The organism is Flagellimonas sp. (assembly GCF_965233845.1).
GTDB lineage: Bacteria > Bacteroidota > Bacteroidia > Flavobacteriales > Flavobacteriaceae > Flagellimonas.
The window spans coordinates 1,330,517-1,445,859 of the sequence record NZ_OZ247584.1; the positions used below are offsets into that span (position 1 = coordinate 1,330,517).

The following is a 115,343-nucleotide window of genomic DNA, read 5'->3' on the forward strand; positions in this document are numbered from 1 at the left end:
TAGATTTTATCTCACGGGAAAGAACCTGTTCACCCTTACCGATTATAGCGGAGTGGACCCAGAAGTCAGCTTTGGAGGACAGAACAACAACCTTAGTGCAGGAGCGGATTTTGGGGGATATCCTACCTCAAGGACCTTTCTCTTGGGTCTTAACGTAAACTTTTAAAAGTCAAAATCATGAAACAATTCAAAAAATATAGAATGTACTTCGCTGCCCTGATTTTGATCTTGGGTTGTGAAAGTGCCTTGGAAGAGGAAGTGAAGACCTTTTATACCGAGGATACATTTTACCAAACAGAGCAGGACGTCAAATTGGCCATTAATGGGATTTATGGACATTTGGGAGCCACTTTTGATGAAACATTGAACGCCAAGGGGCTATATTTTGCCAACTATTGGACGGCGAATGCTTTGCTGTCAGATGAAGGGGAAACCAGTTTCAATAGAGGGGATGGATACAACCAGCTCTCTGCAATGGCCCATACACCAGAGAATACCATAGCCTTGGAAATTTGGTCCAATCTTTACTTGGGCATCAACGCGGCCAACATGGCCATCGTTAACATCCCGGACGTTGAGATGGATGGGGATACCAAGGATGATTTGTTGGGCGAAGCCCATTTCTTGAGAGGGCTTCTCTATTTTGAATTGGTGCGTTTCTTTGGCGATGTACCATTGCAATTGGAACCCCAAAAAGTATTTACTTCAAGTGCTTTCTTGGGTAGGGCATCCGTTTCCGAAGTCTACACCCAGATTTTTGAAGATCTGTCCATGGCAGAAAGCAGCCTTCCCTCCGAACAGACCGGGGTGGACAATGGTCGGCCCACCAGCTGGTCGGCCAAGGCTTACATGGCCAAAGCAGCCCTTCAGCAAGGGGAAAACCTTCAATTGGCAAAAAGTAAACTGGAAGAAATCATGACCAGCGGACGATTTGGGCTTTGGGAAGACTACGCGGACGTTTTCAAAATTGCCAACAACAACGGCAAGGAAGTCTTGTTTGCCATAAGCTTTTTGGAAGGTACGGATTTGTTCACCACCCTGTGGGAAGGTGGACATTTGGTCTACAGGACACTCCCTGGAGGTGTCTATGGAGGTAGACCCAATGGTGGAGGCTTGGAGATACCAACCATGGCCCTGTATAATTCCTTTGATGATGAGGATAGAAGAAAAGAAGTGACCTTCATGACCGAAGATGTCATCAACGGGGAGTTGGTGGAATTTGACTCTCCCCATATCGTAAAATATTGGGACCGGGTAGCAGAGCCCTTGGTGAACAATACGGCCAATGACCTCCAACTTATTCGCTATGCGGATATATTGCTCATGTATGCCGAAGTGCTGAATGAACAAAATAATGGGAGCACACCAGCAGCGTTGGACGCCATCAATGAAGTGCGGAAAAGGGCACGATTTGCCGATGGGGTGGAGCGCAACATTCTTCCCGATTTATCCGCAATGGGATACGAAGCTTTCAAAGAAGCCATACTGGAAGAAAGAAAAAAAGAACTTACATGGGAAGGCCATCGTTGGTTCGATTTGGTTCGATTTGGCAAACTGGAAGAAAAGGTTACCGAGGCCAAGCCCGGGGTTCCCGTGGCAGCAAGACATAACCTGCTTCCCATACCCCAAAGAGAAAGGGATATTAACCAAAACCTGACACAGAACACAGGCTATTGATATGAACAACACTTATTTTAAGGCCCTTAAGGTAGTTTGCATAATGTTGGTGACCTTGGGTGGTTTTTCGGCCTGGGCGTCTGAAAACATTGCCAAGCAAGCCACTGTGAAAGTCTCTTCCCAATTGGTAGGAAATGAAGCCTCCAATTTGATGGATGGGCTGATTCGCTTGGATGGACAGGGGGAATGGGCCTGTGTTGGCGAACGTAAGGCATGGGGAGCCAATATATTACCCTGGCTCCAGATGGATTGGGACAGACCGCGGAGCATCAACAGCATTGTTATTTATGATCGTCCCGGTTTAGAAGAACACACCGCTGGAGGCGTTTTAAGGTTCAGCGATGGTTCCTTGATTCGCGTAAACACCATTCCCAACAATGGCGATGCCAAGAAAGTGGAGTTCCCAACAAAAACAGTGGAATGGGTTCGCTTTGAGGTCACCGATGGGGAAGGGCTACATCTAGGTCTATCCGAAATGGAAGTGTTTACTTCGCCCACTGATAGCACAAACCCATTGCATTGGGTGAATCCGTTTGTGGAGTCGGCCAAAGGCCGGTATTTTTTCTTCACTCCCGGTGCACACCCCATGGGAATGGTCGCTGCGGCACCCGTGACCCGCAATAAAAATCAATACGGTGGAGGGTACAGTTACAATTCCACGGAAGTATTGGGTTTTGGACAGATTCACGGTTGGTGCCTTTCAGGAATACAGATCATGCCCACGTTGGGGAACATAGACCCTACCTTGGGAGGTCAAGGTTGGAAATCCAGTTTTAGTCATGACGATGAAGTGGCCATGCCGGGATATCAACGTCTGTATCTAAAGAAGCATCATGTCTGGACAGAACTGACCAGTACCAAGCGTACTACCCTGTATCGCTTTACATATACCCAAGCGGACAAGGCCAGTATATTGACCAATTTGGGAGGATATTTGGGAAATTCAACCATGATCAATGCGGATGTTCGTAAAGTCAGCCAAAATGAACTGGAAGGCTCGTTTGATTCAGCTGGAAGGTTTTGGGGCGGGCCGGAGAAGGTCAAAGTGTTTTTTGTTATCCAGTTTGATAAACCTTTCAAGAACTTGGACGGATGGAAGGATAAGGAGAAATTCAGCGATATTACCACTATAAAAGGCTCCGATACCATGACCCGAAGGGATTCGGTCGTTTTTGCGGGAATTACCCAGAGTTATTGGAATGCACCCACTACAGGTGTTGCTGCTACCTATGATGTAAATGCAGGTGACGAGGTTCAGATGAAAGTGGCCATTTCGTACACCTCCGTGGAAAACGCCCATAAAAATCTTCAAACCGAAGCACCCCATTGGGACTTTGACCGCTATAAGGAAGATGCCTTCAACATATGGGAAGAGCAGTTGGGAAAGATTGAAGTCAAGGGAGGAACAGAACAACAACGGGTAAAATTCTACACAGACCTATGGCACATTTTGTTGGGAAGAAGAATCCTGAACGATGTCAGCGGGGATTATCCGGATTATACCCAAGGAGAACGCCAAGGAACCTTCACAAAAGCCAGCCTGAAAGTAAGAACGCTACCCAAGGATAAGGATGACAAGTCAAGGTTCAACATGTACAATTTTGATGCGCTTTGGCTTACCCAATGGAACCTGAACATTGTTTGGGGGTTGGCTTGGCCGGAAGTTTTGGATGATTTCTCGGCTTCTTTGGTCCAGTATGCCGATAATGGAGGGCTGTTACCCAGAGGTGCCATAGCAGGAGGATATTCCTATATCATGACAGGAAACCCGGCAACAAATATGTTGGTGAGCACCTACATGAAGGATTTGATGACAAAAACAAATCCCAAACATGCCTTCCAAGTGATGAAGCGCAATCACATGCCCGGTGGTATGATGAGCGATTCCGCAGAGGACCTTGAGTTTTATATGGCCAATGGATACTGCCCTGATAATGCCGGAAAGACCCTGGAGTGGGCTTTTCAGGATTGGTCGCTTTCCCAAATGGCAAAAAAGATGGGGAAGACAAAGGATTATGCCTATTTTTCAAAAAGAGCTGAAGGGTGGTCCAAATTGTTCCATCCCGACTTAAAGCTGGTATTGCCCAAAGACCGATCGGGGAATTGGCTTCATATGGATTTGCTCTCAGGTCAGGGTTGGGTAGAGTCCAACGCATGGCAAGGAACCTGGTCCGTGTCCCATGGTATTACGGAATTGTCTAAGCTTATGGGTGGAAACGAAACCTTGGCAGATAAACTCAACTTTGCTTTTGAGCAAGCAGCTCCCCAGGATTTTGTATTTGGATATTCGGATGGATATGTCAGTTATGCCAATCAACCAGGCTGTTCCAACGCTCATATTTTTAGCCATGTTAAAAAACCTTGGCTCACCCAATATTGGGTAAGAAGGGTAAACGAACAGGCTTACGGTGCCACGACCGTGGACCAAGGCTATGGCGGACATGATGAGGACCAAGGCCAGATGAGTGGCGTAAGTGCGTTGATGTCCATGGGACTTTTTAGCTTGACGGGGAACAATTCCGTCACCCCTAAATATGAAATTACCAGTCCGGTTTTTGACGAGATAACCATAAAACTCAACCCAACCTATTACCAAGGAAAAGAGTTTACCATCAAAACCTTGGACAACAGTAAAGAGAACAGTTATATCCAAAAGGCAAGGTTGAACAATGAGCCGCACCAAACATTTTGGTTTACCCATGATGTTTTTCAAAAGGGAGGGGAGCTTATCCTGCAACTTGGGCCTGAACCCAATACCAATTGGGGAATTCAAGATTGAACGTATAGCAAAAAGGAACCTTCCATCAACAGAAGGAGTCAGCAATGAAAAAAGGGATTGTAACATCTGGGATTTGGTCTTTTGTACTCTTGATTTTGGGTGCGTCGTGCACAGAGGGTACAAAGCAGAGGGAATATCTCTTCCAGCCAGTGGCGGCCAAAGCCTCTGGAATCCATTTTTCCAATGACCTTCCCTTGGATGACGATTTGAATATCCTCAACTACATCTACTACTTCAATGGTGGAGGTGTTGCGGTGGGCGACATCAATAATGATGGATGGGACGATCTTTTCTTTACGGGAAACCAAGTTTCCAACAAATTATACCTGAACCAAGGCAATCTAAGGTTCAAGGATATCACCGAAGAAGCAGGTCTGGAGTCCAAAGGATGGTCTTCTGGGGTGAGCATGGTGGATATCAATACAGATGGTTGGTTGGATATTTATGTGTCCCGATCTGGACATTTAGATCCAGAACAACGAAAAAACCTACTCTACATTAACCAAGGTGATGGAACCTTCGAGGAAATGGCCCAGGAATACGGGTTGGCAGATTCTTCGTATTCCACACAATCCGCTTTTTTGGATTATGACAAGGATGGTGATTTGGACATGTACCTGCTCAACCATATGCACCAAATGACCGGGATGAACAATCCTGTGCCACGAAAACTGAATGGGGAATCCGAAAGCAATGACAAACTGTACCGCAACGATGGTGTTGGTCCATTTGGGCACCCAGTCTTTACGGATGTTTCTGATGAAGCTGGTATTACGATTGAAGGGTTTGGTCTTGGGGTAGGGATAAGCGACCTTAATCAAGATGGGTATCCGGATATTTACGTGTCCAACGATTTTATTTCCAATGATATCCTGTATATCAACCAAGGGAACGGAACTTTTAAGGACAGATCCAAGGAGTTTCTCAGTCACCAAAGCCATAATGGTATGGGCAATGACATTGCCGATATCAACAATGACGGTCTTACCGATGTTTTGGTATTGGATATGCTGCCTTCGGATAATCGTCGTAGGAAACTGATGCTGAACAAACCCAACCACAACCTTTTTGAATTCAGCAAAAGTGTAGGCTATCAACCCCAATACATGCGGAACACCTTCCAATTAAACAATGGAAGCCAGGCCCCGTTCAGTGAGGTGGGCCAACTTATGGGTATTAGCAGTACGGACTGGAGTTGGGGAGGATTGATGGCTGATTATGACCGCGATGGTCTAAAGGATATGTTCATCACTACGGGCTACCTCAAGGATATGACCGATTTAGATTTCATCGTGTATCGTAGAAAACAGTTCAAGTTTAGGACCAGGGAGGAAGCGGACAGTATATACTTGGCCAGTATCAACAAACTGCCCGAGGTAAAGCTCCAAAACTATTTTTATAAGAACAATGGCGGGTTGAAGTTCATGAACACTTCATCTACATGGGTCCCTGAATCTCCTGGTTTTTCAAATGGAGCCGTGTACGCGGATCTGGACAATGATGGAGACCTTGACATTGTCACCAACAACATCAATGAGAAAGCCACTGTACTGGAGAACACCTCTTCCCACAGCAAAAATAATGGAGGTCATTCCCTAAAACTCATTTTTAAAGGCCCAAAGACCAATCCAAATGGGATAGGGGCAAAAGTATGGGCCTATGCCGGGAGTACGGTTCAGTTTTCAGAGAACTATACCACCAGAGGGTTTCAATCCAGCGTGGCGCCCTCACTGTATTTCGCATTTCCGGAAGATCAAAAAATGGATAGCCTTATCGTAGTTTGGCCAGATGGAAAAGGAAAGATCTATTCCAATGGAGGGATGGACACTACGTTGACACTAGAGTATTCCGATGCTTCTGAGATATCTGAGCGGATCCGTACGGTTGAAAAAAATCAAATGTTTTCCAAGGTTGATAAGATGATTCCTTTTGAACATCAGGAAATCCCTTTTTCAGATTTTGATATAGAACCACTCATTCCGCAAAAGTTTTCCAGCAATGGACCTTCCCTTGCAGTTGCCGATGCCAATGGTGATGGCTTGGATGACCTTTTCATTGGAGGCTCGCATGGTTTTTCAGGTCAGCTGTATATCCAACGTAAAGATGGACGCTTTGAAAATAAAACCTTTGAAAGTAATGCAGAGCATGAAGATGTTGGGGCCATATGGTTTGATGCGGACGGCGATGGGGACAATGACTTATATGTGGTCAGTGGAGGGTCCGAATTCTCGCTGATGAAGCCAAGACATTATCAGGATAGATTGTATATAAACGATGGTCATGGGAATTTAACCATGGCCGAGGATGCTTTGCCCGCCATGAACACGAGTGGGGGTTGTGTAATTGCTTCTGATTATGACCAAGATGGGGATTTAGATCTTTTTGTAGGCGGAATGGTTGTTCCCGGAAGCTATGGGGTGGCACCCAAAAGCTATGTGTTGGAAAACAACCAAGGGAGGTTCACCGATATCACCCGCTCAAAATTGGGTGAACAGGAATTGGGAATGGTTACCTCAGCCCTTTGGACCGACGTGGACAATGATGGTTGGGTAGATTTAGTGGTTGTGGGGAAATGGATGCCGGTAACCCTGTACAAAAATCAAAAAGGAAGTTTTAAAAAAGTTGTATTGCCCAATTCATCGGGTTGGTGGAACAGCATCAATGGCGGGGATTTTGACAATGACGGGGATATGGATTATATCGTCGGGAACCAAGGAACCAATAGCGTGTATAGGGCATCAGGGGAATATCCCATGGAACTGCATGTTGGGGATTTTGACAAGGATGGCAGAGTGGACCCCTTGATCACGCAATATGGTCTAAGTCCCGATAGGGCTATGATGAGCTACCCGCTGGCATCAAGGGATTTATTGGCAGAACAAATGGTTTCCATTAAAAGTAGATATAAAAATTATCGTTCCTATGCCGATGTCCAGATTGAAGACCTCCTTTTGAACAATATGGCCGATAACCCTATCAAGAGAACCGTAGAAAATTTGGAGAGCCTATATATTGAAAACAAAGGAGGGGGCAAGTTCAATGTAAAGCCCTTACCCACGGAGGCCCAATGGGCGCCAATTATGGGCACTACCATCACAGATGTGGACTTGGATGGGAACTTGGACGTCATCCTTATAGGCAACTTTTACGAGTACGAGGTGGGCTATGGACAGAACGATGCCTTTTTGGGACTTGTCCTAAAAGGGGATGGTACGGGAAACTTCAAACCAAAAAATCAAAAAAATACCGGCTTTATGGTCAATGGAAATGCCCGTGCCTTGGTCCGGGTACTGGGGAAAAAGGGGGAACTGTTGGTTTCTTCCATCAATAATGATTGCCTTAGTGTACACCGCAACAATCAAGGTTTGGGAAATGTGATAATGATCCCGCGCGATGCGCAATCAGGTATCATCACCTTGGAAAATGGTAAACAACGAAAAATGGAATTCTATAATGGCGAGGGGTATTTGTCCCAATCCACCAGAAAGGTGCTATTGCCCAAGAATGCCAACATTAAGTTTAACACAAAACAGAAGTAAAGTCCATGCAGGACCAAGACAAATATTATCTGGGGATTGATATAGGGGGTAGCCATTTTGCCCTTGGTATGGTGGATGCATCGCAAATGGGATTGCTCATGGAAACGGTGGAACGTTATCCAGTGGACGGTAATCTGCCGGCTCAGGATTTTTTGGACCAATTGCTTTCTGCCATAAGGGAATCCATTCAAAAGTTCAAAAGGCCCATAAAGGGCATTGGTCTGTCCGTGCCCGGTCCATTTGACTATACCAATGGGGTTTCCCATATCCGTGGACTCAACAAATACGACGCACTGTTTGGGGTCAACCTGAAACTCTTTCTGTGGACTCACATACAGGATGCCTTGGCGTCCCCAGATAACATTGTCTTTATCAACGATGCGGACAGTTTTGTTCTAGGGGAGGCCTATACCAACAATCTCGATAAGGGAAAGGTTTTGGGGGTAACCTTGGGAACCGGAATAGGCTCGGGCTTTGTCATTGATGGAAATGTGGTCACCGAACATGCCAACATACCCAATGAAGGCAATATTTATAACCTTCCCTTTAAAAACAGAAGAGTGGAGGATTGGATTTCCACCCAATGGTTTTTGGAAACTTTTACCAAGACCACGGGCATCACTGTGGGCAATGTGAAGGAAGTTGCCGAGCATGCGCAAACCTTGGAAAAGGCCAAGGGAATTTTTGAACAATACGGACAGCATTTGGGTGAAGTGATGACTTCTCTTTCGGAAGTGTTCAAACCAGATGCCCTTGTTATTGGAGGAAGCATATCCAAGAGCTATCACCTTTTCAACGAAGCTTTTGAAGCTTGTTTCCCCGTCACCCCCAATATTCATATTACTAAAGGCACGGCCCATTCGGCCATTTTAGGTGCCGTCATACATTTAACCATTAAACAGAATAAATTGAGCACAAAAAGAAACACGGAGCAGTATGTGATGCCAATGCAGGAAGATGGGTCAAGAACAGGTGAAGGCTATATGGTGTACCCCTCTTTTGAGATTTCTACGGGGACTGTTTCCATGGGCGTGGAGAGCCTCGTGGATGAACTTCCCAAAACAGGATGTGTTCTCATAGACGGTTATATGGGGGCATACTGGGAAGAATTTATGGCCCGTTTGTCCAGTGAACTCCAAAAAAGAAATGTAAAGCATATCAATTATGCCATGGCTTCTGCGTACAAGGAGGTTTCGGTCATAGAGGAGATGGTGGCTCCATTTTTGGGAGGCGACGACCCTGTTTTTGGAAAGAAATTTCCCAGAGATTTAAAAGAATTTTTCGATGAGGAAAAATTGCAATCCATTAAACCGGAGGAGGGTGTCCTCAATATTATCTATGGGCCCGGAGCAGCCTTGAGTGGTTGGGAAGGGACCGTGATTTATATGGATATTCCAAAGAATGAGATACAATTTCGTTCCAGGGCAGGGCAGGTTGCCAATTTGGGCAATATTATGGTGGCTGATAAAAAACATCAATACAAGCGCATGTACTTTATTGATTGGCCAGTCTTGAACAGACATAAACACCAACTGCTGAAGGATATGGACTATGTTGTGGACGGGCAGTTTGAAGGTGATGTCTCATGGTGTTCGGGAGATACCTTACGAACAGCACTTCAGGAAATGTCTGCCCATGCCTTTAGGCCAAGACCTTGGTTCTCACCCGGGATTTGGGGAGGGGATTGGATGAAGGAAAAATTTGATGGCTTGGCACAGAATGTGCCTAACTATGCATGGTCTTTTGAGCTCATTGCACCAGAAAATGGGATTGTGATTTCAAAGAACGGCGCACGATTGGAGGTTTCCTTTGATTTTTTGATGTTCCAAGATAATCAGGCCATTTTGGGCAAAGCGGCAGATATTTTTGGAACGGATTTTCCCATACGGTTCGATTATCTGGATACCGTGAATGGACAGAACCTATCCGTACAATGCCATCCCACCTTGGAATACATGCGGGAAAATTTTGGGGAAAACTTTACCCAAGATGAAACCTATTATATTTTGGATGCCGACGCCGATGCCCAGGTGTATCTTGGATTTAAGGAAGGAGTGCAAAAAGAGGAATTCCAAGAGGCCTTGGAGCAGAGCCATGCCCAAGCAAAGCCCATGCCGGTGGAGAATTACGTGCAAACGTTCGATGCCAAAAAACATGATCTTTTTCTTATTCCAAATGGAACAGTGCATTGTTCCGGTATAGGGAACTTGGTTTTGGAAATTAGCAGTACTCCTTACATATTCACTTTTAAGATGTACGATTGGATGCGCATGGACCTGGATGGAAAACCAAGGCCATTGAATATTGAACGCGGTGTGGCCAACCTGAATATGGAATGTCAAGGAGATAGGGTAGAAGTGGAATACATTTCCAAACCACAAGTGGTACAATCCGGTAATCATTGGAAGAAGGTAAAGTTACCCACCCACCCAAAGCATTTTTATGAAATCCATAGATTTGAGTTCACTGACGAAACGATCATTGACACGGAAGAACAATGCCATATCCTCAATTTGGTGGAAGGCGCTAAAATACGTGTGGTGGCCCAAAACAGGAGTATGGACATCCACTACGCCGAAACCTTTGTGGTCCCTGCCGCGGTAGGACGTTACAAGATTGAAAATTTGGGTGAGGGAGAGGCAAAAGTGATCCAATCCAATGTAAAACCAGAATTCTGTAAAACAGGATTTTAATCATTTACAAAAGCATGGAAGCACAAAAGAACAGCTACCTTTTTAAGATTACCGCCATTGGAGCATTGGGGGGATTTTTGTTTGGTTACGACACAGCCGTGATTTCGGGAGCCATTGGTTTTATGGAAACCAAGTTTTCCTTGACCCCTACACTAAAAGGTTGGGCCGTATCCAGTGCCATTTTGGGTTGCATCTTAGGCGCGCTGACTGCTGGGTATGTGGCCGACCGGATCGGCCGGAAAAAGGCCCTGATCATAACAGCTTTGCTGTTTGCCATATCGGCCATTGGTTGTCTGTTGGCCCCAAGTTTTACACTTTTGGTCATTGCACGGATTATTGGGGGTGTAGGTGTTGGTGCTGCTTCCATGCTTTCGCCATTGTATATATCGGAGATTTCTCCGGCGGAAAAAAGAGGGTCTCTGGTCTCCCTATATCAATTAGGGATAGTGTTGGGGATAATTATTGTGTATTTCTGCAATTATTTGGTGGCACAGGCAGGGGATGAAGCTTGGAACATTGCATATGGATGGCGCTATATGTTGGGGTCAGAGGCTTTGCCTGCCCTATTGTTTTTGGGCGCCCTGTTCTTGGTTCCCGAGAGCCCTCGGTGGTTATCCAAGAACGGTAACAATGCGGCGGCCCTTCACATTCTGGAAAAACTGAATCCGAAGGAGAAAGCCACAGAAATCCATCAAGGTATCCAAAAAGCGTTGCAGCAAGAAAAAGGCAAATTATCCGAACTCTTTGAAAAAGGCTTTCGGACTGCGATCATCATTGGCGTGGTATTGGCTCTTTTTTCACAGGTTACAGGTATCAACGCCATCATGTATTACGCCCCTGAAATATTGAAATCTGCTGGTTTTGGCGTGGATTCAGCCCTTATACAGACCGTTCTGATAGGAGTGATCAATTCAATCTTCACCTTTGTGGCCATTAAATACATTGATAAGGCAGGTCGGAAAAAACTATTGTTATGGGGAATTTTGGGAATGATCGTTTGCCTGTTGGTCATTGGGGCCTTATATCAGTTCGATGCCCTTGAAGGACCTTGGCTGCTGATTTTCATCTTGGGATTTGTGGCTTGCTTTGCCTCTTCCTTAGGACCTATTCCGTGGGTGTTGATTTCTGAAATTTTTCCAACAAAAGTACGGGGAGTGGCCATGTCCATATGTATAATGGTCTTATGGGTAGGGGTTATGCTAATATCACAATTCACTCCCATATTATTGAGTGACCTTGGACCCTCCTATACATTTTGGTTGTTTATGTTAAACGCCATTTTCCTGTGGGTTTTCACGTATAGGATGATTCCGGAAACCAAGGGCAAGACCTTGGAGGAAATTGAAATGGGATGGAAAAAATAAATCTAGTCATGAAAAAAATAGCTTTAAAGCTCTTATGTTCCCTTATGGTACTTGTACCCATGTTGGTATGCGGGCAGATAGAGTTGCCTCCCATTTTTTCTTCCCATATGGTATTGCCCAGGAATAAGCAAATTCCTATTGAAGGGAAGGCAGAGCCAAGGACTACATTGACCATTACCATTGGAAGCCAAAGCCATACGGCAAAAGCGGATAAAAATGGAGTTTGGAAAGTGAATCTGCAACCCATGGCTGCCGGAGGACCTTTCGTCCTTCAAATTGAAGATGATCAAGGTAGGGAATTGACATTGGACAACCTATTGGTCGGTGACCTATGGTTATGTGCAGGGCAATCCAATATGCAGTACACCCTGAATATGCTGCGGTATAAGGAAACCCCGGATGACAACTATGATTCTCCCAACCTTCGGTTGTGCTCGGTATGGGTAGACCGGGATTATCTTCCAAGAAAGGATGTACCCAATGCCGTATGGCAGGAAGTGTCCAAGGAAACCGCCCGGAACTTTAGTGCCGTTGGATACTTTTTCGGGAAAAACCTAGTTGGGGAACAAGAAGTTCCCATAGGTCTCATCAGTAGTAATTTGGGGGCTACGGCCATAGAAACCTGGATGGGTATGGACGTTCTCAAGACATTTCCGCAGTTTGATGAGGTTACGCAGAAGTTGGGTAAAATCAACAAAAGTTTTAAAACCCTGGATACTGAATTGGAAAAGTTTAGAAAGAAATGGGATGATAAATATTATTTAAAAGGACCTGGAATTGAGGGGAAATGGTACGAAGAAGGGTATGATTATTCCAATTGGGAAGAATGTACCTTGCCCGCTTTCTGGGATGATTTTGGGTACGCTTCACATGATGGCAGCATATGGTTCAAGCGAACCTTTGATTTGGATGTTGACCAATTAAAGAGTGATTTCAATATTGTTCTCAACCAAATTGATGATTATGATAGGGTATGGGTCAATGGGGTACAGATAGGGGAGTCCTTTGGGAAAAGCAATTTCAGGAATTATTCCGCATCCAAAGACATTCTTCGGGAGAAGGGAAATATACTCACCGTACGTGTTTTTGATGTTGGCGGGAAGGGAGGAATCTACACCAATGCCTTTTGGGGCAATTCCATCCTCAACGGAACTTGGAAGTACAAAAAAGGAGTAAGTATAGACAGTAATCGGTTTCCGCAACCTGAAGTGTCCAATGGCAGTCCATTCTCGCACCCCATGCTCTTGTACAATGCCAGTATAGCTCCCTTACATAAATTGCCCATAGCAGGAGTAATCTGGTATCAAGGGGAATCCAATGAATCCAGGGCTGTGGAATATGGCTCTTTGTTACCGGCCATGATACAAGATTGGCGGAAGCAATGGAGCAATCCTAAAATGCCTTTTTTGGTTGTTCAATTGGCAAACTATAGGCAAGAAGATGCTGAACCTAAGAATAGTCAGTGGGCCGAATTGCGGGAGTCCCAAATGAAAGCTACTGCTTTAGAAAATGTTGACATTGTTACTGCCATAGATATTGGTGAGGCCAATGACATCCACCCTTATAATAAAAAAGAAGTAGGAAGAAGATTGGCATTGTTGGCGAAACATTACAATTATGGGGACATACTTAAAAGAAGCCCTGTTTACAAATCCCATAGTTTAACCGATACATCCATTTTGGTCGAGTTTGAGACCCATGGAGATAAATTGGTAAGTAAGGACAAGTATGGCTATTTAAGGGGCTTTGCCATAGCTGGGAAGAATGGCGAGTTCAAATGGGCCAAAGCAGAGTTGGTAACTACGAACACGGTAAAGGTGTACCATGAAAATATCAAAAATCCAAAGTATGTAAGGTACGCTTGGTCTGATAATCCCGGACAATTGGACTTGACAAATGCCGAAGGACTGCCCGCGTTTCCTTTCCGAACCGATAGTTTTGAGTTGGGCACTTCCAAGAAAACATATCAATACGATCCCCATGCATTTTAAATATAAAATAGTAAGCTTTCTAATTGTATTATTGTTGTCCACTAATCGGATTTCGGCACAAGAAAAGTCGGTGCAGGATATCGGTTCATATGACTTTCAGGCAGCGCCGGCCCCCGAATGGACAGCGTTAATGGAGCGTACCTCGGGTTGGTTTGGAGCAGATGGGATATTTACCATTCCTTTAGATGGTGTGGAAAATCAAGGAGACGGAGAAAAAGAGACCCTCTTTATTTTTAGCGACACCTATATTGGGGAGGTTGTAAACAATGTGCCAAAACCTGGTAATGTTATGGTGAACAATACCACCGCATGGATGAAGGGGCTGGAACCAAAGAAATCGGCCATTGATTTTGAGTACAACTTGGATGGTGATGGGAAGCCAACATCCTATTTTGTTCCAAATAACAGAAATGCCAAAGCCAATGAGTATTTCTGGTTGGGGGATGGGTTTATAAACCATCATAAGGACAATGCGCTTTACCTCTTTGCCTATCATGTACATAAAACCGGTCCCAATGTTTTTGATTTTGAACAGACCAACATAACATTGTTAAAAGTTGATAACCCTATCAAAGAGGGAATCTCCAAGTCAACTCAAATCGCGACCGATTTAGGATTTGTACACCCAACAGAAGGGCGGGTATATTTTGGTAGCGGACTTTTCGTGAATACTAAGCAAGCCAATGCTCCAAACCCAGATGGATATGTTTACATCTATGGTATCATGGAACGGCAAAAGTCCTTGATAGCAGCAAGGGTACTACCTGAAAATATTGAAAATGTTGACGAATGGGGTTTCTGGAACGGTAAGAAATGGGTGGAACAAAAGGAAGAGGTGGCGGAAATAACAAATGCGGTTTCCAACGAACTCAGCGTAACTCCAACAGAAGACGGCAATTTTTTACTCACGTTTACGGTTTTGGGCCTTTCCGATAAGGTAGGTATACGTGTGGGGACAAGTCCTGTGGGGCCCTTTGGTGAAATCCATGAGGTGTATACTTGCCCGGAATACAAGGAAAAAGGACTTTTCCCGTACAACGCAAAAGCGCATTATCATTTATCAAAACCCGGGGAACTGTTGATCAGTTACAATACGATTACGCTAAACTTTTGGGAAGATATTCAAAAAGACGCGAGTATATATCACCCTAGATTTATAAAAGTAAAATATTAGTAAACGAGTACTGGACTTAAAAAAAACATATGAAAAACTGGATAAATGGAATGACAATTAGGATAAGTATTTTGTCAATTGTCATGACGAGTGTAGGCTGCAAAGACAAAACAAAAGAAACACCGATAGCGGATAATAATGAAGAGCCAGAGACTATCGTTGCTGTAACATCCCCTAAATGGAGCCAGCTCTTTATTAAAAATGAAGGATGGTTTGGGGGAGATGGCATTTTTGGAATTCCTATGGATGGCAAAGAATTTGTTGCCGCAACAGATAGCACGGTCACACTTTTTACTTTTGGGGACACCATGATCGGGCATCATGATGGGCAAAGCTTACTGCCGGAAGATTTTTTAATGATCAATAACTCCGTGGGAATCCTGAAAGGCCAAGAACCGAATGCAGATAATATTACGTTCCATTGGAAAGAAAGCGGGGGTCAACAGGCCAAAGCACTTTTTAAGCCAAACACACCAAACTCCAGACCACATGATTATTATTGGTTGGGAGATGGATTTGTAAACACAGAGGGGGATGAAAACCTTTATGTTTTTGCTTACCCGGTTCGGGAAAAGGATACCACGGGTATAGGAGGTTTTAATTTTGAACAAGTTGGCGTAAATTTATTGCAAATACCTAAGAACAGTACGCCTCCGTATTTAGATCATACCCAATTGGAGACTCCATTTTTTGATTCAGCAACCCAAACTTCATTTGGCAGTGCCATTTATGTGAACACGGAATCAGCGGGAGCTCCGGACCCCGATGGCCATATCTATACATATGCGGTGTCCAACCAAGAAGGTACCAAGGGCCTGTTGGTCGCAAGGGTATTACCCGAGTATTTGACAAAGTTTGATTATTGGAAATTTTGGAACGGTCAAGATTGGGTGGCAGAAATGGAAGAAGCGACTATGATAGCCAAGGATGTTTCCAATGAAATGAGCGTATCCCCTTTATCTGATGGCAGAATTGTATTGACCTACCAACGTTTTACCATGGGACCTGAGGTGGCCATACAAATTGGCGAGTCCCTCGTTGGGCCATTTGAGGAGCCTGAAATAGTGTATTTGGCCACTGAGAATGATACCCATAAAACCTATTTCACATATAACGCCAAGGCTTACCCGCACCTATCTAAACCTGGTACTCTTTTAGCAAGCTATAACGTGAACTCATTTGATTTTTGGGCGGATATTTTAAAGGACCCCAATCTATACAGACCACGGTTCCTTGAAATCTCTTTGGAATAGTGGCTTAACGTTTAATGTCTATACCATAAGTGAATTGATCGGCCCGGTAATAACCTATGTTGTATTCTATAGGTCTATTGCCAGGGTCGTAGACTACCCGTTTTCTTTGTAGAATGGCCGAATTTACGGGAACTCCCAATTTCTCCGCAAGAAATTTGTTGGCTAAAATAGCGCTTATTTGTTCTCTGGAAAGAACAGGGATGGTATGATATTCATGTTCCAAGATATCGTAGAGATGACGTTCAAAATCCTCATTTCCTGTAATGCCTATTCTTGGGTGAAAATAACTCACGAAGTATACAAAAGGACCGTTTTCCAAACCACGAAGTCTTTCTAATCTGAAAAGTTCATGCCCCTCCTTTACTTCCAATTGTTCCGAAACTTCCGCGCTTACTTTGATTTGGGAAACCTTGATTTCGTAATTTCTAAAGTTAATCCCTTGAGCATGCATTTCTTGGCTAAAACTAACCCAATTGGATAGCTTGGTTTCGACCTGCTTTTTTGCCACTTTGGTGCCAACCCCTTTTTTTCTTACCAACAGCTTTTCTTGAACCAACCTATTGGTGGCCTGTCGAATGGTATTCCTTGAAATTCCAAGTCGTTTGGACAAATCTACCTCCTTAGGTAAAAACTTTCCATTTTGGTATTCCGGGTCATTTATCATATCACGAAGAATCTCTTCAACCTGAAGATGCAGGGGTACAGGACTATCATGATCTATGCTTAGGGACTTAAAATTTACTATGTTCTTTTGTTCAGACATTCGACAAACTTATAAAATTTGTGTCAAACATTTGAAAATATTGATAAGATGGATCGGATTGGAATATATGAACACAGGGAATCATTTAAAACCAATAGTTTGCGCCTCCAAAGACTATGATTTAGAAGTTGGTTATTCAATAGTTAAATAGTACTATTACTATGCTCAATTTTAATCGGTGAGAATAGAATTCTATGATATTCCCTTCAACATGGGTGCAATAACGAACTTGTTCTTTAATTCTAATCCTGATAATGTATATGGTTCAAAAGCTTTCATCGCGGCAATACTCTAATCCAAAATGACTGTTCTTCCGCTGCGCTTTTGACTTTTATAGGACGAAGGTTTTTATCAATAAAGTGATTTAATTGACCCGAATTTCTTCCAACTTTCATTATGCAAAGAGGATCATTAAAATTGTCAAAATGATAGTTCCAAGTGCGATGCTTCAATGGTATCAACAATTACCCAGGTTTCTTGACCTTTATTATAAAAGGAACCATTCCTTGGGACCATCTATCGTACACGCTGGAAATAGAATTGGAAACAGGATTTATTGTTCCAGCCACTTATGTACTAAGATTTTCCTAAAGGGCAACCTGTTTTAAATTCATTTAAGGTGTGACATGGAAAAAATTAATTTGAAAATGAGTTTTATTCTTTAGTAAAATACTAGTGCTTGATTGGAAAGTTTTCCTCAAAATTTGCGATAGCCTTGAAAGCAAAGTCTGCTATACTTTCAAACAAATGGAAGAAAGAACCTCTGGGGTTTCCATTAGCATGGAAAATATCTCCAACACCACGTGTAGTGAAGTTCTTTAAAGCGAAATAGCCCATTTTTCTAGAATTTAATTTACGTTGTCCTTGTTAGTCCATTTGTTTACGATGCCAATATGCTATTAGAGACCGGTTCTTCTTAAATTTTATTTAAGTCAATTTTGTGCCAACAGAATTTGTGGCATGTTCCTATAATAGTTTTCATTTTGTCATTTCACTCCCAAAAGTACCATCCTTTCTCTCATTTGCACAATTACTAACTTGGACTCCCATCTATTTTTGTGCTTTGAATTTTGATGCCAAATAAAAATCACAATGGGAAAGAAAGCATTAATTATAGGTGGAAGTAGCGGAATAGGCCGCGCCACTGCACTTAATTTATTAAAAGATAATGTAGAAGTTCACGTGGTAGGAACAAATGACAGAAAGATGGAGGCGTTAAAAAATGATGTCAAGGGAAATCTTAAAACGCACAAGGTTGACATTACCGACGAGGTACAAGTATAAGTTTTTTGTAATGAGATACGGGATTGGGACAGCTTGGATTATTTGGTAAACGCCTCAGGCATTTTTAGACCTAAACCTTTTTTAGACCATACTATTGCTGACTATAACAACTATCTAGACCTAAACCGTGGTTTCTTCTTTATCACTCAAACAGTTTCAAGAAAGATGAGTGAGACACGGGGAGGTGCTATCGTAAATGTAGGTTCCATGTGGGCCAAGCAAGCTATAAAGGCAACGCCATCTTCCGCATACTCCATGCAAAAAGCGGGGCTTCACTCATTAACACAACATCTTGCAATGGAACTTGCGGAACATAAAATACGGGTAAATGCTGTTTCCCCAGCGGTAGTTGAGACACCGGTTTATGAGAGTGTTTTTGGCGGAATACAGGAAGCGCAAAACGCATTGCAAAACTTCCATGACTTTCATCCCATAGGCCGTAACGGTAAAGCTCAAGATGTTGCGGACACGATTTGTTATTTGCTATCTGATAAGGCTGCATGGATCACAGGTGCTCTTTGGGATACCGAAGGTGGTGTAATGTCTGGCCGTAACTAATGGATTGCTATTATGAATCTATAAGAACATTTATCTTCTAGTTAAAAGTTAATCGAAAATTGATGTGTAAAACAATTAACCTTTGGACTTTGTCTAAAATAGATAGAAGAAATCAAATGTCTTCTTATTGGTACTGACCTTACAGGTCATATCACAGTATACAAATCGACAGGTGCTGGCGAAAAAGATCTTTTAGTTTTAGAAACTCGTAATTGTTTGGGTGGTCGTTTTCGCACTCAAACCGGGATAGATTTATACTCAAATTGGTTTCAGAACCACTACGAAGGCGTGCATAAATTATTGGACGACCTGGATATAGAAATACCATCAATATAGTTCAGGAAGAGGTGTTGATATATAACAGTCTGGCACCTGAAAAATCACTTTCAAAGTGATACAAATACTCTGAGTACTTACCGAATTGTTGATGGCTACATGGCGATGATTGATGGGTTGGTTTTACGGCTTTGCGAAAGCACACATTTAAATACTTTTTATAAAATTAAGCCTAAAGGCAAAATATGTTATTGTAGTTCAAATACAAGAGCTTATTAAGCTGAAGGCGTTGTAATAACTATTCCACCTTGACTTGCGGTCGAAGTAATTGTCATTTCCGAATTACCAGAAACCCATGTCAAAATAATGGAGTAAACCGTCCTTGGATAAGCAACATCATAAAAAAAGGACTCACACTTTTAGCAAATCTTTTTTGAAAAGAAAAGTGCTTTTGGGTACGCTTACAGAACAAGTAGGATGCGAGACTAAGTTGTAAGACAATACCCAAGTTGAAGAAACACCCCTTTACTCTGTTGCATTTTGGGAATGAAGTACTCTGGATCTAAGTAAACATCTTGGACCCAAAATGCTGATGTATTTACCCTATTTTAAAAAGATTGGTCTAAAGACTCAAATCCAGCAGCTCAAGAAATTAATAGTACCTTTATGGGGCCATGATATGGAGATTCTCACTATGAAAAATTTTACTAAGAAGGTAAAGTATTTTTTTCAGGTGCAGAAATGTATATAAAAAATGGTGACCACGAGTGCGGGTACATTCCAAGAGAATCTCTACCATATGTTCTCCCACTTTGACAACCAAGTGCGCAGGGACAAATCCATTACGGGAATGCAGGAAAAGCTGCGGAGGGGATACTGGACTGGAGCCTATCCGTTTGGATATACCAACACCAATCCCGGTAAGGGAAAGACACCAGATTTCGTGATTACCCAAGAGGGTAGATTGCTCAGGCAGGCTTTTTTATGAAAACGAACGCCAATATGTCCCATGTCGAGATTGCAGAACGGCTGAAAGAAAAAGGCTTGGACATAAAGGCAAAAAAATTGACCGATCTTTTTAGAAATCCATTCTATTGTGGACTTATTGTCAATAGCCTAATTCCTGGAGAAGTGATTCAAGGAAAACACGAGGCCCTGATATCAAAAGAAATCTTTTTAAAGATCCATAATCTACTTCATGAGGGAGATACACCCAAGAAATATTCGTACGACAATGAAAATCCGCCATTAAAACAGTTTGTCAGATCTTCGGTTTGCGGGACACCTTATACTGGGTTTATCGTGAAGAAAAAGGGGCTATATTATTACAAGAACAGGCGTAAGGGAAGCAGGGAAAGCAGAAGTGCAAAAAGCTCCATGAAGAGTTTATAAATGTTTTACAGGTATACCATAGCCGAAAAAAGTATATCAAACCTTTGACCGATATCATACACGATACCTTGTTGGCTAACAATCAAGAAGCACTTAACGACCAAAAACGATTGACCAAAGAACTCGCTCAAATCGGAGAGCAGATAAATAAATTGGAAAGAAGACTCGTTTTGCTGAACGAAATCACAAAGCCCCAATATGATTTTTTTATGCCTGAACTAAAAGCTAAACAAAGGGAATTGGAGATGAAATTGGAGAAAAGCGGGATAAATAGTTCAAACCTCAAAAAACCAATAAAAATGGCATTCAATTACGCTTGTAACTTACCGTATTTATGGAAGTTAGGGGATTTGGAAACAAAAAGGGCCATACAATATATGGTTTTCCCCGACGGGATTGGGTATGACTTCAAAAACAAAGCAGTTCAAACTTTTCTGGTTAATGAAATTTTTGGCGCAATCAGTTCGTTTTCAGGTAATTTGAAGGAAATAAAAAACGGGAATTTCCACTCGATTTGTGAAAAATACCGTTTAGTGACCTTACAGGTCGTTCAAACCTTTTCTCTTTTTAAAGATAATAAGAGCCCTCTTGGAACCGTTAACTTTTAGCGGGTAAATGTAATAACCGTATTTATTGAAAAGAAAATCTTAAATCTTAGACAATGGTTTTGAAAAACAAAAAAGCGTGTTGTACCTCCTATTTAGCAGCATTACAAACCTTTGTGACCAACAATAAGAACACTTCAACCCTATGTTTTAGATTGCTTCTCAAAATTTTAAGGGCTTTGACCATCTGCTTTTCTACTGTATTTACGGAAACCTTCTGGAATTCCGAAATCTCATTGTACGTTAGCCCTTCAAGCTTGTTCAACACAAAAGTTTCCTTACATCTTGGGGGTAACTTTTCAATTTCCCTCTTTAAAATTTGGTATAATCCTTCAACTTCGGGTTCTTCCTTTGTTTCGTAGAATTTTTCAACCCCTTCAATATATTTCTTTTCCAAAACTGTCGTTGCGGTGTCCTTTCGGTACTGATCTACAAACTCATTGTAAACGGATCTGTAGAGGTAATTTTTCAGCGAAAGACCAGACTGTAGTTTCTTTCTGTTTTTCCACAACCTAATGATTACATTTTGAACAATGTCTTCAGATTTAACTCTATCCCTACAAAGATTGGTGGCATAATTGCACAATTCAACATAATAAGTTTCAAAGAGATAGTTGTAAGCTTTAATATTACCCTTTTTAAGTAAATCAATTACTTTCTTATCACTTAAAAACATAAGGTTGAGGGAAATTTATTTTCATATTCGCAACAAAACTAATTTTTTTTTTTCAATTTATGGTGGTGGCCTCCTTTTCGTTTCGTTATATATAAAAATGAATAGCGAAAATTTTGAATAATTCAACTTATATATGGCTCACAAAGTTCCTTAACAAAGAGGCTAACATAGACGATTTAAGGTCTCTGGAGCTTTGGATAAATAACCCTGACAATGAATTTGAATTCAATGAATTCATTAAAGCGAATGCAATTGCAAATGATTTAATGGGAGATTACGATCTTGAAAAAGCTAAAAAGGTTTTCCTCAAAAACGTTCGGGGAGAGCGTATCAAAAACTTCCCGTTCCACAAAGTCGCAGCTGCGGTTGTGGTGGCAGGGCTGTTCCTCTCGATGGTTTTTATTTACAATGATTGGGGTTCTCCATCTGAGGAAGTTGTGGGCATCGAAAAGTCAAACCCTGTCAATAACATGCTCCCCGGGAGTGATAAAGCTATATTGACACTGGAAGATGGGTCCAGTGTGGCTTTGGAAAACGATGTTGATTTTAACAGTGATAAGGTTGACAGTGATGGCAAAACATTGAAATATAAAAATACCTCTGGTGAAAGCAGTACACAGGAAATTGCGTTCCATACCCTTACGGTACCACGCAGTGGGCAATTTAATGTGGAATTGTCCGATGGTACGATTGTTTGGCTCAATTCAGAAACACAAATCGTATATCCAGTAAAGTTTGAGGTAAATAATCCACGTTCCCTTACATTGAAGTATGGGGAGATTTATCTTGATGTCAGTTCCGCTGAAAATCATGATGGATCACCATTTTATGTTGAAAATCAGTATCAAACCATTGAAGTTTTGGGTACGGAGTTCAATGTAAAGGCCTATGGGGATGGAGCTAACATAAAAACTACCTTGGTTGAAGGGAAGATAAAACTGAAAGCTTCGGATAAGAACCACATTCTCTTGCCCAATCAACAATTCAGTATGAACAAAAAGAAAGGGACTTATACCATTGCAACGGTGGATGTATATGATGACATAGCCTGGAAAGATGGGATTTTTTCATTCAAGGATGAATCCTTGGAAGAAATCATCCGTGTCTTATCAAAATGGTATGATTTTAACGTGGAATATCGTGGAGATATTGATACCAGTGAAATGTTTGTTGGTGTTATGAGGAAAAATCAAGATTTATCCGAAATCATGGAAAACTTTAAAAATTTTGGAATCATTAAAGCTTATAAAATTGAAAAAAATAGACTCGTCTTAGAATAAAAAAGGAGCGATCAAAAACATTTGGCAGTGTAATTTCCGCTCCTTGTATGCGCATTAATTAATTAATAACTAATACCAAACAAATTTATGAAATTAAATCTGAAAAGGTTCGCTTGTACACATTTAAAGCGAATCTTACTAAACAGCATGAAGATTCTGGTTTTTCTCATGAGCACCATGGCATTTTGTTTGTCACCTAACGATACATTTGCCCAAGAAACCATTTATTTGGAAAAAAATCAGGAATTAACACCAGGCCAAGTATTTGACATTCTAAAAAAGAAGACGGATTATAACTTTGTATATCCGAGAAAACTATTTTTAAATTCACCCAGGATCAAAGTAGAAGAAGGTGAGATCAAAATATCGGACCTTTTGGACAAAGTCTTGTCACCGAATGGACTCAACTTTAAAATCACAAATGGCCATACTGTTTTACTGGTAAAAGACACCGATCCTTCCAATAACGAGAACAACATCCCACAAGGGTTTCAGGTGGCCGGTACGGTCTCTGATGAATCTGGAGTCCCCCTGCCTGGAGCCAACATCGTTGAAAAAGGAGAACAAAATGGTGTCCAAACAGACTTTGATGGCAAATTTATATTGACTGTTCAAGACCAAAACGCAGTTTTGGTGGTTTCTTACATCGGTTTTGAAACCCAAGAAATTCCAGTTCAAGGGAACAATAGTATTACCGTAAGTCTTAAGGAAAGTTCATCCCAACTTGATGAAGTTGTCGTTGTAGGTTATGGAACCATATCAAAGCAAGCTGTAACCGGTGCCGTGGCAGAGGCAGATTTGGAAACTTATAACAGAGTGCCAGTGAACAATATAATAGAAACTGTTAAGGGTACGTTGCCTGGATTGAACGTTGAAGGGATTAATAGTGCTGGAGCTGTAGCAGATATAACTATAAGAGGCCAAAACTCTATTAGTGCCAGTAATAGCCCTTTAATTGTTGTGGATGGGATAATATATAACGGATCATTAGGAGATATCAGGCCAGATGATATTGAAAATTTAACAGTTTTAAAGGATGCCAGTGCAGCGGCGGTATATGGGGCAAGATCGGCAAATGGCGTTATTTTGATTGAAACTAAAAAAGGAGGTGGTATCAATGGGAAGCCGCGTTTTAATTTAAAATTGGTGAATAGTATATCCAATCAATTAGAGCCCAATCCCGTCTATACGGATGGATGGTTTCAGAATATCCTCGATATTCGGGAAGCTCAGGGTTTAGATGCCGATCCTAATCTGATCAGAAGTTATTTAACCGAAGAGGAGCAAAAAAATTATGATGCAACCCCCGATCATCAATTTTCTATTCCAGATCCCAATGATATTGGCATAAGGGATGGATTCATGAGAACTGTAGACTTCAGTGTGTCCAACTCTACAGAAAAATCAAACTATTTTATTTCACTTGGACTTACGGATCAAGAAGGTGTGGTTCTTAATGATGACTTCAGACAATATACAGCTAGGATAAATCATAGTTCCAATCTCACTGACTGGTTAAATCTTTCGGTTTTGGCTTCTGCTAGTTTGAGGGATTTTTCAGGCTCTGAGCCATCTTTATCCAGTGTAACTCGCTTAAGTCCATATGCAAGCTTGTACGACGAAAATGGTAACCTTCTAAGGTTTTCACAAACCACGACATCCACTAGTAACCCTCTCTATGCAATAGCCTCGGAACATTCAAGGCTTTCCAATAGTTTGAATGGTGCCATTAAATTAAGATTTGATGTGCCCTGGGTAGAAGGGTTGACATATACTACAACGTATTCCAACAACTTTCGGTGGAACAAGAATAGAACTTTCTATGGTGAGTTTACCTCACGTGGCGATGATAATGATGGTTTTGGGGATAGATCCTATTCTGACAATTACTACAGGTTGTTTGACAACTTAATAACATTCAAACGTCTATTTGCCCAGAAACATGCTTTTGATCTCACACTACTGTATTCCGTAGAGCAAACAGACTGGGAAGATGAGGAATTAATCGCAAGTGGGTTCGATAATTATGCTTTGGGTTCCTATGGCTTGGCCAATGGAACTAATCAAGCTGTAGAAACTGGAGGTGGCGAGAGTGCCGCTATCGGTCAGATGGCCCGTTTAAATTATTCCTATGATAATAGGTATAGTTTTACGGGTACTGTTCGTCGTGATGGCTATTCTGCATTCAGTGAAAACAACAAATGGGGGGTATTTTCTTCTCTTGGAGCTAACTGGAATATCACCAATGAAAATTTTATGGCCGATTCCAAGCTGTTTAATACACTTTCCCTATCGGCATCTTATGGAAGCGTAGGTAACAGATCAATAGATCCTTACGCTACTCTGGCTAGGATTTCAACAGGAAAGGTCATTTTTGGAGATAGTAATGATTATGCTGTTACACAAGGGATAAGTAGCCTGGCCAATAATTCATTGGGATGGGAAAAAACAACCGGCTTAAATTTAGGATTGGACTTTGGTATATTGAATAATCGTATTTCTGGAAGATTGGATTATTATAATACAACAACAACAGATTTGATTTTTGAATTGCCCGTGCCAAGAGCTACGGGCGCAGAACAAGAACGCCTTCCAAATGACCTTGGCGAGTTGGCGACAGTATTGGATAATATAGGCGAAATAAAAAATCATGGATTTGAATTGTCTCTAAATACCCAAAACATTGTAACCCCCAATTTTAATTGGACATCAAATATAGCCTTTTCATTAAACCGAAATAAAATAGAGACCCTCTTAGGTGACGATAATGATGGGGACGGGAAAGAGGACGACCTTCCGCAATCTAGTCTATTTATAGGTGAAAGTCTTGGTACAATATACGATACAAGGGTTATTGGTATGTGGCAGGAGAATGATACGGATATCATGGACGGTTTAAGACCAGGGGATTATATGATTGAAGACCTTGATGGGGATGGTCAAATAACCTCCGATGTCGACCGTCAGATTATCGGAAATACCAATCCCAATTTCCGTTGGAGTTTTACGAACACATTTAATTACAAGAATTTTTCTTTGTTGCTGTATGCCTATTCTGTTTGGGGAGGAAATAATTGGTACTTATCAGGAGAAAATGATCCTCATTTAGACTTCGGTACTAACAGAACAGATATCAACCATCCAATATATGACTATTGGACTCCAACCAATACCAATGCGGAATTTCCTAGGCCCGACTATAGTAATGCGGCTTACAGAAGTAAAAGATATTACGATCGAAGTTTTATAAAACTTCAGAAGGTAGCGTTGAGCTATGATTTATCTAGCGTGGTAAATCGCATGGGTATTGAAGGGTTCGTTTTAACCCTTAGTGCGGATAATCTTTTTGTATATGCGCCCCATTGGGATGGATTGGACCCAGAAACGGAACAAGGATTGACCAATGATGCTAGACCATCTATTCGAAATTTTCAACTATCCTTATCGCTAAACTTCTAAATATAATACAATGAAAAAATTAAAATATATAAGTACGTTATTGATGGTGTTCTTTATGTCAGTGGCGTGCAGTGAGGATGAATTTTTAAAAGAAGAACCAAAGGATTTTTTCAGTCCAAGTAATGCTTTTGTTTCAGAAGAGGGTTTTATTTCTGCAATAGCCGATATATACCTTGATAATAGAGATTTTTATTATAGTCCAGGAGATAATATTGCAAATTTTGCACTACTTGGAATAGATGCAGACCTAACGTGGGTTAGGCAAGATGCGGCAGGGGTCTACACAAACGATTATTTTCAATGGAACACCTTCAATGCAGATGCAGATTTTACAGCTAAGTGGTATGGCATATTTTATTTACAGATTTTTAAGGCCAACACCATCATTGGTAGAATCGATGACATTTCTTGGGAATCTGAGGAAGATCGTAATGCCATCGAGGCAGAGGCAAGGTTTTTGAGAGCCTATTATTACAGATTTCTTGCCAATATGTGGGGAGGTGTACCACTAGTTTTGGAAGAGACGACTCAGCCTAAGTTCGATTACGTTAGGGATACGCGCGAAAATGTATATCTGCAGTGTAAACAAGATTTGGAATACGCCGTACAACATATGTACACTGTGGATCAGGTTCCTGCGGGAAGGGCACCACGCGCAGCAGCGTACCACATATTGTCAGAAGTTAATATTCAACTTGGCGATTATCAAGGCGCTATAGATGCTGCTTCGGCCGTTATCGATAATGGCAACTTTGCTTTGATGATGGATAGGTTTGGACTTTTTTCAGATTTTGAATGGAGAGGTTATGACTATACTGGTCCTCCTGAACCTTGGGGTGATGTGTATTGGGATCTGTTCCGTAAGGGTAACTTTAACAGATCTTCTGGAAATACCGAAACTATATGGAATGTGCAGTATGAATTTGATGTTGTAGGAGGGGTCACAGAAGGTAGAACCGAAGGTAATTTTACTTTAGAAAGATGGGTTGGAGGAAGAGTTTATTGGAGTGGTGGCTGGGCACGAGATTTAAATGGAATACGTAATGTGTACAAGGACACTCTGATGGGTAGATCTTTAGGATTGGGTGGTGCTACCGATTATTTGGAAAATCAAGTATGGAATTTTAAAGGTGATTTTGATAATGATATAAGAAATTCTAAATACAATATTCAACGTACTTATTATTGGAATAACCCTGAAAGTGAATTTTTTGGAATGCCCTTGTCTGAAGATACCTATGACCCAACTTTGCTTGAGAGGTTCAGAGGCGGTAGGATGAGTCAGCCGTCATTTAAGAAAAATGTAGAAGTTTTACACGAACCATATAAATTACAAGATGGAGAGAATAATACCGATGGACGAATTTATAAAGATTGGTATATTATTAGATTGGCAGAGACTTATTTGTTAAGGGCAGAGGCCTATTTTCGCAATGGCAATAATAATTTGGCCGCAGCCGATATCAACGCCATTAGAAATAGGGCACAGGCCACTCCGGTAACGGTGGGCGAGGTAAATCTGGATCTTATTCTTGATGAAAGGGCCCGTGAACTGCATTTTGAAGAATATCGATTGAATACCTTATTGCGAACCGGTAAATTGGCCGAATATCTCAGACAATATCATTCTGCCACCCTCGAATATGGATATTCAATTGATGATCGTGTTAATTTAATGCCTATTCCAAATAGTGAGATTCTAGCAAATAAGGATGCTGTTTTGGAACAAAATCCTGGATACTAGACCACAGTTCATTTTAAACTTAATACCGTGGCAATTTGCCACGGTATTCTTACAGTGGTCATAGTACATGACTTCTGATTCCAAATCTTTGTGCAAGGGTTCTGGCCAGCAGACTTGGGGTTTGGAGTTTGGTACCGCAAATTGAACAAACCAAATTTTTTTTAAAAGACCGTAAAATGTCAAAAACTTTCTCAAGAACGCTAGTTCTAATATTCATCCTATTTTCATTTCTAAAAAGCTACTCTCAGGGATCGGGCATTACCAATGCTTCGACTTTTGGTTTTTCACCGGATGCCACTGGAATAGAGAATGTAAAATCGCTTCAAGCAGCCTTGAATCAAGGGGGCAATATTATTGTGAGCAAACCAGGCACCTACAAAGTGGCGGGTACGTCTTACATTGGAAGCAATACCTCAATCGAATTTGCAAAAGGGGTCATCCTTCAGAAAGTGAATGAAGAAGGGACCTTTTCCCATGTATTACTGAACAAAGGTGCTCTAACACGAACTTGGGATGAAAATATTGCTGTGAAAGGGCTTCACATTCAAGTGAACGGCGTGGTGAAACGCTACGATAAGATATTTGGGTTGAGGGGACAGTTGGCTTTTTTCTATGTGAAAGATTTGCGAATTGAAGGTTTTAGATGTTATGACATTGAGGGAGTTCAATTTAGCATTCATGTCTGCACTTTCGAAGATTTACTGATTGATGATACGATTCTTGTCGGAGATAAAGATGGTATCCATCTTGGTAGGGGAAACCGATTTAGAATTTCAAATGCCACATTCAAAACCCTTGATGACGCACTCGCGCTCAATGCCCATGACTATGCTACATCCAATCCCGAAGTTGGATGGATTGAAAACGGGGTTATCGAGAATTGTCATGATCTGAGTTTGGAAGGCCAACCTTTGGTGGGTTATTTCTGCAGGATTCTGGCGGGTGGCTGGATAGATTGGGAAGAAGGACTAGAATTACAAAATGCAGATGCGGTTGTTACCGGAGGCCGGATTTACCGGGTGGACGGAATAGGATCGGACGGCAAGCCCCTGAAAAAAACATGGGTCACCAAGACAAGACCAACCCACAAAGAAGGAACCGTCGAGCTGGACGGCATCAAGTGGGTGATGATGCAGGACGATGTACAGTACACGGCAGGTGTGAGGAACGTGGTGTTCAGGGACATCTTTCTGGAAAAACCACGACAGACATTTTCCATTCACTTCGATAACAGCAGCTGGAGTCGTTCGTACTACCCTGGCGCAGAAATCCCAGAACAGAAACAACTGCTATTCGACAATGTCAGGGTGTTGCATGATGGAGACAAACCTTTCATTAAGGTAAACACCCCCGTGGATGTATTTACAGTTACCAATAGTAGTTTAAGGAATACAGGTATTCTTTTCCATGGCAAGGAGGGCTATGTTCCCGACTATGGTAAGACACAGGTAAATTTTTATGGCAATATTCTTAACAAAGAGGGAGAGATGGTCTTGGTTGAAAACAAAATTCCAGGGAAAGAGATTGTACTGAAGACAGCGAATAATATTGAAATATCTGACGACTTTAAAGCATTGGTTGACAAGGGAGAAGGCAAATTCAAGATTGAGTCAGATTTAACGGGATTAAAAAAATGAAACCTCTGAAATTTTTTGTTATTCTTTGCTTTGCCATTTTCACAATTCACGGTTTTGCACAGGATAAACCTCTAAACCTCAACAAACCTGAAAGGGAAACCTGGTTCACTGAGCTGGGGTTCGGGATGTTCATTCATTGGAGTATGGATGTGCAACTTGGTATGGTGATTAGCCATAGTATGGTAGGTGCGTCAGATAACTATTTGGATAGATATGTGAATCTGCTTCCGAAAACCTTCAATCCCTACCAGTTTGATGCCTCTCAATGGGCCAAAGCGGCCAAGCTGGCAGGAATGAAATACGTGGTTTTCACTACCAAACACCATAATGGATTTTGCATGTTTGATACCAAAACAACCGATTTTGATATCATGAACACCCCTTATGGAAAAGATATTACCAAACAGGTTGTGGATGCTTTTCGGGCAGAAGGATTGGCTGTTGGGTTCTATTATTCTCCTGATGATTTCTATTTCTTGTATGAACAAGGCAGACTGATTTCAAGAGATCGACCGGAAGCGCTCGCCTCAGGTAATAAAGCATTGAATAAGTATGTGAAGAAACAGATGGAAGAGCTAATGACCAACTACGGTAAGATTGATATCATTTTTCTGGATGGCAGGGAACAATATGCTAAGACCGAATTGGCCAAAGTTTGCTGGAAAATTGATCCTGATGTAGTGGTCACCCGGGGAGCTATGGAAACACCGGAGCAATTTACCCCTGATCAGCCATTACCAGCACCATGGGAAGCTAATTACACATTCGGGGATCAGTGGCAATACAGGCCATCCAATGAAAATTACAAGACAGCCAATGACTGTATCAGCAAGCTAATTGACATCAGAGCCAAAGGAGGAAATTTCCTGCTAAACTTTGGTCCAGATGAGAAAGGCAGGTTTCCACAGGAACAGGCTGCAGGATTGAATGAACTGTCACTTTGGATGTTCATCAATCAAGAAGCCTTTGTTGATACAGAGCCACTGGATATCGTAAGAGAGGATAACATTTGGTTTCTAAAAAAGAAAGGGGAGCATACGGTCTATGCCTTTCTGGTAGAGGAGTCATGGCCATTCGGAGAGCGAAAAATCAGAACCATTAACTCGCTAATGGCAGGTAACAATGCCAAAATCTCTGTGCTGGGACAGAACAGTATAGTGCTTGAATATAATCCTGATACAGACCCTATGCCAACGGTCAAAAATACAAAGGTAGGACTTGAAATATCGGTGATGCGTTCCCACAGGATTTATAATGATCGCAAATGGCCAAATCCACTTGTGGTGAAGCTAGAGGATGTATCATACAAACAATCACCTGATAAGTAACATGAAAATAAAAACCATAAGTGTTCTTTTTGCTGTCATCATCCTTCTAACTTTTGGATGTCAACAGGCTTCATATGTCAAGGCTCCATTTTCTGAATTGGACACGTTGGCTGTAAATGATTGGTGGAACCGTCCTGCTAATCCAATCATTAACCTTAAGGTTGAAAGGAAAGACGTCATTGCCTTTGGTATCTACACAGTTTCTGACGGGACGTTGAAGCTTAGTGCCCAGTTGTATCCGCTTTATCCCGAGGAGACGAGAGAGGTACGCCTTGAAATTCTAAAGGGCGACCAATGGAAGGAAATTCAAAAGCAAAAGGTTACGGAGCTAGGCTGGTCAGCCTTGTTTAGAGTTGAGAAGTGGGACCAGTCTGTTGATGTAACGTATCGCTTGCTCCATGGACAGGAAGCAAGGTATAAAGGGTTAATTAGAAAAGATCCCTCAGACAAGGACGAAATATCCATGGCGGCTCTTTCGTGCAATAGCCGTAAGGATAGAGGAGACAGAGAAAATTATGTGAGAAACATTAATCATCAAGATCCTGATTTGATATTTTTTGCTGGGGATCAGTCGTATGATCATAAGGAGCATACCGCCGCATGGCTTAAGTTTGGCATGCAATTCAGGGAGGTGTTTAGAAACCGTCCTTGTATCACAATACCTGATGACCACGATATTGGACAGCCTAATCTCTGGGGTGAGGGCGGCAAAAAGGCTCTTAGCAACAAGGGTGATGATGGGGGGTATTTTTATCATCCGGAATATGTGAAAATGGTTGAAAGATGTCAGACTTCACATTTACCTGACCCCTATGACCCAACTCCTGTGGAACAAGGAATAGGGGTTTATTATACCAGTTTTTTATTTGGAGGTTTGGATTTGGCCGTTATAGAGGATCGAAAATTCAAGTCAGGACCTAACGGCAAGATCCCACAAATTGGTCCAAGACCAGATCACATAAGAGATCCCAATTATGATCCATCGTCTGTTGATTTGGATGGATTGGAACTGCTGGGGAATCGTCAAGAACAGTTTTTAAATGATTGGGCTGATACAAATCCGAATTCTATAAAGGTAGTGCTGTCGCAGACAGGTTTTTGTGGAGGTGCACATGTGCACGGCAACCCTGAAAATAGACTGCATGCTGATATGGATTCAAATGGTTGGCCCCAAAAAGGAAGAAATCGTGCTCTCAGAGCAATCAAAAAAGCAAAAGCTGTTCATATTGCCGGTGACCAGCATCTGGCTACGGTTGTTCAGCATGGTATTGACGATTATGGGGATGGCCCGTGGGCTTTCGTGGTGCCTGCTATTGTCAATGACATATACAGTAGATGGTGGTGGCCTGAGGATGCAAAAGGAGGGAAGAATTCGAATGACGTTCTCCCTTGGACGGGTCAGTATCTTGACGGATTTAACAATAAAATTACTATGCATGCTTATGCTAATCCGGAGACTCGCTCCAACGGAGAAGGATATGGTCTCATAAAATTCAATAAGACTAACCGTACAGTAACGTTCGAATGCTGGCCAAGGTTTGAAGACGTGACTAAAGAAGAAGCAAAACAGTTTACGGGTTGGCCTATAACGACCCAGCTATGAATCCAATTTTAGAACAACATATGCGAATTACAATTAAATACTATATGTCATTTGTCTCATTGAGCTTTTTATTTGCTTGCTCCAATATTGAAAATGACCCACTAGGTGATAGGATAAACCTAACAACTGATAAGCTGGAAAATGTCCTTGTTTTAAGCAGTCCAGATTCAAATGGTAAGCCAACTCGAGAAATAATTCTCCCCGAATATGAAAAGTTTGTTCATGTAGCAGCTGACTCCACCCATTTTCGATGGATTGGCGCAAGTAACAGAATGTTTCCATGGGTTGGAAAGAAGGATCTAACTTCTATTTTTGAACCAAAAGACCCACTTCCTCCCAGAATTTCACATCCGAATCGACGTGCATTAACTATGCTTTTTCAACTAACTAATGGTAACTACCTTACGCTTCTCCCATTGTCAGGAGATGCAAGTGTAAGTTGGTTGGAAATCACTGAAGATGGCAGACTAGTTCTAGATTATGGAACACTTGGCACACAAGCTGTTCCTTCAGATTCAAAAGTTCCATTGCTGGCTTGGTATGAATCAGAAAGTATGTACGAATCGCTATTCAAAACCTGGGAACTCGCATTGACTCATCAAAATCAGTTTGCCAGTGCATCGTTGAGAAATACAAAAGAATACCCCGAACCCCTGGAGTATTTGGGTTGGTGCACTTGGGAACAATATAAAAAGACAATCAATGAAGAGATTCTGGTCAACGCAATAGATAATATTGAAGAATCAGGGGTTCCAGTTAGGTGGTATTTGATTGACGATGGCCATCAAAATGATAAGGGTAACAAGCTCCTTTCTTATGAGCCCAATCCTGAGAAATTCCCAAACGGATGGAATCCAATTACTTCCAGAAAATCAGAAGAAGGAATTAAGTGGATGGGAATCTGGCATGGTTTCCTATCACATTGGAATGGAGTTCATGTGGATCACAGCATGCCCGAATTGTCACCTTACCTTATGCCAAACCCTAAGCGAGAAGATGGGCTGCTTCCTAAAGATGACATGGAGTCCAGTCGAGCCTTTTATGACTACATGATCAGTGCCATTGATGGACAGGGCTTTGATTTTATGAAAACGGACAATGTTTCAAGATCCACCATCGAGTACTATGGATCGGCAAACCCGGCCAAGTCTCAAATGCAAAATGTACTGGCATTGGAGGAGGCCTGTTTGGAGCAGGGTTTTGGCCTTATGAATTGTAGTGCGCAGAATACAATAGATATGCTTAATGCAAAAAGTAGTGCAACAATGCGAACGAGCCCCGATTACATCAAGCACGATCTGGCCACTTCAAAATCACAAATCCTGCAATCGGTGTTTAACGTGCTGTGGTTAGGTCAAACCCTCTGGCCGGATCATGACATGTTTCATTCCTCGGATACTGAAGTAGGTGAGACCATGGCCGTGACCAAAGCCTTGTCAGGCGGACCCATTTATCTTTCTGATGACCCTAAAGAATTTAATCCTTCGGTTATTGAACCGCTTTGCTATGAAGATGGAAAACTCATCAGGCCTGAAGCTCCGGGAGTGCCAATGCCCAGTTCCATTTTCAATGATGCCCTGTATGAAAACGGTGAAGTTTATAAGACGATAGCGCCACTAAAAAATGGAGCTTGCGCAATTGCGGCTTACAACCTAAGCACAACGGCTAAAAATCCCTTGAAGGGAAAAGTGACAAAAGCGGATTACGAGCAGGGTGGAGCCATGATTCAACCTTATTCTGGACGTTGGAAACGTCTAGAAGAGGGACTCATTATTTTCGATTGGCAGGAGCAAAAAGGTCAGGTTTTGGATAGCAAGGGACTGGATTTTGAGATTGCTGGCTTTGGTCACAAATTGTATTTACTAATTCCCATAAAAGAAGGTTGGTCATTGATCGGGAGAGGGGAGAAGTATCTAAGCCCATCCACTGTTGATATTCTGTCAATAACCGAGGACGAATTGACTTTCGAAATGGAGGAGCCCGGAAACATTATTTTGTATTCAACAAAGGGTAATCTGGAATCTGATCACTTTGATTTCACCAGTATTGGCAATGGCTTTTTTTGGGGTTCAATAAAGAGAGTCAATACTCCTGTTTACTTTAAAATAGAACGGAATGATTGAATTTTTGATAAGAATCACTTTTGGACTATCTGTATTGGCCTCATGTACATTCCTCTCTGAAACGCCTATTCCTAGGAAAGATGGAGGGGATTATATTAAACCTGAAAATATCTGGATTTTTCTTATGACAGGTCAATCCAACATGGCTGGAAGGGGAACAATGGAATCTCAGGATTTGGTCACGAATAAGCGTATTATAACACTAGATAGTGGTGGTGAATGGATTGTAGCTAAAGAGCCACTGCATTTCTACGAGCCTTCAGGAGCCGGTTTGGATTGCGGCATAAGCTTCGCACAGGAGTTGCTAAAAAACATACCGGACAGCATCACCATCGGCATGGTGCCTTGCGCTGTTGGAGGTAGTTCAGTCTTCAATTGGCTAAATGATTCAGAACACCGAGGAGTCAAGCTTCTTTCCAATTTTAAAAACAAAGTAGTGTTATCAAAGGCCAAAGGAACCATAAAGGGAATTCTTTGGCACCAGGGTGAAAGCAATGCCAAGCCTACTGACATTCCTGTTTATAAAGATTCTTTGGTTGCATTGTTTGATGAATTTAGAAATAAAATTGGTGATGAAGAATTGCCTATCCTAATGGGGGAGTTGGGGCGTTTTGCCGAGCCAGTAGAAAAGGCAGGATACTTCAGCGAGATCAATCTCATTTTAGCAGGGATAGCAGAGGAAGAAGAACATTGTTATTTAATTTCTTCTGAAGGCTTGGGGCACAAAGGGGATAACCTTCATTTCAATTCTGCTGCTCAGCGCGAACTGGGAAGAAGGTATGCCATAACCTATTTAGAAAAGTTTTTGAACAAAAAGAGATGATTAAAAAGAACTTGTTACTTCTACTTTCTATAAGTACTCTGATACTCGCTTGTAACTCAATAGGTGATAAAGGACTTGTTAAAAACCCCAATGTCGTTTTGATTATAGCAGATGACTTGGGTTATGGGGATTTATCGTGCTATGGGCAAACCAAACTGCAGACCTCCAATATTGACCGATTAGCCACAGATGGTATTCGATTTACAGATCATTATGCAGGCAACACCGTCTGTTCACCATCCCGTGCAGTGTTGATGACAGGTCAATCTCCAATGACTGTTCACCTTACAGGAAATATCCCATACCAAGAAGATAAAACGGCTCTTGATACAGGCATCCTTATTCTCCCTGGGTTATTCAAAAAAGCCGGTTATGCAACGGGAGCATTCGGTAAATGGGGATTAGGTATTACTTCCAATCAAGGAGCTGAAAATCCAATGACTCATGGATTTGATCATTTCACGGGATGGAAAAGTCAAAGGATTGCCCATACCTATTACCCAAAATCCATTGTAAAGGATGGCAAGGAAATCCCTTTGGAGTCAGGTACTTATGTGCATGACCTGATTATGGAAGACGCATTCGAATTTATAAGTACCAGTGCCGAAAATGAACAACCTTTCTTTTGTTACATTCCAACTGCCATACCCCATGCCGCCATGCATGCTCCCCAAGATTTACATGAAAAATGGATGGAGCGGTTTCCAGAATTTAACGATAAGGTTGGCAAGTACGATGCTGGGCCAGGAGAAGTGTGTCCAAGTGTTCAAAATCCTATTGCTGGGTTTGGTGCGATGATGGAACACTTAGATAATCAGGTCGGAGAGTTGTTGAATATGTTGGATTCACTAGGAATTGATGAAAATACCCTCATCATGTTTTCCAGTGATAATGGACCTCATCACGAGGGTGGACATGATCCAATTTTTTGGAATTCAAATGGTTCCTTAAAAGGAGGGAAGCGGGATTTATATGAGGGAGGGATTCGCGTCCCCTTTCTTGCTAGGTGGCCGAAAAAAATAAAACCTGGTAGTTTATCAAACCATCCAAGTGCTTTTTGGGACATAATGCCAACAATATCAGATATTATAGGCATTGAGACACCTCCTCAGAGTGATGGCATTTCTTTCTTACCAACCTTATTGGGTAAAGGGAAACAACAGAAACATGATTACCTATACTGGGAATACCGCGAAAGAGTAGAACAGTTTTTGAGGATCAAAGCAATAAGAAAAAGAGATTGGAAAGCTGTTGTTAAATTTCCAAAATCTGAAGGAGAACAAAGTGAGCCTAGAGATATGGAATTGTATAATTTGAAGGACGATCTAGGAGAAGAAAATAATGTGGCTGGGGCGCATCCTGACATTGTAAATGAATTTTATTCCTTTCTCAACTCTGACCAAATAAGCTCCAAAAAGTCAAATAATTGATAAAAAAAGTGAAAATGAAAGGAAGAATTCAATTAATAAGAGCCCTGACAATTTGCAGCATACTACTTATATCATGCAAGAATAATCGCGATGGAGGTAACAGTAAAAGTAGACCCAATATTATCCTGATTATGGGAGATGATCATGGCTATGAGGAGACAGGGTACAACGGACACCCTTTTATTAAGACACCTGTGCTTGATGAAATGGCTGAACATGGATTGGTGCTGGATAGGTTCTATTCTGCCCATCCATCTTGTTCACCGACCAGGGGCAGCGTGATCACCGGAAGACATCCCAACAGGTACGGCACATTAAGTGCGGGCTATTCCATTCGTCCAGAGGAGATTTCCATTGCACAATTGCTGAAGAAGGCAGGCTATTCGACTGGTCATTTCGGTAAGTGGCATTTGGGTCCTGTAAAAGAAGAATCCCCCACTAACCCGGGTGCGATGGGTTTTGATACCTGGGTTTCACATGACAACTTTTTCGAATTGAACCCAGTGCTCTCCAGGAATGGAGGGGAACCGGAAAAATTTGAAGGAGAAGGTTCCAAAGTAATCGTGGATGAAACCATTTCATTCATTGAAAAAAGTGATGAAAATCCATTTTTTGCCGTGATTTGGTTTGCCTCGCCTCACGAGCCATATGAAGGACTCCCAGAGGATTTGGCGCTTTACGATGATCTGCCAGACAGCTTAAGCCAAAAGCATTTCAGCCTAACCTCTATGAAGACAGGTCGCAGGGTTACTAGACCTCAAGACTCTGTACTGCGGGAGCGTTATGCGGAGATTACGGCAATGGATCGGGCCATTGGCCAATTGAGGGATTATTTGTCGTCTAATGAGTTAAAGGACAATACCTTAATCTGGTATTGTGGTGATAATGGTATCCCTCCGAGTGGCATTCAATATTCTAAACTCCATAGTCTTAAAGGAACAATCTACGAGGGAGGGACAAAGGTTCCCGGAATAATTGAATGGCCGTCGGTAATTGATAAGAAAACGGTCTCTAATGTCAATGCCGTGACTTCTGACATGCTCCCCACACTTTGTGAGTTAGTTGGAGTTCCTTTGCCAAATCGACCAATCGACGGGGTTAGTCTGGTTCCTCTGCTAAAAGGGAAAATGGATAGACGTAATGAGCCCGTATGTTTTTGGATCTTTGATAGAAACCACATGGATAAGTCTAACCCATACATTGAAGAACATTTGCAAATGGGCAATACGCCACTGGTGAAATTAATGGGAGGATCCTACTTCCGTTCTTTCGAAAACTATAGGCTTAATGAGGTTCTTGATCAAGATTATAGTGGGGATCGATCCATTATTGATGGAGATAACAAATTGATCATAAAAGATTCAGATGAAGGCACAAAAAAGGAACTCTTCAATATATCTTCTGATCCTGGAGAAAGAATGAATATAATTTCATCTCATCCCGAAATAGCAAAAAAGTTGGAGCAGCAATTGGTCGATTGGCAACAATCGGTACTCCAGAGTTTATCAGAAAAAGATTATAACTGAAGTAACTAATAATCCATGGAAAAAGAATGTTAACACAATGAATTATCCATTAAACGTACTATTTGCCACTTTTCTCTGGTTGTTTAACCAAGTAACCTTTTCTCAGCTCAGTGTCATAAAAGAAAGTCAAACCATGGGGATAATTAGAGCAGGTGTTGTAAAATGGAATCTGGAGCCTTCGAACATTTATTGTCCATAATGCTGATGATGGAATGGTCCCGGTAGAAAACAGCCTTAAGTTAACCAGCACATGAAAGAAGAAAAGTGTTTCTGTAGAGCTTATATGCACCCTAAAGGGGGACATGGGTTTAGACTGGCATTGAATAAACCAAGGTTAAATAATTGGTCGAATCTGATGATAGAGTGGTTGAATGATTTGTACAAGGATTAACTGAATACTTGCAATGAAAAAAAGAGATTAATATTATGAAACTGACTAAACAATTCATTTTTAAGTCAAAAATACTGATTCTAGGAGCCTTTTTAGCTGCATGTCAGTCAGAAGTAGCATCTCAAAAAAATCAATTGTGGTATGATGAACCCGCCTCTGAGTGGTTTGAGGCACTGCCTTTGGGTAATGGACGACTCGGAGCGATGGTCTTCGGTGGTGTCTCGGAGGATCATCTCCAGCTTAACGAAGAAAGTCTTTGGGCTGGAATGCCTGAAAATCCTTATCCAGGGGAAGTGGGGAAACATTATGCCACGTTTCAGCAATTAAATCTTGATGGTCAATATGAAGAAGCTTATACCTATGCCATGGAGCATATGGCTATTTCACCTACATCGATTCGATCATATGAACCTCTTGGTGACTTGTTTGTTCAGTTTGATCATAAGGTAGTTCCGGAAGCGTACAGGAGATTTTTGGACATCGAGAAGGGTATTAACTCAACCGAATACACCATAGATGATAAGCAATTCCTTAGAGAGTCGTTCATTTCTTCTGAGCACGATGTGATCGTGTACCACTTTGAAAGTCTTGACAATGAAAAGATTTCATGCAGGGTTCGCTTCAATCGGGAAAAGGACATCGCTATCAATTCTTTGAGCAATAATATCTTGGAAATTGACGGTCAAATTTTTGATGATCCAGTGGGGTACGATGATAACAAAGGTGGATCCGGGCAAGGAGGCTACCACATGAAGTTTAACAGCCATCTTAGCTTTTCCAACCATGACGGCAAGGTTTCTATAGATAACAGTGTGTTGATCATTGATGGAGCCACCGAATTCACATTGGTTCTGAGCGCTGCCACCGATTACAATCTTGAAAAGATGAATTTTGACAGGAGCATCGACGCAAAGGAAATTTCACTTCGCAAGCTTAAGAAAGTCCAGGAAGTACCGTACGATCAGCTTAAAAGCAATCACATTGCCACACATAGCGAGATATTCAATCGGGTTGAGCTGGAAATTGATGGAGCTTTCCTAGATAGTCTGACTATCGACGAGCGAATAGGTAGATTAAAAGAGGGAAATGAAGATCCAGGTCTTGTAAGCCTGTTTTTTCAATATGGTAGATATCTTATGATGTCCAGTGGGATGCAGCAGGCAGTATTACCAGCCAACCTACAAGGAATTTGGAATGAGGATATGTGGGCACCCTGGGAGTCGGATTTCCATTTGAATATCAACCTGCAAATGAACTACTGGCCAGTAGAAGTTTGCAACCTCTCCGAATCGGTGGTTCCACTTACCAACTACATGGAAGGTTTAGTGGAGAGAGGTAGGGTAACCGCTAAAAAGTATATAGGTTCTGATGGCTGGATGGTGCATCATTCTACCAATCCGTTTGGACGTGTGACACCAAGTGGGTCGACAGAAACATCCCAGGTGGTCAATGGTTATAGCTATCCACTTGCTGGAGCTTGGATGTCCCTAACTATCTGGAGGCATTATCAATTTACAAAGGACCTGAATTATCTTCAGGAAAAAGCCTACCCAATGATTAAGGGTGCATCGCAGTTTATATTGGATTTTCTAAAAGGGAATGAAAAAGGAGAGCTGGTCACAGCACCATCGTATTCTCCTGAGAATACATACATCGATCCTAAAACTGGCAAAAGGCAGCTGAACACAACTGCTGCTACAATGGATATTCAGATCATTAGGGATGTTTTTCAAGCGTGCTTGGAATCTGAAGAAGCCTTGGGCTTTAACCAACTGACCCCAGCCATACAAGTGGCCTTGACCAAGTTGCCAGACACGAAAATTGGTTCAAATGGAACCATTCAGGAGTGGTATAAAGACTATGAAGAGGTAGAACTTGGGCACAGGCATATTTCCCACTTATACGGATTGTATCCGTCTTCTCAGATTTCTAAGGAGACACCAGAACTCTTTGCTGCTGCAGAGAGAACCATTGAGCGACGGCTTTCGCAGGGCGGTGGTCAGACTGGATGGAGCCGAGCTTGGATCGTTAATTTTTATGCTCGTCTCAGAAATGGAGATAAGTGTTTGGAGCATTTGAATGCGCTTATTGGAGATCAACTGGAATCCAATCTTTTTGATTTACATCCTCCAAGAATATTTCAAATTGACGGAAATTTTGGTGGAACGGCAGGAGTCGCTGAAATGCTGATTCAGTCCCACGAATCCGGTAAGGTTTCTTTACTGCCAGCACTTCCATCATCATGGAAAAATGGAAAAGTGAAAGGATTAAAAGCTAGAAGAAATTTTGAATTTGATTTTGAATGGAAAGAGGGTAAGGTCACTTATGTAAAGATTTCCTCACCTTCGGGAGGAGAGGTAGAAATGCTATCTGGAGAGGAAAGTCTTGTAATCAATCTTCAGGCAGGTGAGGCAAAAACAGTGGAATTTAAGTGATTGGCATGGGGTTGAAAATTATTTCTATAGTGTTCATCGTATTTGTTAGCTCTTGTGGCATTAATATAAAACATGAAACAAAAGCCAATATAATCATTATAAATGTTGATGATTTGGGGTGGAAAGATGTCGGTTTTATGGGTAGTGAATACTACGAGACACCCAATATTGATAAGTTATCTACTTCTGGAATGATTTTTACTAATGGATATGCTGCCTCAGCAAATTGTGCCCCAAGTAGAGCTTGTTTGATGACTGGAAAATGGACACCTCGTCATGGGATTTATACAGTTGGGTCCTCCGAAAGGGGTGATTCAAAACGCCGAAAACTTGTTCCTACTGTAAATGCCAAAACATTGGCAAAACATCATGAAACCATGGCACGGACATTAAGAAGCAATGGCTATAAAACCTGCCATGCAGGAAAATGGCATTTAGGCGATAATCCTTTAGAATATGGTTTTGATGTAAATATTGGGGGAAGCCATATAGGCCATCCAAAAAGTTATTATCCGCCCTATGAAAATATTGAAATTGATGAGGGTGGATATTTAACCGATTTGATAATGGAAAAAACCATTGGATTCATTGATACAGTATCATCCCCGTTTTTCCTTTATTATGCGCCATATGCGGTGCATACGCCAATTACCCCGGTAGAGAGGTTGATGGAAAAGTACAATCAAAAAGCAGGGGCAAATGGTCAGGATAATGCAGAATATGCAACTATGATCGAGAACCTTGATAGCAATATTGGACTGTTGATCTCCAAACTTCAGGAAAAAGGAATCATGGACAACACCTTGATTGTCTTTACTTCGGATAATGGTGGGTTGTATGGAATAACGAAACAGAAACCTTTGCGAGCCGGTAAGGGCAGCTACTATGAAGGAGGTATCCGAGAGCCCTTTTTCTTTGTGCTAAAGGATAGAATAAAAGCCAATTCGATAAGCAAGATACCTATCACCAACCTAGATATATTTCCGACAGTTTTAGGGTATGCAGGCGTTGACAATGCTGATTTGAAACTTGACGGTGAAAATCTTTCTTCAGTTTTAGAAGGTAAAGTTGAGGAATTGACTCGGCCTCTTTTTTGGCATTTCCCTATCTATCTACAGGCGTATCATCCGGCTGATAACGAAAATCGTGATTCCCTATTCAGAACGCGTCCGGGCTCCGTAATTAGATACGGAGACTGGAAACTGCACTACTATTTTGAAAATGATAATGTAGAACTCTATAACCTGGCACAAGACATTGGAGAAAGGAAAAATCTTGCATTAAAAGAATCAGAAAAAAAGGATGAAATGTTGAAATATCTAAAAGATTGGTGGAAGGAAACAAGTGCACCGATTCCCACGAAATTGAATCCTGAATTTGAAAATTAATGATTCGTATATGCGAAGGACTAATTTACCCATTCGAGGTGCTTTATCAGTTATATCCGGTAAAGCAAACATATTACTTTCCTTAAACCGGGTTGAAATACAGTTATTGGCCTACCAACCCAGTGTTAAATCAAATCTAGAACTATGTCCCTGATTGGATTGAGAAATAGTCATTTTAGTACAGATCAGTTCGATTATGAGATCATTTTTAGATGTTATAACGACGGTTTTGCTTATCGATGTGTGTTTGATAATCAAACAGAAGGCGAGTTGAATATCTCAGGAGAAAATACCAAGTTGAGTCTTGCCGATGACGTTACTTTCCCAGCTTACAACCTGGAAAATGCCTTTATCGATATGATAAGTGACCCTTTGAATTATATCAATGGCTGGTTTGATTTGAATAATGCTCATTCTAGAGTACGGGTTAATGAAGAAATACCTGGTACCGTTACGGCCGAAGTAGCCAAGTTGATTTTGGTTCAGGCTGAATGGGTAGTACTTCCTGATGTTCCGGAGGAATATTTAAAAAATGATGATCTATTCGATTGCATACGAAAAAAGCCAGCCCAATTTGATAGTTTCACTGTACTTCAGGGGGAAATTGATACATATATAACTGTTGCTAGGGAATTAGGAGATGATTGGTGCATTGGCTCTCTCACAAATAGAGATGGGAGAGCATTAGAGATTAGCTTGGACTTTCTTCCACAGGGAGAAAATTATAAGGTAACTATGTATAGTGACGATGCGAATACGCATTTCCTCAATCAAAAGGAGGCTTATGTTATTGCCAAACAAGAAGTTAATAACACCTCTTCGATAACAGTCAATTTAGCCCTAGGGAGTAAGAGTACCATTCATTTAAAAAAATATAGTCAAGGAATAAACAAGGTATTATGATAGATAAGAGATTAATTGTTTTAGGAATGAGCTTGATTTTAAGCTATTCTACTTTTTCCCAAAAAAAATCCATCTACCAAAAAGGCTGGGTTGATTTTAATAAAAATGGCGTAAAGGACATTTTTGAAGATCCCGAAGCTGAAATAGATGCTAGAATCGAGGATTTGCTGGCCCGTATGACAATAGATGAGAAGACGGCCCAGTGTGCCACCCTTTACGGATACAAAAGAGTGTTGAAAGATGAGCTGCCTACTCCAGATTGGAAAAATGAAGTCTGGAAAGATGGCATAGCCAATATCGATGAACAGCTGAATGGACTGAAGCCGACCCAGTATTCCTTTCCTTTTAGTAAACATGCAGAAGCTATCAAAACCATCCAAAAATGGTTTGTTGAGGAGACCAGGTTGGGTATTCCAGTAGACTTTACCAATGAAGGTATACATGGACTCAATCATGAAAAAGCAACACCTCTTCCGGCTCCAATCGCGATTGGCAGTACCTGGAACAAGAACTTGGTCAGACAGGCAGGTGAGATAGTAGGAAAGGAAGGAAAAGCTTTAGGTTATACTAACATCTATGCGCCCATCCTTGATCTGGCCCGTGACCCGCGCTGGGGCAGGGTGGTGGAGTGCTATGGGGAAGACCCCTATCATGTTTCGGAGCTGGGAATCCAAATGGTAAAAGGAATTCAATCGCAAGGCGTTGCTTCTACCTTGAAGCACTATGCGGTTTATAGTGTGCCGAAAGGAGGGAGGGATGGTCGGGTACGGACCGACCCTCATGTGGCTCCTAGAGAACTACATCAGATGCATTTATATCCTTACAAACGCGTAATTGGCGAAGCACACCCAAAGGGGGTAATGAGTAGCTACAATGACTATGATGGAATTCCAGTGAGCGCAAGCTATTACTTCCTGACCGAGCTGCTTAGACAAGAGTATGGTTTTAGAGGGTATGTAGTCTCAGATAGTGAAGCTGTAAAGTTTATACACAAAAAGCACCATGTAGCCGGTGACTATAAGGAAGGAGTGAGGCAAGTTGCAGAGGCAGGCCTGAATGTGAGAACACATTTTACCCCACCTGAAGATTACATTCTACCACTAAGGGAATTAGTCAAAGATGGAGAGCTCTCCATAGCTACCCTTGATCGAAATGTGAGAGATGTACTTAGAGTCAAGTTTGAATTGGGTCTTTTTGATGAACCCTATGTGAAAGACACCAAAGTGGCCGACAAGATCGTTGCAAATAATACCAAAGGCTTTGTGCTGCAAATGGCAAAAGAATCCTTGGTGCTTCTAAAAAATGAAAACAATACACTTCCACTGGACATCAATAAACTGGAAAATATCCTTGTAACGGGACCTCTTGCAGTTGATAAGACAGTATATATCAGTCGCTATGGCCCTCAGAATATGGAAGTCACAAGTGTGTTGGAAGGAATCCGGAACTATGTTGGTACTAAAGCAAAAGTTGACTTCTCATTGGGTTGTGAAGTGGTAGATGAAGCCTGGCCGGAGAGTGAAATTATCCCGATTTCGCTGACCAGTGAAGAACAAAACCGGATTGATGTAGCGGTTGCCAAAGCCAAAGAATCTGATGTGATCATTGCGGTGATGGGAGAAGATGAGCAACGCTGCGGAGAAAGCCGGTCCAGAACAGATTTGGGACTTCCGGGCAGACAGATTCAATTGCTTCAAGCTTTAAAACAGACAGGCAAACCAATCATTCTGATTCTAATCAACGGAAGACCATTGACCATCAATTGGGAGAACCAATACATCCCGGCAATTCTGGAAGCATGGTTTCCAAATGTAGAAGGGCCAAATGCCATTGCACAAACCATCTTTGGAGATTACAATCCAGGAGGGAAACTACCCATCACTTTTCCTCGATCAGTGGGTCAGTTGGAATTGAATTTTCCATACAAGCCAAGTTCACAGGTTGGTCAGCCATCTTCCGGACCGAATGGAACAGGCAAGACCTCTGTTGTAGGAGAGCTTTATCCATTTGGTTACGGACTTAGTTATACACAATTCGAATACCAGAATCTCAAAATCATTCCTGAAACGGGCAGAACACAGCAACAGATCCAAGTGTCAGTAGAGGTGACAAACACTGGAAAGGTGAAAGGAGATGAAGTTGTACAACTCTACTTTAAGGATTTGGTCAGTAGTGTGATTGTTTACGAATTGCAGCTGAGAGGCTTTGAGCGAATTACCTTGAATCCGGGAAAAACCAAAACAGTCAACTTCATATTGAAACCGGAGGACTTGCAATTACTTGATCGAAACATGAACTGGGCGGTGGAGCCAGGAGAGTTTGAAGTATTGGTTGGTTCCAGCTCACAGGATATTCGTGCAAAGGGAAGTTTTAAACTGGAATAACCTAATTGATAATCTGATGATGAATAAAATCATACAACAAATAAAGAGACAAAAACTAAAAGATAATCATATGATGGATTGGAAGAAAATTATGCTTACGAGTCTGGGCTTAGCAATGCTCATTCCTTTATACGCAGAGGTAACGCTTCCCGCGATTTTTGGTAGCAATATGGTCTTGCAGCGCAATCGCGAAGTAGCTATTTGGGGTAAAGCTGATGCAAAAAGTACAGTTATAATGACGGCTTCCTGGAATAATCAATCGTACAAAACCGTATCAGATAAGGAAGGTAACTGGAAGATAAAAGTAGCTACTCCAGATGCGGGCGGACCTTATAGTCTTAAGATTTCGGATGGACAAGAGTTGGTCTTGGAGAATGTCCTGATTGGAGAAGTTTGGGTATGTTCTGGTCAGTCCAACATGGAGTGGAAGATCAAAAGTTTGGGTAGTAAGCTTCGCAAAGGGTTAAATGATATTTTACTCAAATCAAAAAATCCTTCCGTTCGTCTTTTCACTGTAAAACATGAGAAGAGCCTGAGCCCCAAAAATGATTTTAACGGCAAATGGGAAGAAACCAATGCCGTTTCTGTTTCCAATTTCAGTGCTACGGGATACTATTTTGGGAAACTTTTACATGAAACTCTTGATGTGCCAATTGGGTTGATTTCTTCCAACTGGGGAGGGACCCGAATCCAGGCATGGATAGATGAAGAGGGGCTAAAGTCATTTGACCCTTCCATTTTGGAGGATAAGAGGGATAAGAAGGACACGTTCCCCAGCAACACCTCAACCTGCCTGTTTAATGCAATGATCAATCCCATGTTGGGTTTTGAAATTCAAGGGGTCCTTTGGTATCAAGGTGAAAGCAATCGAAGAGAGCCGGAAATCTATGATGACCTGATGGTGCTCATGTTGGAGAGGTGGAGAACGCTTTGGGGAATAGGTGAGTTCCCTTTTTATTATTGTCAACTGGCACCTTACGACTATCATGATGAAATAGAACCTGACCTCAATTCAGCCTATATAAGAGAAGCGCAATATCTGGCATCTAAGAGAATTCCAAACTCAGGAATGGTGTCCCTTTTGGATACGGGAGAGGAAAATGATATTCATCCACTTAATAAGGTTCAGGCAGGTACTAGACTAGCCTATTTTGCCCTCAAGGAAACCTATGGAGTAGAGGGAATTGTCTGTCGCGGACCCGAGCTTGAGGAAATGACCATAGATGGGTCGGTGGTCAAGCTGACTTTCATCAACGATCATGGTGGGCTTACCGATTATGGTAAAGGCTATAAACTGTTTGAAATAGCAGGAGCGGATAAAAAGTTTTACCCAGCCACTACCACATATATCTCAAAACAAAAAGCATTGATTATTTCTAGTTCGGAAGTGAAAAATCCTGTAGCCGTTAGGTACGGCTTTAAGGATTTTGTGATTGGTGATCTTTTCAATCGCTATGGCATACCGGCACCCTCATTTAGGACTGACGATTGGTAAGACCAATAAACCTTTAAAAAAATTAAGATATGAAGTTTTTGGGTTTCCTTGCCATAGTTTTCTTGCTAACGTGTGAACCTAGGCAAAATGAGTTCTTTACATCCGGATTCAAAGCAATGGAAGTATCGGATTCGACGGCACTTATCTGGACAAGACTTTATGGTCAGGCCATACCTAATCCTGTCGTACATCAAAAGTCCAATACTCATCCGAGTTACCCGATTGATTTTGATGAAGAAATGCCTCTTGATTCAGTAGATGGAGGTGTTTTCGGAGTGGAAGGGGAGGTTAGGTTCATACTAACCGAGGGATTCGAAAGCAGGGTATCACCATGGGTAAAAGTAAGAGAGGCAGATGATTTTACAGCAAGTCATCTATTCAGCTCATTAAAACCGGATACCCAATATGAAGTAACCATTGAATCAAAAGGATCTGGAAACAAAGTCAATGGAATTTTTAGAACGGCTCCCTCAAAAACAATTGGGAAGGCTATTCACTTCACCACTTCTACCTGTCAGTTTTTCTGGAGCTATGATGATAGTGTGAGGGGGTTCAGGGTTTATGATGCCATGAACAGGATGGATCCCGACTTTTTTGTTCAGACAGGAGATTATGTGTACTACGATCGAAAGGGGCCTGTGGCAAATGATATCCCAACAGCACGCCACAAATGGCATGCCATGGACTCCTGGAAGTCTCTTGTTGATTTTCATTTGAAAGTACCGATGTTCATGATCAAGGATGATCATGATCTCTTGAAAGATGACATCAGCGACAAGGAAGGGACTTTTGGTAAAATCAATTGGAACGACGGGCTAAAAATATGGAAGGAGAATGTTCCTTTGAGAGGTGAACCCTACCGGACATTTCGATGGGGAAAAGATCTTCAGATATGGCTGTTGGAAGGGCGGGAATTCAGGTCTCTAAACAGAATGGAGGACGGTCCGGACAAAACGATTCTGGGTACACCACAGAAATCTTGGTTAGAGCAGACACTAAAAGAGTCGGATGCTACATTCAAAATCTTATTTTCTGCCACCCCCATCATAGGCCCGGATAGGGATAACAAGAAAGACAACCATGCCAATAAGGGTTTTCAAACCGAAGGTGATTGGATGAGGGGAATGCTCTCACAAATAGACAATGTTTACATCATCAATGGTGATCGTCACTGGCAATACCATTCGTTTGATTCTGAAACACAGGTCAATGAGTTTGGCTCTGGCCCGGTGAGCAATTCACATTCCCAAGGTTGGGATCAGGAGGATGTGAGGCCCCAGCACCGTTTTTTGAGGGTGAATGGTGGTTTTTTGGGGGTGAAAATAACCAGGGAGTTCAACCGACCTGAAATTGAATTTACCCACTATGATGTGGATGGGAATGAAGTCTACTCAGCCAAATTCCAAGCAAGAGGACATCTATCCAAATGAAGAATTGATGGTTTCGCAATTGGAATTTTTGAGGCCTTATGGAAAAGCTAGCTTTTCCATAACAGAAAAAGAACTATTTTGTAAAACCTAAACTGTAGCGGATCTAGGGGGTACTTACAAAAGGGGTAAGGCTACAATAGCATTAATTTCTGTTTGAACTAAAAATTTGTTGCCTTTTATAAAATTTTGATGCCTTAATCAAGAAAGTAAATTCATGGTTGCACTCAAATGCCTTCGATACTGGAGTATTTTCTCGAAGAACAAAACAAAAATCTTGGGAGGGCTGTAGCACATAATATCCCTTATTTGCTTCATTGAACGGCTGATATGCTTTTCCACGGTTTTTTCAGAAAGGTTGAGCTCTTCGGCAATTTCCCGGTATTTGTACCCTTCCCTTTTATTCAATAGAAAAACCTTTTTACGCTTTTTTGGCAATTGATCTATAGCATTTTCCAACAGTTTTAATTTTTCTTTCAAGATTTCCCCATCTAGCTCGACCATATAATCCAATGCTTCCCGCTTTAACTCCATAAGCATCTTGTCATGTAGTTTTAACTTGTCCCTTTCCTTTACAAATTCGTTGAATACGGCCCTATACAGATAGCTTTTTAGGGAAGTCGTAATCTCAATTTTATCTCGGTTCAACCATATTTTGATCAATACATTTTGAACCACATCCTCTGCTCTTTGAAGGTCATTGGTCAAGGTATGACAATACCAAACCAAACTTTCGTAATAAGTCTTATAGAGATTTTTATAAGCTGTTTCATCGCCTCTCCGCAAACCTATCGTCAATAATTCTTTTTCTAAGGGCAATTTTTCGAGCATATGGGTGGACAAGCAGATAAAGCCTGTAATTCAAACAACCCGTATGCCCGGGAAAAGTCCTAAAAGGGGGGAGTACCTGCGCTGTGCTTCGTATTGTGCCAGCTATCGAATTTCTGCTCGGATGGCGGCCAGTCCGGATTCCAGAATGGAACATTAAGGGTTTAGGATAGTTGTTTCATATGACTCTCATAAAAGAAAGTGGGTTGCGAAGTTACCTTATTTCCATAGATGATGAATTGCAATTATAATAGGTGGAAACCAATTGATTTTCAACAATTTTATTTTAGAGGAAATGATATGAATTGATTAGTTTTATAATGTGAAAGTCAATTTTTCACATGAAGATGTCCCCTGGGATGTCCTGTTTAAGGAATAATTTTATAAAAAACTGGTTTATAAGTGGTTGACAATCAAGGTTTTTGTTCTGCCACCCCGACTTTTTAAGAAATCAGTAAGTAATAAAAACTTGGTAATCGTATGATTATCAAGTTTTTGTCGTTTTAAGGCAATCATTTGATTTGAATTGTTATGATAAAACAAGTTGCCAATTCGGTTGCCTTGCTTTAAAATGCTTCAAAATGGTAACCGGGCTTGTTTGATTTGACTTTCGTTTAAAGATGTTTAATTTTTAAAAATGAAAGTATGCAAACTATTCACACATTCAGTGTGTAAATACCCCGATCTTTAGGACAGGTTTTCTACAAAATTATTTTAATTAGTAAACCGCTCCCTTAAGTGAATTTATGGTCTTTCATAGTCAATGGACAGGAGCGTTCTCTATAAAAGGTATCAGCTTCTGTCTTTGTCAACCTGTACCGTATAAAATCCCCCCTTCATCCGAGTCTTCATTTTTTTAATTACGGTTCAACCTCTTGCTGTGTTTCGCTAAGCTGATAATTTATGGTTACACGCGTTCCTTCTCCCGGACTGGAATTTATAAAGAGCCGTCCATTGATATAGCTGATTCGTTCTTTCATAAAAAATACCCCCATTCCACCATCACTGCTATTTTTTGGAGGCTTGTCCAAAATGGATGGGTCAAACCCTTTCCCGTCATCATCAACAACAATGCTCAATAAATTGTTGGTGAGGTTGATCGTCACCAAAATATAATTGGCATCTGCATATTTGATGGCATTGTTCACCGCTTCCTGGGTAACCCTATAGATGTTGGTCTCTGCCAATGAGTCAAAACGGGTATTCCCTTCCGCCTTGTTTTCAAATAAGATGTTCTTGCCCGTAAGTTTGCTCAATTCCGAGGTCATTTTCTGCAAAGCCGGAAAAATTCCATGGTCCCCCAGTTCCGGCGGGGTAAGGTTAAACGTAGCTGTTCTAACACCTTTGATCAAGTCCGAAGTGAGTTCTTTTAAATAATCTATTTTTTCCTTGGTCTTTTCTTTGTTTGTTAGGTTAATGGATTCAATATTGAATCGTAGAGCCGTAAGCATTTGGCCAATTCCATCATGGATATCTTTAGCGATCCGTTTGCGCTCTTCCTCTTGACTTTCAACGATCAAGCCAGCCTGAAGCTGTTTTTGCTTCATGCGCTCCTCATAATTTTGAAGCGTGAGCTGTTCCACTTTTTTCTGGTTCTGCATGCGTTCGGTGATGTCGGAGCATAAGAGAAGAATACTTTGTTTTTTGCTGGATGGATGGATGGGGATTATCGAAATGTCCAACCAAAGTTTTTTACCGCTCTTGGTAGTTATTTCAATTTCCTCAGATCGTATCGTTTTTCGGGGCTTGGTCAAAATTTCCCGGAGGTATTGCCGTTGCCCCTCATCTATGGTGAGAAGTTCAGGCAGGTGTGTGTTGGGGGCCATTTTGGGTTCTTCGAGCAGGGTAAGGAACTTTTTGCTGATAAAAACTATGGAACCATCGTTCTTGGTACTGGCAAATAAGGCAGCATTGTCAATTACAAAGTTCAGTTCCTTTAATTCTTGAAGGGATTTTTCCTTTGCCTCGAACATGTTCTTTATTTCTTGGGCGTCCTCTTCCGACTGAAGCTTGCTTTCGACTAAATCCCGAATGGTTTCCCTGATCTGTATGGACAATGGTCTAAAAATGAAGAGCACCTCCAATACCAAGATCAGCAGTGAAAATGCCAATAGGAGGTATTCCTTTACTTTTAAATTCTGTAATTGTTCTTTGCTGATGGCATCGTACTCGTTTACAATCGCATCCATTTTTTCCAAAAAAGGCTCTTCATGGGCAAGCAATATGTCCAGTTGATTTTGACTTTTTAATGAATCTTGACTTGTCAACATCAATTCTACGGCATTGACCATGGCGTTATGATGGGAAGCGAGTTCGTTGAAATGTTGCTGAATGGATTTATTGTCCTCTTTGGGGAGTCCAATACTATCATTTCCATTTTGAAGACCATCATGAGAACCTTTCCAAATGGTAAGGGTGTTTCGCAATCTATGCAAGAGCTCTTTCCGTTCAGGTTCATCAAGATGGGAAGAGTTCAGTAAAAGGGCCTCTTTTACCAGTTTTTGACTGTAGGCCCTTTGTCTTCCGGCCACATTTATCACCCTAGAGTCGTCCAATTGATCATTTAGGTGCCGTTGGATTAAAACTTGGGCCACGATAATGGTCAGGGCTATGGCAGCCAGTGCAAAAAGATACCATTTCCGTATCCTCACAAATGTGGATACGTCCAAAGTCTGTTGTTGGTTATTTTCGCCCATTTTCCAGTTCGTGCTGTTTTATTGATCAGATAGTGCTTTTGAAACCAATGCTAGCCCTTCTTTGGAGAATGACAACTTAAGTGCGGCTTCATGTCCTTTGGGTGACATTTTCTTCCAGGTTTTTTGTAAGATGGAGATGATTTTGTCATCATCGTGTTTGGTTAGGAACGGCTCATAGTAATATTTCAAAAAAACAAGACATATTACATCTTCCAACGTTTGGGTCTCTTCATCTTTTTTCAATTGTTTTTTGAGCAACAGAAAATTGACCCGTTCAATGGTTTCTTCATCATAACCTACTGTTTTTAAAATGGTACTGGCCTTTGCAGCATGAAATTTCTTTAGGTCCTGCCTCCATTTTAAATAGCCAACGCGGTTCATTTCATAAGAATCCCGGGGAATTTCCCAGCGACAAATATGTTGGCACCGCGCAGTGAGCTGTAGGGCTTCCGAAGCATTGGGTTGAAACTCGTTAAGGATAGCGGTCATCCGCTGAGCGTATAAAAGTTCCTTGGCATGCTCCTTTCCATCAACGACTTCGGTGTTGGGGTCTTGCGCATTTGCTGCATCAAACAATTTAAGTGCTTCCAGAAACTTCTTGGATTCGCTCATGGTTTATGATTTTCCTAAAGCTATTCAGAAAAACCAATATACACAAAGCCATTTTCCACTTTAACCGGAAAGGTTGCTATGGAAGGTAGATCGCCGTTTAGGTTTTCACCGGTGTCCAGAGAGAATGTTTTTTTGTGCATGGGGCAGGCAACCTTCGCTATTCCATCGGCATCTCCGATCATTCCCCTACTTAGGACCATTTCCATTTTGTGTGGACAAAGGTTTTGGCAGGCATACCATTTTTGTTTTCGCTTGAAATGGTAAACAGCAATTTGCTTGTTTTGATATTTTACACAGGCCCCGCCATTTTCAGGGATGTCATCTTCATGGCAAGCTTTGAACCAAAAGGCAACGTTTTTCAGTAGAACCGACTGATAGTTTTGCAATAATGTTTCCATAGATTTCTTTTTAGATGGTCCAGGGTTCCGGCATTTTTTGTTCTCGCATGGGTACAAAAACCAGATTGTCATCCCTGTCATCGGCATTTACAAAATGTTTGAACCTTTTTTTGGTTTTCTCGTTTTCCACTGCCTGTTTCCATTCACATTTATATTTATCAACAAGCTCCTGCATTTCGGTCTCCAGTTCGTGGGCAATGTTGAGGCTGTCCTCAAGAACAATTTTTTTCAATTGATCCATACCGCCTTCCAGTTTATCAAGCCATGCTGCGGTCCGCATAAGTGGTGCCGCAGTTCGGATGTAGTACATTAAAAACCGATCTAAATATTTAATGACGGTTTCATTGTCTATTTTTTCTGCCAATAACTGGGCATGTTTAGGTGTTGCACCTCCATTGCCGCAGACATATAGGTTCCAACCGCCTTCCACGGCAATGACCCCAAAATCTTTACCACGTGCCTCGGCACATTCCCGTATGCACCCGGATACGCCTCCTTTAAGCTTATGGGGAGATCGCAACCCTTTGTAACGTTCTTCGAGTTCAATGGCAAAGCTCACGCTCTCATCCATCCCAAAACGGCACCATGTGGAGCCAACACAACTCTTTACTGTTCGTAGGGCCTTACCATAGGCATGCCCACTTTCAAAACCGGCGTCGATAAGTTTTTTCCAAATCGCGGGAAGATCGTTCAATTCAGCACCAAAAAGGTCGATACGCTGACCTCCCGTAATTTTGGTGTAGAGATTAAACTCTTTGGCCACTTCGCCAATAACGATCAATTTTTCCGGTGTTATTTCACCACCTGGAATTCGAGGGACCACGGAGTATGTTCCATTTCGTTGAATGTTGGCTAAAAAGCGGTCGTTGGAATCTTGAATAACATCTTCTTTGTTGGCCGTATCGTTATATATGGTCGCAAAAATGGAGGCCAAAGCTGGTTTGCATACCTCACACCCGTCACCCTTTCCGCATTTGTCCAGGGCTTGATCATAGGTTTTTATGTTTTTCACCTTGACAATACTGTATAGTTCTTGTCTGGTATATTCAAAATGCTCGCAAATGACATCCTTGACTTCCTTCCCCATGGATTTTAAGGTCTCATTGACCAGTTCTACCACCATAGGCTTGCATCCTCCACAACCTGTGGTTGATTTTGTGCAGCTTACCACATCCTTTAGAGAGTTGGATTTGCCGTCAAGAAGTGAATCGCAAATGTCCTTTTTGGATACACTTTCACACGAACAGATTTGGGCGGTATCAGGCAAGTCAATTGCACTTCCGAAGGCAGAGCCACCATCTCCGCGGGCTCCCACGATCAATTCTTCTGCATTTTCGGGGAGCGACATGTTGTTGAGGTACATTTGATGTAAAATATTGTAGTCCGTGGCATCCCCTACCAGAATTCCACCCAAAAGTGTTTTGCCATCATGGCTTACATTGATTCGTTTGTAGAGAAACTTTGTCTTGTTTTCAAAAATGATGGAAAGCCCTTTGCTTGCAGGCATATATGGCGTTCCAAAACTGGCCACATCAACTCCCATGAGCTTTAATTTGGTGGACATGTCAATTTCCTCTTGCATGACCACCTCCTCAACGCCCAATATTTGGTTCACGGCAACATTGGCCATCTCGTATCCGGGTGCAACCAGACCATATATCATTTGCTTGTATAGGGCTACTTCACCTATGGCGTAGATGCTGGGTGCTGAGGTCTGCATTTTATGGTTTACCACGATTCCGCCACGGGTGCCCATTTCCAATCCGCAGGTTTTCCCGAGCTCGTCCCTTGGGCGGATACCAGCTGAGATAATGAGCATGTCCACATCCAATTGGTCGTCCTCTCCAAAATCCATTCCCTCGATTACCTGATCACCGATAATCTGGTTGGTCGCTTTCCCCAAATGGACCTTCATTCCCATGGATTCCAGTTTCAACTGAAGCACATTGCTGCTGCGAGCATCCAATTGGCGGGGCATCAATTTTGGGGCAAACTCCACTACGTGGGCTTCCAGCCCCATGTCCAGAACGGCTTTCCCTGCTTCCAGCCCCAATAGGCCTCCACCGAGAATGGCAGCTCTGCCATTGGGCTTTATGGCCTTTATCTGGGCAGCGTACGAAAGCATATCCTCGAGGTCCTCAATAGTGCGGTAAACAAAAACGCCCTGTTTTTCAACACCTTTTATAGGAGGGACAAAGGGAGCCGAACCGGTGGCCAGTACCAAGTGATCATAAGAATAAGTTTTACCGGAAATGGTCCGGACTTCCTTGGTTTCGGTTAAGATGTCCGTTATTCTTTCACCGGTAATTAAATCAATATTGTTCTCGCGATACCAAGAGGAAGGGGCAAGCTCCAGAGCCTTGGCATCTTGGTTTCCAAAATATTCGCTGAGATGTACTCTGTCATAGGCTGGCCTGGGCTCTTCGCCAAAGACCAAAAGATTGAATGCCGTACTGGCTGGGTGTGCTCTGAATTTCTCACAGAACTTGTATCCCACCATTCCGTTTCCCACTACGATTACAGTTTCCATTTACGATAGATTTGAAATACAAGCCAAAACTAAGTATATTTACGTAATTATATACTGATTTTTTGTGAATAATTACGTATTCTTGTTGAGGAATTGATAAAATGTGCTTCGAAAAACCGTAATAATAACAAGTAACTATGAGAGCAAGAGTAAGTTTGGTAGGGGCAGGCCCCGGTAGCAAAGACCTTATAACCGTAAGGGGTTTGAGGGCGCTACAGTCTGCTAATGCAGTTTTGTACGATGCTTTAGTGAGTGAGGAGTTGATTCAACAGGTGTCTGCAAATATTCCTAAAATATACGTAGGCAAACGCTGCGGTAAACACAGCTACTCGCAAGAAGAAATCAATATGTTAATAGTGAAAAGTGCTTTTGCCTATGGGCATGTGGTGCGGTTAAAAGGTGGCGATCCTTTCGTCTTTGGGCGAGCGTCGGAAGAAGTGGAATATGCCGAATCTTTTGGTTTATCTGTTGATATTGTACCGGGGCTGACAAGTGCCATCTCCGTGCCGGCAAGTCAGGGCATACCGGTAACCAAGCGTGGAGTAAGTAGTAGTTTCTGGGTGCTCACTGCTACAACTAAATGTCATAATCTATCCAAAGATTTTGAGCTTGCAATGCAATCATCAGCAACGATACTGATATTGATGGGAATACGTAAAATAAGGGCTATAGTTAGGTTGGCCGCAGAGTACCGGGGAGAATCATCACCGATAGCTGTCATTCAAAATGGAACGTTGCCCAATGAAACTTGTTTAGTGGGAACTTTAAAGGAATTCAAGGTTATTTCTACACAACTGGATATTTCCCAGCCAGGTATAATAGTAATAGGAGATGTCGTGGCCGATCATCCTGCATTCTTTGAAGAAGCTATACAAAGGGTTGTGAATATGGAATTCTGATAAGGACATACAGGTTAGCCGTACCGACTTTTACCTGATTCGCAATAAAAGCATGTTGATTTTAAGCATGCTTTATTTTTTGAATTGACGTCATGGGATATTATTAAAAATACGTATTTCTATACATTAAATACGTATAAATACGTAGTTTTGATTCTGTAACCTAAAAACATACGTAACATGAAAGCCACAACATTAAATCTTTTAAATGTAAAAAGCGTTCCAATCCGAACCTTTTGGATTACCTCTATAGCATTTTTCATCTGTTTTTTTGCCTGGTTTGGAATTGTACCTTTTATGCCGGATGTGGTAAAAGACCTTGGTCTTACCCCTGCTCAAAAATGGAATTCCATCATCTTGGCGGTAACGGGTACTGTCTTTGCTAGATTACTAATTGGAAAGCTATGTGATAAGTATGGTCCAAGACTTTGCTATACTTGGTTGTTGATCATTGGTGCAATTCCCGTATTACTTATAGGTTTTGTTCAGACCCCTTTACAGTTTTTGATCTGTAGGTTGTTTATCGGATTTATTGGGGCTTCTTTTGTGATCACCCAATTCCATACCTCCATTATGTTTGCTCCCAATATTGTGGGTACTGCCAATGCTACTTCCGCAGGATGGGGAAATCTAGGTGGTGGTGCCAATAGGCTTGGGATGCCCTTGATTGCTGCTGCCGTGGTCAGCTTTGGTGTGGCCGATGAAATCGCTTGGCGTTATTCCATGGTTATAGCAGGACTTATTTGCTTTAGCATGGGGCTCGTCTATTACTTTTTTACCAAAGATACTCCTGAAGGAAACTTTTCTGAACTACGGGAATCCGGAAACATGCCTATCCTAAAAAAGGATAAGGTTTCATTCGCCAGTACACTGAAAGACTATCGTGTTTGGATTTTGTTTATCGTATATGCAGCCTGCTTTGGTATGGAACTTACAGTTTATGGCACTATGGATGATTATCTTCAGAACACATTTGGACTGGAGCGGACCACTGCGGGGAACGTCGTGCTGTCATTCGCTTTGATGAACATTTTTGCGCGGACCTTGGGAGGGTTTTTTGGGGATCGTTTTGGAAGGTTAAAAGGTCTTAGGGGAAGGGTTATCTTTTTAACAGGTATTTTGATGGCGGAAGGACTCATGCTTTCTGTGTTTTCCCTTACAACAAGTTTGACAGTTGGTATTTTGTTTCTAGTTGCATTCAGTCTTACCGTACAAATGGCCGAAGGAGCTACTTTTTCAGTTGTTCCATTTATCAACAAAAAGGCCATCGGTTCAATTTCTGGAATCGTAGGGGCCGGAGGTAATGTAGGAGCGTTTTTGGCAGCTCTTTTCCTTAAGTCAAAATCTGCTGTGGCCGAAAGTGACGCTCTAAAAGCCAGTGCTTCTTTGGGTGAAGAAGCCATGAAATCAGCCCAAGCCATAGCTGCTTCGGAAGCCGTTTCAAGCGGATACTTCATAATCGGAATTTTTGTGGTCGTTACAGCATTATCATCCCTGGCAATCAAGTTTTCAATACAAGATGAAGAAGAGGTATTGCAGGAAATGAAAGGAGAGCTCAAACTTTCCGCTGTGAAAGCCGATTAGAATCGGGAACAACATTTATTCACTTCTTTTTAAACAACCAACTATGAATTCTATCAAAAGGAATGCATTGGCACCGCTATGTTTGCTAATGACCCAAATTTCGATTGCACAGCTAACGATTGGGGGTGAGTTTCGACCACGTACCGAATATAGGAATGGTTTTGGCAGTCTAATTTCGGAGGCTGCTGAGCCTGGCCTTGCAACTTCTACAAGGGCTCGCTTAAATGTGGACTACAAAATGGATGCCTATCAATTTTATCTTAGCCTTCAGGATGTGATGGTTTGGGGCGAGAACAGACAGTTGTTACCAGATGACGAAAACAACTCATTTGCCGTTTTTGAAGCATGGGCCCAATTAAATTTAGGTTCGGGATGGTCCGCAAAATTGGGGAGGCAGGTCCTTTCGTGTGATGACCAACGTATTTTGGGAGAGGTGGATTGGACCCAACAGGCCCGGAACCATGATGCCGCTTTAGTCAGGTATGCAAAAGAAAGGTTCCTATTGGATCTTGCCCTTGCCTTTAATCAAGATTTCGACAATCCAAGCGGTTTTCAATCTGTGGGCAATGCTTATATGACAACGGGGTTTTTCAGTTACAAAACCATGCAAATGCTCTATCTAAAACAGAAATGGGAAAATTGGTCAGCTAGTTTGGTGTTGCTTAACAATGGCTTTCAAAACTTTAATGACCAAACCAACCCGGATGGGTTGAGCAATTTGCAGACCGTAGGTACCCATTTGACCTATTCCAAAGGAAATTTTGGATTGACGGCCAATGCATTCTTGCAAACTGGGGAACGGCAGGGAGAACTGGATGTAAAAGCTGCCTATTTATTGGGACTGGATGTCAACTATAAAGCTTCCGATAAAATAGGATTGAGTGCCGGACTTGAGGTCATCAGTGGAAATGATGGGCAAACGGCAGATGAAACAAGTGCATTCTTCCCTTTGTACGGAACCAATCACAAGTTTAATGGTTTTATGGATTACTTCTATGTGGGCAACCACGCTAATTCCGTTGGTTTATTCGATATCCATGCCAGCACCAATGTTAAACTTGGTGAAAAATCAAGTTTGTTGGCAAAGGTTTTAAATTTTAGGGGAGAGCAAGATTTGCCCAGTGGGGAAAATGGTTTGGGAACGGAGGTTGATTTGGTCTATTCCCAAAGCTTTAAGGGATATGGGATTAAAATAGGATATTCCCACTTGTTTCCGTCGGACGGAATGTATGAATTAAAGGGGATCACAGAGGCGGATACGGCAAGCACCCAAAACTGGGCTTGGATCATGTTGGTTATCAAACCTAAACTTTTTACAACAACCAAGACGGATTAGCAGAATTTACGTTTCTGAGTTTGCGCTAAAGGATGTTCCACTTTAAACTGGGGCGTCCTTTATTTCATTTCAAGGTATTTCAATAATTCGGTTATTTTTGTGCCATGCACGATTCGGGACTGAACAAAACCATATCAATTGTCTTGGCCGATGACCATTCGCTGGTCAGGGACGGTATCCGGGCACTGTTGGAAGAAGAACCGAATCTAGATGTAATTGGGGAAGTGGCCAACGGATTGGAGGCCATTAAAATGGTAGGTGACAAAGCTCCGGACATTTTGATCATCGACATTAGAATGCCGGAATTGGGTGGGATAGAAACGGTTGAACGGTTGAAAGTAACCAAGGATCTAAAAACCAAGTGCATCATCCTTTCCATGCATGACTCCGAAGAATATATCCTAAAATCGGTGCAGGCCGGGGCAAGTGGTTACCTGCTCAAGGATACAGGTAAAACAGAATTTGTAAAGGCCATTCATGTGGTGCATGAAGGCGGTAAGTATTTTAGTGGGGATATTTCCAATGTATTGGTTAACAATTTGTTCGGTTCACCAAAAAAAATGGACAGCAAAAACCCCAAAAAAAAGCAGGACAATCCATTTGACCTTACCAACAAAGAGCTCCAGGTGCTGGAATTGGTCCTGGCAGGATATACCAACAAAGAAATTTCAGAGAAACTACAGAATAGTAAGCGTACCATTGAAACCCATCGTTTTAATTTGATGAAGAAGATGAAAGTGAAGAACCTCATTGACCTTTCCAAAACCGCCAACAAGTATAATTTGGTGTAGATTCGGTATTTTTCAACTTTTGCGCGCAATTATTGCAAATCCTTCGATTTTAGACTACACTTTTACCAATTCAACACTACGTATTAATACGTAATATTCTAACTTTATCCCATAGAAACACCTTGCTATATTCAATGTCAAAAAGGGATGCATATCAAACCATTTGTTCCTATTGTGGAGTAGGTTGTGGCATTACGGTTACCAAGGATGTCAAAGGGACCCTTTCGGTGGAAGGAACCGAGGATTACCCGGTGAACAAGGGTATGCTCTGTTCAAAAGGCAAGACGTTGAACTATGTGACCCAAGATACTTCGGATAGAATCCTTTATCCGGAAATGCGATGGAGCCGAAATCATCCCATGCAGCGCGTTCCTTGGAATTTGGCCTTTGAGCGGGCAGCGGCTGTGTTCAAAAGTATCATGGACCGTCACGGCCCAGATAGTGTAGGACTCTATGTTTCGGGTCAATGCCTTACAGAGGAATATTACTTGGCCAATAAATTGACCAAGGGCTTTTTGGGAACCAATAATATTGATACCAACTCCAGACTTTGTATGAGTTCCGCGGTTGTAGGGTATAAGAAAACCGTGGGGAACGATGCAGTGCCCATAGCTTATGCCGATATTGAACTGGCAGATTGTTTTTTGATCGCAGGTGCCAATCCCGCTTGGTGTCATCCTATTTTATTCAGACGAATTGAGAAGCATAAAGAGCAAAATCCGAAGGTGAAAATTATAGTGGTGGACCCCAGAAAGACACAGACCTGTGCCTTGGCGGACCAGCATTTACAAATTTTACCTGGTACGGATGTCATTCTGTTCAATGCCATGGCGCGTTGGCTCATCGAAAAGAAAAAAATCAATAAAACTTTTATCCAAAAGCATACTTCCAATTTTGAAGCATGCAGACAAAAGGCCTTTGAACTGACGATTCGCCAAGCTGCTGAAAAATGTGGCATCACTGCCGATGAGATACGAACGGCCTCAAAATGTATTGGCGATGCCAAGGGTTTCATCAGTATGTGGACCATGGGATTGAACCAGAGTGTTATCGGGGTCGATAAAAACCTATCCCTGTTCAATTTATCCCTTTTAACCGGGCAAATCGGCAAACCTGGTTCCGGACCTTTCTCGCTTACTGGCCAACCCAATGCCATGGGAGGTAGGGAAGTAGGTGGAATGGCAAGTTTACTGGCTGCTCATCGGGATTTGGGTAATCCGAACCATCGACAGGAGGTTCAGCAGTTTTGGGGCGGAAAGGAAATTAAAGGAGAGCCTGGTCTTACGGCAACGGAAATGTTCAACGCTCTGGAATCGGGCAAAATGAAGGCAGTTTGGATCATTTGTACCAATCCCATTGTGAGCCTGCCCAATGCCAAGAAAATTGAACGGGCCCTGGAAAAGGCAAGTTTTGTGATAGTTCAGGATATTTCGCACAATTCAGAGACCACGAAGTATGCAGATTTGTTGTTGCCTGCCGCCGGATGGTTGGAAAAGGAGGGCACCATGACCAATTCTGAGCGTCGCATAAGCTATTTGCCAAAGGTAATTGACCCACCAGGGGAAGCACTGCCCGATGTGGAAATCTTATGGCGCTTTGCGCAAGAAATGGGCTATCATGGTTTTGACTACAACAATGCCTCTGAGGTCTATGATGAATATTGTTTGTTGACAAAGGGAACAACCATTGATATTTCCGGACTATCCTATGAAAGACTCATCAAGGAGGGGAGCTTTCAATGGCCCGTGCCTTCTCCTGACCATAAGGGCACCCCACGGCTGTTTCAGGACCAACACTATTTTACCTCGAATGGAAAGGCTCATTTTAACGCTCCTCAACAACTTTATAACAAATCAGAAGCTCCAACACCTGATTTTCCTTTGATTTTGAATACAGGAAGGGTGCGTGATCAATGGCACACCCGTACTAAGACCGGAAAAGTAAAGCGTTTACTGACCCATATTCCGTCACCTTTTCTTGAAATGAACGGGGTGGATGCCTATTTGCGCAATCTTAGGGAAGGTGATATTGCAGTGGTAAAGAGCCGGCGCGGTAGTGTAAGGGTCAAGGTGAAAGTTAATTATGACATTCGGGAACGGGTCGTTTTCTTGCCCATGCATTGGGGGAAAGTCCTAAATGATGATTTTAGTAGGGCCAATAACATCACCAATGATATTGTGGATCCCATTTCAAAAGAACCTGACTTTAAATATTGTGCAGTTCAGGTGGAAAAATATAAGAAGCCAAAACAAAAGATAGTGATTGTTGGGGCCGGGGCGGCAGCGTATCGTTTTATACAGACCTACCGCGAAAAAAATAGGGAAGATGAACTCCATGTATTTTCCAAGGAAGAACACCCATTCTATAATAGGGTTTTGTTACCTGAATACATCAATGAAGAACTGTCTTGGGAATCCCTCCTAAAACTGAAACAGGGTGAATTGGAAAAGCTAAACATCAATCTGTACGCTAAAAATGGTATTCAAAAAATCAATGTACAAGAAAAGACCGTGGTTGATGACCTAGGGTACACTCATTCCTATGACCTTTTGGTCATGGCAACAGGAAGTCGTGCTTTTGTCCCAAATGAAGTTCGGTTGGATCTACCGGGAAGATTTACTATGCGGGAACGTGGTGATGCGGACCGCCTTAAACACTATTTATCCAACACTAAACTTCCGGCCGATCAGCAGCATGTGGTCATTGTTGGTGGTGGTTTGTTAGGACTTGAATTGGCGGCTGCGCTAAAGAAAATCAATGTCAATATCAGTATTATTCAGCGTGCACCAAGGCTTATGGAGCGGCAACTAGACCCTATCTCAAGCAGGTTATTGGCAGAAGACGTTTCAGAAAGGGACATCCAACTGTTCTTTGATAATGAGGTGAGTACCGTTTTTGGGGACAAAGATTCCCCATATACCCTTTTGGTCAATCTTAAAACCGGACGAACCTTGAGGTGCAATGCCATTGTCTATGCGATAGGAACCAAACCCAACATTACTTTGGCGCAAGATGCGGGGCTTGAAACAAGAAGGGGTGTTTTGGTCAACCCTTATTTAAAAACGAGCGACCCCTTTGTTTTTGCATTGGGTGAAATGGCTGAATTTCAGAACGCCCTGTATGGTATCACTTCGGCGGCGGAACAACAGGCAGATGTTGCCGCCAATTACATTTTGGGAGATTTAAGCAGTATATACAACGGTTCGGTTCTGATGAATATCTTGAAGTTTGAAAACTTGGATTTGTGCAGTATAGGCATGGTCAATACACCTAAAAACGACACTTCTTATGAAGAAATCTTACTGATGGATGTCAGCAAAAGATTTTACAAAAAGTGCATTGTGAAGGATGATACCTTAAAAGGTGCAATCTTGATGGGGGATAAAACTGAATTTGCAGAATTCAAGCGACTCATTGAGGATGAAATAGAACTTTCAGAAAAACGGGAAGAACTGTTACGGGGAGCAGCCAAAGTCGAGCCAATGAAAGGAGATTTGGTCTGTTCTTGCAGTCAAGTGGGGGATGGAAATATTAAGGATGCCATTGCAAGAGGCTGTACGGATTTTGCCAAGTTATGTGCTGAAACGGGCGCTGGTCTTGGCTGCGGAAGCTGCAAGCCAGAAGTGCAAGCATTGTTAAAAGGACAAGTAAAAATGGCCATAGCGTAAATGTATGAATGATGATCTGCACCGAATATTGATCAAAGGAGGGATTACCTCTCCGGGAGAGCTAAAGGATATCATAGCTATGCTCGAGGCTGCTGGTCTGTCCGAAGTTTATTTTGGATCACGTCAAGATTTGCTATTTCCTCTGGAGAATCTTAAAAAGGACCAACTTGAGCAAATATCGAAATACAGCACGGATGTAATTTCGGATAGAAACTATCAAAATATTGTATGCTCTTATGTTTCGACCGATATATTTGATACGACCCATTGGCTTAAAGGCTCCACATACCTATACCTTTTGGAACAGTTTGATTTTTTGCCAAAACTAAAAATCAACATCACCGATCCAAAACAACGTTTGGTGCCCATATTTAATGGTAACCTCAATTTCATTGCCTCCGAACTAGAGGATTATTGGTATTTGAATGTTTTTCTTCCCCACTGGAAAAAGAGCGCATACTATCCTGTTCTGGTTTATAGTTGGGACATTGTTTCTTTATGCAAGACCATTGAAGAGGTATTCCATACCATGGACAACGTTGAACAATTGTTCACTGTATTAAATCAATTTCTCAATACCAATAACAGAACAATGGATAAGGAACTTGTTGTTCCCTACCTGACATTCCCATATTACGAAGGGATGAACAAAATGGGGATCGATCAGTATTGGTTGGGACTGTATTGGAGAAATAATCGGTACGATCTGGATTTTTTGAAAGCGCTGTGCGGATTTTGTTTGGATAACAGTATTGGGAAAATTTGCATCACTCCATGGAAATCGTTCATCATAAAGGGAATATCCAAACAGAGTCGCCCCGAGTTGGAACGATTTCTAGGGCAAAGGGGCATCAACGTTAGGCACTCCCAGTTGGAAATGAATTGGCATTTGCCCGTTGATGATCAAGAAGCGTTAGGGCTTAAAAAGTATCTGGTCACTGGTTTTGACCAGAATGATATTAGCACTTATGGACTAACATTTGGTATTAGCGATGAAGTTGGCAAACAATCCCATTTTTCTTCCATAGTGATTGAAAGAAATCCCATTTCCACCTTGCTGACTGAATATGAAGCAAAACCCACTTATAATGTCTGTCATTTTAAGGATTTTGACCCCAATACAACGGAATATTTGGTCTATGCGCAAGATGTGGACAAAAAAGCACTTCCCCATCTCCTGATTGAATTGAGCAAGCAATACTTTTTACAACTTGGCCAGAAAAGTGAACAGGAAAACAAAAAAAAGGAAGAGACCGAACCCATATCCCATAAAGTGCACCAATGCAGGAATTGCTTAACGATATACGATGAAGCCGTAGGAGAACCCCAATCCAATATTGACAGAAACACAAAGTTTGAATCTTTGTCCAAAGAGTATTATTGCTCTGTTTGTGGAGCGGATAAGTCAAATTTTGAGCCTGTTGAAATAGCCATGGGCCAAGGTGGCCCAATTAATGAAAGATAGGGTCACATGATATTATTTGGTGTTTTCAGTTTCTGAAAAGCCATGATAGACTGAAAAAGAGATCAAAAAGGCGATCAATTACAAAATATTGAACTTAGGTAATTGGTTTATAGCGAGATATAAAACGTTCTCGGATTCCGCCACCTCGACTAGCCTAAAAATAAGCAACAATAAAGCACTATTAATCGTTTGATTTTCAGTGCTTTTTATTTTTAATGAATTCACCAGAAACCAATCAAAACCATATAATAGATGTGCATTAGGTGTGCGGATGTCCACTGAAACTGTCCTATCTTTAAACAGCTTTCGGGTATGCTTTGACTTTGGATACAACAATCATTGTTTAGCCAAGGTCATTGAATAGGAAGGCCAAAAACACCATCGCAGCAATTCTCTGCACAGAAAATCAAGGAACGTTCCAAACCAACTATCAATCTATGTGTGCATTACACTTATATATTTTTGGCAAGTGGTTTTATATTTCTTCTTGAGAGTATAATTGCCAAAATGATTATGAATAAAACTTGAATTGAAAGCAGTTTCAAATCTTTAAAAACATCTGCCCCAAGAAAGCCATGTGCGAAATTCGTTCCTCCATGAAGTAAAATGGCCAAGAGAACACTTCCGTTGGTTTTATTGTATAACCAAGAGAATACCAATCCCAGGGAAGTCATTAAAGGAATATAGAACCAAATGGGCATTGAACCCACCGCTTTGGGTAAAAAAATGAATAGGGGCAAATGCCATATGCTCCACATAAATCCAATTATGAGACCAGAGACATTAGGACTGTATTTGTTCTGTAGTAATTCTTGGGCATAACCTCTCCATCCCAATTCCTCGGCAATTGGACCACCTAGTAATGTATTGATTAAATAAAAAACAGGAAGTAACAACAGAGCTAGACCAAAATCCCCATTATCTATTCCCATTCCCTCCAAAACCACTGTAATATCAAGTAAGTTGCCTCCTAAAATATCATAAACAGTGACAGAAACCAATCCGATGAGTAGAAGGCCAAAAATTGCAAAGAGATAATATTTAACGTTCACTTTCCAAATGAGTAATTTTTTAAGAAGATTTTTGAGCCCATCCTTCCCTGAATTTACCAATGTTAACAGGATTGCGGCAATGGTTGGCCCCCAAGCACCAGGAAGGACCCAAAATTCATTCAGCTCTTCCGAGATATACAAAGGGCTCCAAAGACCCCATGAGATTAAAATGGTAAGGCCAAAATATTTGTAGATGTTTACCAACACCTTATCTTTTTCCTTATTCATCCCAAATCTTTACTTGTTGCCAGCTTTTATCTATTTCCAATAGGTTTACTTAAGTGCTTTTAATAGGTAGTCTTCAAGTAAAGATGTGACTTGATACATAGTTTGGGAGCCATAATTTTCTCCAGTTAAGGAAATTACAGCATTCAAACTTGGAAATACATAAATGAACTGACCACCATTACCTGCCGCAAAAAAGGCGTCTACTGACTGTCCATCCACTGTAAATTCTTTCATCCACCATTGATAACCATATCCATCTGTAAATCCTAAATTTAAATCGACAGCTTTGGTTACAGATTTTTCAATCCAATTGGATGATATTATTTGTTCTCCATTCCATCTACCTTCATCTAAATACAGCTGGCCAAGTTTGATCATATCTCTTCCTGAAATAAACAAACAGCATCCTGTCATAGCTCTATTTGTTGGACTAAAAAGCCAGTAAACGGTATCAAATTGCAAAGGCCCGAAAAGGTATTCTTGTGCAAAATCAGGAACACTTTTATTGGATTTATTGCTAATAGCGGCTCCTAACGCATGAGAAGCCATGGTTGAATAAGCAAAAGAATTACCCAGCTCTGAGGACATAGGTAAGTCCAATAGACCTTTTACAAAATCAGAATAATTGCGGTATATAAAAAATAGTGTGTTTTGATCACTTTCTATAGGATAGTCCCACTCGTTGTATTGCCAACCATGTTGCATGGTCAAAACATTTTCTAAAGTTATTTGATTTTTACTATCACTCCAGTTTTCAAAACTATCGTATTCAGGAAATAAGGTATAAAAGCCTACATCAACTGAGTTAATAAATCCCTTATCGATTGCAATGCCCATAAGTGCTGAAGCAAAACTTTTTGTAGCGGATTGCATCGTATGGACATTCAGGTCGGTGTTACGAACTGCAGCGTCATTAGCATCCAAAGTTGTTCGAAAAAGCTCATCTACGATTAACTGACCATCACGAGCTATTAAAATGGAAGAAATGTTGACGAAGTCACCATCGACGATTTTTGAGATAGCCTCTTCCAATAAAATCTTATCAACGTCAACATCTTCAACACTTGTGACTAGCCAACCATCTTGTTTTTCTTCAGGAATAGCATAGTTGTACGAGGAGTTTTCTGGGTTGGATTGTGGATTATCATGCTTATCGCATCCAATCAAAATCAAGATTAAACATAAAATGATCAATAGGCTTGTTGCCCTTAAAATATTACTGGTTTTGGTTCTCAAGTTCTTTTGCAGGTTATAGGTTAGTTTTTAATCATTTGCAACCGCCTCAATCTCTTCATAAAACAAGGAAACTGTCTTAGTCTTGAAGTCCAAAAAAACCTAATAAGATTGTGGCAAGGGTTCTGAATTACATTTCAGAACCAAAAAAATCCATTAAGGTTTTCATAAAGTAGCTACCAGCGATGATTGTAGATAACAGTTTAGTGCTCTGTTTCTTTGTTTTTATTGTATAATCAGGTGTCCATATTTTGAAAACATGGCATAAAATACTGATTAATAGGTTATTGCGGGATAACGGCTAGATCTGTAACCCTGACCACGGAGACCTCTGGTTTTTCTAGCGGTTTTGTTGCATTTGAACGTGTCTTAAAGCAGCACACTTATTCATCAAGTCGTACAAATTGCAGCAACCTGAAATCTATGACTTCATCTCCTGGAATCTGGGTGGCCTTTAATACAAGAGTACCTTTTCCTTGTTCCAGATGAATGCTACCTAGTGAAATAGGGACGAAGTCTTTAACATACGATTCCATCCTAGGGTAACGGTCGTTTTCGGCTCCAATCAGGGGAGGCGAATTTGGTTCGATTACTTTCTTTTTTACCACAGCGTTCCTAAATGCCAATTCCAATTCCGCGCCTATGTTTTGTTCCCCACAGGTATAATACAGGATTGCCTCGAAAGTCCCTTTCTCCAATACCTCAATATCCCAGGTTATGGAATCTTGAATACTCTTCCAGTTCGTGAAGAAGGAATCATTGGGCCATCTGTTGCTGCGTTTGATGTTTCCATGGGCTTCTCCATCCCTGGCGGGTAGTTGGGTAAGGTTAAAATCAGGATGTCCAAGGGTAAAGGGTTGATTATCCCTTTCAGTGGTTGTCACCTCTTCAATCCAATTGTTTTTTAAGATAATCAAGGAGTCCCTTAGTTTGGATTGGGAAAGGGATATATCCGTAGTCTGTCCTGGATCAGCGACGATGTTATACAACCTATTCTCAGAATCCAAGCGATAGCTTTGGGTGCGAACACTAGTTTTATTGTTCCAATGGTTAAAGATTGCCCTATCCTTTACCTGCAGCCCCTCTCCTCTAATAAGACCGCTGAAATCCTGACCATCAAAGCCTAGGTCTATCGATGATTCAAGAGAGGCCAACCCAAGCAAGGTAGGCAACAAATCCACCGACCCCATAAGTTGTTCAATATGTTGTCCTGGGTCAATGACAGCGGGCCATTTGATAAAGAAAGGGGATTTCACACCGCCTTCATCCGTGGAACCCTTTTTGCCCTTTAATCCTCCATTCCAACGCCATCCGTTGGGGCCATTGTCAGACATAAAGACAACAATGGTGTTTTTATCCAATTCTTTTTGCTTCAGATAAGAGGTCAGTCTACCTACGTTCCAATCAATGTTCTCTACCATGGCCAAAGCGGCTTTGGTAAACTGTAAATCCTCCTCGCTTTCATTTTGGTATCTCTTCTGCAATTTCCGATTGGTGAATTTGTTCCAAAAGACATCTGGAACCTGCATTGGACTATGGGGTGTGTTCAGCGGAAGGTACAGTAGAAAAGGTTGTTCTTGATGCTTTGAAATAAAGTCTATACCATGGTTCACAAAATCGTCCACAAGGAAACCGTTACCTTTAACAATCTCCCCATTGTGTTCCAACATGGGCCCAAAATAATTTCCCCAATGACCGGAACAAAAACCATAAAAGTCCTCAAAGCCCCTGCTATTGGGATGATAAGGTGGCTGCATTCCATTGTGCCATTTGCCATAGGCGGCAGTAGCATATCCAGATTTTCGAAAAAAGTCAGCAAAGGTGGGGAAAGATGTGTCCATTCGTTCACCTCCGGCAGAAGTAGAGTACACCCCCAACCTAGGAAAGTACATGCCCGTTAAAAGCTCTGCGCGAGTAGGGGAACAGACGGGTTGCACATAAAAATTATCAAAAACCGCCCCTTCAATGGCTAGGGAATCTATATGGGGAGTAGAAAGATTGGTGTTGCCATGGAAACTTAAATCACCCCACCCTTGATCATCAGTTAAAATGACAATTATATTGGGTTTTTCAACTTCATTTTTGACCTTGTTTTCGTTCGCGCAGCCCATACAGAACAGCACAACTAAAAAGGATAAAGGTTTTGCAAGATTCATCGGTTACAAGGTAGCAACATAAATTCATATGGTATGGCACCAAAATAACTTTTAGACTTCAAAGAGGTATTGTCCCCTTTTGTCCAATAACTTATTTGGTAAATCTATTGGGGCAAATTTTACTATTTTATTTTTTTCCACTGCTCGTATTCAATCTTTAGATTTTTATCGGTAAGGGGATAAAGTCCGATTATTGGGCTTCCCTGATTGACTTTTTCCATTACAAATTCTTCGTAAAGGGTCATTTGCAAGCACTCCTCTGCAACTGCAGCTGCTATGTTCCGCGGTATTACGATGACACCATCATCATCCCCAACAATGAAGTCCCTAGGAAATACGGCCACGTCTCCACAACCAATTGGTTCGTTGATCGCAATGGCTTGATGAAGTGTTAAATTGGTGGGTGCAGAAGGAGTTTTGTGGAAGGCTGGGAAATCCAAGGCCGCTATTTCGGCCGAATCCCGAAACCCTCCATCGGTAACAATGCCTTCCGCACCTCTTTGCATGAGCCTGCTTACCAAAATGGAGCCTGCAGAAGCAGCGCGCGCATTCTTGCGGCTGTCAATAACGAGTACGGACCCCTTTGGGCATTCCTCAATTGCAACCCGTTGCGGATGTTCAGGATTTTTGAATACCTCAATCGAATTCAGGTCCTCTCGTGCGGGAATGTACCTGAGCGTATAGGCTATACCAGCCATTGTTGACTTCCCCTTTTCAAGTGGTTGCACTTCTTGAATGAATTGATTTTTCAGACCTTTTTTAAATAAACAAGTTGCAATGGTGGCTGTACTTACCTTTTTAAGTTTGTTGATTATTGCTGATGAATTATCCGTGACCATGGTATGTAATATTGGTGTTTTGGTATTTTTTTCTTCAATTTTTTGGTAATAAGACAAATATACATATATTTGGTAAACCAATCTGGTTAACCAATTTAAATGAACTTGGAATTTCTTCCAATGATGGCGATAACTTGCACATACTGGAAGATGCCTCAAAAAAAAGGGTAGCGGATTTTCGTTCATCCGTTGAAGCAGTGCTAAGACTATTGAAAAGTTTAACTGGATAGTCGTTTTTCACATTAATAATAATCAACACAGCAAAAATGAACTTTAGAACATCAAGATTAGTTTTTTACCATTGTCTATCAATGATTAGTGTCGTTTTGCTACTCGTTGGCTGTGTTGAACGCAAAGCGCAAAAATCCAGTGAGCATTCGGAAGAGGTAGCTATGGGCACAAGTGCAAATGACGTTATACCATTTTTTCAGCACTGGAATTTAATCTTGGGTGATGGTTCCAATGTGGGGCAGGCAACCAACTATGAACATGAGGATTTCTTTTATACGGCCAAAGATGATGAAAAGGATTGGGTGGTGTTTAAAACCCCAAATGCTGGCAATACCCACGGCACTTCAAACAATACAAGAACCGAGCTGGCTCAATTGAAAAAGTGGTCTCCCATGACCGAGGCTAAAATGAATGCTACCCTAAAGGTGATGAATGTGGCAACCACTGGTGATGCCCGTGTGCCTGCAACTTATTCGGTAGTTGTGGGCCAAATTCATAGTGCAGATGGGCATGAGAATGAGCCACTCAAGATATTTTACAAAAAATTTCCGGGTCATACCAAAGGTTCTGTCTTTTGGAATTACGAAATCAATACAGCAGGTGATGATAACTCCAAAAGGTGGGACTACTCTCATCCTATTTGGGGTTACGATTTTTCCGTTGTTGGAACCGATGAAAACAGCTATCCAACCGAACCGGAAGATGGAATAGCTTTGGGCGAAGTATTCAGTTACGAAGTGATAATAAAAGATGGGGTTATGCATCTCAAATTCACAAGTGAGGGGCACGAAACAAAAACATTTACCAAGAACCTTATCTTATCTGAATATGCAAACCGACAAGATTTTCCGGAACAGGTGGAGCATTTGTTTGTTCCCATAGGTCAGGATGGTGTTGAACGCAAAAATGCCTATAAAGAGGAGGGACTCTTTTTCAAATTGGGATGCTACAACCAAACCAATGGGAAAGATCCCAGGGTGAACAAAGTATGGTGTTCTGGGGCTGAAACCCATGACGGGAATATTGAAAAACAATATGCAGATGGAAATTATGCAGAAGTTTGGTTTGAATCGGCAAGTATCGAGATTAGCGAGGATGCGATTTCCAATGCGGGTTATTTCCAAGCCAATGATGGCTTAAGCAAGAAAACCGTTTACCCCCATGAGGTCATTCCTTTTATGGATAAATTCAAAATATTGACTGGGGATGGAACGCATGTAGATGATTTGACCAAGTATGAGCACAAGGATTTTTTCTATACCGTAATTGATGGAACACGGCGTTGGGTAGTTTATAAAACACCTAATTCCGGTGTCACTTCAAAAAATTCCAGTAATACCAGAACTGAGCTACAGGAAAAAAGGGAATGGACACCCGAGAAAGGAGGTAACCTAACGGGCACTTGCAAGGTTATGCAGGTTTCTGTTTCTGGGGATGCGCGGGTCGCTGCATCCTATTCCACCGTAGTTGGACAGATTCATAGTGGTGAAGGACATGAAAATGAGCCACTTAAAATATTTTACAAGAAGTTTCCAGGTCATAAGAAGGGATCCGTATTCTGGAATTATGAAATCAACACCGCAGGTGACGATAACTCAAAAAGATGGGATTTTTCAACGGCGGTTTGGGGAAATGATATGTCTGTTGTAGGACCTAGTAAGCATACGTTTCCACCGGAACCGAACGACGGAATAGAACTTGGCGAAGAATTTAGCTACGAAGTAAATGTATATGAAGGTATAATGTACCTCACCTTTGAAAGTGAAGGGCATAAGACCAAAACATTCACTAAAAATCTCATCTCATCCGAATATGTGAATAGCACTGATTTACCGGAACAGGTCAAGAAACTATTCGTGCCAATAGGACAAGACGGAACGGAACGTCAGAATGCTTATAGTGGAGAACTAAATTATTTTAAACAAGGTGTATATAACCAAACCAACGGGAAAAGTCCAGAAACCAATATGGTTTGGTGTGCTGGGGCGGAAACCTATGGTGGCGACATAGCCAAGCAATATGAAAATGGCTGTTATACAGAAGTGTGGTTCAGGGCTGCAACTATTGGTCCTGGAATACCACCAAAATAATAGAGGACAAAGCACATCTCAGAAAAGTAAATTTTTAACTGATCAAGAGCAATTTTATATGAAAACATTTGGAGCAAGCAAGGAGTTTATTCAAGGGGACGATCTTGAATGGGAGGTTGTTGGTGAAGGACTGAAGAGAAAAATTATGGGCTATGATGATAAAATCATGCTTGTTAAAGTTCACTTTGAAGTGGGTGCTATAGGTCAAATGCACGAGCACTACCACTCACAGGTAACCTATGTGGAAAGTGGCAGCTTTGACGTGACCATAGATGGTAAAACCCAGACGCTAAAAGGGGGTGACTCTTTTTACATTCCACCACATGCCATGCATGGTGCCGTCTGCACCGAAGCAGGTGTCTTAATTGATGTTTTTAGTCCTATTCGAGAAGACTTTATGGGCTAAAAGTGTTAAAATCAGGAAATTAATTTTTTTAACGAAAAAATAATATATATTTGGTAAACCAAATTGGTTAACCAGTTTGGAGGACCAATAAAAAACACACTAACTATGAAAACATAAATCAACAAAAAAAGGATAGGTGCACGCCTATCCTTTTATAGATATCACTTCTTTGGAGGGAAGTAATACGTAAACAAATACACACTGCTGTGACTTGTCAACACAAAACTACGGAATTCATTTGATATGAGGTGGTGAGTGGTGATAACCAGTATTTGAGAACGAAGATCACTATTCACAAGGTGGATTGAATTTACTAATCAACATGAATTATTGAAACTAACTAGACAAATGAATTTTAAATCAAAACTATTACTAATTCCACTGTTGCTGGCCAGCATGCAACTTTTGGCCCAGGATTTGACGGTGACGGGCACGGTTACCGATGCAAACAATACCCCCGTACCTGGGGCTAACATTATTGTACTGAACACAACAAGAGGTGTACAAACAGATTTTGATGGCAATTACAGTATTGCCGTATCATCTGGCGAGATATTACAATTTTCCTATATCGGTTATGCCACCCAAAACATTACCGTTGCAGATCAGACAACTGTGAATGTGGTACTGCAGGAGGACACTAGTCTATTGGACGAAGTTGTCGTGGTAGGTTATGGAAACAGAAAAAGGTCACAACTCACCGGTGCGGTTGCAAAAATTGGAGGTGATGACGTTGCAGCTATTCAGGCAACCCGGGTAGATGACGCCCTTGCGGGTAAATTGCCTGGTGTGCTGATCCAAAACCAAGATGGATCACCAGGTGCGGACCCAAAGATTCAGGTAAGAGCAGCATCCTCTATTTCCGGTGACTCAAGCCCACTAATTGTTGTGGATGGCTACCCAATTTCAGGAAGTTTGGCAACAGTTAACCCTAATGACATTCAAAGTTTGGAAGTGCTAAAAGATGCTGCTTCCGCTGCAATCTATGGTTCCAGGGGAGCCAACGGGGTTATTTTGATCACAACCAAAAAAGGTAGGGAAGGTAAGGCGAGCTTTAGCTATAATGCCTTCACCAGTTTCTCTAGCAAGTATCGCGACAACATCCTTAAATCTGGGCCAGAATGGGCTGCGATCTCAAGAAGGGAAATTGCAGCAGGGAATTGGGATCTTTCCCAAATAGATCCAGATTTTGTTGAATTTAGATTAAACGCTTACGAAAATTCACCTGGCGCCATAAGCCCAGAAGACTGGCTTTTTCAAAATGGTAGTATCATGAGCCATGACTTTAGCGTGAGCGGAGGAACCGAACACGTAAATTACTTTGCGTCCTTGGGATACCAAAATGCAGAAGGGGTTATTATAACAGAAGGATTTGAAAGGTTGAACGCACGTTTGAACGTTGATGCTACATTGGGGGAAAAGTTCAAAACAGGTTTAAGTTTCAACGGATTCACATCCCATAGGGACATTCTTGGTCATGACATGAGAGACCTCTTAAGAGCCTATGGAGTCCATCCCGTTTATCACACAGAAGAATCAATTGCTTTTGTACAACAATTGGATCAACAAGCACAGGCACTGGGACTTGCTCCCTTTGATGATGGCTACAGAGGTTCCACATATGAAGCAAGTAGCATTTATGAGCTGGAACCGGGAATGGCTGCGCAGGACTGGCATTACGGTAGGGCCAACAACGGTATTGGGGGGTCTGGTGATGCAGGTCCAGCTGCAAAACTTGACAATACGGAAAGCTGGCAGAAGACCTTTTTCGGTAACGTCAGCTCGTATCTGCAATATGAGATCATAGATGGCTTAAATGTGAAAACCGTTTTGGGAGGGGATTTTAGAGACACCCAAACCTATACACATAGACTGCTTGGATTTGACTCTAGGGCACGTACTTCGCAAACCAACATGAATCAAACAGATTTGAAGGTTACCTCGGTATTAAGCGAGACTACATTGAATTTTGCTCAAGTTTATGGCAAGCATGACATATCTGCCGTGGCGGGTATCGAATTTCAAACCACCCAACTACAAGGGACCGCTTTGAGTGGTGCAAATGTTCCGGATACTGCAATTCAAAATTTCAACCTGTTTGATCCTGCGGACATTACCGTAACGGAACGAGATGAAAGAAGGGTAAGGGAAAGTGTCTTTGGAAGAATTAACTATGCGTATGACAACCGCTTCCTGTTCTCGGCCTCTCTGAGAAGGGATGGGGATTCCCGTTTTGGCTCAAATAGAAGGTATGAAACCTTCCCAGCGCTTTCAGTGGGTTGGAATATACATAATGAAGCATTTTGGGAACCCATTTCCGAAGTGGTGAGTACTTTCAAACCAAGATTTAGTACCGGTTCTTTGGGAACTACCTCTTTCTTGGGCTCGTATGATGCGCTCAGTCTATTGCAACCCCAGGCTACTATTTTTGGCACTGGATTTTTGATCCCTTCCAATGTGGCAAACCCAGATTTGACCTGGCAGACAAACACAGAACGGAACTACGGAGCTGACCTGGGATTTGCAAACAATCGTATTCGATTGGGTGTGGACTACTATACCTCGGATATTGAAGACATTTTGATCAATCAAAGTGTATCTGAAGTATTGGGAACTACTTCCATAGTACTTAATTCCGGAGATGTAAGAAGCTCTGGTTTCGAATTTGAATTAAATGCCTTGGTCGCAAGTAATGACAATTTTTCTTGGAACCTTGGAGCCAATTTTGCCACTGTTGAAACGGAAATCACTGATTTGGGAGGTCTCACCGAATTACCACAAACCATTTATGGACAGAGTGGTCGAGGTCCTGTGTTTAGAAACTACGTAGGCGGAGAAATCGGTGAAATGTGGGGCTTGGAAACCATTGGAGATGTTGAAATGAGGTTTTTGGAAGACGGAACCAGACATCCTAACAATGCCACTGGGGAATCCTATGTTGTGGATCAAAATGGAGATGGAGTCATTGATGCTACCAGAACGGTGGAAGATGGCGGGGACTTGGTAAAAATTGGCCAGAACTCGCCAGACTTTTATTGGGGTTTGAACAGTTCCATTAGATACAAGGATTTTGATATGTCCTTCCAATTTCAGGGATCCCATGGGGGCGAGGTCTACAATATTGATCCGCTTTATTATGAGTCACAATGGAGCGGCAGGTTAGTGGATAGTTTTGATGCCAATGACGATGGCATCGCCGATCACAATGGTGAGTTTTATATTGGAAACAGAGTCCAAACCGATGCTACAGTTCAAGATGCTTCCTATGTAGCGTTGAGAAACCTAACCATTGGATATACCATTGACCCTGAGCTCACCGGTAAATGGGGAATCAACTCTATTAGATTGTACGGTGCAGCTACCAATTTGCTGTACATCTGGGGTGATGACTATACCTCTTATAACCCAGAAGGTGTTGAGATTACGAATAGTGGTTATTTGGGCCCTACTACCTACGGGGTGCAAGTAGGCGCAAGCCCGATTGTCAGAAGCTTTACGCTTGGTTTAAATGTTAACTTTTAATACAGAAAAAATGAAAACTATATATAGATTAGTATTGGTATCATTGTTGGCATTGACAGCATGCGATAATGACTTGGACCAATTTCCACCAAATATTGCCAGTGCGGATTCTTTGACGGATTTTGGAGGAGTTTTGAACGCCGCGTACTACTATCAACTTGGAACGGTTACACCCATGGCCATAATGGGTGAGTTTAGGGCGGATAATGCATTCATGTTTGAAGAACCCTATCCATCATTCGATAGATACAATAGTGATTTAACGGTTATGGAAGACCAATTTTTTGGTCCTTTCTATACGGCTTTGTACAAGTCCATATTGAGTACGAACAACGTGATCGAAAATTCTACCGACGCAACAGAAATAGGCGAGGCCAAATTCTTAAGGGCATTATCTTATTTTAAATTGGTTCAAGTGTTTGGGGATGTAACCATAAACCTATCGTCTGCTCCCAGCCTTACGGATACTTCCATATTGGTAAGGCAACCAGCCGCGGATGTGTATAATAATGTGATCATTCCCGATTTAAATGATGCAATAGTAGCCCTGAATACTCAAATTGAAGATGGACGGGCTTCTAGATTTGCTGCCCAGGCCTTATTGGGAAAAGTTTATGCCACCAGGGGTGATTACGCCAATGCAGAACCTCATTTGGCCGCTGTTGTCAATGGCGCTGCTGCGGCAGGAATTAGCTTAAAAGCCAACTTTAATGAGATTTTTGGTGCGGAGTTCGAGGATGGAAATTCCGAGATTATTTTCGCAACCCAAATATCAAGCTCGGTGGTGGATGAATACACTTTTGGTTCAGACTTTTGGAACTGGTTCGTAGGGGATGATTCAAAATCGGACTTTCCCGTGGACGCGGATTTGGTTGCTGCCTTTGATGCTAGCGATGCCAGTGGGGGAGGAACGGATTTAAGAAGGGCGGTAACCCTAAGTGCAGAAGGTACAACTGCCATCAAATTTCCCAAAGATGGGGGATTGGGTGCAGAGCATGACTGGATAGAGATACGATTGGCCGATGTTATACTGCTGTATGCAGAAACATTAAATGAAAATGGCTCTCCCGCCACAACGGTACTTCCTTTGTTGGATGATATACGGACAAGGGCAGGGTTAAACAGTTTAACGGGAACGGTAAGCTCACAAGCTGAGGTTAGACAAGCTATCTTGGATGAAAGAAGATTGGAATTGGCATTTGAAGGACATAGATGGTTCGATTTGGTTAGAACAGGCGCCGTTGATGCCGAAATGGGAGAAGCGGTAAATCCCAACTATTATGTGTTTCCTATTCCAATTTCGGAGATTCTGGCAACCGATGGGGTAATTACCCAGAATCCGGGATATTAATATATGGTTGAATACTAAAAGTTTGTAGTGACATTTTTGAGTTAGTTTGGTTTTAGTAACTATTGGCCAATTTATTTGGCCAATAGTTTTAACAAAGCGATAAAATCAATCAGTTTTGAAAGCAGGAATTAAGCTTTCCTGATTTGGGCAAATTGATTAAATTTAACAAACCAATCTGGTTAACCAATTTTTCAATTGATATAATTTATGAGAGTTGATATACTTACAAAGAGCGAAAACAGAGAGGTGCAGAAGGAAATCATTTCCAAATTGCGTGATTTGATAAGCTATAAAAACTTGGAACCTGGCGACAAGTTGCCTTCGGAAAGAATGCTTTCGGAAAAGTTCGGGGTGAGTAGAAGCAACGTCAGGGAGGTGATTCAAAAATTGGAGTTTTTTGGTATTCTAAAATCCAGGCCGCAGAGTGGAACCTTTATCGCAGATATTGGACAAATTGCCATGAGCGGAATGATGGCCGATATCTTAAGACTGGAAGACCCTGATTTTAAGTCGTTGGTTGAAACTCGAATTCTATTGGAACTCAAAACTGTGCGTTTGGCAGCATTGAGGCGAACAGATGAGGATTTGGCCAAGATGAGAGAAGCTTTGGATGCGTACAAGCAAAAAGTGCTCAACGGGCAGGATGCTGTCCAGGAAGATTTATTGTTTCACTTGGCTATTGCCCAAGCTAGTAAAAATAGCAGCATGAATACTTTCATGTTGATTATTACCCCAGAGATCATAACCAATTTTGAAAAGTACCACGTATGTGATGCCAACCTTTCCTTTCAGGGAATTCAGGAACATGAAGACATTTATGAAGCCATAAAAGAACAAGATCCCAAAAAGGCCAAGGAGAAAATGAAAACACATTTCAAAATCTTGTATCAATATTGTTATAACGTCTAAAATCGTAATAAGGGTAAAACAAAAATGCACGGTTTTGTTTTACGGTATAAAATATATGGAGGGAAGAAACTAAACAGAATACGATATCCATTCCTGACTATCTGGGGATTTACATATCAGTTTAAAATTCTAAAGTGTTGGACAAATAGGGCTGGTTTCGGTTGAAATCATTTGCCTAACGGGAAAACTCTTGTCGTACTTCCTTAAAACTTTAAAAGATGAAATTAAAAGGCTTACGTTGGTGGGTGATTGCTTTGATTTGCATTGCTACCGTAATCAATTACATAGATCGAACGGCATTTGGCGTAATGTGGCCCGAAATGGGCAAGGATTTGGGAATGGATGAAGCTGATTATGCGGTTATGTTGAATGTTTTTATGATCACATACGCATTGGGCAAATTCTTGTCCGGTAAGCTCTATGACCAAATTGGTACCCGTTTTGGTTTTGTGTTTTCCATTGCCCTATGGTCTGCTGCCGCAGTGTTGCATGCATTTGCAAGAGGTTTGGTATCGCTCTCCGTGGTAAGGGCCATGTTGGGTCTGGGTGAAGCTGGGAATTGGCCAGGGGCCGTGAAAAGCAATGGGGAATGGTTTCCCGTTAAAGAACGTGCAATTGCCCAAGGAATTTTTAATGCAGGGGCTTCTTTGGGCAGTGTAATAGCACCAGCTTTGATTGCCTTCTTGTACGCCCAATTTGGCTGGCGTTCAACCTTTATCATCTTGGGTCTGGTTGGTTTTGTCTGGATTTTCCCTTGGTTGTTGATCAATAAGGCGAAACCTGAACAACATCCGTGGATCACGGAAGAAGAAAAAAAGATGATTCTTTCGGATCGAATTGAATCACCTGAGGAAACCCAAAAAGTGAAAGGGTCTTCCCTTGCAAAAATTCTTGGCTATAGAGAATCTTGGGGTGTTCTGGTTTCCCGATTTTTTATAGAGCCTATTTGGTGGCTGTTTGTAGGCTGGATGCCTTTGTATCTAAACTCAAAATTTGGTTTTAGTATTGAAGAAATAGGGTCAACCATATGGATTTCCTATCTGGGGGGAATGGCAGGAAGTATTTTGGGCGGATGGTTTTGCGGGAAACTTATGGAAAAACATTCTGTTGACTATTCCAGAAAGATATCGATTTTAATAGGAGGTGTTCTAATATTCCTTGGGTTAATGGGTATTATCTTCTTTGTGAAAGGTAACAACCCAATGACGTTCATTTATATTGTGGCCTTGGTCTTGTTTGGATTCCAATTTGCTATCGGTAATATACAGACACTTTCAAGCGACTTGCTCAAAGGTTCTTCCGTGGGAACGTTGGCAGGTTTGGCAGGTACGGTAGCCGCCATTTCCGTAATTATCATGAACTGGCTTATCCCGAAAATTACCACGGTTTCATACACCCCTGCATTTATAATTATAGCGGTATTGGCTCCATTGGCAGTACTATCAATATACATTTTAATACGAAAAATAAAACCTGTCGAACTCGATTCGATATAACCAACATTAAATAAAAAAATTTACAAATGATATCAAAAGGAAAAGTGGCTGTTATAACCGGCGCAACAGGCGGTATTGGCTTTCAAGTTGCAAAAAGACTCGGAAAGGATGGTTACACTGTAATCTTGAATGGGATAGAAGATGAAGTAGGAGCACAGCGGGTAGAAGAGCTTGCAGCAGAAGACATTAGGGCAGAATATTTTGGTTTTGATGTAACGAACGAAGAAGCGGTGAATTCCAACATCAATGCCATTGGTTCGAAATACGGAAAAATTGACGCATTGATAAACAATGCCGGAGGTCTGGGAGGAAGAGCCAGATTTGAGGAGATGACAACAGAATTCTATAGGGGAGTAATGGCATTAAATCTAGATTCAACATTTTTTGTTTCCCGAGCGGCAATACCTTACCTTAAAAGAGGGGAGAACCCATCAATTATTAACTACACTTCTATTGCAGGATGGAATGCAGGAGGGCCAGGTGCAGGCATGTATGGCACATCAAAGGCAGCCGTTCATGCCATTACAAGAGCGTTTGCAAAAGATCTTGCGGAATATGGTATTCGTGTGAATGCTGTATCTCCAGGGACAATTGATACGCCATTTCACACACAGATCAAATCTACCAAACCTGAGGTATTTGCTTCCTGGAAAAACAATATCTTACTAGGCCGATTAGGCCAACCCGAGGAAGTTGCCTCCGTTATTTCGTTTTTGGTGGGCAATGATGCTGCATTTTTAACAGCCGAAACCATCCAAGTTGGTGGTGGACAAGGTTTAGGAATATAAATTGAAAATGAAAGGATTAGAAGGAAAAATAGCTGTCGTTACTGGAGGCTCAAGAGACATTGGGAGGGCTATTTCGGTTAAACTGGCCAAGGAAGGTGCAAAAGTGGTTGTGAATTACTACAACTCCGAATCAGCCGCCATAGAAACCGTTGAAGAAATTCGGTCTTTGGGACAAGAAGCCATCGCTGTAAAAGCAGATGTTTCTAATCTTGGGGACATTGAGAACCTAAAGAAACAAGTGGTTGAAGCCTACGGAGATAAAGTTGATATTTTAGTGAACAATGCGGGAGGGCTTTTTGCCAGAAAAACATTGGAAGAATTTGATGAACGCTTTTACAACCTGGTTATGAATGTAAATTTTAAATCCACGGTGTTCGTGTCCCAAGCTTTTGAACCCCTAATGGGCCAAGGTGGCTCCATCGTTAATCTATCGTCATTGGCAGCAAGAGATGGCGGAGGGGGTGGCTCGGCTTTGTACAGTTCTTCTAAAGGAGCGGTTAGTACATTCACCAGGGCCATGGCCAAAGAACTCGGACCCAAAGGTATTCGGGTAAACGCCCTTTGTCCTGGCTTAATAGGAACCAAGTTCCACGATGATTTTACAAAGGATGAGGTTCGGTCCAAAGTAGCGGCCGGGACCCCGTTGCGGAGGGAAGGCACTGCACAGGAAGTTGCTGATTTAACAGCTTATCTGGCTTCTGATGAAGCCTCTTTTATAACTGGGAACAACATTGATATTAACGGTGGCTTGGCATGTAGCTGAGAAAAAGAGCAAATCTTGAAAATTGGGCGGTTAGTTTTTGATTAGCTCGAAGTACTTGGATAACTTTAAGTGATGGCAGATTAAATAGTAAGTATCAAATTGTGAGATGGCTGAAAAGCAAACCCTATTTAAGAAACTAATTGCTCTTGTGTTGGCTTTCGGCCCTGGTATTTTTGCCATTGGCTATACCGTTGGTACGGGAAGTGTCACCTCCATGATTGTGGCAGGTAGTACCTATGGCATGCAACTTTTATGGGTGCTGTTGCTCAGTTGTTTTTTTTCTGGGATTCTTATTCATGTGTATGGCAATTTTACTTTGATTACAGGGGAAACTGCCCTATTTGCGTTTAAAAAACACCTTAAATGGGGAAGGGTCATGGCAATTCTGGTCATCCTGGGAATTGCCTTGGGTCAGTGGAATTCTTTGATGGGAATCATGGGTATCTCCGCTAACATCATTTATGAGATATTCGCAATTTACTTCCCACAGATTTCCGAAAACAAATATGAAGTAGTAATCGTTATCGCCGTGTCGGTAACATCTATTTTGTACGCCCTTCTTTTGGTGGGCAAATATTCTTTCTTTGAAAAGATCCTGGTCATTTTTGTCACCATCATGGGACTCTCTTTTCTGATATCCCTATGCATGGTTTACCCGTTGCCAGTTGATGTGGTGCGCGGACTTGTTCCCAGCATTCCCGAAGTGCCTGGGGGTAAAATGCTGGTGGCCGCATTTGTGGGAACCACTATGGCAGCGGCAACCTTTTTATCACGTCCACTCTTTGTAAAAGGCAAGGGCTGGACGGTTAATAATCTTAAAGAACAGAAAAAGGATGCCATAGTAGCGGCCATCTTGGTATTTGCCATTAGTGCGGCAATTATGGCCGTTGCAACGGGAGCACTTTTTTATGATGGGAAACCGGTGACCCAAGTACTGGATATGGTCAACACCTTGGAGCCCATTGCGGGGAAATTTGCATTAACGCTGTTCTTTTTTGGGACCCTGAGTGCTGGACTTTCCTCAATTTTTCCCATTTTACTCATTGTCCCCATTTTAATAGCAGACTTTCAGTCGGGCGAATTGGACACCAGTTCCAAACAGTTTAAGCGAATTACGGCCTTTGCCTGTCTATTTGCGCTGATAGTTCCCATATTTGGGTCAAACCCGGTTGAGATGCAGATTCTTTCCCAAATTTTCAATGTTTTTGTACTGCCCTTGGTGATTATCGGCATTATGCTTCTGATCAATAACACCAAATTGATGAAGGGAAACAAGACAAGTATGTGGATCAATATAAGCTTAATTGCTGCATTGTTCTTTTCCCTCATTATTTCTTACAATGGAATTTTGGCATTGACCGATTATTTCTAGAAGGTTGATTTAACTATGACCTGCTCTAGGAAAAGTTTATGTGAGTTCACGCCCACAAAATCTGAAATTATGAGGAGATTACGGATTACGGGTAGCTAAAGTACTGGCTAAAAGCTGTTCGTGGATGATTATGGAAAAGAAGGAGAACAAAGGTTTTTAGATCTATTTTGTTTTTGGCTGGAAAATATTGGAAATTAACTGAGGTTAATTGTATATTTGCACCCGCAAAATAGGTCGCGTAGCTTCCCGAAAAATAAATTGGGACTGGCAGCTTCGCCGCGCGACATGAAATGGCAAGGTCGCGTAGCTCAGCTGGATAGAGCATCTGCCTTCTAAGCAGACGGTCGAAGGTTCGAATCCTTCCGCGATCACCACCTCGAAACCCCAGTATTACTGGGGTTTTTTAATTTCCAAGCTATTTTTGTATCTTTAAATGGAGGTTGATTTCGGCTTAAATATGCCTTTAAACGGAATAATTCCCGACCTTTTTCCGACCCTTTATGAAGATATCAATTAAACTGAATAGAAGAAAGAATAAGAAGACCCCTAAAGGCTATCCTGTAATCGTATATGTGACCAACAATTATCAGGAAAAGGAATGGAGGACAGGATTTTATTCGGAAATTTCTTCTTGGAACAAACAGCGGGCTGTTCCAACCAGCAAGCATCCTCAATACTATCATTTGTTGGATTATTTGTTGGTACTGAAGGCTAGATTGAATGAGGTTAGCTTGGAGTCTGCTAAAAGACCAATTTCCTTTGAGGAAGCTAAAGATTGGATTTTTAATACAAACAGGGATTCATTTTATGAGTTGTCCATGAACACCTTTGAAGAAGGGTATAGGGGGACGGATTGGAGTGCCATAAGAAGATTTAATAAATTCTATCCGGATTCCACTTTCAATAATGTTTCTTATCAAAGCGCAATTGATTTTAGAAATACCTTATTAAAACAAGGCAATAAACCCTCTGGTGTGGATAGTTATATTAGGTCATTGAAATCGCTTTGGAATAAGTTAAGTGATAAACCAAATCCCTTTAAGGGTGTTGTGACGAAAATACCTGATACAATAAAAACGATTGCTTCTGAGGACGACCTGGTTAAACTTACTCAAGCTGACTTCCCTTTCAACAATGGATTTAGTGGGTTTTATCACTATAGAAATTATTGGTTATTAATGTTCTATTTGGGGGGCATTGATCCCGAAGTACTTTCTAAACTAAGATATGACAGGCATTTAGTAAACGGTAGAATCATATTCAACAGGGACAAAGGAAGGTCAAAAACTTCATGCAATAATGTTATACCTGAGCAAGCTTTAGCGATATTAGAGACTTATAAAGATGCTAGCTTTCCGTTTTTTGTTCCTATATATGAAGCAACAAATTATCGGACATTTTCTGGTAATTTTTCTAGGAGGATGAGGGAATTAAGTAGAAAACTTCAACTTAGTGTTGAGCTAAGACCTAAATCTGCTAGATATACTTTTATTGACAGAGCACAACAACTTTTGATTGATGAACGAATAACCGCGCAGATTGTTGGGCATAAACGAAAAACCACAACGAGTATTTATACAAACGACTTTCCGCTAGAGTTTCAGGACAAGGCGCATTTGAGTATTATAAATGTTTAAAATCGGTTCATAACTTTCCAAATAAATGGATGTTTTGTACACAATGTTTTCAAAACTCTTTTAGAATTTCATATTCTAAAAGATAGTTGATATGGAAGATAATAAGAAGAAAGGATTCGTTAAGTTATACAGAGGCATTCTTGAATGGGAGTGGTATAGTGAACCAAATACCACCCATTTGTTCATTTATTGTGTTCTAAAAGCTAATTACCAAGGTAAAAAATGGAAGGGAAAAGTATTGGATAGAGGGGATTTTATAACAAGTATAGAACATATATCCAGAGATACCGGTCTGAGTATTTCAAAAGTTAGGACTTCTTTGGAGAGGTTGACGAAATCAGGTTGTATTCGTAAAAAATCGACAAACAAATATACTGCTATAAGAGTAGTAAACTACAAGGATTATCAGGAGATTCCTGAAACAATTGACAATCGATTCAATTTAGAAGAACAATCATTGAACAATGAAATAGCTACAACTAAAGAAATAAAGAAAGAAAAAGAGGTTTTAATAAAAAAAGAAGAGAGAGGTAACTCTCTCTCAAATTTTGATCAATTATATAAAAGATACAATGAACAAATGGACACTGTTCTTAAAAGACATGTTCTACCTGATAAACAAAAAGAATTTTGTATTGCCAAATTCAATGAAAAAGATTTTAAGTTTTTAGGGGTTAAATTGTTTGAGAATTTTTTAGAAAACTGGATAAAGAACTTAGAAAGAGATGGTACTATGGAAGACTGGAGGCGATCAAGAATGATGAAGACTTTTAGGGGGTAGGGGGTATAAACATCTTTGAGCATTAAAGAGATACGTCGCCACCCAGTCAAGATTTTACTCAGAGCAATTTTTTAGGAGGGGGGGGTATAGCAATCGTTTATTTAAACTTCTTTTTTGGATATAGATTAGTTTTATGCTCTATTCCACCGCCTTCAAAATATTTAAGGGCAAAAGAATCCTGTTAGTGGTTTTTTTAAATCCATTTAAAGCATGTTATAAAGCTTAAATAGGTTTGCCATGTATTAACAATTTGGAGGAGTATTAGGAGAATCTTCTAATGTCTTTTGCTTATTGATATTAAATTATTGGGGTTAGTGGCGACTGCCTTATTATAACTAATGGTGAGTCTTTCTTTATCATTTAGTAAAGTAAGGAAGTATTCGTATCGATCAATATTATAGAAAACACTAACACTATGTCCGTTTGGATTAAGGCTTACTTGCGGTATATCATTTCCTTGTGCCAATTCTTCTGCAAAATATAGGCGCATGGTGCTGTTAACTTTTCCTCTGGCCTGACCTTGTATTATTATTACTCTTTTAGGTTTGTCCAATCCAGGACGAACCGGAGCTGTATTGATTCCATTTGAGTCAAATTTATATTCTATGGATTGTATGATGGAAAACCCATCGGTTTGAGCGTTGGAGATTGAACAAAATAATAATAGAATTAAAGTGTAAATCGGTTTCATGTTTTTAAAAGTTTGGCTATTAATAAACTAGGAAGCACTTAAAGGTAATAATTTATAAAATAGATCCTTATTCAGATAAACCAACACTCCCAAAAGACAGAACCAAAAAACCAATCCCAAGTAAATACCATTTGAGCATTTGAGATTTTTCATTGAGGCCTCCTCTTAAATTGGCAAAATAATGTCTACCTAAAAGCAGGACAAATAATATCCCAAAGAAAAAGATGACAATCTTGTCTGTCGAACTAATTTCCTTTGAGTTTTTATCCCGCAATTCCTTCATCGTTTTTTTAAACTTTGGTTTAACTCAGTTCTTTGTCGTGTTGAATTTTTAGTATCGGTAAGTTTTTTCAATATTTTCTCCATTCAATCTAAGAGTGATTTTCGTCTCCTTAATTCCCATAACGTCTGTCGATATTTTTGAGTCAAATTGATAGCGAATATTGTATAGATCCGCTAATTTGTCCAAAATCTCCTTTTTGGGAGAGATAATTCGCCTTTTTCTTCTAGAATAATTTAGGACCCCTATTGCGGTTCCAAACAAGCCCATTCCAATACAAAAAACAACAATTGTGAATGTGTGTATTCTTGCCAACCTAAAAAGTGAAATAACTAAAAGATAACATATCCCAAGTACACCAATTCCAGCTAAGCTGTATAAAATAAAGTTTCCGAGTGCTAATTTTTTTACATATTTCGAGTCTTCAAATTCGGTATTTACCTCTATTATTTTGTCTTTAAGGTTTTGATTCAATTTTATTTCAGGACATTTATTCTGGAAATCAGGCTTTTTTGCAGTTAAACTACATATTAATCCAGCCTTAAGATTCATGGAGTGTAGGTCGCAAATTTCACAGTGTTTTACTTTGTCCATTCAGTTATCGTTTATTTGAACTTTATCTTAAAGACATTTTGTCTCAATTTCTTTTTTAGCTTCTTTCTTACCTAACGCCAAAGCTTTATCAAAATAGTTACATGCCATTTCTTTTTTGCCTAAGTCATAATTGATAAGACCTAAATTGTAGTAGTTCCAACTATTTTGGTTGTTCAATTCCAGGGACTTCTCACAGTCCTTAAGAGCCCCTAACAAGTCTCCTATTTTATATTTAGAGTATCCCCGATTATTGAATGCGTAAGCATGATTTGAAAGTTCAATCGCTTTATCGAAACTCAAAATTGACTCAGGATAATTCTCAAGTTTAACAAGAGCAGTCCCTCTTAGATTATAATATTTCCAATCATTATCTTCCAGTTCGATTGCCTCATTTGTATCCGAAATAACTTTTTCAAAATCTTCCAATTCAAAATATACTTGCCCTCTTATAAAATAGGTTAGGTCATTTTTATCATTCAATTCAATTGACTTGTCTAAATCTTTGATAGCTTTTTGATATTCCCCTTTAATAAGATATAGCCTACCACGATTCATAAGAGGCAAATAGGTTTCTGGATATACTCCTATACTCAATGATTTATCAAAATCAGTCATTGCGCCATCATAGTCTTTCAAATAGAATTGTTTGATCAATCCTCTATTGTTAAATGCAGTTGCGAGGTTACTGGCAACATTTTCATCTTGTAAATTTATAAAGTGATCTATGATTTCATTTAACCTTTGCAAGGCAATATCATATTTTTTCAATCTTACAAGGGACACTGCCCTATTTACATGAGAGGCAATTAACTCTTCATTTATCTCAATTGCCATATTGAAATCTAAAATTGCATTTTGAAACTCCCCTAATGATTGTTTGGCTCTTCCACGATAGTAATATGCTAGATCTGAACCTCCCTTGAGATTAATCTCCTTTGTGAAATATTCAATTGCCTTTGGGTAATTTCCATTATCATAAAATGATTTGGCTTCGGTATAATATTCAGAGGCACCATTTTTACATGAAATGGATACAGATAAGACAAATAAGAACAAAATTTTCCTCACAGTTTTGTACAATCGTTTATTTGAACTTTTCTTTAAGATATTATCACTTCGGCATTGGTCATAATTAAATCATGCTCAATTCCTGAATCCTCAATTTTCCCCTTTACCTTTATAGGCTTTCTTTCGGTTAAACTAAGTTCTTCAGACTTATCTGAGAAAAGAATAACAAGTTTTCTTTTTACTCCTTCATAGGTAATTTCAGCAACAATATAGTTATGCCCGCCATCGGCACCTGTTGCTTGCACTTTATATTCACCTAATAAGACTTCAGTCATCGTTCATTTGAACTTTGTTTGATTTAATGTGAACTCATATTAACTCATCGAATATCTTTCTTGAGTCCAACTGAAAACCAGAACATTTGATTAAATAGGCTTTCATTTTGTTGTCGAATAGTTTTACTCCATCCTCTGTCAAATCCCCCTAATACTTCAAACTTAAGGTTCTCGTTTAAAGAAAACTTAGCCCCGATTCCAGCAATGGATGAAATATCTAGTTTACCTCGAATGTTTTCTTCCGCGATTTTATTACCAAGTTGATCAGTCTTAATCAGATAGGAAAACCCTGGACCTAGAGTTATGAATGGTTGAAATTGTTGATTGTCTAACGGGTAGTACCTAAAAAGAGTAGTGGCGTTAACGTAGTCCAATTTGCGTTTAAAGTTGTCAATTCCGATTCTAAGTCTACTTTCTTCATCGAAGTCTCCACCACCTTTGCCTTGAAATCCTAAACCTGCATCCAATCCAAAATGATTTGAAAAAGAAAACTCGTAGGTAAGGGAGAAATTTAGTCTAGCAAGAGTTTCTGTTGATCTTCCTGAGTCACCACCTGTTCTAAGTGTTGCTAAATTTAATCCAGTCCTAAACCCAATTTCAGAATTTTGACTTTTAACGGTTAAAGAAAAAAAGAAGGCTAAGCAGACTAGGAGGTTATAGTATTTCATTCTTATTGTAATCCTTTATTTGAACTTTTTAATCTAAATGCTCTTTATCAAATTAAAGTATTCTACCTTAACATCTTCATCTATTTCAACGTTAAGCTGGCCACCATATAACCTATCATTTCTATCTTTTTTGGGGCCTGATATCCAAAATTCATCACCATTATCAACATCAAAGTAATTGGCTTTATGCCCTTTCCCCTTTAAACTTTGAAATTTGCGACCTTTATAATAAAGCGTATTCCCCGTTTTTGAAAAGAATACCCTACCAATTCTTGCATCTCACTCCAGACCAGAAGACTTATCTTCAACATACATTATCCTCGATCTTTCGAATTTAAACTCTTTTGGTAGTTCTTCGCTCATCGTTTATTTGAACTTTATTTTAATCGGTTCTTTGCTGTACTTAGTTTTTTCAATTCCCTGTCCTCCACTGAATCAAATTCATCTGTTCTGGTACATCTATTTGTCCAAAGTCCATTGTAGTGGCTTTTGTTCAGATTTGCTTTTTTAAATTGAAAGTTAAAATAGCATGTAGTAGATAAATAAATTTGATATTCTTTACCGGTTTCAAATGCTAAATATCCACAGGCTCCAGATGTTCTGGCAGTATATACTGAAATTCTTTTCGGAAGTTCTTGGCCCTTATAAGTTTCAATAACCTCTAATTCAACTTTTATTAGAAAGTCCTTATCTAAAAAGTCAAGTGCCTCAATATCATTTTCATAGGATTCACAGACCAAGTCAAGACCTTTGGCAGTAAGCGATTGTCCAAAATCAACAAATTCTTTACTTATTATCTTTCCATGAACGATAACCTCAGTACCCTCAAAATGAGCTTTTATATCATCTTTGACATCACATTTACATGCATGCAGTATTTGATGGCTTAATCCAACTAGAATTAATAAAAGCAGTGTTAGTCTCATCGTTTATTTGAACTATAAAAGCCTAGACTTCTATTGTTTTTTATTTGAGATATTTTTAAATAATAAGTTTAATAAATTCAATACAACCAATGTTGGCAAATAAATCATTAAACCGATTACCAAATAGGTATATGTTGTCCCGCCTAACAAACTAGGAATTTCAAACTCTGATAAATTCCATAACCAAGTCACAAGTATTAAAATTAGCCCAACAATTACTTGAATCAAAAGTGAAATATTCAATAATTTTAAAAGCCCAACAAAACTGAATGAACTCCAAAGACCCTTCTTTTTGGCACTCCACAATATTGGAAGTCCAAATAATAAAATGGTGATAACAGTTACTATTCCAATGTCAGATACAATCATTTTTAATTATCCTGGCCATGTTTGTTTTTTATAAGATTGATCTTGCCAATCGTTTATTTGAACTTATTTTCTAATTGCTCCTGTAATTTTAGCTAAAACCGTACCTCCCTCAACTTTTTGTCCAACTTGTTTATAGTAATTTAAACTACCTCCTACATAAGTTTCAAACTCAAATCTTTTTCTTCTATTTTCGACCGCCCCAATAACATCCCCCGGATTGACAATTTCCCCCTTTTTGAAAAACCATTCTACAATTCTCCATTCACTATCCTCAATCAATTCCTCTGGGAAAATGATTTCCTGTGATTCTCCCAGTTCCAAAAACCTTCCTTTTAGTTCGGCTTCTGTTTTTAAATTAGAGCTGTCAAGGCCCCATTTATCCATTTGCTTAAGCAACCATCTCCTCATCGTTTACTTGAACTTTTCATCTAAAAACAATCTCCATTCTTCAATCATATCTCCGTTGGAAATTCTTTTTTTCTGAAGTCGAATAAACTCTTCATAGTAAGCTTCGTTTCCTTCTTCGCCATAGCTTAAAGTTACCCCTACATGTATTTGGGACTCTGAAATCATAAACCCGTGAGCTTCGTTGTAGCTCAAAAACTTTAAATATTCAATCATCATATTTTATCTTTTTTGAACTTTTACCTTCTTTTGGATCTTAGGTTATATTTGTTGAGCAATCCATATTTACTGCAGATATACTCTTCACATTCTTTTCTTCCCAATTTTATTGGTAGGAGGCTAACAGTAAGTCTTTCTATCATTAAAGTTATAAGCAATGATTCAATATCAGGGTGGAAGTTTTTATTTGACGTTGCTTTATAAAATTCAGGATGTCCTTCAAAATGTTTATGCCCAAAGTTTCTTCTAAGCGTATGATTCTTTGTGTTTCTCAAATCATTCATTCTTTTTTTTAGATTCCCGGTCTCGCCGATATAACAGGGTTGATCATCTTCGAAAAAAAGATATACTCCAGGGGTTTCATAATCTTTGAGTGACTTGATCCAATCTAAGTCCAAAACGATTCGTTTTCGATTTTTTTCATCAAAAAGTTTCTTTTCAAGTAGTTCGAAATAATCTACTATTTGTGACTCCTTCATCGTTTATTTGAACTTTGATTTAGTATTGGTCAGTCCCTTTGTTTTAATAGTAGGTTTTCAATCCAATCATGAAAGTACATTACCAACCCTATTATAAAATGATATACTATTAACGCTTTGACCAACCAAACTAATGTGCTACTAGAATAGATGCCATACAAACCTGAAACAATATGATAGGCAACTAAAAGGAAAAGCCCAATTCTCGATTTATTTGCAACAATTAAAAATATCATGAACAGTTGAAACATGAGTCTAACTAATTGTTGAGGAAGCCTTTCTGCTCCAACCTTATTATAGACTAAGCTAATCAGAATCAATTCAAGAATTATTGAAACTATTATGGCCCAGATTAAAACAGGTCTTTCTTTCACTTATCGTTTTATCAAACTTTAGTCATCATACTTAACAAGGGTTTGAACAAATAACATATTACCCTCCTCAATATCATAAGCCATAGATATATTTCCAAAAGGTTGCCAACCTTCAAAGATTAACTTGTTTGCCTGATTAACAACTTCATCAACATCAAACAAGGAAATAATGTTGTATTCTGTTATTTTCATCTATATCTTTTATTTAGATTTTAATATTGCTTGCTTTTCTTCTTCAGATAGCCTACCTACTAAAGTTATTAATTTCTCAAACGCTTCAATGGTTTCATCATCAGGCTCAAAATTTAAATTTGGGTTTAAATCAGAGTATGGGATTGTACCTTTGATTATCTTGTTTTTTTTCATGTTTTTACTTATTAAATGTTATAATCGTTTTTTTACTTTTAAAGGGCGTGAAGCGGGGGACTCGAACCCCCGGCCCTCTATCCTACTGCCAAATTTAATCTTCTATCAACCGCCAAAAATTCTAAAGCATGGTAGCCGTTCTTCACACGAAGGCTGCTTCACGAATTACTGTTTTCAAATTTTCCATAATTTCAGATTTAATCAATTCAACAATCATTATAACTAATGCGAAGAATAAAAATTTACTGAAGAAAATCAGACAATTGGATATTAGATTGAATTTGTTACATAGGCTCTTTAAAATTTTTAATACTGTTTGAACTTTAAAATTAATTTTTTATCCCTTCGGGAAGAAGTCTAAAAACCAATTCGTGATTTATTTTTTCATTGTTCTTCATCAGGAACAAATTGTGTTTGATGTAAAATGTAAATAACTGAATTATAATGTTTTTCAATTTATAAAACATCTCCTCGACTCTAATATTTTCACCCTTGGATAATTTCGTTCTCAAGTCAATTATTTCCTTGCCATGGACATAGTTGTTTCTAATTCTAAAGCATAGTTTAAGGGTCTCCCTAATTTCTTTCATTGTACGAATATCATTACCGACCAACAAGGGAACCGTCAACGTTATATAATCTGAAGACGTTTTTTCGCGAAAGAAGCTTTCTAAGGTGAATACAAGCTTTGAAAAATTATTAATTGTCACGTAGCTACCTTTTAGTGCATCCAAAAAGAAATGAATGGTCGGAATTTCCTTATGCCAAAATTTTGCTGATTCATTCATTAGGTTTAAAACTTGGTCGATTTCAGATTCATAATAAATGTAATGCCCTAAAAAATCAATTTTATCGGTTTCATAGTAATAAGAGTTTTGATCGGAAAGAACAGTAAATCCTGTTTGTAAAGGTTTTTCGGTAAATGAAAATGAGTAGTTTATAGATCGAAAGTTTAGGTGCATATTGAAACTTAAAAACTGTAAAAACTCAGATATTAATCCTTTAATCCTATTGGTTTCATGCCAAGAATCAATATTTTCATTAGTGAGTTTCTTTTCAAATATTTTCTCAATATCTCTTTCTTCTTCATGAGTCAAATAATCAATTACCTTAACACTTGTGTCAATCTCAGTCTCTATCACGGCTATTTGAAAGGCATCTCCGATTCCAGATGAAGTGATTTTAGAAGTTTCTATTTTGTTTAAATCAACATAATTATTGATTATCGATTCATAAGAATGTCCATTTGAATAGGGTGCTTCCTCGGAGTAGAAATAAACCTTTATAGACTTTAGCTTAGAAACATCTTGCTCACTATATTCACTGGAATATTCAGTTCTATATTTTTTTCTTTTCCAAATTTCATTCTTTGCGAAAATCTCAATAAAATGTGATAAGTCAATTGAAACTTTTGGATTGTCTTTTTTTAACGCATTGCGGGATTTCACCCTTCTTGTGTCAATATTCGTATGAGTAAACCAATGCAGTTTTTTCATTTTTTATGTCAATTCGGTTATGCCTAGCTTTGGTGGAAAGTACTGTTTCAATTCGGATACTTTTTCTACAGTGCCTCCCACTAAACTTCTTGGATTTACTTTAGCGAAACACATCGAACAGTTGCTAAAGCATATATTTAAGATTATCTATTCTTTCCGCTATCTCTGGAAAGGAAATTGGCTTAGAACGCATCTTGAAATAAGCATCCCATGCCTCATTGGTGATATCGTGGATATAATACAAATCCAGTTCAGGTTTCTTTGCCAGTCGGTGTTTGCAATCTTCCAAACCCGAAAGGAGTACCGTAAAATCGTTTTGGTTCGCCTTTGCATAAAAAGACTTAAGGATTTCATATACGGTGCGGATAGGATCAAAATAATCATTTCCTTTAATCTCCCTTGATATTGACATTTCAATCAATTCCAATATATCATTAATTGCCCCTGGCGCATAGAATTTGCTAAAATCCACTGTGCTGAAAAACCGATGTTCTTTACGATCATACCTATTCCCCTCTTTGAGCCATTCATTAAAAAACTTGAGAGCCATCGGATGCCCGGCCCTTACCAAATGTTTAATAGCGGTCAATTCTTCCATGCCACCCTTATTTTTCTGAAGTACCTCCATGGTCTTACCAATCACAAAATCATTCTGGCCTAAATTGATTAGGTGCACAGTGGCATCCCAATACAGACTGTTGTCATCCTCAACAGGAGCTTCATTCCCAAGGATTTCCTTTAGCAATCTGACATCCCCAGTAGTTTCAGTATAGGACTCCAACAACTTCAAACGGCGATAACGGTTCAGTCCATTATCGGCCAGATATTCCGCTATCAACGGATATACCTCTTTAAGGCCATGGGTCAGGGCAAATTCTGCATGGTTGTGAAAAACAACGGGTTCCTCCAGACCTTCACGTAGATTTTCAATAATCCTGGCTTTGACCTTTTCTGCGTCAACTTGTTCCAATATGTAGTCATATCCGCCAACTCCACCTTCTTCCAAATGATAGTCAATCCACAGCATATCCAAATATGTGGACTCCTGATAGGTGACACCATACCTCCTACCAAAGAACCATAGCAACTCGCAGATAAGATAATTTCTGGATTGGAACTGTTTTAGAGCATTTTTAAAATCCCCCTTTTTCTCATTATTTAGGCACCACGCCTTTATGTATGTCATATGTTCGGGTCGCTCGACAATATCCTTTTTTGATTGGTGGGTCAGCTCCCGCTTCACCTTGAACAGGAGATACAAGTCATTATCTATATTCTTTTTTACATCAGTAAGGGTAATGGGACCATCCTGCTCCCGTTTGGTGTCATGAACGATTTCCTGAAAGGAGGGCAAGAACTTCCTTTGCAAATCCAAGTCATCCCAGAATTCCTGCCTGTTATCTTGCATATCATCCCATTCCAACTCGGCTTTGCCAGCCAAAGCAAAATATTCTCCGGCAAGCTTTTTGAGCCGGTCTCCATCAAACAACAGGTCAAATGAGCTTTGTTCTTTGCTGCTATGGTACTCCTGCCATTGTTTCCTGAGCTGCACATCAATAAAATCCTCTTTTAAGCGATATTCGGTCTCCCTTAATACTAGCTTTTCAAATTTTTGGGCAAGATCTACATCCACCCTACTTAACACATTTCGAAAGACATACAGTTCATTTTCTTCAATGGTTGCGTTTTGGTAGTCCTTTACCAGAACGGGCAAGGTACCATCGGCAACCAAATGAGCCAAAAAGTAGCGTTTGCTGTCCAACGCCAGTGATGATTCATAGAGGTCCATGAATGCCTTGTCCACTGTTCCGGTCTTTTTAAAGAATTCCACTACATTTTGCTCATTTCTAAAAGTTGTTTGCCTATTTTCCAAAGCGCTTATCAACCATCTCATTATATATTCATACAACTTATTTTCAGTAGTGTAGTTTTGGGCCATACTGTCAATCAGATTTGTCAAATCTTTTTGTTCCCATCGCAGGGCATCCTTGTGCTCCAAAAACACTTGCAATGCGTACACTTGGTTTTTGGGTTTCCGAAGGTTCAATAGGGCCATGATGAAATATCGCTTTTCCCCAGTTGCATAGTTATCCCTTGTTTGATGCTCCCGCTGCTTTGTTCCACCTACCATTGTGGCAATTGACTTTAAGTAGTCAATATAATCGTCCGTATCCATTTCCACAATCAATTGGAGCAACGCACTAGTGATGCGCTCATGGTCGATGTAGGAAACCGCGGCAACCACTTGGGCACCATAATCCGCAGAGATATGAAACCCTTTTTCATAAATAGTGTGCAAGATTTCTGCCTTAAAGTGCATGTCCACATTTGTCAATGGATCCTGCAAACGGCCCAGCAGTACTCCCTTGAACTCTTCTTCTATCAATACTGTATCCATCTGCGAAAGCAGGGACATGGCCGAAATACGGGTACGCCTATGGTTTTTGTCATCCTTTAGTTCCTGCATCAAGAATTCCCTGTTTACAGTAGAATCCGCAAACCTCACAATTTCCCTGGTTTCTTGGTCATACTTTTTGAACCATAGCGTCTGTTCTTTGCAGCGTTTATTGAAATACCCTTGGAACACCTCTTTTCGAATCGAATCGCTTATTCTGGAGCGGTCGGCCTTGAACAGGACGGTGGCATCGTTATTCAAGAGCCATTTGACAAGCTTCTTAATCTTTTCCGAGGTCGTATCCAATAGGTTGATCAAGTATGAAATCGAATTCAACCATGAAGGATGTGTTTTCGGTTTGTCATCATCCAGAGAAATGAACTCGATTATTTTTTCGGCTGAAAAATTATAAAGTGTCTTGGCCACAAAAAATTCTTGGAGGTTTCGATGCTCAAATTCCCATTGATCTTGATTCACTACCCTTTGTACAAAGCCTGAATTGATGAACACGTTTTTGTTTTCCTGTAACAATGAGGTCAACTGCTCCCCTGAAATCCTTCGCATCTGCATCGCCTCTAAGGATAAGGCCACTTTTTTGCAGGCCTGCAATATCTGGCCTGAATCAAAATCTTGTGTCTTCCCTGTTGCCATTTCATCATCTCGGAGCCTTTTTGAAGTATAACGTTCCATCAATTCGGACTTGTTATCGGGGAGTTTTTGGCCTTCTTTGTAATAATCACCTAATAGATTGAGATAATAGGGGTTCTCAAAAAATTCCTTTTGATCTTGGGCGATTTCACCGTAATAGTTACTTTCTCGGGGCATTTGGTATTTTGCAACCAGATAATGCAATGCATGTTTGAAGTGAAGACTATTCAAGGTACAGCATCTGAAGTTGGTGATGTCCCTGATGGTCGATTCATACATATTGGTTCGGCAACTAATGACAAATTTTACAACGGTGCCTCCATCATGGTTTTGAATGAAATTTTCAATCATGGTACGGAACGATTGCCCATATGAAATCTCATCCAACCCGTCCAAAATAATCAACAGCTGTGAAATTTCCTTCCAATCAGGTGGTAAATGGTCTTCTAGCGTATCCTGTTTTCCAATACTGTTTACCGACCTATAAAAAGGAACCCATTGGAACTCTTTATGCCCTTCCCAAAAATCTATGGCCAATTCCTTGAGTTCAATCGATTTTCCCATACCTGGGTTGCCCAACAATACCACACCCGGACAGACCGAATCCGTTAAAACATTCCGCAGCACATCCTTAATGCCAAATTGTGCAGCTTCTTTGTTAAGTATATTAAAGAGCTGCCTGTCATCTGTCTCAGGGTCTTGAACCAGGGTAACTCCCCTTTGAATATAATGTTCTTCCCTGGCCAAATGTGTAATGAATCTTGCCCTTCTACCTCCAGGTACAATCTTTTCCTCACTGCTAATCTTATAAAAAAGGAGAGTTCTAAACCTATCCAGCTCTTTCTCCTCATCAATTTCAAATGACAGTTTTTTTCTGTATACAGCTTTGTAGATTTCAGGTTCCAGTGCAAAAAGCCTATCTATGCCATGGCTCCTTTCAAAAAGGCATATTTTAAAAGGATACTTGTTTCTGTTGAAAGTGAGCTCTGCCTTTTCAGGATTTCTGTGATTCCCAAAATTGGACCTGGGACTTATGAATATTGCAATGTCATTTTCCCTGAGCAAGTATCCCGAAGATTCCAGATCATGAAGCTTTGCATAAATATTCCCAAAGGCAACATCGGTAGCGTAATCCTTGCATTCCACAAAGATGTTACGTACCGACATACCGTCTGACACCATGAATTGAATGTCGAATCCGTCCTGCGTTCCGCTGAATTGTGGACGATCTTTTAGCAATGGATACCCCAAACGCCCGAAAATTCTTGAAAAGAAGAATTTTGCCTGCTCTTCAAAGAATTTGCCGTTGTTGCGCTTTTTCGCCATACTAATAGAAATCGATTAAAACATCATTCAAATCGCTAGTTTTTTACATGTAACTCACAATAAGCTGAATTCAAACTTTGCTTTTTATCCCAAAATAGAGTACCACACTCTTTACAGGTTCGCCTACCTTGATGTGCAAGATATTTATAAAGAGTACGCTTTGAGCCAACTTCAATCAATTTCATGATTTCCTCAATGCTCAACTTATTGTCGCGGTAATACCTTTCGGCAAGAATCGCCTTGTGCTGAGCTTTTTTACTTAATCCTGGTTGTCTACCCAATCGAACACCCCTTCTTCTTGAACTTTCAAGTCCAGCGCGGGTTCTTTCTATAATAATGTCACGTTCCAATTGGGCAATGGAGGCAAAAAGATTGAAAACGAACCTGCCATGTGGTGAAGATGTATCAATAAAGTTCTCTTGGATGCTTTTAAAGTGTATACCCTTTCGCTCAAAGTCTTCGATGAGCTTTACCAAATGTGAGAGGCTTCGAGCAATCCGATCCATCTTCCAGACAACAATTGTATCGCCCTCCCTTAATTTGGAAAGCAATTCGTCTAGACCCTTACGTTCACTTTTGGCTCCAGACGAAATATCAGCATAAATATTCTTCGGTTTGATGCCTTCCTTCAAAAAAGCATCAACCTGTAAATCATGTTTTTGGGATTTTGTGCTTACCCTTGCATAACCAAATGTCATTCTGTATCATTTAAACGTATACAAGGTAAACTTTAAAAGTGTACGGTTAAAGTAAACTTACTAGGAGTAATGAACACGTTTGGAAACAAAAGTTCACAAAAACGGTCAGTTAATAAAACTTAATGTTTTCATTTGTTTTTATGGAAGAGGGCGATGAGCACCTAGGAATTAAGCAAATTAGATATATAAATTTGAAAATTCAATGAGCCTGAAACATAATTGAGATATGATTCGTGATATTTTGAATTATAAATAAGCTTTGGCGGGGCTCCTGATTGCCAGAATATATTCATCCAACTAATAGAATCACATGGATTGGGAAAATTGAACTCTTTTACTCTTATTTCAGTTGACAGAAAATCACGTACTAAATAGTTATAGGAATTTTGTATTCTCCTTTTGGTAATATCACACTCAATAAGTTTGTCCATTTGAGAAATTAGATGTTTTGTGCTGTCATAGATCCAAGACTTCAAATCTAAATGGTTAGTCCCAAGTAGCTGTAATAGATCAATTGTCCATTCCTGAAAGCTCATACAGGATGTTGTTTCCTTTGCAAATAAAATAATATTGTAGAATACGCACTCTAATTTTGAAAAGCAATGTTGCGATAGTTCCTCGACTTTCCAATTGTTTAAATCACAGAGGCGATGGAAATCTGCATGCCAGTTTATCGCTTTAGCCGAATTTGTTCCAACTATTGCTATTGCCAGTCTTGCCGCCAACCCTCCAAGTAACAAAGACAGGGTTAAAGGAAAATTTGAAGATTTTGGCTTGTCAAAGTACTTACCGTCCCGTAAGCTTGAATGAGCAATGTGAAAAGCCGATAAATACTCAGAATTTTCAAAATCATGCATCAAAGAGAAGATTTCATATTCAAAATCCAAAATGTGATTGCCATAAACGCTTAGTTTATGTTGGTACTCCGCTCCCAGTGCACTTAATTCCAAAATTGAATCTTCATTTAAGGACATCTTGGCTATTTCTACTTCTGGAGCCTTTCTTTCATAAATAATGGTATTAATATGTTCAAAATGCCATATGCCGGAAGAATTTTTTGAAAAAGACATGTTTGATTGAGTTTCTAACCCAATAAATAATATGGGATTACCAATATCATCTATCGGTTGCACCAATTTTTTCCTTTGTTTCAAATCATTTATGAAAGTTTGAAATTCTGGATTTACGAACAATAGAGTTGAGTCTCTTTCAAAATCAGCTTTAAATCTGAAATATTTTATAATCTTGTTAAGACCATAGTAGGAATAATTTAGATCTATAAAGTGCTGTCTTTCATGCGCTAAAAAAATAGAAGAATTCAAAGAGAGTTCAGCTTCGCCAATCTCGCCTTGTTTTAAACTCACAATATCAGAAAGCAAGTCGTCATTGATAATGGTCAAGTCAGTAGTGTAATCATACATCCCTGAAGTAGAATTCCCATTCAATTGCAAAAGCATTTCATTAATGTGTTGGGAAGAGTACCTTTTCATTAATCAATTATCATTTCCATACTTATCAGATTCTCTTTTGCATCGGCAAAACCAATTTCCGTAATGTGACAAAACCCAGAAGTCTCAAATTCGCATTGAAAGTCTATATGATTACACTTTCCCTCGTTTAAATCCTTTCTAAATTTTTCCAAGTTTAATTCTCGTCTATATTTATACTTTAATAGACATATCAAATGTTGTTTGTCGGATAGTCGATTAATGAACATTGGATTGGCCATAATTTGATTCAAAACAATATTTGCTAAACCATATGTATAAATCAAATCAACAACCGCTGCGACAACTACCAAAGCTGCTTTTTCAATGTTAACATAGATTTTAAGTTTTGGTATGTAAGCGGAATGCCCCACAATGTTTTGTTTGCCATTTTTATTTAAATCTGTACTTGAAAAAACCCTTTTATCATAGTAGGCCTCGTGCAGAATTTCGAATAAAGCTAGTGCATCCTCATCATCAAAAATGGTACTATATGAATCTGGACAAGAATGTTTTAAGTACTCAATGGCTTCAGTTTTGCTTTCAAATCCTCTTTGTTCCATTTGGAAAGGCTTATTTAAATTTTATTTCCATGCTATTATTACTTTGACCTTCATAAAGAAATTGCGGTAGTTTTATTATTTCGATTCCTACATTTTTCCTAAATCTAGTAAAATCAAAGATTCCTAAGACATAATTAATCTTAAACTTCAACCCAATGTATATCGTAAATCTATTAAAAGGTAAAATGATGGTCCCTTTCTTTGAATAATTTCTTTTAAAAGCAGTGGCCAAATTTATAGCGCAATAAAACGTTCAAAAAAGTAATTTAAAGAGGACACTAAAAAAAGAAAAGAAATGGACCTTATTATGCATAGTTACCTTTAGTACAAGCGCCGAGGTTAAATAACCCAATTAGGCAGAGACAAACCGCTATATCATGATTCATAAGACATGATATAATCAATGACTATATATTGCTATATTCGTTACTTTCTATATCTCCCCCTGTTGCACCCCATTGAACAAAAAACATTTGTGTATTACCAAGAATTTAATTGCGTTAAATCGAATAATTATGAAAGTCTCTTTTCTAGGTACAGGCAACTCAATAAGCAATCATAATAGAAAAAATACATCTCTAATATTGCAGAGTACCAATTCAATTTTAATCGATTGTTCTGGCAATCCCATTCAAGCTGCAATGCAATCAGGAATTAATCCAGATAGTATTTCGGATGTAATATTGACTCATAATCATGTTGACCATATATACGCTATTCCTTCATTAGTTCATCAAATGTATCTACTTCATTTAAGTTCAAAAAGGGCACCTTTTAGGTTCATCGGCAATAAGTCCACCTTGGATATAGTTCATAAACTTTTAAAAGCTTTCAATCTTTTACAGAGAAAGGGAATTTTTGAAATAGAATTCATTGAAGTGCCAAAACAGGGAATCAGTATTCAAAGAGAAGAATATAGAATAAAACTATTCCCAGTTAACCATGTGTGGACAGATTGCTTCGGGTGTAAATTTTTATCGGAGGATGGCAAATCAATTGTATACTCTAGTGATACAGAACCTACAAATAATCTTGTCAAGGAGAGTCAAGGAATTGATTTATTAGTACATGAGTGCTCTACATTCACACAAAATAAATTAAAGGGTCATACATCTTTCTCTGAAATTCTAGAATTAACTTCTCAAATATCTTCCAAAAGAATACGATTAGTTCACCTACCAAAAATCGAGAATGATTTACAATATATAATCGATAACAAGTTGAACGACCTATTTGGAAATCTAGTTCAACTTGCATATGACGGGGAGGTTTTGGAAATCTAAAGAATTCACCTAATCAATAATATAAATGAATAATAATGAATTGAATTATAACGAAATCCAGCACACTGTATTACAGGATGTTTCGAAACTAGATATGGATTTATTGCAGAGTCAATTGAGCCATAGCCAATATGAAAGGTTGGTTTCTCGAATTAAGAACCCACTGCTTTCTGAAAAATCTGGCATATCCATTGATCATGTAATTGGATGTCCCCTTGCCTGTGGCTATTGTGTGCGGCACAACTTTGGAGCTTTTGATATCAAAAGACCGTATCTCATCGAATCAGATGAAAAAGTGGTAGCAAGATTGCTCAATCACAAGTATTTCTTACCAAATGTTACTCCAATTAAAATCTTCAGTCAAGCGACTGACGCAATGGTACCTTCCGTTAAACCCCATTTGTTCAATACCCTTAAACTACTTGATGAAAATAAACTGACAAACATCGTTCTCATTATAACTCGATTTAAAGTATCAGAGAATGATTGTGCTATATTAAATAGCTTCAAAAACCTTCGAATAACTTTGTTAATCACTTATTCTGGAATTACTGACTCTAGAATTGAGCCTATTAAAAGCAGTATAGCAATTGAGTCGTTGAAAACAGCTTATAACTATTCTCGGAATTATAAGGTTATTCTTTACTGGAGACCAATAATTGTAGGTCTAAACGATTCTAACAAAGAAATTGACTTTGTGCTTAAAAATCTTAGCTTAAGTGCACATGGTATTGTTTTCACTGGACTGAGACAAACAAATGAAATAAAAGACTTCTTTGTACAACGTCAGGCGGTGAATCTCTATCAGGGATTTGTTGACAGAAGGAAAATTTTCCCTGATAACCTTGATCATAGAATTCTTACAAGGCTAAAAGATACCCCAGCAGAGAATAAACTTTATCGCAAAACTTCATGCGGTGTTTCAGCTGTTCATAGATTGCCGGATTATAATGGTCACTTTGTTGCAGGAGAACAGATCTGTAATATTTGTAATTCTAGACAAAGACGGAGATGTGAGAATGAACCAAAATCAATAGATATTGCTGAATTACATAGAGTTGCAAAAGAAATTGGGATAGAATCGCTAGAAATTGATAATGAACTGGGTAATGATTTTACATATATACCAAACTTGACTATTGATGAAAGGTATTTTTTAAGGCACTTATTCAAGCATCCCATTCTTGATCCTCAATTCCCCCATGAATATGGACAATATGGTAGAGCAGACAAACTTAGAGATTATACAATTTAAAGATATCTCATGCATCAAAATAAGATAATCGGGTTGGTTGGATATCCAGGTAGTGGTAAGTCCACTCTTATTAGTCTGTTGGGCAAAAATGGCTACAATGTTTTCGATAATGGACGAGCACTAAGAATGTTTCTTGATGGTACATACTCCAATTATTCATTGACTGAGAAAATACATAATCTCACTCATAGCGGCAGCATGCTATCACACATCATAAGTGAAATAGAAGTCGCATTCAAAGAAGGCGGAAGATCAATCATGTTCATGGACTCATTTAAAACGATAAACGATCCTAAGGTTCTAAAGAAACACTTCAAGAAAATCCATATTCAAACTTTAGCAGTTTTGTGTCCATACGGGACAAGACAAGAAAGGGTAATCAAGCGTGCAAGAGAGAGAGATAATGCACCTGTAATACAAAGAGATGCGGAACTAAAACAGCTTGGTATAGACTCATTGATTAAAAGCGCGGAGTATAGAATAGAAACCGATTGCAGCTTCAATGAGATGCACAAAAGATTAAAAAAACTGCTGACTATCATGGAATCTTAAAGAACTGGATGAATATAGACTATTGGAAAAACAGGCCGATTGCGAGATATTTAATTTATTAAATTCCAAAGAACTAAGGATGAATGTAGGGTTAAGTCTAAATTAAGACGGAAATGAAAATTGTTCGATATTTTACATTTAACTATCTACCAGCTTCCTTTTAGGTCCAAATATCATAAACAGGATTCCATCCAATTTGTCACCCATTGCCGTCCTTAATCTAGAAAAAGCCTTGGTAATATGTGCTTCAACTGATTTTGTAGAAAGGTTAAGATAATCTGCAATTTCTTTATTACTCAAACCTTCTTGTCTACTTAACAAAAAGGTTCGTCTGCATTTTGGAGGCAGGTTGTCGATTTCCTTACGAACCAATTTTATTAGCTGGTCAAAAGATTTGTTCTCTTCCTCGACCACAGAACTCAATGCATCAATATATTTTTTTTCTAACGGAACAACATAGACGCCGCTTCTATTCTGGTTCAAGAACTCATTGTATACTGATTTGTATAAATAACTCTTAAGTAAAAACTGGTCTTTGAGCTTCAATCGATATCTCCAAATGTTAACAAAAACATTCTGGACAATGTCCTGTGCAGTATCCCTATCATTAGTTAACTCATATGCATAAACACACAACATGTTGTGATATAAATCTACCATTTTCGAATAGGCTTTCGCATCACCTTTCTTTAGCCCCGTAATAAGTTCTTGTTGATCTTTCACCGCACTTAGTCGAGTTTTTAAAACCGCATTTATTCGTTTAAAATGTTTGGAAAATTATAAAAATGTTTCCAAAAAGTTAGGGTATTGGAAAAATCCTGTGTTATATAATTGAAGAACTTAAAAACATGACTTCCGGAACCATTGATAAAATTATCGCAAAATATCTTACCAAGGAAGCAAGTCTTTTGGAAAGAAATGAATTGGAAGCTTGGCTGGAAAACCCACGTAATTTTGAATATTTCAAAACATATGTAAAGATAAATTACCTAATAAACTTGAATATGGATTTGTTCGATTCCCATGATTCAAAAAAACAATTGCTAGAATTAATTGATAAGGACAAGAAGGTTCATAGGTTGCGCAATTATACAAAGCTTTTAAAGTACGCAGCCATCTTGATAATTTTGGTGGGACTTGGGTATCTGTATAAGTCTGATATCTTTTTCTCAAATCCAACAATCAATATCCCACCGGATAGCATCACTTTGGAGCTTGAGAACGGCGATATTAAAATACTTGATCAAAATGGAACAACAATAGTACTTGATGAAGGAGGAAATGTTGTAGGGGAACAAAAGGGACAAGAGTTATCGTATGTCCAGTCAGCTAACATTGATGAACTAGTATACAATACCTTGACTGTTCCATACGGGAAAAGATTCGATATAAAATTGTCCGATGGAACAAGAGTTTTTCTAAATTCTGGCACATCACTTAAATATCCTATACAATTCATCAATTCAGGACCTCGTCAGGTATTCTTAACTGGTGAGGCCTACTTCGATGTGACTTCTGATACTAGTCATCCATTCATTGTAAATTCAGAAATACTGAATGTTGAGGTTTTGGGAACTGAATTCAATGTATCCGCCTATCCTGAAGATTCTATTTCCGATGTTGTCCTTGTTGAAGGTTCTGTTGGATTATATGAAAATGGTAAAGGTCTCATTGATGGTTTGGTTATCCCACCTGGGACTAAAGGATCTATCTCGAAAAAAACTAAACAAATCAATGCTGAAACAGTAAATACAAGCATATATACTTCATGGTTGCAAGGAGGTCTGGTCTTTAGGGATATGCCGTTCAAAAATATTGTGAAAAAACTTGAACGCCATTATAACATGAAAATAGTCGTCCTAGATGAAAATCTCAAGGAAGAAGTTTTCAACGCTAGCTTTAAGGATGAACCCATTGAAAAAGTATTGAATTATTTCAGTGCCAGTTATGATATAAATTATTCAATCAAGGATAACGCAATAACTATTAATTAACCAAACAATAAGTATGAAAACAAATAATCCAATAAGGCCAAAGCCAAAAATCTAATTATCAACGAAGACGATTCAGAAATCTGATCAAAAACCGGGAAATGTTGACGCCATTTCCCGGATGTAAGAATTGATCAACCAGTAAACCAGTATTCTCAATTTAACACTCAGAAAATTATGAAAAAAAAATCTCATAGAAAAGCTCCAAACTTGGCTTTTCTAAAATTGGATTTAAAGATGAAGCTTACCTTACTTTTAGTCTTTACAACGATCTTCAGCATGTTTGCGGAGAGCGGATATTCTCAAGAAATAACACTTGATGTTAAAGATATTACAGTTCGTCAACTCATTGACAGGGTAGAAGGAACAACAGATTTCAGATTTGTTTACAATACAAAGTTTGTAGACTTAAACCGAAAAATATCAGTAAAGGCAAAAGCAATATCTATTACAGAATTACTGAATTCCATTTTTAAGAACACTTCCACGTCATTTGAGGTTAGGGACACCCAAATTATTCTAAAACAAAAAACATTGAACAAGCCTGGAACCATCAAAAATACCTCTTTAAAGCTTGACCAAAGAAGTTTTGTGGTACGAGGCATGGTTAAGGATAATAATGAGCAACCACTTCCAGGAGCAAACATTGTTGAAAAAGGGACTTCCAATGGGACACAAACCGATTTCGATGGAAATTTTGAGATAATGGTTGAGGATGAAGACGCAGTTCTTATTGTATCTTTTTTAGGATTTGTAACCAAAGAGGTTATAGTTGACGGTCGTTCCTCACTAGAATTGACTCTTCAAGAGGATAGCGCTAAATTGGACGAAGTTGTAGTCGTAGGCTACGGAACCCAAAAAGTTACCAACCTAACCGGTTCAGTTGCGGTAATTTCTGAAGACCAACTGGAAAATAGACAGGTCAATAATACTTCAAACTTGTTAGCTGGATTGGGTGCTGGAATCACAGTGGTCAGTGATGGTGGCAGTCCTGGTAGCGATGGTTCTTCAATTTCAATTCGCGGGAACACCACGTTTGGTGGAAGTAATGAACCATTGGTAATAATTGATGGCGTAGAGGCTGCTTTAGACAATATAGATCCAAATGACATAGAAAGTATTTCCGTCCTGAAGGATGCATCTGCTTCGGCCATCTATGGGGTAAGAGGTGGTAATGGTGTTGTTGTAGTAAAGACTAAGCGTGGTAAAGAAGGTAAGATTTCGGTGAACTTGAATACCTCCATTGGTTTTCAGGATTTTACTTTTTTGCCAAATTACGTGAACTCTTATGATTATGCGATTCTTGCCAATGAGGCATTAACTAATGATGGCTTGGCACCGGCTTTTGATACTGCCCAGTTACAGGGTTTCCAAACCGGAACTTTGCCAAATACCAATTGGATTGATGCAATTCAATCTGGTCCTGGCACAACACAACGCTATCACCTGTCATTATCCGGGGGGTCTGAGAAAATAAGTTATAATGCCTCACTCGGGTATTTGGACACTGATGGTCTTATTACAAACACCAACTACAAACGATATAACTTAAGGGTAAACATCGACCAAAAGATTTCAAAACGTCTAAACGTTGCATATAATCTAGCATTAAGCAGGAGGGATGCATCAGAACCATCGGTTCCGGCGAATGCAATCTTCTTTAACGCATACAGATCGGCGCCTATATATCCTATAAGAAATTCTGACGGAAACTTTGTTGGAATCAACAATCAATTCAATGCTGTTGGATTTGCAGAACTAAGTGGAATTGATAGTGACATCAATGACGAATTTATAGGAAGTGTCAAGGCTAGTTATGAGTTGGTAAAAGGACTTACTTTCAACAATATATCTGCTGTGACCCAACGTTATCGAACGGCAAATAATTGGGCCAAAACATACAGTTTTTATGATGAGAGTGGAGCATTAACAACAACCAATCAAAACGGTGTTGAGGAACAACACTTTAGAAGTCTAGATATTAACATTCAGAATTTTTTAAACTATGAAATAACCCTAGGCAAAAATAACCTCAACTTCCTTCTTGGGCACCATTCCATTAAATCTGATGCCAATGGTCTTTTAACAAGTATTAATGGTCTTCCCGAGAACAATACATCCAATGAAATAGCACTTGGGAATCCGGAAACACTTATTGCGGATAGCCAAGTGCAAGCAAACAGGTTGGAATCCTATTTTGGAAGGTTAAACTACAATTTTGATGAAAAATACTTGTTCGAAGCTAGTTTTAGACATGATGCCACCTCACGGTTTGCACCGGAAAACCGATCGGAATTTTTTCCTTCTTTCTCTGTGGGGTGGAATTTGGGAAAAGAAGAGTTCTTTAAATCAAAAACATTTAATACCTTAAAATTAAGGGGGTCTTGGGGACAACTTGGTAACCAAGATATCACCGACCTAGCTTTTGCCCCAATCTATGTTCCTGGGAGAGATCTTTGGCTAGGTGGAATCAATCAAAATAGTTTAATAGAAGGAAGTTCCAATCCGGATTTGACTTGGGAAACCATCACAAAGACCAATGTTGGTGTTGATGTTTCCCTGCTTGACTACAAGGTAAACTTTAGTGCAGACTATTTCATCGAAGATAGAGAAGACATTCTTGCTTTGGAGGCCCTAGCAGGCACCTTTGGAGCTACAGCACCATTAGCCAATGTGGGGAATTCAAATGCAGAAGGAATTGAAGCGAATTTAAATTTTAGAGGGGAAATCGGAAATGATTTTAAGTATAGCGCAAACTTCAATACCACATATTTTACAAAAATTCCTACTGTGAGCGGTCTTACGGCAAATGCAGAAATCCCGGGAAGAAGTAATGGAGACCCGATAAGCAACATTTTTGGATTTACTGCTTTAGGATTGTTTCAATCCGACTCAGAAATTGCAAGTGCTCCTGATCAGTCATTTTTTGGAGGGACACCTGTTCCTGGAGATATCAGGTATTCTGATATAAATGGGGACAATGTTGTTGATGGAAATGACAGATCGTCATTGGGAACATACTCACCAGAGTTATTTTATGGTGTCTCATTCAACGCCGATTTTAAAGATTTCGATTTTTCGTTTTTGCTACAGGGTGTTGGCAAGGTTAAAAATGTTCTGAGTGGTAGAGCGGCCCATTTTTTGGTTAACGATAGCAATGCCCAAGAAAGACATTTGGATCGGTGGACTCCATCTAACCCTAATGCTAGTTATCCTATTTTGCATGCTGTCAATGGCGGCAGGAATGAAAATGAAATAAGTTCATTTTTCGTATATGATGCTTCATATTTAAGGTTGAAAAACATTCAGTTCGGGTACTCCTTACCCGAGGAAGTAACTGAAAAACTGGGAATAGAAAAACTGAGACTTTTCTTCAGTGGAGAAAACCTATTGACTTTCGTAAACTCGGACTACCCTGACGGTTTTGATCCTGAGACGATTTCTACCTTTTCATTCAATGAAGAATTTGGAGGAGATACATTTACTCCAATTACCCCAGTAAATACGGGGTTCATATATCCACAAACAAAAACATACACGTTTGGTCTTAATCTAGCATTTTAAAGTTGCTAAGTTTTGAATTAAACCTCAAAATAATTGAACAATGAAAAAATACATATTCAATATTAGATATAACCCCCTAACAGTAATAGTAATTGCCATTTTGTTGACCTCGTGCAGCAAGGACTTTTTGGATGTAGTCAAAGATGATACTGTTAACGCTGATACCTTTTATAGAACAGAAGCTGACGTACAACTTGCAGTTGCTGGAGTTTATGAACTTCTGACAAGCGCAAACGATTATCAAAGGTATCAAGTGATAGGCAGAAACTTATGGAGTGATGATATATGGAGGGGAGGTTTTGTAGGCCCAAATTTTGACTTCGAACCCGTAGCAATTGGTTCTCATTCACCAACAACCAAGCCAATAGTGGACATGTGGAATTATTGCTATACAATGATTCGTAGAGCTAATGATTTCTTACTAAGTACTGAAAATGCCACCATTGAAATTGATGAAAACTTATTGACCCGATATCGAAATGAGGTAAGGTTTTTAAGGGCTTATGCTTTTCAAGAATTGGTCTTTTTGTATGGTGATGTTCCCTTTTTTACGGAAACTCCCACGTCTGTGGAAATAAAAACAATTGGCCGATCGCCTAAATCCATCGTTTTGGATTTTATAATCAGTGAGCTAGATGTTTTATCTGATGAGCTCCCATCTCAGTACTCTGGATCCGACATTGGTCGTATTACAAAGGGTGCCGCCGAATCCTTACTTAGTAGGGTACTCCTAAGCGAAGGAGATTATACCGGAGCAGCAGCAGCTTCACAAGAAGTTATATCATCTGGAAATTATGGTTTAGAAAATTTAGGAGAAATCTTTTTACTGGCAAATGAGGGCAACCAAGAAGTAATTTGGGACGCCCATGTTCTAGAAACAAACGGCAGTACTGGTTGGCTAGCAAACTATACTCTTCCTTCGGCCTTAGGAGGGTTTGGAGGTGGGACAACTCCAAGTCAATCATTGGTGGATGCCTTTGAAATGCAGGCAACTGGTTTGCCAATATCCGATGCCGCAAGTGGATTTGATGAAAATGATCCATTCGCAGGAAGAGATCCAAGATTAGCGCAGGCAATCATCCACCCTGGTGCTATAATCGAGGGTGAAGTTTTTGATGTTAGTGGAAGTACAACCGGATATTATAGCAAAAAATTCTATGACCCTGCCATACCAAGAGGATACGGCCTAAGCCAAAATTGGATACTCATTCGCTATGCAGAAGTATTGTTAAACTTCGCCGAGGCCACTAATGAAGTTTCAGGTCCAATCGCGACTGTTTATGAAGCGGTAAACTCCATAAGGGCGAGAGCGGGAATGCCTGATTTACCTGCAGGGCTATCGCAATCTGAAATGCGCGAAAGAATCCGAAATGAAAGACGGGTTGAACTTGCCTTGGAAGGAGATCGCTTTTACAGTATAAGACGATGGGAAATTGCGGAGGATGTTGTTCCGCAAGATCTTCAGGGAATCGACCCGGTATCTCTTGAGAACACCACCGTGAGTTCAGGAAGAGTATTTGATCCAAGCAAGGATTACTTATGGCCGATTCCACAGATCCAGATAGATTTGACTGAGCCGGGGGTTACCACCCAAAACCCAGGTTGGGACTAGATCGGGCAGCGTTTTCTTTGATGAAAAGGATCTTTTAACAGTAAAAATTAAAGTAGGAGCATTTAGTTTGAGTTAGTTAGTTTCTTTAGGGGTCGGAGTTTAAGGGATTGTTTTCCGGCCCCTTTCAACTACAGTTATTTCCAAATGGAATCATCAGATTTCCTGTTGATGGATTGTCGTTGTCATTAAACATAATCATGTGATATTTAGTGTTTTGTGTCGATAATTTTACTCATATGACTACAACCGCAAAGATTTAGGTAACCAATTGCGAATAAACCAACACTAGTGTAAGAATCAACTTAAGTGCTTGAAATCTTAAAACCTAATGAAAAGAAGAGAGTTAATAAAAAATCTAGGGTTTGCCGCCGGCGCGGCCGTATTTCCTAATACACTGGGTTCAAATACCTTTAAGAAGGATGTTGAACTGGGAGAAAGTTCTCCAATTCCAAATCTGAATCTGGCGAAGCCCGTTTCGGTGATAATGATAGGTGCTGGCAATCGAGGGAATACATATAGTGACTATAGGTTGCATTATCCCGACCAAATGAAAATTGTTGGGGTCGCTGAACCAATTGATGATAGAAACAGTAGATATGCTAAGAAACATGATATTCCAGATGTAAACAGATTTGACACATGGGAGGATGTTTTTAAACGTCCGAAATTTGCGGATGCTGTAATTATTGCTACTCCAGACCAATTACATTATGGACCCTGCATGGCAGCTCTCGAAATGGGCTATGACGTGTTATTGGAAAAGCCAATAGCCCCAACTGAGAAAGAATGCTTGGACATACAAAGAATGGCAAATAAGATGGGAAGAATTGTTGCCGTATGTCATGTCCTGCGTTATGCGCCATACTTCATAGAGCTCAAAAAAATGATATCTCAAGGGGCAGTAGGGGAATTAGTTAGTATTGACCATTTTGAACCAATAGAAAGGGTCCATATGTCCCATTCATACGTGAGGGGAAATTGGCACAATTCAAAAACAAGTACGCCAATAATTATGGCTAAGTCTTGTCATGATATGGATATACTGCGATGGCTAATAAATGAACCTTGTGAGAGCATAGCTGCATATGGAGATTTGAAATGGTTTAGGAAGGAAAACGCTCCTCAAGGTAGCACCAAACGGTGTGTTGAAGGGTGTGCCATTGAAAAAACATGTCCCTATTCAGCAAAACGAATTTATTTGGATGAGGGACAGCACACGTACGTATTCGACCTCCCAAAAGATAAATCATTGCATCGCGACATTATCCATAAAAAATTAAGGACAACTGACTATGGTCGATGTGTTTACAGAATGGATAATGACCAACCAGACCATTATGTGACATCCATGAGATTTAAAAGTGGAATAACTGCTAATTTTTCCATGGAAGCATTTACCTCCTATCATGGCCGAAGGACCAGAATTATGGGTTCCATGGGAGATATTGTCGGAGACATGGAGTCATATACCTATACTGATTTCCAAACTGGCGAAGTGCTTAATAAGAATGTGAACAGGGATCGAGGAGGGATATATGATGCACATGGCGGAGGAGATTTGTTGTTAGTAAGGGACTGGTTGAATGCTGTTTCCAAACAAGATGTCTCATTATTGACATCCAATATTGATGTTTCCGTTGAAAGCCATGTAATGTGTTTCAAAGCCGAGGAAAGTAGGGTGATGGACAGGAAAATTAAATTTAGTTAATCAATCTGGATTTTGCTCCAGATAACAAACCAAGCAACTTTGAAAAAGAATAAAAATATTTCCCTTTTAGCTCAGGCAGCTTTGTCGTTAGGAGCAATATTGATATTTAATTCGTGCAAACCTGAATTAAAATCACAGAGTAAATATTTGGAAAACAGGACTGTGATTTTTGAATCCGAAGGGTATAAACTAGACCCAGGTATATTGTTTACGACAGATTTCACCATTCCCACTTCTAATCATCCAATGAAAAGAAGTTTGCGGGTAACTGGCTCAACAATTTTACCGGAGAAATTCGGGAAAAGAAGTGAAAATGTGTTCCGTGAACATTGTTATCATATTGATGATTACCTAGTTTCAGATGACACATATGGGAAAGATGATTTCGCATTAGTTTACGTAGGCGAAAATGAGAACTATGAAAAAAACGCTTTTTATAGAATATCTCATGAACAATTAAAAAGCTTCAATGGCGATAAAGTTCAAGTAAACCTTCCTCTAAAAAGAGATATCAATGGTTTTGAAAAGGAAGGGTTTTTTAAGCTAAAGCTTCATCTTTTTGAGAAAAAGCAAGGTCGGGCCCTTGACGATATTTTTGATGATGCAGATCAAATTTGGGAAATGGAAGTACCAGCTGGTACTTCTGACTGGGAAGTTATTACTAAGGATCTAATTATCCCAGGGGACATAGCTTGTATTCTGGTGCAAATAAGCAGCAAGAATATGCAAGGAAATTGTAAAGTTGGCACACCTTGGTTTACCAGTCCACATGCGAAACTTCCGTTTTATCCTTTTCAGCCTTTTATTAAGAACCACCAGAATTGGATTGGTGAAAATTTATCGTCAAAAGAATGGCCCGAATTTGAATTTTCAATCGACGGGAATCCGTTTTTTACCGGTAAAATATTCGATAGGGCTTCCGAAATTGGGGAGTTTGATCTGAATTTACCGGATTTGGAGTCTGGGCAGCATAAGCTCTCAATGAAGCTT

General features: G+C 40.2%; 83 protein-coding genes, 1 tRNA gene and 1 pseudogene (2 of these 85 running past the window's edge). 55 read left to right on the forward strand and 30 right to left on the reverse strand.

Annotated features, from left to right (window positions below; genetic code table 11):
• The 9 genes in view from ACO6S0_RS05910 to ACO6S0_RS05950 are tightly spaced (at most 44 nt apart) and all read left to right on the forward strand, a layout consistent with a single transcriptional unit that may run on beyond the window.
• Nucleotides 1–166, forward strand: partial view of a SusC/RagA family TonB-linked outer membrane protein gene (locus tag ACO6S0_RS05910; protein WP_422351074.1) — the end only. Its footprint begins 2,963 nt before the window's first position; 166 of the gene's 3,129 nt are visible here — the last part of the coding sequence; its start codon lies beyond the left edge, outside the window; it ends in the stop codon at nt 164–166.
• 11 nt (nt 167–177) lie between these two features.
• The gene (locus ACO6S0_RS05915; protein WP_422351075.1) at nt 178–1,677 is read left to right on the forward strand and encodes a RagB/SusD family nutrient uptake outer membrane protein; all 1,500 of its coding nucleotides are present in this window, start codon (nt 178–180) and stop codon (nt 1,675–1,677) included.
• A gap of 1 nt (nt 1,678) precedes the next feature.
• Entirely contained in the window at nt 1,679–4,456 is a 2,778-nt protein-coding gene (locus ACO6S0_RS05920) for a GH92 family glycosyl hydrolase (RefSeq protein ID WP_422351076.1), read from the forward strand.
• Nucleotides 4,457–4,500: 44 nt separating this feature from the next.
• Nucleotides 4,501–7,995, forward strand: a complete 3,495-nt coding sequence (locus ACO6S0_RS05925; RefSeq protein ID WP_422351077.1) for a VCBS repeat-containing protein — start codon at nt 4,501–4,503, stop codon at nt 7,993–7,995.
• A gap of 5 nt (nt 7,996–8,000) precedes the next feature.
• On the forward strand, nt 8,001–10,688 hold the full coding sequence (locus ACO6S0_RS05930; RefSeq protein ID WP_422351078.1) for an ROK family protein: 2,688 nt from the start codon (nt 8,001–8,003) through the stop codon (nt 10,686–10,688).
• Between the two features lie 14 nt (nt 10,689–10,702).
• Nucleotides 10,703–12,052, forward strand: coding sequence for a sugar porter family MFS transporter (locus tag ACO6S0_RS05935; RefSeq protein WP_422351079.1), 1,350 nt, complete (start codon nt 10,703–10,705; stop codon nt 12,050–12,052).
• A gap of 8 nt (nt 12,053–12,060) precedes the next feature.
• Nucleotides 12,061–14,043, forward strand: a complete 1,983-nt coding sequence (locus tag ACO6S0_RS05940; protein WP_422351080.1) for a sialate O-acetylesterase — start codon at nt 12,061–12,063, stop codon at nt 14,041–14,043.
• Nucleotides 14,033–15,217 carry a DUF4185 domain-containing protein gene (locus tag ACO6S0_RS05945; protein WP_422351081.1) on the forward strand — a complete coding sequence of 395 codons (1,185 nt, stop codon included), beginning with the start codon at nt 14,033–14,035 and terminating at the stop codon, nt 15,215–15,217. The genes ACO6S0_RS05940 and ACO6S0_RS05945 overlap by 11 nt, the downstream gene beginning before the upstream one ends.
• A gap of 29 nt (nt 15,218–15,246) precedes the next feature.
• A complete protein-coding gene (locus tag ACO6S0_RS05950) occupies nt 15,247–16,470 on the forward strand; it encodes a DUF4185 domain-containing protein (protein ID WP_422351082.1) in 1,224 nt (407 codons plus the stop codon).
• A gap of 4 nt (nt 16,471–16,474) precedes the next feature.
• On the opposite strand, the gene ACO6S0_RS05955 is transcribed toward ACO6S0_RS05950, so the two are convergent.
• Nucleotides 16,475–17,233: a GntR family transcriptional regulator gene (locus ACO6S0_RS05955; protein ID WP_422351083.1), complete on the reverse strand. Its 759-nt coding sequence runs from the start codon at nt 17,231–17,233 to the stop codon at nt 16,475–16,477.
• A gap of 1,092 nt (nt 17,234–18,325) precedes the next feature.
• Here ACO6S0_RS05955 and ACO6S0_RS05960 point away from each other — a divergent pair.
• The 4 genes and pseudogenes from ACO6S0_RS05960 to ACO6S0_RS05975 all read left to right on the forward strand — a co-directional run bounded on the left by ACO6S0_RS05960 (nt 18,326) and on the right by ACO6S0_RS05975 (nt 21,351).
• Nucleotides 18,326–19,075, forward strand: a pseudogene (locus ACO6S0_RS05960) (SDR family NAD(P)-dependent oxidoreductase).
• A 1,030-nt stretch (nt 19,076–20,105) separates the two neighbouring features.
• The gene (locus tag ACO6S0_RS05965; protein WP_422351084.1) at nt 20,106–20,339 is read left to right on the forward strand and encodes a hypothetical protein; all 234 of its coding nucleotides are present in this window, start codon (nt 20,106–20,108) and stop codon (nt 20,337–20,339) included.
• Entirely contained in the window at nt 20,336–20,743 is a 408-nt protein-coding gene (locus ACO6S0_RS05970; protein ID WP_422351085.1) for a recombinase family protein, read from the forward strand. Before ACO6S0_RS05965 ends, ACO6S0_RS05970 begins: the two co-directional genes overlap by 4 nt.
• A gap of 71 nt (nt 20,744–20,814) precedes the next feature.
• On the forward strand, nt 20,815–21,351 hold the full coding sequence (locus ACO6S0_RS05975) for a hypothetical protein (protein WP_422351086.1): 537 nt from the start codon (nt 20,815–20,817) through the stop codon (nt 21,349–21,351).
• Nucleotides 21,352–21,439: 88 nt separating this feature from the next.
• Here ACO6S0_RS05975 and ACO6S0_RS05980 read toward each other — a convergent pair whose 3' ends face one another.
• Entirely contained in the window at nt 21,440–22,024 is a 585-nt protein-coding gene (locus tag ACO6S0_RS05980; protein WP_422351087.1) for an RNA polymerase sigma factor, read from the reverse strand.
• A 113-nt stretch (nt 22,025–22,137) separates the two neighbouring features.
• Here ACO6S0_RS05980 and ACO6S0_RS05985 point away from each other — a divergent pair, with 113 nt between their 5' ends.
• The 16 genes from ACO6S0_RS05985 to ACO6S0_RS06060 all read left to right on the forward strand — a co-directional run bounded on the left by ACO6S0_RS05985 (nt 22,138) and on the right by ACO6S0_RS06060 (nt 49,403).
• A complete protein-coding gene (locus ACO6S0_RS05985) occupies nt 22,138–23,304 on the forward strand; it encodes a FecR family protein (protein ID WP_422351088.1) in 1,167 nt (388 codons plus the stop codon).
• 147 nt (nt 23,305–23,451) lie between these two features.
• Nucleotides 23,452–26,763: a SusC/RagA family TonB-linked outer membrane protein gene (locus tag ACO6S0_RS05990; protein WP_422351089.1), complete on the forward strand. Its 3,312-nt coding sequence runs from the start codon at nt 23,452–23,454 to the stop codon at nt 26,761–26,763.
• Nucleotides 26,764–26,773: 10 nt separating this feature from the next.
• Nucleotides 26,774–28,507: a RagB/SusD family nutrient uptake outer membrane protein gene (locus ACO6S0_RS05995; RefSeq protein ID WP_422351090.1), complete on the forward strand. Its 1,734-nt coding sequence runs from the start codon at nt 26,774–26,776 to the stop codon at nt 28,505–28,507.
• Between the two features lie 176 nt (nt 28,508–28,683).
• Nucleotides 28,684–30,144, forward strand: coding sequence for a hypothetical protein (locus tag ACO6S0_RS06000; RefSeq protein ID WP_422351091.1), 1,461 nt, complete (start codon nt 28,684–28,686; stop codon nt 30,142–30,144).
• Nucleotides 30,141–31,472, forward strand: a complete 1,332-nt coding sequence (locus tag ACO6S0_RS06005; RefSeq protein ID WP_422351092.1) for an alpha-L-fucosidase — start codon at nt 30,141–30,143, stop codon at nt 31,470–31,472. The genes ACO6S0_RS06000 and ACO6S0_RS06005 overlap by 4 nt, the downstream gene beginning before the upstream one ends.
• A 1-nt stretch (nt 31,473) precedes the next feature.
• Nucleotides 31,474–33,075: an alkaline phosphatase D family protein gene (locus ACO6S0_RS06010; protein WP_422351093.1), complete on the forward strand. Its 1,602-nt coding sequence runs from the start codon at nt 31,474–31,476 to the stop codon at nt 33,073–33,075.
• Between the two features lie 371 nt (nt 33,076–33,446).
• On the forward strand, nt 33,447–35,198 hold the full coding sequence (locus ACO6S0_RS06015) for a Sip1-related alpha-galactosidase (RefSeq protein ID WP_422351094.1): 1,752 nt from the start codon (nt 33,447–33,449) through the stop codon (nt 35,196–35,198).
• Nucleotides 35,191–36,021: a sialate O-acetylesterase gene (locus ACO6S0_RS06020; RefSeq protein WP_422351095.1), complete on the forward strand. Its 831-nt coding sequence runs from the start codon at nt 35,191–35,193 to the stop codon at nt 36,019–36,021. Before ACO6S0_RS06015 ends, ACO6S0_RS06020 begins: the two co-directional genes overlap by 8 nt.
• On the forward strand, nt 36,018–37,451 hold the full coding sequence (locus ACO6S0_RS06025; protein WP_422351096.1) for an arylsulfatase: 1,434 nt from the start codon (nt 36,018–36,020) through the stop codon (nt 37,449–37,451). Before ACO6S0_RS06020 ends, ACO6S0_RS06025 begins: the two co-directional genes overlap by 4 nt.
• A 14-nt stretch (nt 37,452–37,465) precedes the next feature.
• Nucleotides 37,466–38,977, forward strand: coding sequence for a sulfatase (locus ACO6S0_RS06030; RefSeq protein WP_422351097.1), 1,512 nt, complete (start codon nt 37,466–37,468; stop codon nt 38,975–38,977).
• A gap of 426 nt (nt 38,978–39,403) precedes the next feature.
• A complete protein-coding gene (locus tag ACO6S0_RS06035) occupies nt 39,404–41,803 on the forward strand; it encodes a glycoside hydrolase family 95 protein (protein ID WP_422351098.1) in 2,400 nt (799 codons plus the stop codon).
• 5 nt (nt 41,804–41,808) lie between these two features.
• Nucleotides 41,809–43,191: a sulfatase gene (locus ACO6S0_RS06040; RefSeq protein WP_422351099.1), complete on the forward strand. Its 1,383-nt coding sequence runs from the start codon at nt 41,809–41,811 to the stop codon at nt 43,189–43,191.
• 144 nt (nt 43,192–43,335) lie between these two features.
• A complete protein-coding gene (locus ACO6S0_RS06045) occupies nt 43,336–44,094 on the forward strand; it encodes a glycoside hydrolase family 97 C-terminal domain-containing protein (protein ID WP_422351100.1) in 759 nt (252 codons plus the stop codon).
• On the forward strand, nt 44,091–46,478 hold the full coding sequence (locus tag ACO6S0_RS06050; RefSeq protein ID WP_422351101.1) for a glycoside hydrolase family 3 N-terminal domain-containing protein: 2,388 nt from the start codon (nt 44,091–44,093) through the stop codon (nt 46,476–46,478). The genes ACO6S0_RS06045 and ACO6S0_RS06050 overlap by 4 nt, the downstream gene beginning before the upstream one ends.
• Before the next feature lie 16 nt (nt 46,479–46,494).
• Entirely contained in the window at nt 46,495–47,973 is a 1,479-nt protein-coding gene (locus ACO6S0_RS06055) for a sialate O-acetylesterase (protein ID WP_422351102.1), read from the forward strand.
• A 29-nt stretch (nt 47,974–48,002) separates the two neighbouring features.
• Nucleotides 48,003–49,403 (forward strand): alkaline phosphatase D family protein, encoded by a 1,401-nt coding sequence (locus tag ACO6S0_RS06060; protein ID WP_422351103.1) that lies wholly within the window; start codon nt 48,003–48,005, stop codon nt 49,401–49,403.
• Nucleotides 49,404–49,601: 198 nt separating this feature from the next.
• On the opposite strand, the gene ACO6S0_RS06065 is transcribed toward ACO6S0_RS06060, so the two are convergent.
• The 5 genes from ACO6S0_RS06065 to nirB form a co-directional block, all read right to left on the reverse strand.
• Nucleotides 49,602–50,231 carry an RNA polymerase sigma factor gene (locus tag ACO6S0_RS06065; protein WP_422351104.1) on the reverse strand — a complete coding sequence of 210 codons (630 nt, stop codon included), beginning with the start codon at nt 50,229–50,231 and terminating at the stop codon, nt 49,602–49,604.
• Nucleotides 50,232–51,088: 857 nt separating this feature from the next.
• Entirely contained in the window at nt 51,089–52,924 is a 1,836-nt protein-coding gene (locus tag ACO6S0_RS06070; RefSeq protein ID WP_422351105.1) for an ATP-binding protein, read from the reverse strand.
• 18 nt (nt 52,925–52,942) lie between these two features.
• A complete protein-coding gene (locus ACO6S0_RS06075) occupies nt 52,943–53,536 on the reverse strand; it encodes a DUF4202 domain-containing protein (RefSeq protein ID WP_422351106.1) in 594 nt (197 codons plus the stop codon).
• Between the two features lie 20 nt (nt 53,537–53,556).
• A complete protein-coding gene (gene nirD, locus ACO6S0_RS06080) occupies nt 53,557–53,934 on the reverse strand; it encodes a nitrite reductase small subunit NirD (RefSeq protein ID WP_422351107.1) in 378 nt (125 codons plus the stop codon).
• A 10-nt stretch (nt 53,935–53,944) separates the two neighbouring features.
• Nucleotides 53,945–56,464: a nitrite reductase large subunit NirB gene (nirB, locus tag ACO6S0_RS06085; protein ID WP_422351108.1), complete on the reverse strand. Its 2,520-nt coding sequence runs from the start codon at nt 56,462–56,464 to the stop codon at nt 53,945–53,947.
• 137 nt (nt 56,465–56,601) lie between these two features.
• Between nirB and cobA the strand changes: the two genes are divergently transcribed.
• The 6 genes from cobA to ACO6S0_RS06115 all read left to right on the forward strand — a co-directional run bounded on the left by cobA (nt 56,602) and on the right by ACO6S0_RS06115 (nt 66,207).
• Nucleotides 56,602–57,363, forward strand: a complete 762-nt coding sequence (gene cobA / locus ACO6S0_RS06090) for a uroporphyrinogen-III C-methyltransferase (RefSeq protein WP_422351109.1) — start codon at nt 56,602–56,604, stop codon at nt 57,361–57,363.
• Nucleotides 57,364–57,543: 180 nt separating this feature from the next.
• On the forward strand, nt 57,544–58,947 hold the full coding sequence (locus tag ACO6S0_RS06095) for an MFS transporter (RefSeq protein ID WP_422351110.1): 1,404 nt from the start codon (nt 57,544–57,546) through the stop codon (nt 58,945–58,947).
• A 43-nt stretch (nt 58,948–58,990) separates the two neighbouring features.
• The gene (locus ACO6S0_RS06100; RefSeq protein WP_422351111.1) at nt 58,991–60,283 is read left to right on the forward strand and encodes an alginate export family protein; all 1,293 of its coding nucleotides are present in this window, start codon (nt 58,991–58,993) and stop codon (nt 60,281–60,283) included.
• Nucleotides 60,284–60,387: 104 nt separating this feature from the next.
• Nucleotides 60,388–61,074 (forward strand): response regulator transcription factor, encoded by a 687-nt coding sequence (locus ACO6S0_RS06105; RefSeq protein WP_422351112.1) that lies wholly within the window; start codon nt 60,388–60,390, stop codon nt 61,072–61,074.
• 134 nt (nt 61,075–61,208) lie between these two features.
• Entirely contained in the window at nt 61,209–64,742 is a 3,534-nt protein-coding gene (locus ACO6S0_RS06110; RefSeq protein WP_422351113.1) for a molybdopterin-dependent oxidoreductase, read from the forward strand.
• Between the two features lie 4 nt (nt 64,743–64,746).
• Nucleotides 64,747–66,207, forward strand: a complete 1,461-nt coding sequence (locus ACO6S0_RS06115; protein ID WP_422351114.1) for a rubredoxin — start codon at nt 64,747–64,749, stop codon at nt 66,205–66,207.
• 452 nt (nt 66,208–66,659) lie between these two features.
• Here the strand turns inward: ACO6S0_RS06115 and ACO6S0_RS06120 are convergent, their stop codons facing one another.
• The 4 genes from ACO6S0_RS06120 to ACO6S0_RS06135 all read right to left on the reverse strand — a co-directional run bounded on the left by ACO6S0_RS06120 (nt 66,660) and on the right by ACO6S0_RS06135 (nt 71,715).
• On the reverse strand, nt 66,660–67,487 hold the full coding sequence (locus ACO6S0_RS06120; RefSeq protein WP_422351115.1) for a CPBP family intramembrane glutamic endopeptidase: 828 nt from the start codon (nt 67,485–67,487) through the stop codon (nt 66,660–66,662).
• A gap of 45 nt (nt 67,488–67,532) precedes the next feature.
• Nucleotides 67,533–68,723: a serine hydrolase domain-containing protein gene (locus tag ACO6S0_RS06125; protein WP_422351116.1), complete on the reverse strand. Its 1,191-nt coding sequence runs from the start codon at nt 68,721–68,723 to the stop codon at nt 67,533–67,535.
• Nucleotides 68,724–69,103: 380 nt separating this feature from the next.
• Nucleotides 69,104–70,876: an arylsulfatase gene (locus ACO6S0_RS06130; protein WP_422351117.1), complete on the reverse strand. Its 1,773-nt coding sequence runs from the start codon at nt 70,874–70,876 to the stop codon at nt 69,104–69,106.
• Nucleotides 70,877–70,998: 122 nt separating this feature from the next.
• Nucleotides 70,999–71,715: a ribonuclease activity regulator RraA gene (locus tag ACO6S0_RS06135; RefSeq protein ID WP_422351118.1), complete on the reverse strand. Its 717-nt coding sequence runs from the start codon at nt 71,713–71,715 to the stop codon at nt 70,999–71,001.
• Nucleotides 71,716–72,026: 311 nt separating this feature from the next.
• On the opposite strand from ACO6S0_RS06135, the gene ACO6S0_RS06140 reads away from it, so the two are divergent.
• The 12 genes from ACO6S0_RS06140 to ACO6S0_RS06195 all read left to right on the forward strand — a co-directional run bounded on the left by ACO6S0_RS06140 (nt 72,027) and on the right by ACO6S0_RS06195 (nt 87,061).
• Nucleotides 72,027–74,036: a polysaccharide lyase family 7 protein gene (locus ACO6S0_RS06140; protein WP_422351119.1), complete on the forward strand. Its 2,010-nt coding sequence runs from the start codon at nt 72,027–72,029 to the stop codon at nt 74,034–74,036.
• 58 nt (nt 74,037–74,094) lie between these two features.
• Complete coding sequence (locus tag ACO6S0_RS06145) at nt 74,095–74,442, forward strand: cupin domain-containing protein (RefSeq protein WP_422351120.1); 348 nt, start codon at nt 74,095–74,097, stop codon at nt 74,440–74,442.
• A 348-nt stretch (nt 74,443–74,790) separates the two neighbouring features.
• Entirely contained in the window at nt 74,791–77,964 is a 3,174-nt protein-coding gene (locus ACO6S0_RS06150) for a SusC/RagA family TonB-linked outer membrane protein (protein ID WP_422351121.1), read from the forward strand.
• 10 nt (nt 77,965–77,974) lie between these two features.
• Nucleotides 77,975–79,315 (forward strand): RagB/SusD family nutrient uptake outer membrane protein, encoded by a 1,341-nt coding sequence (locus ACO6S0_RS06155; RefSeq protein ID WP_422351122.1) that lies wholly within the window; start codon nt 77,975–77,977, stop codon nt 79,313–79,315.
• Between the two features lie 207 nt (nt 79,316–79,522).
• Nucleotides 79,523–80,224 (forward strand): FadR/GntR family transcriptional regulator, encoded by a 702-nt coding sequence (locus ACO6S0_RS06160; RefSeq protein WP_422351123.1) that lies wholly within the window; start codon nt 79,523–79,525, stop codon nt 80,222–80,224.
• Between the two features lie 218 nt (nt 80,225–80,442).
• Complete coding sequence (locus tag ACO6S0_RS06165; protein WP_422351124.1) at nt 80,443–81,720, forward strand: MFS transporter; 1,278 nt, start codon at nt 80,443–80,445, stop codon at nt 81,718–81,720.
• 26 nt (nt 81,721–81,746) lie between these two features.
• Nucleotides 81,747–82,508: an SDR family NAD(P)-dependent oxidoreductase gene (locus ACO6S0_RS06170; protein WP_422351125.1), complete on the forward strand. Its 762-nt coding sequence runs from the start codon at nt 81,747–81,749 to the stop codon at nt 82,506–82,508.
• A 7-nt stretch (nt 82,509–82,515) separates the two neighbouring features.
• Nucleotides 82,516–83,271, forward strand: coding sequence for an SDR family NAD(P)-dependent oxidoreductase (locus tag ACO6S0_RS06175; RefSeq protein WP_422351126.1), 756 nt, complete (start codon nt 82,516–82,518; stop codon nt 83,269–83,271).
• Nucleotides 83,272–83,377: 106 nt separating this feature from the next.
• On the forward strand, nt 83,378–84,643 hold the full coding sequence (locus ACO6S0_RS06180; RefSeq protein ID WP_422351127.1) for an NRAMP family divalent metal transporter: 1,266 nt from the start codon (nt 83,378–83,380) through the stop codon (nt 84,641–84,643).
• Between the two features lie 297 nt (nt 84,644–84,940).
• Nucleotides 84,941–85,017, forward strand: a tRNA-Arg gene (locus ACO6S0_RS06185).
• 312 nt (nt 85,018–85,329) lie between these two features.
• Entirely contained in the window at nt 85,330–86,280 is a 951-nt protein-coding gene (locus ACO6S0_RS06190) for a tyrosine-type recombinase/integrase (protein ID WP_422351128.1), read from the forward strand.
• A 91-nt stretch (nt 86,281–86,371) separates the two neighbouring features.
• Nucleotides 86,372–87,061, forward strand: a complete 690-nt coding sequence (locus ACO6S0_RS06195) for a hypothetical protein (protein ID WP_422351129.1) — start codon at nt 86,372–86,374, stop codon at nt 87,059–87,061.
• A gap of 274 nt (nt 87,062–87,335) precedes the next feature.
• Here ACO6S0_RS06195 and ACO6S0_RS06200 read toward each other — a convergent pair whose 3' ends face one another.
• The 18 genes from ACO6S0_RS06200 to ACO6S0_RS06285 all read right to left on the reverse strand — a co-directional run bounded on the left by ACO6S0_RS06200 (nt 87,336) and on the right by ACO6S0_RS06285 (nt 102,388).
• The gene (locus tag ACO6S0_RS06200) at nt 87,336–87,752 is read right to left on the reverse strand and encodes a hypothetical protein (RefSeq protein WP_422351130.1); all 417 of its coding nucleotides are present in this window, start codon (nt 87,750–87,752) and stop codon (nt 87,336–87,338) included.
• A 67-nt stretch (nt 87,753–87,819) separates the two neighbouring features.
• Complete coding sequence (locus ACO6S0_RS06205; protein ID WP_422351131.1) at nt 87,820–88,035, reverse strand: hypothetical protein; 216 nt, start codon at nt 88,033–88,035, stop codon at nt 87,820–87,822.
• Between the two features lie 48 nt (nt 88,036–88,083).
• Entirely contained in the window at nt 88,084–88,626 is a 543-nt protein-coding gene (locus tag ACO6S0_RS06210; RefSeq protein ID WP_422351132.1) for a hypothetical protein, read from the reverse strand.
• A 27-nt stretch (nt 88,627–88,653) separates the two neighbouring features.
• Entirely contained in the window at nt 88,654–89,694 is a 1,041-nt protein-coding gene (locus tag ACO6S0_RS06215) for a tetratricopeptide repeat protein (RefSeq protein WP_422351133.1), read from the reverse strand.
• A 32-nt stretch (nt 89,695–89,726) separates the two neighbouring features.
• The gene (locus tag ACO6S0_RS06220) at nt 89,727–89,969 is read right to left on the reverse strand and encodes a hypothetical protein (protein WP_422351134.1); all 243 of its coding nucleotides are present in this window, start codon (nt 89,967–89,969) and stop codon (nt 89,727–89,729) included.
• 44 nt (nt 89,970–90,013) lie between these two features.
• Nucleotides 90,014–90,637 (reverse strand): outer membrane beta-barrel protein, encoded by a 624-nt coding sequence (locus tag ACO6S0_RS06225; RefSeq protein ID WP_422351135.1) that lies wholly within the window; start codon nt 90,635–90,637, stop codon nt 90,014–90,016.
• Nucleotides 90,638–91,014: 377 nt separating this feature from the next.
• Entirely contained in the window at nt 91,015–91,563 is a 549-nt protein-coding gene (locus tag ACO6S0_RS06230) for a hypothetical protein (protein ID WP_422351136.1), read from the reverse strand.
• 30 nt (nt 91,564–91,593) lie between these two features.
• Nucleotides 91,594–91,932, reverse strand: a complete 339-nt coding sequence (locus ACO6S0_RS06235) for a hypothetical protein (RefSeq protein WP_422351137.1) — start codon at nt 91,930–91,932, stop codon at nt 91,594–91,596.
• A gap of 63 nt (nt 91,933–91,995) precedes the next feature.
• Nucleotides 91,996–92,340, reverse strand: coding sequence for a biotin/lipoyl-containing protein (locus tag ACO6S0_RS06240; RefSeq protein ID WP_422351138.1), 345 nt, complete (start codon nt 92,338–92,340; stop codon nt 91,996–91,998).
• A gap of 3 nt (nt 92,341–92,343) precedes the next feature.
• Nucleotides 92,344–92,556: a hypothetical protein gene (locus tag ACO6S0_RS06245; protein ID WP_422351139.1), complete on the reverse strand. Its 213-nt coding sequence runs from the start codon at nt 92,554–92,556 to the stop codon at nt 92,344–92,346.
• 20 nt (nt 92,557–92,576) lie between these two features.
• Nucleotides 92,577–93,035: a GIY-YIG nuclease family protein gene (locus ACO6S0_RS06250; RefSeq protein WP_422351140.1), complete on the reverse strand. Its 459-nt coding sequence runs from the start codon at nt 93,033–93,035 to the stop codon at nt 92,577–92,579.
• Between the two features lie 392 nt (nt 93,036–93,427).
• Entirely contained in the window at nt 93,428–93,601 is a 174-nt protein-coding gene (locus ACO6S0_RS06255) for a DUF1737 domain-containing protein (RefSeq protein ID WP_422351141.1), read from the reverse strand.
• Between the two features lie 9 nt (nt 93,602–93,610).
• Entirely contained in the window at nt 93,611–93,775 is a 165-nt protein-coding gene (locus tag ACO6S0_RS06260; protein WP_422351142.1) for a hypothetical protein, read from the reverse strand.
• A 329-nt stretch (nt 93,776–94,104) separates the two neighbouring features.
• Nucleotides 94,105–95,271 carry a hypothetical protein gene (locus ACO6S0_RS06265; RefSeq protein ID WP_422351143.1) on the reverse strand — a complete coding sequence of 389 codons (1,167 nt, stop codon included), beginning with the start codon at nt 95,269–95,271 and terminating at the stop codon, nt 94,105–94,107.
• Nucleotides 95,272–95,395: 124 nt separating this feature from the next.
• Nucleotides 95,396–99,640: an NACHT domain-containing protein gene (locus ACO6S0_RS06270; protein WP_422351144.1), complete on the reverse strand. Its 4,245-nt coding sequence runs from the start codon at nt 99,638–99,640 to the stop codon at nt 95,396–95,398.
• A 35-nt stretch (nt 99,641–99,675) separates the two neighbouring features.
• The gene (locus ACO6S0_RS06275) at nt 99,676–100,338 is read right to left on the reverse strand and encodes a recombinase family protein (RefSeq protein ID WP_422351145.1); all 663 of its coding nucleotides are present in this window, start codon (nt 100,336–100,338) and stop codon (nt 99,676–99,678) included.
• A 161-nt stretch (nt 100,339–100,499) separates the two neighbouring features.
• Entirely contained in the window at nt 100,500–101,795 is a 1,296-nt protein-coding gene (locus ACO6S0_RS06280) for a hypothetical protein (RefSeq protein ID WP_422351146.1), read from the reverse strand.
• Nucleotides 101,796–101,827: 32 nt separating this feature from the next.
• Nucleotides 101,828–102,388, reverse strand: coding sequence for a hypothetical protein (locus ACO6S0_RS06285; RefSeq protein WP_422351147.1), 561 nt, complete (start codon nt 102,386–102,388; stop codon nt 101,828–101,830).
• 515 nt (nt 102,389–102,903) lie between these two features.
• Here ACO6S0_RS06285 and ACO6S0_RS06290 point away from each other — a divergent pair.
• The 3 genes from ACO6S0_RS06290 to ACO6S0_RS06300 are packed head-to-tail and all read left to right on the forward strand — an operon-like array spanning nt 102,904 to nt 105,478.
• Nucleotides 102,904–103,671: an MBL fold metallo-hydrolase gene (locus ACO6S0_RS06290; protein WP_422351148.1), complete on the forward strand. Its 768-nt coding sequence runs from the start codon at nt 102,904–102,906 to the stop codon at nt 103,669–103,671.
• 25 nt (nt 103,672–103,696) lie between these two features.
• Nucleotides 103,697–104,926: a hypothetical protein gene (locus ACO6S0_RS06295; RefSeq protein ID WP_422351149.1), complete on the forward strand. Its 1,230-nt coding sequence runs from the start codon at nt 103,697–103,699 to the stop codon at nt 104,924–104,926.
• 9 nt (nt 104,927–104,935) lie between these two features.
• Nucleotides 104,936–105,478: a hypothetical protein gene (locus ACO6S0_RS06300; protein ID WP_422351150.1), complete on the forward strand. Its 543-nt coding sequence runs from the start codon at nt 104,936–104,938 to the stop codon at nt 105,476–105,478.
• A gap of 138 nt (nt 105,479–105,616) precedes the next feature.
• Here ACO6S0_RS06300 and ACO6S0_RS06305 read toward each other — a convergent pair whose 3' ends face one another.
• A complete protein-coding gene (locus tag ACO6S0_RS06305; protein ID WP_422351151.1) occupies nt 105,617–106,201 on the reverse strand; it encodes an RNA polymerase sigma factor in 585 nt (194 codons plus the stop codon).
• 125 nt (nt 106,202–106,326) lie between these two features.
• On the opposite strand from ACO6S0_RS06305, the gene ACO6S0_RS06310 reads away from it, so the two are divergent.
• From ACO6S0_RS06310 to ACO6S0_RS06330, 5 genes are all read left to right on the forward strand, one after another.
• The gene (locus tag ACO6S0_RS06310; RefSeq protein ID WP_422351152.1) at nt 106,327–107,472 is read left to right on the forward strand and encodes a FecR family protein; all 1,146 of its coding nucleotides are present in this window, start codon (nt 106,327–106,329) and stop codon (nt 107,470–107,472) included.
• Between the two features lie 174 nt (nt 107,473–107,646).
• A complete protein-coding gene (locus ACO6S0_RS06315; RefSeq protein ID WP_422351153.1) occupies nt 107,647–111,033 on the forward strand; it encodes a TonB-dependent receptor in 3,387 nt (1,128 codons plus the stop codon).
• A gap of 40 nt (nt 111,034–111,073) precedes the next feature.
• Nucleotides 111,074–112,645, forward strand: a complete 1,572-nt coding sequence (locus tag ACO6S0_RS06320) for a RagB/SusD family nutrient uptake outer membrane protein (protein ID WP_422351154.1) — start codon at nt 111,074–111,076, stop codon at nt 112,643–112,645.
• A gap of 328 nt (nt 112,646–112,973) precedes the next feature.
• Nucleotides 112,974–114,353 carry a Gfo/Idh/MocA family protein gene (locus ACO6S0_RS06325; protein WP_422351155.1) on the forward strand — a complete coding sequence of 460 codons (1,380 nt, stop codon included), beginning with the start codon at nt 112,974–112,976 and terminating at the stop codon, nt 114,351–114,353.
• A gap of 39 nt (nt 114,354–114,392) precedes the next feature.
• A protein-coding gene (locus tag ACO6S0_RS06330; protein WP_422351156.1) for a hypothetical protein crosses the window boundary here: on the forward strand, nt 114,393–115,343 show its 5' portion. Its footprint extends 2,259 nt past the window's final position; only the first 951 of its 3,210 coding nucleotides appear in the window; the start codon lies at nt 114,393–114,395; its stop codon lies beyond the right edge, outside the window.

Bases quoted from the DNA above. Each gene is read 5' to 3' on its own strand.
- ACO6S0_RS05915 (WP_422351075.1), top strand. From the start codon at position 178: ATGAAACAATTCAAAAAATATAGAATGTACTTCGCTGCCCTGATTTTG.
- ACO6S0_RS05920 (WP_422351076.1), top strand. From the start codon at position 1,679: ATGAACAACACTTATTTTAAGGCCCTTAAGGTAGTTTGCATAATGTTG.
- ACO6S0_RS05925 (WP_422351077.1), top strand. From the start codon at position 4,501: ATGAAAAAAGGGATTGTAACATCTGGGATTTGGTCTTTTGTACTCTTG.
- ACO6S0_RS05930 (WP_422351078.1), top strand. From the start codon at position 8,001: ATGCAGGACCAAGACAAATATTATCTGGGGATTGATATAGGGGGTAGC.
- ACO6S0_RS05935 (WP_422351079.1), top strand. From the start codon at position 10,703: ATGGAAGCACAAAAGAACAGCTACCTTTTTAAGATTACCGCCATTGGA.
- ACO6S0_RS05940 (WP_422351080.1), top strand. From the start codon at position 12,061: ATGAAAAAAATAGCTTTAAAGCTCTTATGTTCCCTTATGGTACTTGTA.
- ACO6S0_RS05945 (WP_422351081.1), top strand. From the start codon at position 14,033: ATGCATTTTAAATATAAAATAGTAAGCTTTCTAATTGTATTATTGTTG.
- ACO6S0_RS05950 (WP_422351082.1), top strand. From the start codon at position 15,247: ATGAAAAACTGGATAAATGGAATGACAATTAGGATAAGTATTTTGTCA.
- ACO6S0_RS05955 (WP_422351083.1), bottom strand. From the start codon at position 17,233: ATGTCTGAACAAAAGAACATAGTAAATTTTAAGTCCCTAAGCATAGAT.
- ACO6S0_RS05965 (WP_422351084.1), top strand. From the start codon at position 20,106: ATGGTGACCACGAGTGCGGGTACATTCCAAGAGAATCTCTACCATATG.
- ACO6S0_RS05970 (WP_422351085.1), top strand. From the start codon at position 20,336: ATGAAAACGAACGCCAATATGTCCCATGTCGAGATTGCAGAACGGCTG.
- ACO6S0_RS05980 (WP_422351087.1), bottom strand. From the start codon at position 22,024: ATGTTTTTAAGTGATAAGAAAGTAATTGATTTACTTAAAAAGGGTAAT.
- ACO6S0_RS05990 (WP_422351089.1), top strand. From the start codon at position 23,452: ATGAAGATTCTGGTTTTTCTCATGAGCACCATGGCATTTTGTTTGTCA.
- ACO6S0_RS05995 (WP_422351090.1), top strand. From the start codon at position 26,774: ATGAAAAAATTAAAATATATAAGTACGTTATTGATGGTGTTCTTTATG.
- ACO6S0_RS06000 (WP_422351091.1), top strand. From the start codon at position 28,684: ATGTCAAAAACTTTCTCAAGAACGCTAGTTCTAATATTCATCCTATTT.
- ACO6S0_RS06005 (WP_422351092.1), top strand. From the start codon at position 30,141: ATGAAACCTCTGAAATTTTTTGTTATTCTTTGCTTTGCCATTTTCACA.
- ACO6S0_RS06010 (WP_422351093.1), top strand. From the start codon at position 31,474: ATGAAAATAAAAACCATAAGTGTTCTTTTTGCTGTCATCATCCTTCTA.
- ACO6S0_RS06015 (WP_422351094.1), top strand. From the start codon at position 33,447: ATGCTTTTTCAACTAACTAATGGTAACTACCTTACGCTTCTCCCATTG.
- ACO6S0_RS06020 (WP_422351095.1), top strand. From the start codon at position 35,191: ATGATTGAATTTTTGATAAGAATCACTTTTGGACTATCTGTATTGGCC.
- ACO6S0_RS06025 (WP_422351096.1), top strand. From the start codon at position 36,018: ATGATTAAAAAGAACTTGTTACTTCTACTTTCTATAAGTACTCTGATA.
- ACO6S0_RS06030 (WP_422351097.1), top strand. From the start codon at position 37,466: ATGAAAGGAAGAATTCAATTAATAAGAGCCCTGACAATTTGCAGCATA.
- ACO6S0_RS06035 (WP_422351098.1), top strand. From the start codon at position 39,404: ATGAAACTGACTAAACAATTCATTTTTAAGTCAAAAATACTGATTCTA.
- ACO6S0_RS06040 (WP_422351099.1), top strand. From the start codon at position 41,809: ATGGGGTTGAAAATTATTTCTATAGTGTTCATCGTATTTGTTAGCTCT.
- ACO6S0_RS06045 (WP_422351100.1), top strand. From the start codon at position 43,336: ATGTCCCTGATTGGATTGAGAAATAGTCATTTTAGTACAGATCAGTTC.
- ACO6S0_RS06050 (WP_422351101.1), top strand. From the start codon at position 44,091: ATGATAGATAAGAGATTAATTGTTTTAGGAATGAGCTTGATTTTAAGC.
- ACO6S0_RS06055 (WP_422351102.1), top strand. From the start codon at position 46,495: ATGATGAATAAAATCATACAACAAATAAAGAGACAAAAACTAAAAGAT.
- ACO6S0_RS06060 (WP_422351103.1), top strand. From the start codon at position 48,003: ATGAAGTTTTTGGGTTTCCTTGCCATAGTTTTCTTGCTAACGTGTGAA.
- ACO6S0_RS06065 (WP_422351104.1), bottom strand. From the start codon at position 50,231: ATGCTCGAAAAATTGCCCTTAGAAAAAGAATTATTGACGATAGGTTTG.
- ACO6S0_RS06070 (WP_422351105.1), bottom strand. From the start codon at position 52,924: ATGGGCGAAAATAACCAACAACAGACTTTGGACGTATCCACATTTGTG.
- ACO6S0_RS06075 (WP_422351106.1), bottom strand. From the start codon at position 53,536: ATGAGCGAATCCAAGAAGTTTCTGGAAGCACTTAAATTGTTTGATGCA.
- nirD (WP_422351107.1), bottom strand. From the start codon at position 53,934: ATGGAAACATTATTGCAAAACTATCAGTCGGTTCTACTGAAAAACGTT.
- nirB (WP_422351108.1), bottom strand. From the start codon at position 56,464: ATGGAAACTGTAATCGTAGTGGGAAACGGAATGGTGGGATACAAGTTC.
- cobA (WP_422351109.1), top strand. From the start codon at position 56,602: ATGAGAGCAAGAGTAAGTTTGGTAGGGGCAGGCCCCGGTAGCAAAGAC.
- ACO6S0_RS06095 (WP_422351110.1), top strand. From the start codon at position 57,544: ATGAAAGCCACAACATTAAATCTTTTAAATGTAAAAAGCGTTCCAATC.
- ACO6S0_RS06100 (WP_422351111.1), top strand. From the start codon at position 58,991: ATGAATTCTATCAAAAGGAATGCATTGGCACCGCTATGTTTGCTAATG.
- ACO6S0_RS06105 (WP_422351112.1), top strand. From the start codon at position 60,388: ATGCACGATTCGGGACTGAACAAAACCATATCAATTGTCTTGGCCGAT.
- ACO6S0_RS06110 (WP_422351113.1), top strand. From the start codon at position 61,209: ATGTCAAAAAGGGATGCATATCAAACCATTTGTTCCTATTGTGGAGTA.
- ACO6S0_RS06115 (WP_422351114.1), top strand. From the start codon at position 64,747: ATGAATGATGATCTGCACCGAATATTGATCAAAGGAGGGATTACCTCT.
- ACO6S0_RS06120 (WP_422351115.1), bottom strand. From the start codon at position 67,487: ATGAATAAGGAAAAAGATAAGGTGTTGGTAAACATCTACAAATATTTT.
- ACO6S0_RS06130 (WP_422351117.1), bottom strand. From the start codon at position 70,876: ATGAATCTTGCAAAACCTTTATCCTTTTTAGTTGTGCTGTTCTGTATG.
- ACO6S0_RS06135 (WP_422351118.1), bottom strand. From the start codon at position 71,715: ATGGTCACGGATAATTCATCAGCAATAATCAACAAACTTAAAAAGGTA.
- ACO6S0_RS06140 (WP_422351119.1), top strand. From the start codon at position 72,027: ATGATTAGTGTCGTTTTGCTACTCGTTGGCTGTGTTGAACGCAAAGCG.
- ACO6S0_RS06145 (WP_422351120.1), top strand. From the start codon at position 74,095: ATGAAAACATTTGGAGCAAGCAAGGAGTTTATTCAAGGGGACGATCTT.
- ACO6S0_RS06150 (WP_422351121.1), top strand. From the start codon at position 74,791: ATGAATTTTAAATCAAAACTATTACTAATTCCACTGTTGCTGGCCAGC.
- ACO6S0_RS06155 (WP_422351122.1), top strand. From the start codon at position 77,975: ATGAAAACTATATATAGATTAGTATTGGTATCATTGTTGGCATTGACA.
- ACO6S0_RS06160 (WP_422351123.1), top strand. From the start codon at position 79,523: ATGAGAGTTGATATACTTACAAAGAGCGAAAACAGAGAGGTGCAGAAG.
- ACO6S0_RS06165 (WP_422351124.1), top strand. From the start codon at position 80,443: ATGAAATTAAAAGGCTTACGTTGGTGGGTGATTGCTTTGATTTGCATT.
- ACO6S0_RS06170 (WP_422351125.1), top strand. From the start codon at position 81,747: ATGATATCAAAAGGAAAAGTGGCTGTTATAACCGGCGCAACAGGCGGT.
- ACO6S0_RS06175 (WP_422351126.1), top strand. From the start codon at position 82,516: ATGAAAGGATTAGAAGGAAAAATAGCTGTCGTTACTGGAGGCTCAAGA.
- ACO6S0_RS06180 (WP_422351127.1), top strand. From the start codon at position 83,378: ATGGCTGAAAAGCAAACCCTATTTAAGAAACTAATTGCTCTTGTGTTG.
- ACO6S0_RS06195 (WP_422351129.1), top strand. From the start codon at position 86,372: ATGGAAGATAATAAGAAGAAAGGATTCGTTAAGTTATACAGAGGCATT.
- ACO6S0_RS06200 (WP_422351130.1), bottom strand. From the start codon at position 87,752: ATGAAACCGATTTACACTTTAATTCTATTATTATTTTGTTCAATCTCC.
- ACO6S0_RS06205 (WP_422351131.1), bottom strand. From the start codon at position 88,035: ATGAAGGAATTGCGGGATAAAAACTCAAAGGAAATTAGTTCGACAGAC.
- ACO6S0_RS06210 (WP_422351132.1), bottom strand. From the start codon at position 88,626: ATGGACAAAGTAAAACACTGTGAAATTTGCGACCTACACTCCATGAAT.
- ACO6S0_RS06220 (WP_422351134.1), bottom strand. From the start codon at position 89,969: ATGACTGAAGTCTTATTAGGTGAATATAAAGTGCAAGCAACAGGTGCC.
- ACO6S0_RS06225 (WP_422351135.1), bottom strand. From the start codon at position 90,637: ATGAAATACTATAACCTCCTAGTCTGCTTAGCCTTCTTTTTTTCTTTA.
- ACO6S0_RS06230 (WP_422351136.1), bottom strand. From the start codon at position 91,563: ATGAGACTAACACTGCTTTTATTAATTCTAGTTGGATTAAGCCATCAA.
- ACO6S0_RS06235 (WP_422351137.1), bottom strand. From the start codon at position 91,932: ATGATTGTATCTGACATTGGAATAGTAACTGTTATCACCATTTTATTA.
- ACO6S0_RS06240 (WP_422351138.1), bottom strand. From the start codon at position 92,340: ATGAGGAGATGGTTGCTTAAGCAAATGGATAAATGGGGCCTTGACAGC.
- ACO6S0_RS06245 (WP_422351139.1), bottom strand. From the start codon at position 92,556: ATGATGATTGAATATTTAAAGTTTTTGAGCTACAACGAAGCTCACGGG.
- ACO6S0_RS06250 (WP_422351140.1), bottom strand. From the start codon at position 93,035: ATGAAGGAGTCACAAATAGTAGATTATTTCGAACTACTTGAAAAGAAA.
- ACO6S0_RS06255 (WP_422351141.1), bottom strand. From the start codon at position 93,601: ATGAAAATAACAGAATACAACATTATTTCCTTGTTTGATGTTGATGAA.
- ACO6S0_RS06260 (WP_422351142.1), bottom strand. From the start codon at position 93,775: ATGAAAAAAAACAAGATAATCAAAGGTACAATCCCATACTCTGATTTA.
- ACO6S0_RS06265 (WP_422351143.1), bottom strand. From the start codon at position 95,271: ATGAAAAAACTGCATTGGTTTACTCATACGAATATTGACACAAGAAGG.
- ACO6S0_RS06270 (WP_422351144.1), bottom strand. From the start codon at position 99,640: ATGGCGAAAAAGCGCAACAACGGCAAATTCTTTGAAGAGCAGGCAAAA.
- ACO6S0_RS06275 (WP_422351145.1), bottom strand. From the start codon at position 100,338: ATGACATTTGGTTATGCAAGGGTAAGCACAAAATCCCAAAAACATGAT.
- ACO6S0_RS06280 (WP_422351146.1), bottom strand. From the start codon at position 101,795: ATGCTTTTGCAATTGAATGGGAATTCTACTTCAGGGATGTATGATTAC.
- ACO6S0_RS06285 (WP_422351147.1), bottom strand. From the start codon at position 102,388: ATGGAACAAAGAGGATTTGAAAGCAAAACTGAAGCCATTGAGTACTTA.
- ACO6S0_RS06290 (WP_422351148.1), top strand. From the start codon at position 102,904: ATGAAAGTCTCTTTTCTAGGTACAGGCAACTCAATAAGCAATCATAAT.
- ACO6S0_RS06295 (WP_422351149.1), top strand. From the start codon at position 103,697: ATGAATAATAATGAATTGAATTATAACGAAATCCAGCACACTGTATTA.
- ACO6S0_RS06300 (WP_422351150.1), top strand. From the start codon at position 104,936: ATGCATCAAAATAAGATAATCGGGTTGGTTGGATATCCAGGTAGTGGT.
- ACO6S0_RS06310 (WP_422351152.1), top strand. From the start codon at position 106,327: ATGACTTCCGGAACCATTGATAAAATTATCGCAAAATATCTTACCAAG.
- ACO6S0_RS06315 (WP_422351153.1), top strand. From the start codon at position 107,647: ATGAAAAAAAAATCTCATAGAAAAGCTCCAAACTTGGCTTTTCTAAAA.
- ACO6S0_RS06320 (WP_422351154.1), top strand. From the start codon at position 111,074: ATGAAAAAATACATATTCAATATTAGATATAACCCCCTAACAGTAATA.
- ACO6S0_RS06325 (WP_422351155.1), top strand. From the start codon at position 112,974: ATGAAAAGAAGAGAGTTAATAAAAAATCTAGGGTTTGCCGCCGGCGCG.